Raw genomic sequence first — 100,195 nt, 5'->3', positions numbered from 1 at the left:
GGAATCAATAAAGTTGTAATAAATAGAACGAATAGTTTATGCATACCTGTTATATTACAAGTTTAACGTTAATTTAAAGGAACAGTTCCGGCTCGCGGCGTGCACTGCATTTGGCGTGGAGCATGGCGGTATAGGGCGTGTCGAACGTCAGTGCTCCGGTGGGGCAGGATTTCACGCAGGCGCAACACTTGATGCAGGTCGACGGTTCGGTCAGCACTTCGCCATCGTCGGTCATGCGGATGGACATGGTGGGGCAGGAATTGATGCAGGTGCCGCAGCCGGTGCAGTCGTCCTCCTGCCAGACAGGTGCCTGGGGAGTGGGTGTGCCGACGGTGCGGTAGGGGACGTTGCCCTTGATAAAAAAAGGTGTCAGTGTTCCGACTGACTCACCTTTGCGTCGTGCCTCTCGTCCGAAAGCTTCCGCCTTTGCACAGTCTTCCGCGTCGGGACGTCCCTCGGCGATGGGCATGCCGGGACGACTGTAGGAATGTTCGCCGATGAAGGCTCCTGCTGCCAGAGGGAGGAAGCCCTGTGCCGTGAGCACGTCCCGCAGTTCGACGAGGGCGTCCTCATAGTCGCGGTTGCCGTAGGTGGCAATCAGGATGGCAGGTGTGGCATCGCCCAGCACGTTTTTCAGGCGTGTCAGTGCCAGGGGTGCGACACGTCCGGCATAGACAGGCACGGACACGATGGCGAGGTAGTCGTTTGCCAGGCGGATGGGAGATTTCAGCTGACGACAGGTCAGGTCGAGTATGTCGTTCGGCAGGTCCTGCCAGGCACGTGCCACGGCAGTTGCCACCCGCAACGACGTATGGGTGGGGGAGAAGGTGATGACCCGGGTGTGTGTGATGTTCATAAATGGAAGATAAGTTCGTTGGTTAGTCGTTGCAAAGGTAAGAAATGCTTTTGAATTTCTACGACAAAGTCAGTCTCCGGATTGTGCTTCCGGCTGTCCCAGTATCCATTCGCGGAGGACCCGGGCATGGTTGCAGGTGGTGCTACGTGCGCCGTAGATGAGGCTGACGTTGCCTTGTTGCAGGAGTTCGTGGCAGTGGCGTGCGAAATCGGTGGCGACAGGATTCCCGTCCAGCTCTTCCCGGTAGCGGTGTGCGAACTCCTCAAAATTTTCTTCTTTGTGTCCGAACCATTGGCGCAGGGCGGTCGAGGGGGTTACCTCTTTAGCCCATTCGTCAATGGCTGCAGCCTCTTTGGACAGTCCGCGGGGCCAGAGACGGTCGATCAGGATGCGGTGTCCGTCGGCAGGTTCGGCAGGCAGATAAGCCCGCTTGATGCGTAATTCGTACATGGTGGTTATTCTCCTTTCTTTTCTGTTGACTTGAATGCAGCTTGCTCTGAAACAAAAACACTCCAACTGTCAACAGGGGTCGGCAGTTGGAGTGTGTATGTGCGGACGGGTTGTCCCGTCTTATCTCATTTCAAGATATTGAATCTTGTCCTGGTCTCCGTAGTCGAGGTTCTCTCCAGCCATACCCCAGATGAACATGTAGTTGCTCGTTCCGGCAGCGGCGTGGATGGACCATTCGGGCGACATGATAGCCTGCTCGTTGTGCAGCCATACGAGACGCTCCTCCTGCGGTTCGCCCATGAGGTGGCAGATGGCGTTGCCTTCCGGTACGTTGAAGTAGAAGTAGGCCTCAATGCGGCGGCTGTGTACGTGAGGCGGCATGGTGTTCCATACGCTGCCCGGCTTCAGTTCGGTCAGACCCATCTGGAGCTGGCAGGGACCTTCCTCGAGGACGTTGTTCACGATGAGCTGGTTGATGACACGGTCGTTGCTCTCCTCCAGCTTGCCGGCAGCCATGCTGTTTGCCTTGAGGGAGCCCTTGCGTCCGTCGATGGTAATCCACTGCGTCTTGTACTCCTTGTGTGCCGTGGCGGAGTTCAGGTAGAACTTGGCAGGATTGGCAGCATCCTTGCTCTTGAAGGTCACCTGCTTGTTGCCGCGGCCCACGTAGAGAGCCTCCTTGAATTTCAGTTCATATTCCTTCCCGTCAACCGTCACGATGCCGTCTCCACCGACGTTGATGACGCCCAGTTCACGGTTGTAGAGGAAGTAGGGAGCCTTCAGCGGGTCGATGGTGTCCAGTGAAAGTTCTTTGGTGGCAGGTACGGCACCGCCGAAGATGAAGCGGTCGTACATGGAGTAAGTCACGTTAATCTGGTCGGGGACCATAACTTTTTCCATCGTGAAGGCGCTGCGCAGACGTTGCGTGTCGTAGTTCTTCACGTCCTGCGGGTTGCAGGCAGTCTGGATGGTGTAGTTCACTTGGGCAGAGGCGCTCAGTGCAGCCACGCCCATCATGATGGCAAGTGTCAATCGTTTCATAGTCATATAATTATGTGTTTTTTTTTACTTGTTCTTGTTTCCGGATGCTTTGATGATACGTACGCGGTTGAGGTACATCATGCCCATGGTGAAGAGCACGAGTATGCCGGCACCGACGTACTTGAAGCTGTACGTCAGGTGGAAGATGACCCACGAGAAGATGCTCGAAGCGAAGTCGAGCGCACCGCCCTGGAAGCCTTCGGGGATGCGTACGGCGGCATCCTGGGTCTTCACATAGACGTCGGTGGCTGCCTCGGTGAAGAAGGGGGCCAGGTTGGTCACGAAGTAGAGTCCGACGATGAGTGCTATCAGTCCGACAATGAAGGTCTTCAGCACGTTACCCTTGGTGATGGGGAGCACGGCAGGGAAGAGGTAGAACATGCCGGCGAGTGAGGCCAGCGGAAGGAACTGGTTGCCCGGCAGGATGACCGAGAGGAACAGCACGACGGGGATGAGCAGCAGCGAAACGACCAGGGTCGTGGGATGACCGATGACCAATGCCGGGCTCATGCCGATGTTCAGACCGGCACTGTTCTTGAATTTGCGGGCGATGAGTTCGCGGGTGGCGTCGGAGATGGGTTTCAGTCCTTCGATGAAGAGGCTGGTGATGCGCGGAATCAGCTCCATGACGGCTCCCATCTTGATGCCCAGTCCGAGGATACCGGGGATGCCGGCAACGAGTTCCTGGCTGTCCTTGCAAGCAAGTGCGCCGATGGCACATCCCACGATGACGCCGAGGAAGAGCGGTTCGCCCATGATGCCGAATTTCTTCTTCATGCCTTCGGCGTCAATGTTGAGCTTGTCAAAGCCGGGAATCTTGTCGAGCACCTTGTTGATGACTACGGCAAACGGCACGAATCCTTGGCAGAACGGTTGCGGGATGGAGATGCCGTCCATGCCGTCGTAGTATTTCTGGAACTTGTCGGCGGTCAGGTCTGCCATGATGAGGGTGATGATGTAGCAGATGATGGCGGCGAAGAAGCCCCACCAGATGTTGCCGCAGGCAAAGTAGACCACTGCCCCGATGAAGGCGAAGTGCCAGTAGTTCCACAGGTCGATGTTGACTGTCTTGGTAGTCTTGGTGAGGAGCATCACGATGTTCACCGCCAGGCAGACGGGAATGATGAATGCACCCACCGAGGTGTTGTATGCCACGGAAGCCGCGGCGGGCCATCCCATGTCGAAGATGCCCAGGCTCAGGCCATAGATTTCAGTGACCTTCTTGAGCGGTTCGCCCAAGCTGTCGGTGAGCAGTCCCGTGATGACCGAGAGTCCCACAAAACCCACGCCGACGAGCAATCCGCTCTTGAGCGCTTTTCCGAATTTGATACCGATACACACGCCGAGTATCGTAAAGATGATAGGCATCATGACGGCTGCCCCCAGACCGATAATGTAGCTGAATACTGCTTCCATGCTTTTGTTAGTAATTTTAGGGTATTAGTTTTTCAAGTATTTCGTTTGGCGCAAAATTAGTGTTTTTTTGTTAGATACGGTCCCTCTATTGTGTAGATTATGTCGCACGGAGGTACCGGATTATATGTTTTTTTCTTAAACGGCTCCCTTTCCGGTGTGGCTCACTCCGTAGCCGAACAGGGCGAAGTCGCCCAGACAGGGGTCTCCGGGGAACACTTCCGCCAATGCCTCCGTGATGAAGCGGGCATTGCGCAGGGAGAAGGTGGGCTTCGGAATCAGACCCAGGTCGCAGGCGATGCGGCAGACATGGGTGTCGAGGGGGATGAGCAGTTCGGAGGGGGAGAAGGACTGCCAGATGCCGAAGTCGACAGGACCTTGCGGGCGGATCATCCAGCGCAGGAACATGTTGAGCTTCTTCTGCGGACTGGCGGACGACACGCCGAGGAAGGCGCAGAGACGTTCCATCGGTGTCCCCGGACAGGCGAGGAGGGCTTCCTCCAGACTGCTGTAGCGGGTATAGGCTGCATGCAGCCGTTCGAAATAAGTGCGGAAAGCGGCGTAGGACAGCATGCGGTAGAAGCTGTCGCGACGGGTCGACGGGAAGTCCGTGTCCCAACGTCGGGAGAGCACGTACTGCCACGGACTGCCGCCCATCAGACAGTCCAGCTCGTCCGCCTTCTTCAGAATCTGCGTCCGTGAGCCGAAGCTGAGGATGGCCGTGAGCAGTCCGCTCACCTCGATGTCCTGCTTGCGTCGGTAGCGGTGGGGGAACTGCACGGGGTCTCCCGTGATGAAGCGTTCGTTGTGGTATTCCTCCGCCCATTGGCGGAGTCGGTCCCGGGTCAGTGCGTCCATGACGTCAGCCGATGTTGCCTTGCAGGATGTTCGGCTCCACGGTGACGAGCACCTTGTCGATGCGGGCGCCGTCCATGTCGACAATCTCGAAGTGGAATCCCTTCCAGTCGACTTTCTCACCCGACTGCGGGATGTGCTCCAACAGTTCGAGGATGAGTCCGCCCACGGTGTTGTAGGTGCTGTTGCTCTCGTAGAGGTCTTCCTGGTCGAAGTAGGAGAGGAAGTTGTAGAAGGTGCACTGTCCGTCGACCAGCCAGCTGTCGGAGTCGCTGCGCTTGATGATTTCCGGTTCGTTGTTGCTGCCTTCGATGGTGCCCACCAGTCCGCCGAGGATGTCCTTCAGCGTGATGATGCCCTGGAAGCTTCCGAACTCGTCGCAGATGAAGGCCTGGCTCAACCGGTGTTCCTTCATCTGTTCCAGTGCCTTGTAGACACTCATGTTGTCGTGGAAATAGGTGGCGGGGCGCACGGCGTCGGCGAGGGTGAACTCATCCTGGTCGAAAAGGAAGATGAGGTCCTTCAGGCCGATGATGCCCAGCATGTTGTCAAACGTACGGTCGACCACCGGATAGGTCTCGAAGAGGTTCTTCTCGAGGATGGCCTTAATCTCGTCCTTCGTGTAGTGGATGTCGAGCGCCACCGTGTCGGTGCGGTGGGTCATGAGCGAGCTGACCTTGAGGTCGCCCAGGAGGAACACCCGCTCCACGATGTCCTGCTCCACCTCCTGCACTTCGCCGTCTTCCTTTCCTTCCTGCACAATCGACTTGATTTCCTCTTCCGTCACTTTGCTCTCGGCTTCCTTGATGCCGAGCAGGTTGAACATCACCTCGGTGCTCTTTGCCAGAATCCACACGAAGGGTGCGGCGATGAGGGAGAGGACATACATCGGACGTGCGACGGCCTTCGAGGCTTTCTCCGCGAGGCTCAGTCCGATGCGCTTCGGTACAAGTTCACCGAAGATGATGGTCAGGTAGGTCACGAGGATGATGATGATGGTTTGTGCCGTCAGTCGGGCATAGGCGGCAGGGAAGCCGGCATCCGTCAGCAACTCGGAGAAGTCGTCGGCAAGTGTGGCGCCGGAGTAGATACCGGTCAGGATGCCGATGAGGGTGATGCCGATTTGTACGGTGGAGAGGAAGCGGTCGGGGTCGTTGGCAAGTTTCAGCGCCATCTTGGCGGACTTGCTTCCCTTCTTGAGGTCGGTCGAGAGGCTCGACTTACGGGCGGAGATGACCGCTATTTCAGACATGGCAAAGACGCCGTTAAGGAGAATGAGTAGTATAATTATGACTATTTCGTCCATAAAGTTTGGGTATGTTGATAGATGTGGTTCTGCTGCTTGGCTCCCGCTGCGGGGAGACGTCGGTGGGGAGGGTAAGAAATATTTAGGCACGAAGCGGATAGACAATCACGGCTGCGGCGGTCCGCGTGCCATGAAGAGCTATGCACTTCGTGCCTAAAAGAAGATATGCGAGTGTGTTTCGTTTCATGTCGCGCAAATATAGAAAGGAAACCTATACTTCCGTAGGCGGAACGAAAAACTTTTATATATTTTAAGTAAAATCATGTCGGACGGCGGCTTACCAGAACTTGTTGTGCTCGGCACTGTACTCAAATCCTGCCTGTGCAAGTGTGCGGATGAGGGCCTGCTTGTCAAGGTGAAGGTCGTCACACAAGGCGTCAAGCGACGGGTAGCTGTCGCGCAGCTTCATATTGATGAGGCTGTAGAGCATCATCGGGTCTTTGGGAAGTTCCATGTTGTCAGTGATGTTTAGTCGTATACCGTTTTCTTTTCCGGGCGCAAAGTTACGGCTTTCTTCCGCAGGTTGTATCTTCGGCGGGCAGGTTTATTGCACATCCACCGGCACGATGGGCTGTTCCCTCACTTCGTCGAGCGGTACGGCACGGTAGGCTGTGCGGCTGAAGTCTATCCGGGTGAGGTCGATGCTGCGGATGGTGCTGTTGCGCATCGTGCGGTAGTAGATGACGCGGTGGGTCGGGTCAGTGGCAGAGGTCCATTGGGTGGCGCTGGGCAGGTCGGGCGCCTGTTCGCCTCGTGACACTTCGATGCCGATGGGGATGTCGAAGTTGTTCAGTATCTGGAAGCACTGACGGACGGCGCCTTCGGCTGACTTGGCACGGGGCGCAGTCGCCTGGTAGAAAGCGGCACGGACGAAGCGGGAAGGAGGGGTGACGTCACCGGGGATACCCAGGAAGCCGCTGCCGGCACCGAATTGTGACAGACGGATGCCGCCGAGCTGCTGTGCCGGGGCACTGCCGGGGAAGAGGTTGACATAGTTGTTCAGGTTGGTCAGCTGCCACTCGAAGCCGGGGGAGTTGGTGAGCACGCCCAGGGGATTCTCGTAGAAGTGCAGCTTGCCGCCGATGATTTCGAGCACGACCTGCCGTCCCGTGGGGTCGGCAAACCGCCAGTGGACGGTCGAGGCACGCGGGTCGATGGCGACGACATGTACCCCTTCGAGGGCAGTCTTCACCTCATCGACCGTGGCGCAGCTGCCCAGAATCCAGCTCACCAGTTGCAGGTCGGCGATGCTCGTCTGCCGATGGCGGGCATCATACGTCTCATAAACTCCGTAGCTCGGGAAGTAGAACAGCCCGGCAGAGAGTCCCTTCTCGTTCAGCCCTTCGGCAACGAACTCCTTTTGCTCCACGGCAAGCCCCACGTAACCGTAACGGGCACGGAAGGGCATCCCGTCGGTCGTGCCGCTGGGGACGTAAGACTGCTGTGCATAGCCTCGTGGGACAATGACATACTGGCTGTTCAGGTCGCTTCCGCCCCATTCGATGGTGCGTGCCAGGATAGGCAGGCTGTCGGCGGTGTGCAGTGTGATTCCGGTACAGGCGTGTGCCGGACGAGGCAGGAATGCTCCGCACAGGAGTCCTGCCAACAAGAGATGGATGAGTCGCTTCATAGACAGAGTTTTCGCAATACTAGCCAACTTCCGTCGAACAAGCAACTTTCCGGCAGAGAATTACGCTATAATCACCTTTGTTAAGTTTAAATGTTGACAAACCCGCGTCCCGTTGCCCCTTGCCGTCGGTCAACGCCCGGGTTATTCCGGTTGCACGTCGTTGGGCGAGGGCAGTTCCTTCCAGCCGGCACCGAACGTGTCGTAGGCATCGGTCACGACCACGAAGGCGTCGGGGTCGACCTCCTTGATCTTCAGTTTGATGCCCGTGACCTCCTTGTAGCTCACCACGAGGAAGAGCATTTCCTTGTCCTCCTGTGTGTAGAGTCCGCTGCTCTTGATGTAGGTAGCCGTGCGGTCGAGGTCCTTGAGGATGTACTGTCGCAAGGCTTCCTGGTGCTTCTGGCTGATGACGAAGATGAGCTTGTCGTTCTTGGCGCCATTAATCATGTAGGCTATGACGCGTGAGATGATGAAGATGGAGATGAGCGAGTAGAGCGAGAGGTGCCATGAGGGCTGGCTGACATCGTCCGCGCTGCCGATGCCGAAGCCGATGACCACCAGTCCGAAGCAGACCACTGTCCCGTCGACGAGCAGGATGGCATTGGAGAAGCGGATGTGGGCGTATTTCTGCAGGAGCATCCCGACGATGTCACTTCCGCCTGTCGTCGCCTGGTTGCGCACGACGATGCCCGTCCCGATACCGATGACGGCAGCGCCGATGACGGCGGTGAGCATCAGATGGTCGCTCATGTTGAGGCTGCCTCCCAGCAGCTGTGCCGGGTCAAGCTGTTCCAGTGCCTCCTGTGTGGGATAGACGAGGCGCGACATGATGTTCATGAGGAGCGGGGTGATGAGGGCGGCGGCGATGGTACGCGTGCCCAGCTTGGCACCCAGCAGGAGCACCGAGAGGATGAGCAGCGGAATGTCGAACATATAGCCGAAGGTACCCACCTGGATGGAGGGGAATAGGTTGTGGAGCACGATGCTGGCTCCATAGACACCGCCGGGGACGATGTTGTAGGGATTGATAAAGAAGACGAACCCGGCAGCGAGAATGGTACATCCCAACAGGATGTTGACCCATGCGCGAACTGTTTTCTTCATATTGCTTATATTTATGCAGCAAATATACGAAAGATTCTTATCCGCGGATGGATTTGACAGGAATTTATTGCCGATGGAGGGGATTCTTTCAGTCCGGGTTTTCCGTCGTGGCGTACGGATGGGTCGCCACGCTCGTACGGACGCGTCGGTACGACGGTGCGGACACGTCCGCACGACGCTACGGACAGGCTCGTACGAGGGTGCTCAAAAAGAGGCGATTACAAAAGCTTTTTCCGGAAGCCGGGTTTTCTGCTATCGGCTTACTGTGCCTTCACGGGGGTCAGTCCCATCTTGGCGGCTTTCTCCAGCATGTAGGCATAGGCGGCATCGTGCTCGTTGGGGATGATGCCGTCGAGGATGGCGTCCTTGATGGAGCTTTTCAGCGAGCCGATTTCCCGGCAGGGCTGGAGGTTGAACACCTCCATGATTTCTTCGCCCGTCACGGGGGGCTGGAAGTTGCGGATGCGGTCGCGCTCCTCCAGGTCCTTCAGCTTTTGGCGGACGAGCTTGAAGTTGTCGAGGAAACGTTGCTTGCGTGTCTGGTTCTTCGAGGTGATGTCCGCCTCGCAGAGGGTCATCAGGTCGTCGATGTCGTCGCCCGCTTCGAACAGCAGACGGCGCACGGCAGAGTCGGTCACCTCGTCGTCCGCAATGACGATGGGGCGCATGTGGAGGCTCACGAGCTTTTGGACGTACTTCATCTTCTCGTTCATGGGGAGCTTCATGCGGCGGAAGAGGTCGGGAATCATCCGTTCGCCGATATAATTATGGTTATGGAACGTCCAGCCGATGCGGGGTTCCCAGCGTTTGGTGCGTGGCTTGGCGATGTCGTGGAGCAGTGCCGCCCAGCGCAGCCACAGGTTGTCCGTGACGCGGGAGATGTTGTCGAGCACCTCCAGCGTGTGGTAGAAGTTGTCCTTATGGGCGCGTCCGTTGACCGTCTCCACTCCCTGCAGGGCGACGAACTCGGGGAAGATGAGTTCCAGCAGTCCGCAGCGGTCCAGGTCGACGAAGCCTTTCGACGGGACGGGAGAGAGGATGATTTTGTTCAGCTCGTCGGCGATGCGTTCCCGGGAGATGATGTTGATGCGTTCGCGGTTGCGCGACAACGCCTCGAAGGTCTCGTCGTCGATGTGGAAGTTCAGCTGGGTGGCAAAGCGGACGCAGCGCATCATCCGCAGCGGGTCATCGCTGAAGGTGATGTCGGGGTCGAGCGGCGTCCGGATGAGCTTGTCGCGCAGGTCCTCCAGTCCGCCGAAGGGGTCCACCAGTTCGCCGTACCGCTGCCTGTTGAGACAGACTGCCAGGGCGTTGATGGTGAAGTCGCGGCGGTTCTGGTCGTCCTCCAGCGTCCCGTCCTCGACGACGGGTTTGCGGGAATCATGGGTGTAGGATTCGCGGCGTGCACCGACGAACTCCACTTCCGTACCGTGGTATTTCACCTGTGCCGTGCCGAAGTTGCGGAACACGGACACGTGTGCCCCCTTGCCCAATTTCCGTCCCAGCGCTTCCGCCATGGCAATGCCGCTGCCCACGACCACCACGTCGATGTCCTTGGATGGACGCTCCAGAAAGAGGTCGCGCACGTAGCCGCCCACGGCATAACATTCTAGTCCCAGTTCGTCGGCTGTCTCTGATATTGTATGGAAGATAGGGGCCTTGAAGCGGTCTTTCAGGTCCTCTTGTGTCAGTTCAATCATCGTCTTTGCTTCTAGTGGTTTGGGTTTGGTGGCGCAAAAATACATCTTTTTGCCTGTATCGTAGGTAAGTGCTCTGAAGATTTTCTATTTTTGCCGCCGGAACCAATCAATCACAGCAGATGAAACATACCTTATTAATAAGCTGCATCGCCGTCCTCCTGATGGCATGCGGCAGCGACGACAAGAAGGCGCAGGTGTACCTGGAGCGCGCCGGGCAACTGTTCTCCCAGGGGGCATACAGCGAGGCGAAGTCACAAATCGACAGCATCCGCACGCTCTATCCCAAGGCGTTCGACACGCGCAAGGAGGCCATCAAGCTCATGCGTCAGATTGAGCTGGAGGAGCAGGGGCGGACACTTGCCTACCTGGACAGTGCCTACCGTGCCAAGCAGGCGGAGCTGGACTCCATCAAGGGTGCTTATGTGCTGGAAAAGGACACCGCCTATCAGGAAGTGGGCAACTACTTCAGCCCTTCCCAGACGGTGGAGCGGAACCTCAACCGCACCTTCCTCCGTGCACAGGTGAGCGAGCAGGGAGTCATGAGCCTGACGTCCATCTATTGCGGCAGGACGAACATCCATCACACCGCCATCAAGGTCAGTGCCGGCGACACCTTTGCACAGACTCCCCCGTCGAAGGACATCTATGAGACGACCGACCTGGGTTGGAAGATTGAGAAGGCGGACTACGTGCTGGGACAGGACAGCAGCGTGATAGACTTCATCGTGATGCACGCCGACGCTCCCGTCCGTGTGGAGTTCCTCGGCGACCGCAACTACAAGATGGCGCTTCCCGCCTCCGACCGCAAGGCCATAGCCGACGTCTACCGGCTGGCACAGGTGCTCTCCGCCATGGAAGAAATACGGAAGGAGCAGAAGGAAGCCAACCTGAAGAAAGAGTTCATCCGTCGGAAGATGGAAGAGGACGCGGCTGAATAGTCCGTCCCTCTAGCGCCTTCCGTCCTTGGGTATCCAGCTGTCGACCAGCTCCCGGTGGGTTTTCATCCATTCACGGACGGCGTCTTTCTCCGTCCGTTTCGTGTAGTTGATGGCACGCATCAGGGAGCTGATGTCCTTGTCCTCCAAGTGGATGTTGCGGATGATGGCTGCGGCGTAGGGATGGTCGTGGCTGAAGCCCCGCCGCGCTATGCTGTGTATCTGTTCCGCTTCGCCATAGACGTTCTTGGGGTCCTTGAGGAACTTCAGGTCAAAGCGGTCGAACTTCCAGTGCGGTGTCCAGCCCGTCACGACAATCCACTTCCGCTGGTCTATGGCCTTCTTCAGCAGGGCAGTCATGGCTGGTCCGCTGGAGTAGAGCAGCTTGTAGTCCAGTCCGTAGTCGGTGAGTGCCGTCTCGCTGCAGCGCATCAGTCCCGTCCCGGCATCAATGCCGACGATTTCCCCTCCGAAGCGTTCCTTGTGTGCATTCAGCTCTTCCAGGGAGTTGATGGTGACGTACGTCGGTACGACCAGCCCGATGCGTGCACTGTCGTACACCTGTCCGAGCATCTCCAGCCGGTCGCCGTATTTCTCGAAGTAGTCGGCATGCGTGACGGGAAGCCAGCTGTCCATGAACACGTCCGCCTTCCCCCTTGCCAGTGCGGTGAAGACGGGTGCGATGTCGGCGTTGAGTATTTCCACCTGGAATCCCTGTTCCGTGAGTATTTCCTTGGTCAGATGGGTGATGGCGATGCCTTCCGCCCAGTTGCCGTAAGCGATGCGTATCTTGTTTTGGGTCAGTCTGCCGCAGGCTGCCAGCAACAGGCAGGCGCACAGCACGACAGTCCCGATGAGTCGTTTTTCCATAATAGCTTTTGTCTTTTAGAAGTTTTGCAAGTACTCGCCTTGCCGTTTGACAAGGCGTCGGTAAAGAAGCCGACAGGGAGAAAGCCCTCCCGGTCGGGACCCTTGTCAACGGTTCCGCCCGATGCCCTGCGTGATGCGGTCGAGCACGATGGCAAGGATGACGACGGCAATGCCGCCCTCAAAGCCTAGTCCGATTTTCATCTGCGTGATTCCCTTCAGCACGATTTCGCCCAGTCCGCCTGCAGAAATCATGGCGGAGATGACGACCATCTACAGGGACATCATGATGGTCTGGTTCACCCCCGTGAGAATGGTCGGGAGTGCCAGCGGTAACTGTACCTTGAAGAGCATCTGCGTCCGTGTCGCCCCGAACGACCGGGCAGCCTCCATCACGTTCTTGGGAACCTGACGGATGCCCAGCCCCGTCAGCCGTGCCACGGGAGGCATGGCGAAGATGATGGTCGCGAAGGCTCCCGGTACCGTTCCCAGTCCGAAGAAAAGGACGGCAGGGATGAGGTAGACGAAGGCGGGCATGGTCTGCATGCAGTCGAGCAGCGGCTGCACGAGTCGGTTGAGCCGGTTGCTGTTGCCGATGCAGATGCCCAGGGGGATGCCGAAGAGCAGGGCGAGGCAGGTAGCGGAGAGCACTAGTGCCAGCGTCTGCATGGTCTCTTCCCAGAAGCCCATGTAGCAGATGAGCCCGAGTCCGAGCAAGGTGAACAGTCCCGTCCCCTTGCCTGCCTTACGCCATGCCAGCGCACCCAGCAGGGGGATGGACACGTAGAAGGGAATCCATGTGAGGATGTATTGAAAGCCGCCGATGAAGCCCTCGACGGCGTGGCTCAGTGTGTCGAAGAACACGGTCCCGTGTTCGGTCAGCCAGTTGACGGCTGTTTCCATATAGTCTCCTATTCTTATCATAAGTCTATTGCGTTTTGGATGATTTCATTGATTTCTTTCTTGTCCTTGCCCGTTACCTCGACGATGAGCGATGCCAGGGGAACGACGCCTTCAAACTCACGGCGCTCGTTGACCACCCAGATGGGCGAGTTGGTCTTCGTCATCAGCGGAAGGATGTCGTCGACCACGGTGTCGCCCAACACCGAATGCACCTGTTCCCGGACTGCCGGGGTGATGTCCTTCACCTGCTTCTGACGCAGCTCCACGAGGTCGCCCAAACGGACTTCGCCCACGAGGATGCCGTCGGCATTGACCACGGGCAGGACCGTCAGCTTACGCTCCTTCATCTTCCGTATCAGTGCTTCGGGCCCCTCTTTGCCCAGTCGTGCCACGACCGGCTTGTCGACCATGATGGAGGCGGCGGTGATGACGCGCCGGCGTTCCACCTTCTCCACAAAGTTGCGGATGTAGGCGTTGGCAGGTTCGGTGAGGATTTCCTCCGACGTGCCCACCTGCTCCACGTTGCCGTCGCGCATGATGGCGATGCGGTCGCCCAGCTTGATGGCTTCCTCGAGGTCGTGGGTAATGAAGACGATGGTCTTCTTCATCTTCGATTGCAGGGCAAGCAGCTCGTCCTGCATCTCGATGCGGATGAGCGGGTCGAGTGCCGAGAAGGCTTCGTCCATGAGCAGCACCTCGGGGTCGTTTGCCAATGCCCGGGCGAGTCCCACCCGTTGCTGCATGCCGCCTGACAGTTCGCTGATGAGCATGTCGGCGTATCCGTCGAGCTTCACGAGGCTCATGCACTCCCGTGCTTTCTGTTCGCGTTCGGTTTTGTCCACTCCTTGCAGCTCCAGTCCGAAGGCGATGTTCTCCAGGACCGTCCGGTGAGGCAGCAGTCCGAAGTGCTGGAACACCATGGCAAGTTCGCGTCGGCGTACGTGCCGCAGCTCCTCCTTGCCCATGTGTGCGATGTCCTTCCCGTTGACGATGACTTTGCCGGAAGTGGGGCGGTTGAGCAGGTTGAGGCAGCGCAACAGGCTGGACTTGCCGCTGCCCGACAGTCCCATGATGACGAATATCTCACCTTGGCGGATGGTGAAGTTGGCGTTGTTGACCGCGATGGTGCATCCGGTCTCTTTCAGTATTTCCTGTTTGGTCTTTCCCTTGCGGAGCATCTTCAGGGCCTTCTGTTTGTCGTGCCCGAAGACGAGGTACAGGTCTTTGATTTCAATCTTGTCTGTGTTCATAGGTTCTCATGTTTTTGGTAGGGTTGAAGGATGTTTTTGTTGTGCCGGTGCCGGTGCCGTCGTCGGTCGTCAGAAGTAGTAGCCGACGTTGATGTTGAAGCGTGCGTGCCATCCGTTGTCGGGACCGGCAGCAAAGGCATTGTCCCACTCCGGTCCCAGCCAGGCGTGGTTCTTGCCGACGGCATAGTCGATGTATGCCAGGATGGGACCTGCCGAGAGCGAGCATCCCGTCACATTCTGGTAGCTGTCACGGAAGCCTTTCGTGCGCTTGTGCAGCAGGCTGAAGTCGTTGTAGAAGCTGATGCGGTCGAGGAACGCTTTCCCGACAGGCAGGGTGTAGGAGAGTGCCGCCGTGTAGATGTCCGCCCGGGAGGCCACGCGGTAGGGAGCACCGAAGGCTGCCATTTCCACGCTGGCGGGCGATGTGGTCTCCGGTTCCTTGGCGCGGATGTCGTACGTGGTGTATTGTGCCTTCAGGTTCCATGCCCGGTAATCGGCGACGTAGTGCAGGGCAAAAGCCGTGCGGAGTCCGGTGTGCCGGGTGTCGAGGTTGTAGACTCCCCCGGCGAGTGCCGAGACTCCCACCTCCTGACGGACGCTGTTGCCGAAACGGTAGATTGCCTGGAGGTTGCCCTGGTGGGTCTCCTTGTTGCGCCCTCCCAGGTCGTAGGCATAGCGGTCGGGCGAAGTCGGACGGTTGCTGCCGAAGTCGGTGATGTCGGCATTCTTGAAGTAGGCAAGCGTCGCTTCCCACCGTCCGTGCCGGTAGCGGTACTTGATGCCCATGTCCGCGTCGTCCTCCAGTCCCACGTAGTAGTTGAGGTTGAAGAAGTAGTTGTTGGCGGTGTAGGGCTGAATGCCGAAGGGCACCTGTGTGAGTCCCACCTCGACCGCCTGCCGGTCGCCGAACGTGTAGCCTATCCAGCCGTGCTTCAGCATGCCGCCACCCGAAGCTGACGGATAGAAGCGGTATTCCGCGTCGAGTGTGAAGCGCCGGAAGGCGGACGAGACGTTCAGCCGGAACACGTCGAAGCCGAAGTCTCCTCCGCGCTTGCGGTTGTCGGGCTTCCAGTCCGAAAAGTTATAATTGAAACGTACGGCACCGCCCAGCCTGAGCGAGCTTTTCTCTTGGGCAATGACAGGCGTGGCAATGCTCGTTGCCAACCACAACAAGGGGAATAAAAATCTTTCTTTATGTCTCATAAAGCGTCAATTCTTACAACGAAACCTTCCGTCCGGTCAGGGGCGGTGGTTCGCGGGTTCATAAAACTGATTATTTCGGCAGGACGGGTGCTCCCTCGTGGAGCGAATGACAGACTGCGCGTGTGGCGGAACTGTGGATGAGGTGTCAGAATGTAAGCATAAAATGATTCTTTCTAACCTGCCGTCTGATGCAAAGATAAGAAAAACAGCCTTGTGTTCCAAACTCTGTCGGACCGGAAACTCCTTGTCCGACAGGTCATACGTAGTATGGTTTGTGCTTCCGTCGGTCAAAAAAAGGGGAACGGCACAGCTCCCGCCGGTGAAAAACTGCTCCCGATGGAGAGGGAAGCGGTGGAAAAAGGGACTGCCTCATTCAGTACTTTTTACCATGTCGTCGTTACCTTTCGCAGACCGTGCCCGTGTCTGTCGGTCCGTAACCGGAGACCTGCTTTCGCTGACCCTTGTCCTGCCTGTCGGCAGAGGGCGTGAGTCGGTCTGTCTCTCCGGACGGAACGGGACCGGCACGAAGTAATAAATGTTTAACTAAAAGAAGAAACTATGACATCCGTAAAAGTGAAATTCAGGCCATCCACGGTAGACGGGAAGGAAGGCCGCCTGTACTATCAGATTATCCACAACAGCACCGTCCGGTTCATCAATACCCCTTGCAAGGTGTTCCCCTCCGAGTGGGACGGCAAGCGTGAGGCGGTCATCCGTCCGTCAGACTCTGCCGACGACCGGCGCGGTGCGGTGCTGCAACGCGTGCAGGAGCAACTGACGCTGGGACGCATGCGCCTCCGTAAGATTATCATGTCGCTGGATGATTCGGGGCTGGACTATACGGTGGACGATGTGGCTGTCCACTTCCGCGAGTGGGCGCAACAGCCTACCTTCTTTACCTTCATGCGCGGCGAGATTTCCCGACTGCACACGTTGGGCAGGGTGCGTACCGCGGAGACCTATCTCTCGGCGTTGCACAGCTTCGCCACCTTCCGACGCGGACTGGACGTGGCGCTCGACGAGTGGAATGCCGACCTTGCCGTCTCCTATGAAGCCTGCCTGAAGGCCGAGGGCATCGCCCTCAACACCATCTCGTTCTACATGCGTATCCTCCGTGCCGTCTACAACCGTGCGGTGGACTGCGGGCTGACGGAGCAGCGGTATCCCTTCCGTCGTGTCTATACGGGGATTGAGAAGACCCGCAAGCGCGCTGTCCCTCTGACGGTCATCCGGCACCTGAAGCAGCTGGACCTGTCAGCCGACGCCTCGCTCGACTTTACGCGCGACATGTTCCTCTTCAGTTTCTACACCCGTGGCATGTCGTTCGTCGACATGGCCTACCTGCGCCGCAACGACCTGAAGGGCGGTTTTCTCACCTACCGCCGCCGGAAGACGGGGCAACGCCTCTGCATCCGCTGGGAGGGTTGCATGCAGGCACTGCTGGACAAATATCCAGTGAACGAGTCGCCCTACCTGCTGCCCATCATCCGTCGGAGCGACGATGAGCGCCGTCAGTACCTGAACGCCATCCACCTGGTGAACCGTCAGCTGAAGACCTTGTCCCGGAAGCTCGGCCTGTCCTCCCCACTGACGATGTATGTGGCACGCCACAGCTGGGCGAGCATAGCCCGCAGCAAGCACATCCCGCTGTCGGTCATCAGCGAGGGCATGGGCCATCACTCCGAGCGCACGACACAAATCTACCTGGCTTCCTTGGGTAACGTGGTGATCGACCGTGCCAATTCGCGCATCCTGAAAGAGCTGTAGTGGGGCGAAGGAGGGAGCACAGCTGTCCACAGGCAGACCTGGCGATGCAGATGGTGCGCTTGTGGATGGCTGTATGATGACTTCCTAAATTGTCCAATATAAACATGAGTGTTGACAAGGTGCTTGATTCGCGTAAACCATTGTGAAAATACAGATAACCTTCCCTCAAAACAAGCAGACTATCAATCGGATAATGCTTATAAAACGGCATCAACGTATCGCACCATTGTTCTCTGATGATTTTTGGGCGACACGTTGACGAAGTCAGGTCAAAAAAAGAGAGTGTGTCGTAATGAGCGATGCACCTCCTTTTTTTCGTCAATTACAAAAGAAAAGTTCGATATCTTCAAGCAGCGATATTTTGAAGATTTCTTTGATTTATGTGTTCCCTGCATCTGAAGAAAGCGGCTGTGAGCTCACAAAACAGTTTAATCAGCCAGTCTATGCCTTCTTTTCTCATCTTTGCACATAACTTTTTTATATTGAAGGCAATGGCAAGGAAGGAGAAGTCCATAAAGACCTTATCCTTTCCAAAATGACGGAAACGTTTGTAGTTCATGTTATATTTTATCTGCCCGAACACGGTTTCCGGTTCTATGCATCTTCGTCCCCTGTGTTTCAGCCCTTCCTCGGAGCAGAGCAACTCTTTGGCTTTTTGCTTGTATTTCCTGAGCCTGTGGTTCAGTTCTATCGTCCTGTCCCCTTTTGCTTTAAAACATAGACACCTTAGCGGGCAGCCTTCGCACCTGATGGCCCTGTATCTGGCACTTTCGCTCACATATCCGGATGCGGTTTTCACATGCCTGTTTCCTATCCTCCGCATCTTTTGTCCCATGGGGCATATGCAATAGTCATGTTCTTCATTATAATAGAAGTTTTCAGCCTTGAACGGGTTGGGTATGAATCTCGGACGCTGCTCCATGTGGAAGTAATTGTATTTGACGTAAGCTTCCATACCGTTTTCTGCCATGAAGCGGTAATTTTCCTCGGAGCCGTAGCCCGAATCAGCCACTACTGTATGGGCCAGCCTGTCGTATCTGCTTGAGAAGGATTGCAGGAAAGGTATCATAGTCAGCGTGTCCGTAGGGTTGGGGAAAAGTGCAAAATCGGTAATGAACTGGTTCTCGGTGGCAATCTGAAGGTTGTAACCGGGTTTGGTCTGTCCGTTACGCATGGCATCCTCCTTCATCCTCATGAAAGTAGCATCCTTGTCCGTCTTGGAATAGGAGTTGCGCTCTTGCAGCGTGTCCAGATGATTGTCGTATTCCTGCAGCTTGTCCCTGTGCGCTTCCAGTTCTTTCAGCTGCCTGCGTTTCTTTCTTTGTGCGGCCTTATCCTCTTTTGTGGAAGGCTCGGGAACCTGTTCAAGCGCATTGCGCAGTTCGCCCGCCATTTCAGTCAGCATGGCCGGGGTAAACTCAACTTCCTCATTGTTTTCCGATGATTTCTCCTGGGCGATGGCATCGTCTATCTGGCCCAACAGGACATGGATTTTCTTCATCAGGCGCTCACGGTTCCGCTCGACGGTCTTTTTCCACACGAAAGTATACTTGTTGGCCTTGGATTCAATCTTCGTTCCGTCAACATATTCCACGTTCAGGCTGATGAACCCTTTGGCGGAAAGCAGAAGGACGATTTGGGTGAACACTTCGTTGATTTCCTTCTTCACACGGTTGCGGAAGCGGTTGATGGTAATGAAGTCCGGTTTCTCGTGCCCGGCCAGCCATATATAATGGATGTCGCGGTGGAGGAGTTTTTCTATCTTGCGGCAGGAGTAGATGTTGTTCATATAGGCGTACAGGATAACCTTGAGCATCATTCGGGGATGGTAAGGGCTACGGCCGCATTCCTTATATAACTTCCTGAAACCTTCCAGATTCAGGCTCTCAACAAGAGCGTCAACCATGCGTACCGGATCGTTCTTCGCAATATCCTCATCGATTCTTTGAGGAAACAGCACTGTTTGGTTGGGAATGTAAGGACGAAAATGTATCTTTGTCATAAGATTATTATTGTTATAATGCTTAAAGATACAAAATCTTTAGGTAATAGCAAAGCCTCGGCTTGTGAAAGTCGGGGCTTTGTGCATAAAACAAAAGAAGGTGCGCTTTTTGACATACCTTCAAGCTCTAATGATTGTTTGGGGTTTAAGAAGAGGTGTGCCCGGACGGGAAAAGTCTGTCGGCACACCTTTGTCCAACTAATTCCTGTCATTTTGCAACCCCATCCCTTCACATCCCTATACAAAATCACCCAAAAGCTCCTTTTCAGCTAACGCGACTTTTTGAAAAAATGCCCAAAGTAGGTTTCTTTAGGAATATTCATGCGGATGAGCGTGCATACTTATTCCAAAACAGGGGCGAATGTGAATAATTATACCGCGAAACAATATTGTTTCACTCGTCAAACAATATTGTTTCACGTGCCAAACACAAGTGTTTGACGACTCAAACAATATTGTTTCGTCTTCCGAAGTCAAAAGTTCGGACGGCGAAATGCTTGTTTTATGAAAAGGATACATTATTTCACGGACGTTTACCCCTAGAATGTTCCAACGGATGATGATTTGGAACGTGTTATTTTGAGGGGTGAATTGTCGTTTGTGAAATCAGTTAGCTCCTGCTATGTGGCTGCTCTGTTTCTTTCTTCTGTGACATGTGTATTTATTCCGCCAAAGTGTATTTTGCGAAACGCCCGAGAAGGCCTGTTTTATGCACGAACTCCTCCTTCGGGGCGAACGAGAGCATTCTGGAGGCCCTTCGTTTGACGTTTTGACAGATTGACAAATTGGGGGAGGAGGGGCCATTCCATCATTTTACTTCAAATTCCGTATCCATGTAGATTTCCAATTGCAGACCTATTTTATATTTTCCGGGCAACAATTTTCCTGTCATGAACTGCTTTCTATAGTTCTTGCCTGTTATTCGGTTGACATCCCACGAGACCGGAATGGTAAACAACAGCACATCTCCACCTTTCAGACGGGCGTGGCTTCGCATATAATCAGCCTCACCACTCCACCCGGAACGGGCAAACGGATGTGCCATGTACAATTCGTCCGTACCTACGCTTGGAAAGAAAATGGGTTGGACATCCAGATTCGTATGATTCTCAAACAGAATGCGGATGGAGTCATTGGCTGATGGCAGTACCTTGAAGACAAAAGCCCCATCCATTTCAGTTTCCCTTACGGGTGTAATGCCGTCGGTTGTCAGATTGCAATAAGTATAGATGTTGGCAAACACATAGAAATTCACTTGATACTTATTCGGTTTTAGTGGATATTTGAATTCAGACATGTGGATCTGTTCGGGCAACGTGTCTCCCTTGGATAAATCCCTGCCTACACCTGAAAAAACGAGATTGTCGATAAAAGGAAATTTGACCCATTTCCCGTTTTCCCATTGTTTCAGATGATGGCATTCCGGTTCTGCCGTCGGTCCATCCACATTGATGACATCAAGCACAATCTGCTTTGTCTGCGGTGAATAAACGGGTTGCTGCGTTTCGATTCGATAAGCATCAGCATGGGTGATGTTGACATCGGGAAGTCGTTGCATATGGACGCGACTTTCATACTTCTCTATTTCCGATTGCGAGGAAGGGAAATCAATATCCCCGGCCTGTAATGATAATATGGTATCATTCTCTGCCGTTGAGACTTGGATGTCTGTAACCGTATCGTTTCCGCCGATTATGACTGATTCTTTATCCGGCGTTGCTTCCGGTTGGGATTGTTGCCGTTTGTTGGTACAGCTCAGGCAAACGACACCTGACAGGATTGCGAATAAGATGATTGTTTTCATGGTAGAAGTTTTCCTTTCTTGTTTATATATTGCCATTTTATTACTTGCCTATTCTCATAACCCATCCTCTTAATGACATCCAAAGATAGCGAAAAGGAATAACTCAATCAATTATCTGACAAATTCTTTCCCGTCGGGTTTAATTCCCAATTCTATTGTCGTAATCAGTCGAAAACTGATGGTTGTTTCCACAGATTTTCCCTACCTTTGTCCTTGGTACTCCCAAGCATCCCGTCCGTCGTTTGATTGATTCTTAACCATGAATGGGCGAAAGGTCCTTGTGATTGCCGTCTCTTTTTGGGGAACGTTCTTAGCCTGAACGCACTTAACATATGAATGATGATGAAGAGAATTAGAAATCTGATACCTGTAACCCTGTGGCTGACAGTCCTGTTGGCTGCTGTCAGTTGTGGACGGCAGGGTGCCGTCAGTGAAAAACTGGATGTGGCAGAGAGCCTGATGAATGCCAGGCCGGACTCAGCCCTTGCCGTCCTGCAAGGCATACCTGCGTCAGCAGTCAAAGGGAAAAAAGCGTCTGCCAGATATGCACTGCTCAGCTCCATGGCGTTGGACAAGAACTGCATCGACACGACCTCTTTTGACATCCTCCAGCCGGCTATTGACTATTATACTCGGAACGGTACCCCCCGATGAGCAACTCCGGACCTACTATTATCAAGGCAGGATTTATCAGAATCAGGGCGATGACGCCGCCGCCATGCGCTCATTCATGAAGGGGCGTGATTTGGGAAAACGGGTGACGGACTCTCTGCTGTTGGCCCATACCCTGGTGGCACAAGGCACGTTGTATCTCAAGCAGTACAAGACAGACAATCAAAGGACGGAAAGAGCACATCATTGTCGATACGCTTGGCCTTCCGTTAGCCGTCGCAATCCATGAGGCCAACCTGCATGACAGCAAGGGCGCTCCACAAGCCATAGAGAAACTCGCTTATAAATTTCCGCGTTTGGTGAAAATCCTGGCGGACGGAGGATATAGGGGAGATTTGGCTGATTGGGTCAAGAAGAAATTCGGATGGATATTGGAGGTCGTACTCAGACCGGACGAATGTCCGTCCAAATTTCAGGTACTGCCCAAACGCTGGATTGTGGAACGCTCTTTCTCATGGCTGGAAAACTTCAGAAGGCTGACCATCGATTATGAATTCCTTGCTGAAACCGCAGAAGCTATGGTACAGATTGCATTCATCCAAATCATGCTTAACAAATTTATCGAATGAAATCAAAACAGCTTCTGAATATTGTTTCTCCAAGATAGCTCAGGCATTCCATCCCAGCTAAAAGAAAAAGGTCTCCAACTGTTTCAGCTGAAGACCTTTCTTCTGGTGATCCGCCTGGGGCTCGAACCCAGGACCCCAACATTAAAAGTGTTGTGCTCTACCTGCTGAGCTAGCGAATCAAACCTTCTTTTGCACTCATTTCTGAATTGCGGTGCAAAGGTACGTACTTTTTTGAATGTGACAAGTGTTTGAGATGATTTTTTGTCCGGCAATTGTATTTTATACGAAAAGGAGCGTCCGGTGATACCAGAATGTAGGAAAAACAACGGGGAAAAGTACATAAAATAAGCTGAAATGCTAAAATATAACGAATTTTAATTCCGAGTAAAGCACGAATGTACTACTTTTGCTTCTTTAAGAATGCAAACAAAAATGGGAAAACTCTATGTTGTACCTACTCCCGTGGGAAACTTGGAAGACATGACATTCCGGGCGATACGGATACTGAAAGAGGTGGACTTGATTCTGGCGGAAGACACGCGGACGTCAGGAGTGTTGCTGAAGCATTTTGACATAAAGAATGCCATGCTCTCGCATCACAAGTTCAATGAACACCAGACGGTGGAACGTATCGTGGAGCGAATCAAGGGGGGCGAACAGGTGGCACTGATTTCTGATGCCGGCACACCGGGAATCTCCGACCCCGGATTCCTGATTGTGCGCGAATGCGTCCGTAACGGAATTGAGGTCCAGTGCCTGCCGGGAGCTACCGCTTTTGTCCCGGCACTTGTTGCTTCAGGATTGCCCGACGAACGTTTCTGCTTCGAAGGCTTCCTTCCGCAGAAAAAGGGACGTGCCACACGCCTGGCGCAATTGCAGGACGAGGTGCGGACGATGGTGTTCTATGAGTCACCCTACCGGCTGGTGAAGACCCTGACGCAGTTTGCCGAGGTGTTCGGTGCCGAACGCAAGGTCGCGGTCTGCCGTGAAATCTCGAAGGTGCACGAAGAAAGTGTCAGGGGAACCTTGGCGGAAGTCATTGCCCATTTCCAGCAGAGTGAACCGAAAGGGGAAATCGTCATCGTGCTCGCCGGAAAGGACAAGGAGGAAAAGGAAAAATAAACACGTTACACTATAAAACAACAAAATTATGAAAAAGTTACTTTGGCTGTCATTCTGTGCAGTTGCACTGATGACTTCTTGTGAACAAATGGGAGGCGGAAGCAAAGCCTTGCAAGCAGAGAACGATTCGTTGAAGGTGGCGCTTTCAGACAGAGAGAACGAGCTCGACCAGATAATGGGTACGTTTAACGAAATCCAGGAAGGATTCCGGCAAATCAATGAGGCTGAGGGCCGTGTGGATTTGCAACGCGACCAGAACGGAGAGAACCTGTCGGCTTCGCAGAAAGTGAAAGATGACTTGAAGCTGATCACCCAGACCATGGCGGACAACCGCGAAAAGCTGGCGAAACTGCAACAACAGTTGAAGAACAGCCGCTACCAGTCGACCGAGCTGAAGAAGGCCATCGCCTCACTGGAAAGAGACCTGGCTGAGAAAGCCGAGCAAATCAAGGCGCTCCAGGCTGAACTGGCTGCCAAGGATATCCGCATCGCCGAACTGGATGATGCCGTTGCCGGACTGACGACCGATGTGGAAAACCTGTCGGCTGAAAACGAAATCAAGACCAAGACCGTCGAAGCACAGGACAAGGCCCTGAACACCGCTTGGTTCGTGTTCGGTACAAAATCGGAACTTAAAGAACAGAAAATTTTGCAAAAAGGAGATGTTTTGCAAAGCGATGACTTCAACAAAGATTACTTTACCCAAATCGACATCCGCACCGACAAGGAAATCAAGCTATACTCTAAGAGTGCTAAGCTGTTGACCAACCATCCGGAAGGCTCCTACTCATTGGTGAAAGATGCAAAAGGACAATATATTTTGAAAATCACCAATCCGAACAAGTTCTGGAGCGTGTCGCGCTATTTGGTAATTCAAGTAAGATAATCTATCTTTGCACCAGTCGTTTCTGCGCAAAGGAAGCGACTGCGTGCATTTATGACAGCAAAGTACAGGAACCTGTTTATCGATTTGGACGATACACTGTGGGCGTTCTCCGAGAATGCCCGGGATTCATTTGCTGAAGTGTATGTGGAGCTTGACTTCGGGCGCTATTTCGATTCGTTCGAACAGTTTTATTCCATTTATACCGAGAGGAACAATGCGCTGTGGGTCGATTATGACCACGGACGCATCACCAAGGAAGAGTTGAACCGCGAACGTTTCAGCTATCCCTTGCTCAAGGTGGGAGTCGATGACCCGGAGTTGGTCCACGCATACATGAAGGCTTTCTTTCGTATCATTCCAACTAAACAGAAACTGATGCCGCATGCCCGGGATGTGCTGGAATACCTGAATGGGAAGTACCGCCTTTACATCCTGTCAAACGGTTTCCGGGAATTGCAGTCGCGGAAGCTGGCTTCAGCAGGCATTGAAGGCTATTTCCGTAAAGTCATCCTTTCGGAAGACTTGAAGGTGAACAAGCCGCGTGCCGAGATTTTCTACTTTGCCTTGTCGGCTACCCAGTCGGAACTCAGGGAGTCGCTGATGATTGGCGACAGCTTTGATACCGACATCGCCGGTGCCCGGGGAGTGGGGATGGACCAGGTGTTCTACAACCACCGCCACCGTACGGAGCTCCCCTTCCGTCCGACGTACGAGGTAGCATCCTTGACGGAATTATTCGACCTGTTGTGAAACAGGGGATAACTAAATAACAATAAGATACTCTTTAATGACTTCTATGAGGACGTTGTGAAACGTGGATGAATAGAAAATTATCTCTAAAATGTGAATGGACAGCCTCCTTCGGGAGGCTGTTTCCGTTTCCGGACATCTCCGGCGTGTGTAAAAACCGGGAAGGAATATCCTTAAATAGAAACGAATCCATTATCTTTGTGAACTTCAATCCCGCTAAGGTTCAGGCAGGGTTGAGGCTAGAATCAAGACACAGTAAATTAGCTGATACAGAATGAAAGAATTTGTTATCTCTCAAGCTCAGACCGAAAAAGCCGTACTGGTCGGTCTGGTCACCCGATTGCAAGACGAACGTAAGACCAACGAATACCTTGACGAACTGGAGTTCCTGGCGGACACAGCCGGGGCGGAGGTGGTCAAACGTTTTACTCAAAAACTCGATATGCCCAACTCGGTGACTTACATAGGGAAAGGTAAGCTGGAGGAGATTCGTGCCTACCTGGAATCCTGCGAGGAAGACCCCGAGACGGAAATCGGTATGGTGATATTCGACGACGAATTGTCGGCAAAGCAAATCCGAAACATAGAGAAGGAACTGAAGGTGAAGATTCTCGACCGCACTTCACTCATTCTGGACATCTTCGCGATGCGTGCCCAGACGGCGAGTGCCAAGACGCAGGTGGAGCTGGCGCAATATAAATACATGCTCCCCCGCCTGCAACGTCTGTGGACTCACTTGGAACGTCAGGGAGGTGGCTCGGGCAGTGGCAAGGGCGGTTCGGTGGGACTGCGTGGTCCGGGTGAGACCCAGCTCGAAATGGACCGCCGTATCATCCTCAACCGCATGTCGCTCCTGAAGCAGCAGCTGGCGGAGATTGACCGGCAGAAGTCCACCCAGCGCAAGAATCGCGGACGACTCATCCGTGTGGCTCTCGTGGGCTACACCAATGTAGGTAAGTCGACCCTGATGAACCTGCTGGCAAAGAGCGAGGTGTTCGCTGAAAACAAGCTGTTCGCCACGCTCGACACCACGGTGCGCAAGGTCATCATCGACAATCTCCCCTTCCTCCTGTCCGACACGGTCGGGTTCATCCGCAAGTTGCCTACTGACCTGGTCGATTCGTTCAAGTCGACGCTCGACGAGGTGCGCGAGGCAGACCTGCTCATCCACGTGGTCGACATCTCCCATCCCGACTTTGAGGAACAGATTACGGTGGTTGACAAGACACTTGCCGACCTGGGTTGTGCCGACAAGCCGACCATCCTGGTGTTCAACAAGATTGACGCATATACCTATGTGGAGAAGGATGCCGACGACCTGACGCCGCGCACCAAGGAGAACATTACGCTGGAAGAGCTCATGCAGACGTGGATGGCAAAGATGCACGACAACTGCATCTTCATCTCCGCCCGTCAGAAGACCAACATCGACGAGCTGAAGGCGATGTTCTACAAGAAGGTCAAGGAGCTGCACGTACAGAAGTATCCCTACAACGACTTCCTCTACCAGACGTACGAGGAAGACGGGAACCCCGAATAATCCCCCGGCTATGATGATGAATGCTTACCGTCCGTTGTCGGTCCGCGAGATTGCGGTCTTGCAGCAGCAAGGTTGCCGGGCAGACGACTGGAGTCACATACAGGTGAAGGACGGCTTCACTCCCGAAGCCGTCGAGCAGGTACGTTTCTACGGTCCGGTTCGTCTGGGTGTCTTTCACCGGACGTTGGAGCCGGAGCCGGGCATACACCGTCCGTCGGGTATCCGTCAGGCAGAGCTGCATGATGTCACGGTGGGCGATGACTGCCTCATCGAGCAGGTGGGCTGCCTGTCCCGTTACGACATTGCGCCGGGTGCATACATCTCCCGAGTGGGGACGATGAGCATGGAGCCTTCCGCCACGTGCGGCCTGGGCACACCGGTCAACGTGTTGAGCGAGGCGGACGCCGCCTTCCGTGTGTGGCTTCACCGACGGCTGGGTGCGCAGGAGTTTTACCTCCGTTCGCGGTTGTCTTCGTCGGGGTGTCGTGCCCTCGATGCCTGGGTGAAGGCGGAAGTGGAGGCATCCATCCCGTCGCGGGGCGTTGTGGGGGCGGATGCCTGCATCGTCGGCGTCTCCAGGCTCCGGAATGTCTATGTCGGCGCTTCAGCCGTCATCGACGGAGCATCGTGCGTGGAGGACTGCTACCTGGACAGTTGCCGCGAAGCCCCCGTCCGTCTGGGGACCGACGTCATCTGCCGGCGTACGGTGCTGCAAGGCGGTGCGGAAGTGCTGGACGGTGCGAAGGTGAGCGAGTGCCTCGTCGGGCAGGCTGTCCATGTCGGCAAGGGATTCTCGGCGGAAGCCTCCCTCTTCTTTGCCAACTCCTACCTGGACAACGGGGAGGCGTGTGCCGTCTGTGCCGGACCGTTCACGGTGAGCCATCACAAGTCGACCTTGCTGATAGGCAGCATGAGCTCGTTCTTCAACGCCGGCTCGGGTACGAACATGAGCAACCACATGTACAAGCTCGGTCCGCTGCATCACGGGGAGCTGGAGCGTGGGTGCAAGACGGCGTCGGGAGCCCACCTCGTGTGGGGCGGACGCGTCGGGGCTTTCTCCATGGTCATGGGCAAGTTCGACTGTCACGCCGACCTGTCTGCCTTCCCTTTCTCTTACCTCTTTCACACCGACGGACGTACCGTGCTCGTCCCTGCCATCAACTTCTTCACGGTCGGCACCTATCGCGACGTGCACAAATGGCCCGTCCGTGACAAACGTCCGGAGGGTGTCCCTCCCTGTGACTTCATTTCCACCTGCGAGGCGCTGACCCCCTATACGGTCTCCCGCATCCGGGAAGGACGGATGAGGCTGGAGCAACTCTTGAACGAACAGGAAGGCAACGCCCCGGAGTGGTACGAGCCGGTACGCGGAGTGTTCGTGAAGGCAGGGGCACTGGAGCGCGGCATCGGTCTCTACCGGCTGATGGAGCAGCTCTACATCGCCCGCCACCTTCCCGAGGAAACGTCCGCAGAGCTGTGCATCCCCCTGCGCCCCGATGAGGAGTGGCACGACATGCTGGGACTGGTGGTACCCGGAAGCGCCTTCCGTGCCTTGTGCGACGAGGTGTCAGACGGACGCGGGGCATCCCTGCAGGAGTTCCTGGACAAACTCGGATGCCTGTGTCTCGCCTATCCCGTCTGGGTACAGGCACACATCCGTGCCCTTTATTCTGCGGAAGAGAGGGAGGAAGCACGCGTCCGCCGGGCAGCCAACGAAGAACGCTTTTATGCCCTGCTGGAAGCTGACGTCAGCAAGGAGGAACGCCTGGGCGGAGCTACGTTTGCCCCTCTTGCAGCCGCATTCAGGGAACAGCTGCACCGCGAAAAGGAAGAACAACTAAAGAAAGCTAAAGAACGGGCATCTTCCCCGAAGCCCGGGCACGACTAACTGAAGATATTCGTACATTTGCATACGTACTAATCTAATTATAAAACGTAATACTTTATATTATGGCAACACCTCCGTTTAAGTATGAAGCTCCTTTCCAGCTCGGAGAGGATACGACTGAGTATTATCTGTTGACAAAAGACTATGTGTCGGTGAGCGAGTTTGAAGGCAAGCCGATTCTGAAAATCGAGAAAGAAGGTCTGACCGCCATGGCGAACGCCGCCTTCCGCGATGTCTCGTTCATGCTGCGCCGCTCACACAACGAGCAGGTCGCCAAGATCCTGAGTGACCCTGAAGCCAGTGAAAACGACAAATATGTGGCACTGACCTTCCTGCGCAATGCCGAGGTAGCCAGCAAAGGGGTGCTCCCGTTCTGCCAGGATACCGGTACTGCCATCATCCACGGCGAGAAAGGACAGCAGGTGTGGACAGGCTACTGCGACGAGGAAGCACTGTCCCACGGTGTCTATAAGACTTACACGGAAGAGAACCTCCGCTACTCACAGAACGCTCCGTTGAGCATGTACGAGGAGGTGAACACCAAGTGCAATCTCCCTGCACAAATCGATATCGAGGCCACCGAAGGCATGGAGTACAAGTTCCTTTGTGTGACCAAGGGAGGTGGCTCTGCCAACAAGACCTACCTGTACCAGGAGACGAAGGCCATCCTGAATCCCGGCACGCTCGTTCCCTTCCTGGTGGAGAAGATGAAGACGTTGGGTACGGCTGCTTGCCCGCCCTACCACATCGCGTTCGTCATCGGAGGAACGTCGGCTGAGAAGAACCTCCTCACGGTGAAGCTGGCTTCGACCCACTACTATGACAACCTGCCGACGACCGGTAGCGAAGGCGGACGTGCCTTCCGTGACATCGAACTGGAGAAGCAGGTGCTCGAGGAGGCTCACCGCATCGGGCTGGGTGCCCAGTTCGGCGGCAAATACTATGCACACGATGTCCGCATCATCCGTCTGCCGCGCCACGGTGCTTCCTGCCCCGTCGGTCTGGGCGTTTCCTGCTCTGCCGACCGCAACATCAAGTGCAAAATCAACAAGGACGGTATCTGGATTGAGAAGCTCGACAGCAATCCGGGCGAACTGATTCCGGCAGAACTCCGTCAGGCTGGCGAAGGCGATGCCGTGAAGATTGACCTGAACCGTCCGATGGCAGAGATTCTCAAGGAGCTGACGAAGTATCCGGTTGCCACCCGCCTTTCGCTCAACGGAACCATCATCGTGGGCCGTGACATCGCCCATGCCAAGCTGAAAGAGCGTCTCGACCGTGGCGAAGACCTGCCGCAATACATCAAGGACCATCCCATCTACTACGCCGGTCCGGCAAAGACTCCGAAAGGCATGGCGTGCGGTTCCATGGGACCGACGACAGCCGGACGTATGGACCCCTACGTGGACCTCTTCCAGAGCCACGGCGGCAGCATGATCATGCTCGCCAAGGGTAACCGCAGCCAGGCTGTGACGGATGCCTGCAAGAAGCATGGCGGCTTCTACCTCGGCTCCATCGGTGGTCCGGCAGCCATCCTCGCACAGAACAACATCAAGAGCATCGAGTGTGTGGAATATCCCGAACTCGGCATGGAAGCCATCTGGAAGATTGAAGTGGAGAACTTCCCGGCCTTCATCCTCGTGGATGACAAGGGCAATGATTTCTTCAAGCAAATCAAGCCCCAGCCGCTCTGCTCGGTGAAGAAGTAATCAGCTGACACGCCTATAAACTGTAAACGGCACAAGCCATCCCGTCGCATGACGGAGGCTTGTGCCGTTTATTGTTAGGGACAGACCGGTTCAAATGCCGGGAAGAGCGCGATGAGAGTACGCCTTATACGGACCTAAGTATTATACTTTGGCAGCCTAAGTATTATACTTAGGGGGTCTAAGTATGATACTTTGCTTCATTAAGGTGGCGTTCGTACTGTGTCAATGCCCTGCCTTCCGTTGACTGATGACGGACTGTGACCGGGAAGGGCACAGGTGTGTGTGCGGCGACGACCTTGTCAGGATGCCGACGCCTGTTCCGTCTGAAAAAAGAAGAACACCGCCATGACCATCAGCACGACGCCCAGCACGCCGTAGAACCAGCGGGCACGGCGACGCCCCAGACTGCGCACGATGAACTGTGTGTTTTGGGCAGTGAAGAACCAGTCCCAGTCGAGTACGGCAGCCAGTAGCGACAGGATGCCGGCGAGAGCGAACAGGGACTGGACGAAGTATTGCGGTCCCATGTGGATGGCAGATTATGCGTCGAAGCGTACCACACGGCAGCCCTGTTCGTCTTCTTCTATCGTCACCTTGACGGCATCGGACGGTAACAGCTCTTCCACCAGCTCCGGCCATTCGATGAAGCACAGGGCGCCGCTGTAGAAGTAGTCCTCATACCCCATGTCATACACCTCCTCGAGCTTCTTGATGCGGTAGAAGTCGAAGTGGTAAATCAGCTCTTCGGTGGCTGAGCGGTACTCGTTGACGATGGCGAAGGTGGGCGAGTTGATGACGTCGGTCACTCCCAGGCATTCGCAGATGGCCTTGATGAAGGTGGTCTTGCCGGCACCCATTTTGCCGTAGAAGGCAAAGACCGTGTTGTCGCCCATGGCAGCGATGAACTCGCGGGCGGCATCGTGGATGTTTTCCAGTGAAGTAATCTTGATTTCCATATGGTTGTTCGTTTGTTTAGTTCCGGTTCCGTAGAAGAAGCTTCCCCGCCTTGCATCCGGCATAGATGAGGATGGAGAAGAAGATGATGGACGCTCCCGAAGGCACGTTGTAGCGGTAGGACAGCAGCAGTCCGCCCAGGCAGCTGAGGCAGGCGATGAGGATGGACAGCCCGATGATGCGGCGGAAGCTGTTGGTGAAGAGGTTGGCAGTCATCTGCGGGATGGTGAGGAGCGAGATGGCAAGCACGATGCCCACCATGCGCAGACAGGCAACGATGGTGAGGGCGATGAACATCATCAGTCCGTATTCAATGACCGTGACGGGGAGTCCTTGCGAACGGGCAAACTCACGGTCGAACGCCGTATAGACAATCGGGCGTAGGAAGAGGGTGAAGAGGAGTCCCAGCAATGCCGACAGAACGGCAAGCACCCAGATGTCCGAACGGGTGATGGTGAGGATGTTCCCGAAGAGATAGGACGAGAGGTCGGGGGCAAAGCCCGGGGCGAGGAAGCTGAAGATGATGCCGATGGCCATGCCGAATGTCCAGAACACGGCAATAGCGGAATCCTCGCGCATGTCGCGCCGCTTGCTCAGCCACTCCACGCCGAATGCCGAGAGAACGGAGAAGACGGCTGCCGAGAGGATGGGGGAGATGCCCAGGTAGACTCCCAGCCCGATGCCTCCGAACGAGGCGTGCGTGATGCCTCCGCTGATGAACACCAGTCGCCGCGTGACGATGTACGTGCCGATGATGCCGCAGGCGATACTGGCAAAGAGACTGCCCAGCAACGCATGCTGGAAGAACGTGTATTGCAGGATGTCGAGAAGTTCCATAGTGTGGGGTAATCAGGATTTGGGGACGGGATGTGCGCGCAGGTCGTCCACGATGAGGATGATTTCATCTTTCACGCCGTCGGGCAAGGAGACTCCTCGCAGTTGCAGGCTGCGCACCCAGCCGGGCACGTCGTCCGGCCGCATCGTGTAGAGCACCTCGCGGAAGGCGTCGGCATCCTCGTCGTTGTAGCCGTCGGAGGGAGTACCGCGGAAGCGGTCCAACTCTTCGTCGTCGTAGTATTCAATCTTCCGGCTGACTCCTGCCAGCAGGCTGTCGCGTTCACAGACGGCATGCTGGCCGCAGCATTCCATGTCCGTGCGTGGGGCGGGCGCGTCTTCTTCCGTCGGTGTGTCGCCCTGTTTCTTCCGGTTCAGGTTTCCCAAAGCATAGGCTGCGATGCCGAGCACCAGCAGCGCTCCGATAAAAATAGCTATCAGTGTCATAGTTCCTCCAGATGAAATCCCGCACGGCGCAGGTCGTCCCAGTAATGAGGGTACGACTTCGACACCACTTGCGGGTGGTTGATGCGAATCTCCGGCAGGCAGAGGGCTGCCGGTGCGAAAGCCATCGCCATGCGGTGGTCTTCATACGTGTCGATGACGGGGCAGGGGTCAGCCTGCACCCGTTCTCCGTCCCAGGCGAGGACGGAGCCTTCTTCCTCCCGGACGGCATAGCCCAACTTACGCAGCTCGATGCGCAGGGCCTCCATGCGGTCGGTCTCCTTGATTTTCAGGCTTTGCAGTCCGCTGAAGCGGAAGGGCAGCCCGAGCAGGGCACAAGTCACGACGAATGTCTGCGCCAGGTCGGGTTGGTTGGTGAAGTCATAGTCCATCCTTTCCAGCGCGCGGGGCATGCGACCGAGCACGGCACCTGCTCCGTTGAAGTCCGTCTTCACGCCCAAGGCTCCGAAGAGCTGCGCCACGGCACTGTCTCCCTGCGGACTGTCGGGCAGCAGTCCCGGCAGTTCCACTTGTGCCTCCCGGCTCAATGCCGCCATTTCGTACCAGTAGGAAGCTGCGCTCCAGTCGCTCTCCACGGTGTAGGGGCGTGTGCTGTAGGCATGTGCTTCCACACGGACGCTGCGTCCGTCGGGCATCCATCGCACCTGTCCGCCGAAGTCGGTCATCAGACGGAGTGTCAGGTCGATGTAGGGACGCGAGATGATGTCGCCCGTCAGGTGGAGCGTCAGTCCTTCCGGAAGCGTGGCGCCAATCATCAGAAGGGCGGAGATGTATTGTGAGCTGACGTCTCCCGGCAGTGAGACCTCCGATGCCGTGAGCCTTCTTCCGTGTATCAATAAAGGTGGAAATCCTTCCGTCTGCGTATATTCAATGTCTGCCCCCAGGCTGCGCAAGGCATCAACCAGGATGCGGATGGGGCGTTGCTGCATGCGGGCAGTTCCCGTCAGGAGGTGCTGTTCGTCCGGTTGTACTGCAAAGAAAGCCGTAAGGAAGCGCATGGCTGTCCCCGCTGCCCCGATGTCGACCACATCTCCGCGTGAACGCAGTCCGTCGACCATCACCCGTGTATCATCGCAGTCGGATAGATTGCCGATGTCCGCCTTTCCGCCAGCCAAAGCATCGAGGACAAGTGCCCGGTTGCAGATACTTTTCGAGGCAGGCAGGCTGATGCGGCAATCGATTTGTGAAGGAGCTGTAATTCTTAGTTGCATTTTAAATGAGTGGTTTACTAACTACATCTTTGCAAAAGTACGCATAAAAACCTTAGTTGCGTCAGCTTTCGGCGAAAAACCTCATTCTGTCATCGGAATCGCCCTTTCCGGTGACACTTGTACTTGCTTCCATTGCCTTTCCGACCGTCTTCCTCTGTTGCCGTGTCAGAAAAAATGCCCTTCCCGATAAAAAAAAGTCATGGAAAAGTTTGCATAACCAAAAAGAAGGCGTACCTTTGCATCCGCAATTCGGGGTGTAGCTCAGCCCGGTTAGAGTACGCGTCTGGGGGGCGTGTGGTCGCTGGTTCGAATCCAGTCACCCCGACTGGTAAAATGAAGGAGTTAAGTCGCTGACTTAGCTCCTTTTTTTATGCGATGCACTGGGGAGGTTGTGGAGGAGGTCCGTCAATTCGTTTTATTATTTTCCGGTAAATAATTTGTATAGTTGTATATTGTTTTTAATACCTGTTTTATTAGCTTTGCAACGATAAAGTAGATTGTATCATAGATATACAGTCCTTTTGTTGCAACAGGTTTAAAAATCAAGACGGATAAATAATCGAGCATGAGTATATGGAATGTTTTACGGCGGATGATTACAGGCGGAAAGAGAAACTCTACCGCCAGGGAGGAGGTGCCGGAACATATACCACAGGAATACAAGGAGGTCTTGGCTTTCAATCGGACTTTTGATGCATTGATGACGGAAGAGCGTTTTATAGCTCGGAGCGATTATAAGGAGTTGGTTGAAGGGGCAGCCCACTTGTATCAGTTCTATGAGACATTGTCGTCTTCCAATGTACTGGATGATTTTATTCGTAAAAGTAAACTTGATTCATCGCAAATAGACCGTTTTCGTGAGACATATGCCGGGCTATATGATTTGACTAAGGAATCTCCTTTTGTGCAACAACACAATGAAGAATATGTCAAACGTCACCTGGTATTGGAGAAAGACTATCTGGATACTATCCTGAAGGAATGCGATCCTGCAATTTTGCTGGATGAGGAACAGCGCAGGGTGCTTCTTTCTGAGGAAGATCACACGTTGGTGATTGCAGGAGCCGGGGCGGGCAAGACAACCACTGTAGCTGCCAAGGTAAAATATCTGGTAGACAAACGTGGAATAGAACCTTCCAAAATCCTGGTGATTTCATTCACCAATAAAGCTGTTGGAGAACTGCGTGAACGGATTAACGGCTGTTTGCACATCAATTGCCCCATTACTACATTCCATTCGGCTGGGTATGCCATTTTGCGGAAGGGGGATTCTGAAGGCAAGCGTATTGTCGATGGAGGCTACATGTATGCTGTTATAAACAAGTATCTGAAGTCTGCCGTGATGAGTCGGGAAGATCTGGTGAAAAAACTGATTCTTTTTTTCGGGTCTTATTTTACTGCACCTTATGAGGGAGATGATTTGAACCGTTTTTTCCGCTTTGTTTCCAAGGCCGATTTTTCGACGTTGAAAAGTAACTTGCATGAGTATGTGAGACAGATTGTGGACCGTAAGACTGAAAAAGTACAGACTCTTAACAATGAAATACTCCGTTCCATTGAAGAGGTTCGTATCGCTAACTGGCTCTATCTTCATCAGATTGACTATGAGTATGAACCGGTCTATCGCTATCGTGTCTTGGATGCCAGCAAGCCTTATACGCCGGATTTTCGGATAAAACAGGGTGACAAAGAATCTTATATTGAGCACTTTGGAATTACGGAGGATGGACGGAACAGCCGTTATACACCGGCGGAACTGGAGCGTTATAAAGCCCGGGTGAATGACAAAATCCGTTTGCACCGGAAACATAAGACCGATTTGATCTATACATTTTCTGCTTATCGGGATGGACGTTCTTTTCTGGAACACCTGGAGGAGCAATTGTTGGAACGGGGGTATGTCATAAATGAACGTCCGTTGAATGAGGTCTATAAGAAAATGGTAGACGCGGAAGAAAATAAGTATATTACCAAGTTTACTCTTTTGATTTGCCATTTTATCAGTAATTTCAAGACGCAAGGTTACAAGGCTGAGAAATTCGAAGCGTTCAAATCTTCCGTGAAGAATGTGCGTACAAGGCTGTTCCTGGATATTTGTAGCGTTTGTTTCCTGGAATATCAGAAGGCATTGAAAGAAAGCTGTAGTATTGATTTTGAAGATATGATCAATGAGTCGGCTGAACTGATTCGTAAGAAACAGGTGAATCAGGAACATTTGGACTTCAAATATATCATCGTTGATGAGTATCAGGATATCTCCAGACAACGTTACAACCTGATACGTGAGCTGTCAGCTTTGTGTAGTGCCAAGATTGTGGCAGTGGGAGATGACTGGCAGTCTATCTATGCCTTTAGCGGTTCTATTTTGCCGTTATTTACTCGGTTCTGCCAGGAAGTGGGTTATGGACAGGAATTGAAGATTACACGCACGTATCGAAATGCGCAAGAAGTGATAGACATTGCAGGTGCCTTTATCCAGCGGAATGAGAATCAGATAAAGAAAGCATTGATTTCTCCGAAACGTATTACGAATCCGGTAGTCATCCGTACATACAGTGAGAAATACTCCAGGCAGCAGGACGGAGGACGTTATTACAATCTGGGAATAGCCGTGAATGAGGCTATCAGTGATGTGATTGAGTATAATAAGGTTGAGGGAAAGTCACGTGTTGTTTCTATTCTGTTGATCGGACGTTATGGCTTTGATGCCGTTCATCTTTGTCGTTCAAAAGAGTTTAACTATGATGAGAAGTCCGGACGTGTGTATTCCTCACGTTATGGTTCACAGGTAAAGCTGCAATTCCTGACTGCGCATAGCTCTAAAGGATTGAGCGCGGACAATGTTATTATAATCAATGCAAAAGATGATGTTTACGGATTCCCCTCTAAGGTGGATGATGATCCGGTATTGAGCCTGGTAGTCGTCAATGACAATTCGTACACTTATGCGGAAGAGCGTCGCCTGTTCTATGTGGCACTGACCCGTACAAAAAATCGTGTCTTTATTGTGACACCTTCACAGCGTCCCTCGGAATTCATCAAAGAGCTGTTGAGCGATACGGCGCGTTATCCGAATGTCACCTTGAAAGGTGAATTGGCGTCTGCGGTGAATGACCTGTTGCCTGTAGGAAACCGTTGCCCGATTTGTGGATATCCGATGCAGCTGCGTTGGAACAAGAACTATGGATTGAAGCTGTGGATTTGTACCAACGAACAGGAACTGTGTGGCTTTATGACGAATGACATGAGAGGGGGAGAACTGGGCATTCAGAAATGTGATTGGTGTGAAGATGGGTATTTGGTTGTGAAACCAGCCAAACAGCATTTTATTCTGGGCTGTACGAACTATAAGGATGATAAGTCCGGATGCGGCCGGATGTTGGGATTGTCGCATTACAGGGCTTGGCTGCGGCATGATTTCGGCACTGAAGACCGTTCTGTCAATTGTCCTTCTTATTTCAAAAAGAAGCCCGTGGAGGATATGGACGAGGTGATTCCTCCGGAGATGATTCCGGTTAAGGCAAAGAAGACTGTTTCTTCCGGTTCTTTTGCCGGAGTGAATATGGTGGAATATACGCCAGGCAAGATCGATACTGTTGAATTCCGGGTCTTAACCAATGCGGAAGGTCAAATCATCACAGACATGGAACTCCTTAGACTTCTGTATGAGCTACGTATGCAGCTTGCACAAAAAGAAGAGATTGCAGCATCGAAGATTTTGCAGGATGCTGTGCTTGTACGTCTGGCGACGGACAAGCCGACTGACAGAGAGGAGTTCCTTCGCATTTATGGCATAGGTGATCGGAAGTATGAAGCGTACGGCGATGCTTTTTTAAGTGAAATCAAGTCCTATGTACATTAGTGCTTTCTATTCCTTTTTGACTTGGTGTCGTGGTATATCTTCTGTAAGTTCAAACTCTTTAGGCCCAAGATAGGTAATTCCCTGAATATTTCCTGTCTCGAACCAAGCTCTTTGTTTCATTTCATTTTTTTATAGATACTGCTCCACTCCCTGTGCACAGCGTATCGCATGCCGGGCGTTCAGCTCTTCCATGTGGCGGAAATTCTTCTCCCGGTTATACATGTACTTGTCCTCGTGCCAGAGGTGGTAGACTATGCCCGAGAACTTGAGGTACCGTTTCTGGCATCCGCTGTTCTGAAGACGGTTGCCCAAGTCAATATCCTCTCCGCCCCAGCCCTCGTAGAACTCGTCGTAGCCGTTGATGCGGATGAAATCTTCGCGGAAGAACGACATGTTGCAGCCCAGTGCTGCCGACCTGTTCCTGCGGTATCGCGGAGCCAGGAAATGAGCCAGGAGAGGGCAGTGGATGGCATTTTCGGCCTTGCTCTCGATGCCGCGCGTCCAATAGTGGATGGACGGTACTACCCCGGAACGGCAGATGCGTTCCGTCAGCTCCTTGCCCAGGTTCACCCTTCCGCCTTTCACGTAGACCCCGTGAGCCGCTTCGCGGAGGTGGTCGGCGATAAACTCCGGATGCAGGAAAACATCCCCGTCCAGTTCGATGATGTAGTTGCCCGTGCTGCGTGCCACACACTTGTTGCGCATCATCGCCAGCCGGAAGCCCTTGTCTTCATGCCAGACATGAATCAGCGGGAAGGGAGCTTTCTGTTGCAGTGCCTGAATCAGCTGTGCGGTCTCCTCCGTCGAGCCGTCATCGCCCACGAGGACCTCGTCGGGTAATACGGTTTGGCGGAACAGGCTCTGCAGGCATACTAGCAGCGCATCACAGCGATTGTAGGTGGAAACGATGACGGAAATTCTTCCCAAGTCTTTTTTCTCCATTGTCAGTTAAGGTTCGGTTATTAAATCGGTTCAAGTGTATGAAGTCGGCAGGCGCGGGACGGATACGGGTCTCCTTCATCTTTCCATGATTCTTGACAAACTGAAGCTCTGAAAGTGGAATGTCCGAGCTATCCGGGCGATATACAGGACTAAATAACAAATTTTATCGGGCATATACAAGTGTGAAAACAAAAATATCTCCTGTCGGGTGCGCTTTTCTCTGACATCCCCTCAAGCGGGCGTTTCTGCATCCGGTGGAGAAGCCTGACGGAAAACTCCGGTGCGAACATCCGGTTTCTCTACTGTTGTTCTGAAAGTGACAAAATGTCAAACGAAGCCCTCTATACGGCTCTTCCTTGCATCCAAATACGGTTTTGATGGATTTCCTGGCATTCTCAGACGATTCGCAAAATGCAACTTGTCGCCGGATGGCTTGTCTTTATTCCGTTGTGTCAGATAAAATCTCCGCATTGTATCCTTTGTCTGTTCATAACCGGATTTGATTACTCCTTTTATTACCTTCCGATTTGTTGACGCTGCTCACCTTCTGGAGAGCGAAACTCCAAAGTTTTGACTTCCATTTTCCAAAGATTTGACTTCCGGGCACGAAACAATTGTGTTTGGGAGGTGAAACTATATTGTTTGAGGCGTCAAACTATATTGTTTGGCTCGCGAAACAATATTGTTCCGGGCACGTTTTGTCTGTTTTTCGGAAATGAAATGTATAGTTTTCCAAAATGAAGGGCTGTTTAGGACTGTTTTGTTAGCGTTTGTTTGCACTCGCTCGCTAGATTATGCGGAAATTCAAAAGTATTCGTTAGCTGGAAGGAGTGTTTTTGCTGAATTTGTCAAGTGAAAAGGGTATAAGTGCTGTCTTTTTGATAAAGGTAGTACGTGCGGGAGCAGGTTTCCCCGGGTGGTCTTCCGGTGTCTGCCTGGCGTCCGTTAGAAATCCATGAAAGAAAAAACAGGTCCGCATTGAAAAATTTATAACTTTGTGGGACCATAGAGAGCTGAATCAACCAAGAATCAAACCAACGAAATGTGCGTATGAAAAGAAACATTCGACGGATGTGGGTGGCTGTGTTGGCACTGTTGTGCTGCACCGCGTATGCCCAACAAGAGGTAGAGGTGACTGGAGCGGATGGCGCTGCGGTCAGGACCGAGGGAAAGACCATCAAGAGGAAAGTGGCCATCGGGCGTTTTTCCAATGAGACGCAGTACGGGAAAGGCATCTTCTATGACAAGGAGAACGACCCCATGGGCAAGCAGGCACTCGACATCCTGTCTGCCAAGCTTGCCGCGTCAGGTAAGTTCATCCTGCTGGAACGCAACGACCTCGATGTCCTGATGGCGGAGGCGGAAAAGGGAGGTGCCGAGCTGTCGACCATCGGGGCGGATTACCTCATCATCGGTTCCATCACGGAGTTCGGACGGAAGAACGTCGGCAAGGCAGGCGTCTTCACGCGCAGCAAGACACAGCGGGTGGAGGCAGCCGTCGCCATCCGTCTGGTGGAAGTGTCGACGGGACTGATTGTCTACTCCGACGAGGCAAAGGGGGAGGCGGAACTGACTACCAAGACGACCCTCGGTGTGGGCGGACGGGCAGACTATGACGCCACGTTGAGCGACAAGGCCATCTCCGAAGCCATCGGTCAGCTGGTGGAGAACATCATCAACAAGTGTACCGACAAGCCGTGGCGCACGTACTTCCTAAGCTATGACACGGACGCTGTCCTCATTGGTGGAGGGGCGAGCCAGGGCATCGCTGTCGGCGACACCTTTGCCGTCAAGCTGAAGGGCAAGCAGGTGAAGAACCCGCAGACGGGTATGCTCATCGAACTGCCCGGCAAGCAGGTGGGCACTGTGACGGTCACTGCTACGGCTGGCGACACGCCCGAGACGGAATATTCGTCCGTAGAAGTCCATGCCGGGACGCCCATTGACCCGGCGCATCTGTCGGACTATTACATCGAGGAAGTGCAGCCATGAGAACGTTGCTCGCTCTTGTGTCGGGCATCATCCTGCTGTGCGGATGCTCCACCACGGAGACCTCGCTCTACTCGTGGTATGACTACGAGGGGGTGACCTACCGTTACAGCAAGAAGGCAACGCCCGAACTCCGCGACAAGCTGTTGCAGGAGTACCGTCGCATCATCGACCGTCAGCACGGTGTCCGTCGGACGGTGCCTCCCGGCATGTATGCCGAGTATGGGTTCCTGCTTTACCGGATGGGCTATCCCGAGGAGGGCATCCCCTACCTGAAAGAAGAAATCCGTCTTTATCCCGAGTCGGAGACTTACCTGTCACGTATCATCAAACAGTTGGAGAAGAAATGAGACTACATCTGTCCATCCTGCTGAGTGCAGGATTCGTCCTGGCGGCGGTCACCTCCTGCGGTACCGTAGCGGAGACGGTCGTCACCCGCGGACAGCAATACCCGAAGCTGTACGCGGAGGCACCCGGTTCCATCGTCATCATGCCGCCCGTCAACCGGACGAATGCCGTGGAGGCGAAGGAGTATTTTTACACCACGCTCTACCGTCCGTTGTGCGAGAAGGGGTACTACGTCTTTTCCCCTTACCTGACGATGGAGCTGTTCCGTTCTGAGAGCGCCTATGACAGCGAGCTGTTCCTGGAGGGCAGCCTGAAGCGCTTCCGCGAAATCATCGGGGCGGACGCAGCGATGTTCACCGTCATCAAGGCGTGGGAGCGCGACAACCTGGGTGGCAAGCTGACGGCACGTGTAGAGTTCATCCTGCGTTCCACCACGAGCGGCGAGGTGCTCTACCGACGGGAAGGCAACCTGACGGTTGACACGGAACTGTCAGCCGATGAGGACGACAGTCCGCTCGAAGTCCTGTTGGGCATGGCGGCAACGATGCTCACCACGTCGCTGACCGACCAGGTCGTGGCAGGCAGACGTTGCACGGACGCCGTCCTGAGCGACATGCCGCTGGGCAAGTATTCCCCGGCATACGGCACCGACCGCGAGGTGAAGGCGGGAAAAAGCTATTTTGAGGCGACGGTGAAGTAGTGTCCGTCGACAGAAAGACTGACGCGGGTAACACAGCCTTCGGTGGAGGGCCGTGTTACCCGCGTCTGTTCACAGAGGCAGGAAGCTGTCGTGCGTCGGTGTCTTATTGCAGCTCCAGTGTCACGATGCTCTTGGCAGGCATGGTAAGCGTCAGGACACCCTTGCGGAGCCGGGCATCCTTGAAGGGCCGGGGAACGACCGTTTCGGGCTTGTCGAACGAGTTGTAGTCGTTGATGTGTGCAGCGGTGAGTATTTCGCCGGTCACACCTTTCGCCTGTGCACCGTTGAGGCGGATGGTCAGTTCGCGGGCATTCTCGGTGTCGATGTTGGAGATGGAGAGATGGATTTTCCCGTTCTTGTCTTTCGAGGCGGTGGCACTGACGAGCGGCAGCGTGCGGTTGTCGCGCACCTGCATGGTGTCGCACTGGATGTCAACGGGGAGGTAGGTGGCGTCCTGGTGTACCTTGTACATCCGGAAGACATGGTAGGTCGGGGTGAGCACCATGCGCGGTCCGTCGGTGAGAATCATCGACTGGAGGACGTTGACCACCTGGGCGATGTTGCACATCTTCAGTCGTCGGGTATATTTGTGGAAGATGTCCAGCGAGAGCGAAGCCACGAAGGCGTCGCGCAGGGTGTTCTGCTGGAACAGGTGTCCCGGGATGGTGTTTGGCTCCACGTCCCACCAGGTGCCCCACTCGTCGAGCAGGAGGGCGACGTTGTTCTTCGGGTCCAGCTCGTCCATGATGGCGATGTGCTTCTTCAGCACGTCCTCAATCTCGCGGCATTTGCCCATCGTCCAGTAGTAGTCGTCGGGGGTGAACTGTGTGGCAGAGCCTTTGCTGCCCACCCATCCGGTGACGGTGTAGTAGTGCAGGGAGATGCCGTTCATCATCGAGCCGGCACGCTCCATGAGGACACGCGTCCACTTGTAGTCATAGTCACTGGCTCCGCTGGCGACCTTGAAGAGCTGGTTCCCGTCGTAGTTGCGGCAGTACGTCGCATAGCGGCGGTAGAGGTCGGAGTAGTATTCGGGATACATCGAGCCGCCGCATCCCCAGCTTTCGTTTCCCACACCGAGGTACTTCACCTTCCACGCTTTGTCGCGTCCGTTCTTGCGGCGCAGGTTCGCCATCGGCGAGTCTCCTTCGCTGGTCATGTATTCCACCCATTTGGCAAGTTCCTCGACGGTTCCGCTGCCGACGTTTCCGCTGACGTAAGGCTCGCAGCCGAGCATCTCGCAGAGGTTGAGGAACTCATGCGTACCGAAGGAGTTGTCTTCCACGGTGCCACCCCAGTTGTTGTTCACCATCTTGGGGCGTTGGTCTTTGGGTCCGATGCCGTCCATCCAGTGATATTCGTCGGCGAAGCATCCTCCGGGCCAGCGCATGACGGGCACCTGCAACGCCTTCAGTGCATTGAACACGTCGGTGCGGTAGCCTTTGATGTTGGGGATGTCCGAGTTCTCGCCGACCCAGATACCTCCGTAGATGCAGCTGCCGAGATGTTCGGCGAACTGTCCGTAAATCTCTTTGGGGATGATGTCCGTGCCCTTGTCAGCCTGCACGGTGAGGGTCGCTTCCTTCTGTGCCGACAGCGACAGGGTGGCTCCCAGCATCAGTGTTCCAAGTAGTAGTCTTTTCATAGGTAGTGTGGTTTATTGTAACATACAGCTACAAATGTACGCCAAAAAAGGCTAAACGGCGTACATCTGCCGGCTGTATGTGGATGTTTACTTGCTTTTCTTGCCCCAGTAGGTCTTGCCGGTGTTGGAGTAGGCTGCGTAGATCAGGGTGTGTGTACGCGGCTTTGCCTCCCAGTCGGTCTCCCGGCAGAGGTAGAGGTCGGTGCCGTTGTCCACCTGGATGACCTGTCGGGAGGCATCGAAGCTCCATTTTGCCCCCTGCCACGGACCTGAGCCGATGGTATGGTCGGCTCTGAACTCCATGAGCTGTGACTCCTTCTGTACGCCGTACTTGTAAGAGAGGTCAATGTGTTCCCACGTTCCGGCAATCTCTGCCTCCGTAATGGGAGCTTGCGGCACGGCACCGTAGCGTTCAGGCATGACGAGAGGCCAGCTGTCGGCCGTCCAGCGGATGCTGCGTATGTGTCCCAGCATGTTGGCGTTGTTTACCTCCTTCGGCAGTCTGCCTTGCGAGGCATAGAACCAGTGGTCGTCGCCGTCGGTGAAGATGGCACAGTGGGAGATGCCCACCCAGCCGTCGCTGAGCACACTGTGGTAATAATGCACGTTCCAGAAGGAAAGCGCATTGTCGGTCATGCAGTCGCGCGAGGCAGCGAGGAACTGCCCGTTGGTGTAGCCCTGGAAGGCGTCAGGAAGCTCCTGACTTCGTCACTCAAAAAAGCCTAATTTCGCAAAGCGTTGATAAATAGAATTTTGTAATTTCGTGTCACCTATTTTAGGGTGACACGGTTCAAAAATATGTTTATACGAAGAAAAAAATATCCCTCAGGCAATGTTGGCATAATTGTCACAGAGAAGATTAATGGCAAAATGAATGAACTTGCCACAATCGGCATAGCCAAGGAACCCGAAGATCTTGACTCACTCATATCTAAAGCCCGTGAGTGGATTGAGAGGGAGCAAGAACGTCGGCATCCCCGTCTAGATCTTTTCGGCGAGGAGCGTAAGGGGTGTGAAGCGGAACTTCTGAATGCCGAGCAAATGCTTTCATGTATTACCAACATCTCGATTAACGGAGCAGACCTGATACTTAACCGTGTGTTTGACAGTGTGGGCTTCAACCGGATTGAGGATCCGGTATTCCGACAGCTGGTAAAGGCGCGGTTGGCCTATCCGGCAAGCAAGGCGGCTACTGCCGAGTACCTGAAAAAACATTTCGATGAGGATGTCAGCCTGTCGAAGATATACCGTTATCTGGACAAGCTCAGCGACAGTCAGCATGAGACCGTTCAGGACATAAGCGTACTGCATACAAGACAGGTGTTGAACGGCCGCATCGGCGCTTTGTTCTATAATGTGACCACCCTTTATTTTGAGGCGGATTATGAGGATGAACTGCGAAAGACAGGATTTTCCAAAGAAGGACGACACAGGGATCCACAGATCATCCTCGGACTGCTTGTCAGCATCGGAGGCTATCCGCTGGCCTATTGCATACATGAGGGGAACAAGTATGAAGGTCACACGATGCTGCCGGTGGTAACGGAATTTGTACGGAAATATAAATTGGAGGACTTTATTGTCGTGGCCGACTCAGGACTGATGAACAGCGACAATATAGCAGACTTGGAAGCAAATGGTTACAAATATATTATCGGTGCGAAAATCAAGAACGAAAGCAAAAGGATACAGGAATGGATACTCAGTCAGCCCAAAGTTGACAAGCAGATGGTGGAATACGACAAGGGAGGCAGCAGACGTCTGCTTGTGGGATATACAGACGACCGTGCCCGCAAGGATGCCCACAACAGGGAAAAGGGGATACAACGTCTGGAAAAGGCATACCAACGTGGCACCCTGACGAAAGACAACATAAACAAGCGAGGTTATAACAAGTTCCTGAAGATGGAGGGCGACATTAAGGTGACCATCAATTATGACAAACTTGAGGCTGACGCGAAATGGGACGGGCTGAAAGGATATCTTACCAATACAAATATCCCGACCGGTGAAGTATATGCCGCATATCATAACCTATGGCATGTCGAAAGGGCTTTCCGCATCTCAAAATCGAAGATAGAGATATGACCTATGTTCCACTTCACCCACCGCAGGATAAAGGCACACGTATGCATCTGTTTTGTGGCGTTGAAAGTTTATAAGGAACTAGAGCGGCTGCTGAAACTATCCAATGTCAATATGAGTGTCGACAAGGTTTTAGCACTTGCACAGACGATTGTAACAATACAGCTGACACTGCCCAAGAACAAACAGGTTATCAATCGAACTATGCTGATGAAACGCCATCAACCTATCGCGCAATTATTCTCTGATGAGTTTTGGGTGACACGTTGACGAAGTCAGGAGATAATCTGATTAAGCTCTCTTATGCAGGGGATGTGGCACCGTGTTCGGGTTCTGCATCCCCTGTTTTTCTTTTGTTGTCCGGACTTTCTCCCGGCAAACACTGTTGCCCCACGGATGGAACACGTGAGTTTGACTCACACAACACAAGAGTTTGACCTGACAAACTAATTAGTTTGACATACCTAAGTATTATACTTAGACCACCAAAGTATCATACTTAGGCTGCCTAAGTATAATACTTTGGTCCATCAAACTACTATGTTTGTCAGGTCAGACTCTTGTGTTTGTCCGGTCGAAGACTTGTGTTTGACCGAACAAACACAAATGATACGACAGGCTCTTCTCTTTTTTTTCACTTCTTCTTCATAAACTCACTCGGACTCATGCCATACTTCTCCTTGAACCGTTGGCGGAAGTAGGGGACACTGCTGAAGCCTGTCATGTCGGACACCTCGGTCACGGTGTATTCCCCGGACTCCAGGAGGGTAGCGGCATGCCTCATCTTGGCATCGCGCACCAGCTCGTTGACGGAGATGTTCATCAGCGCCTTCACCTTGCGGTAGAGGGTGGAGTGGCTCATGCACATCTTGTCGGCAATAAACGCGATGTCCATGCGTTCCAGGCTCATGTTCTCCTCGATGACCCGGTTCACCTTTTCCAGGAAGTTGCGGTCGAGCTTGCTGAGTTTCCGTAGGGCATCCGTCTCTTCCTGTCCGGGTTCTTCCGTTTGTTGGCTGCCGATGAGGCGTGCCAGTCGGCGTCGGTTGTCGAGCAGGTTGTCGATGCGGCTGATGAGCAGTCCGGCGCTGAACGGCTTGCTCAGGTACGAGTCTGCACCGGCGGCATAGCCTTCCTCCTTGTCACGGGTACTGTCCTTTGCCGTGAGCAGGATGACGGGGATGTGGCTCGTCTGTACGTCCTCCTTCACGAGCCGGCAGAGTGTCACGCCATCCATGACCGGCATCATGATGTCGCTCACGATGAGGTCGGGGATTTGCTGTTGCGCCGCGTTGAGTCCCTCTTGTCCGTCGGCTGCCGTCACGACGTTGTAGCGGTCGGCGAGGGAGCTGCGGATGTATTCACAGATGTCCGCGTTGTCTTCCACCACGAGCACGATGGGGCGGTTGTCGTCCGTCGTTTCCGGCTGTTCATCGGAAGCAGCTTCCGGGGGTACGGCGTCCGTCCGTGACTCCTTGTGCAGAGCGTCAGGATAGAAGTTGTCGGTGAGCAGGCTGACGGTGAAGGTGCTTCCTTCTCCCGGTGTGCTCTTCGCGTCGATGGTGCCCTGATGGAGGCTGACGAGCGACTTCACCAGCGCCAGTCCGATGCCCGTCCCCGAGGCGCGGTGGGGACTGTCCTCCTGGTAGTAGCGTTCGAAGATGTGCGGCAGTGCTTCCGCGCTGATGCCGTGTCCCGTGTCGCTGATGCGGATGACGGTGTGGCGTGTGCCGTCCGTCGTCTCAGTGGCGATGCTCAGGCTGATGCTCCCCTGCGGTGTGTACTTGATGGCATTGGAGAGGAGGTTGTCGAGGATGATGGTCATCACGTCGGGGTCAAAATAGAGAGTGGTGTCCGTCGGAGCGATGGAGAGGCGGAAGTCCACCCGGGCGTTGGAGTTCAGTTCCTTGTAGCGCAGCCCGATTTCCTGTACCAGCTTGCCCAGGTCGGCACGCTCCACGCAGAGGCGGCGGTTCTCCGTCTCGGTCTTGCGGAACTCCAGCAGCTGGTTGATGAGGTTGAGCAGGCGGACGGAACTGTCGCGTATGGCGCTGAGCTTGTTCGCATGACCGGGCGAGAGCGTCTTGTCCTGGAGCAGGTCCTCCAGCGGACCGAGGATGAGTGTCAGCGGCGTACGCAGCTCGTGGGTCATGTTGGTGTAGAAGCGGAGGCGCTCATCGTTGAGCTTCCGGTCGTTCTCGTGCTGGTGACGTTCCAGCTTCAGCCGGTTCTCCAGTTCCAGCCGGTGCTTGTAGAAGCGCAGTGCCAGGTAGAGCAGCAGGCATCCCACTGCCAGATAGAACAGCTTCGCATATCCTGTGAGCCACAGCGGGGGCAGGATGCGGATGGACACCGATGTCTCGTCGGTGCTCCACGGCTGGTTGCGCAGCCGTGCCTTGACACGGAAGGTATAGGTCCCCGGAGGCAGGTTGCGGAACATGACGCGGTGGTCGTTCCCGTTCTCGAACCAGGCGGTGTGCAGTCCTTCCATGAGGTAGGCATACTCCACCTGCCGGCTGCGAGTGTAGTCCATCACGTTGAAGGCGATGTGGAACGTGTTCTCGTCGTGGGCGAGGCGGATGGTCTGTCCGTCGGCAAGCGGCAGGATGCGCTCCAGGTTCTTCATGTCGCCGGTACTGCTGAAGCTCCTGACTTCCGTGATGACCACGGGGCTGAGCCGACGTGGACGGTCTATGTCTGTGGGGGAGAAGCTGCACACACCCCGTTGCGAGCCGAAGCAGAGTTGTCCGTTGCGGTCGGTGCAGACGGCACCGTCCATGAAGTCACCCTTGGGCACACCTTCATCGGACGTGTAGTTCTCGAACTGTTGTTCCTTCCGGTTCCAACGGGAGATGCCCCCATTGGTGCTGAGCCAGATTTCCCCGTCACGGTCTTCGGCGAGGGCACGCACATGCACGTTCACCAGTCCCTGCTTGCCGCTGTACAGCCGGCAGTCTTTCGGACGGGAAGGGTCGGGCAGGCAGGAGATGCCGTTGCGTGTGGCTATCCAGATACCTCCCTGCCGGTCGACGAGACAGTCGTTGACGGCGTTTGAGCCCAGTCCGTTTGTTTCATCGAGGGCACAGATGAGCTTGTATGCCGGGTTGAAGGCGACGATGCCCTTGCCGAAGGTGCCGACCCAGAGGTTGCCTTTGCGGTCGCGCAGGATGCGGTTGACCATGCGGTCGGGCAGCTGGCGGGTGATGTCGTCGCGTCTTTCCAGCCTGCCGTTCCGGCAGATGTAGAGTCCGTTGAGGGTGGCGACCCAGATGGTCCCGTCAGCGTCCTCGTGGAAATCGCGTACGTCGAGTGCCGGATTGGGAGACGCGATGCGGGTGAGGCGTCGGGTCGCCGGGTCACAGGTGAGCACGCCGTCGTTGTAGAGTCCCAGCCAGAGCAGTCCCTTACGGTCCTTGTAGAGTGCGTTGACGTGGGTGTTGGGGCTGGCAAGTCCCGTCAGTTCCAGGGTGAAGGCTTCCCGTTCGCCGTCGAAGGCGACGAGCCGGTTCTCACAGCCTGCCCACAGCAGCGAGCGGTTGTCGACGGCGAGGCTCCACACTTGGTTGGCGCCGGATGCGTCGGTGGAGGAGCCCGTGGGGAGGAGGGTCCGAAAGATGGGACGTTCGTAGCTCAGGAAGTCGATGCCCTGACGGTAGTTGCCAATCCAGATGTTGCCGAACGAATCCTGGAAGAAGCAGCGCGCGTTGGCGGAGGAGATGCCGTCCCGTTGTCCTGCTCCGATGTTGTCGAAGCGGACGTCTCCGGACGACAGGGCCTGTGGGTCGAGGATGCTGACGCCGCCCATCTGTGTACAGACCCACAGACGTCCGTCGTCGGCCTGTCCGATGTCGTAGACATAGTTGGAAAGGAGGGAGTGGGGGTTGCCTTCCTCGTGTCGGAAGGTGGTGAAGGTGCCCTGCTCCGGGTGGAAGAGGGCGAGTCCGTTGTTGGTGCCGACCCATACCCGGTGATCCCTGTCGATGAAGATGCAGTGGACGATGTTGCCCGGCAGGCTGTGCGGGTCGTCCTGGTGGGTGAAGCTCCGGCAGGTGCGTTGCTTCAGGTCGATGAGGCTCATGCCCTGTCCGTCGTGCCCCACATAGAGGTGTCCGTTGCCGTCATCCCGGCTGCACCAGGAGGTCCCTTCGAAGTGTGCGATGTCGCTCATCCGCCAGGGAGTAAACGTGTGGCTTTTCGGGTCGAAGTGTTCCACCCCGAGGTGGTAGTGGGTGACCCAGATGCCCCCGTCGGCAGCCCGTGAGAGGTCGGTCACGTCGCTCGACAGGAGTCCGTTCTGCGAGTTGTAACGGGCGGTGAACTGTTGGCTGACACAGTCGTAGACACAGAGGCCGTGGCGCTGGGTACCGATATATACAGTACGCGTGGAGGGGTCGCAGTATACGGTGTTGAGCTCGTTGCTGCTCAGGGCGGAGTTCTGTGTGTTGTAGACCGTCACCTCCGTCCCGTCGAACTTGTTCAGTCCTGACTCGGTGGCTATCCAGATGAAACCCTGGTAGTCCTGGGCGATGTCTACCACATAGTTGCTCGACAAGCCATTGTCCACGTTGAGATGCCTGAACGGATGGGAACCTTGTCCCCGGAGGGGGCCCGTCAGGAAGGAGAGACACAGTGCGATAAAAGTGACAGTGAAGTGAGAGATTCGCATAGCGTTCCAGTTAGGTTACAAAAGATTGACTGTGCGCAAAGGTAGTCCAAAATCTTAAATTGCTCGCACGTAAGCACTGCAATTCTTGCACCGTGGGCACATTTGACCGATAACTGACACCTTTTTGCCGAAATAGTTGCGCCGTGCTTTGTCGGCTCCTTCCTAGTTTTGCATCCGGAAAACCCATCACTGGACCGAACATGAAACACTTCTTCTTCTACTACCTGTGTCTGGCATTCCTCCTGCAAGCCTGTGGCGTGCGGGGCGGGAACCACGAACCGATACGTCCCGGACAGCTGTGGCTGGACGACCGGGGAGTACACATCAATGCACATGGCGGAGGGGTCCTCTACCATAAGGGGACTTATTACTGGTACGGAGAGTATAAGTCCGACTCGACGAGCAAGGCGCTGGTGGGCATCACCTGCTACTCCTCGTCGAACCTCACCGACTGGAAGAACGAAGGGATCGCCCTGTCTGTGGCAGACCATGACACGACAAGCGACATTGCCAAGGGGTGCATCATGGAACGCCCGAAGGTAATCTACAACGAGCGGACCGGGAAGTTTGTCATGTGGTTCCACCTGGAGCTGCGTGGACAGGGCTATGCGGCTGCACGTTCAGCGGTAGCCGTCAGTGATTCCCCAACAGGCCCCTTCCGCTACCTGCGCTCGATGCGTCCCGATGCCGGGCAGCTGCCTTTTGACATGACGGCGGAAGAACATGCCGTGCTCGACACGCTCGATGCCGCCAAGTATGCCCGATGGTGGACGCCCGAGTGGCGCGAAGCCATCCGCAAGGGACTCTTCGTGAAGCGCGACCTGGAAGGCGGACAGATGGCACGGGACATGCAGCTCTTTGTCGATGACGACGGCAAGGCCTATCACATCTTCTCGTCGGAAGACAACCTGACGCTCCACATTGCCGAACTGAGCGACGACTACCTGAGTCATACCGGAAAATACGTCCGGGTAGCTCCTGGCGGGCACAACGAGGCGCCGGCACTGTTCAAGAAGGACGGTGTGTACTGGATGATCACGTCCGGCTGTACGGGGTGGGACCCCAACGAGGCGCGTCTGTTCTCCGCTCCCTCCATCTGGGGACCGTGGACGCAGCTGCCCAATCCCTGTGTCGGTCCGAAGTCCGAAATCACCTTTGGCGGACAGAGTACCTTTGTCCTCCGGTTACCCGGAGCGGATGACCGCTTCATCTTCATGGCGGACATCTGGCGCCCGAAGCATCCGAGCGATGCCCGTTACATCTGGTTGCCCGTCCGTTTCAAGGAAGGAGTACCTTATGTGGAGTGGATGGACCAGTGGAACCTGGGCTTTTTCGACCGTCCGATTGTCGAACAGGAATAACGGATGCTCCCTGCGGGCAGACATGTGGGGAGCCCTCATATAATAATAGGTGAACGTTCGCCGCTTCCGTCGCCGTTGCCCGTGAACCGGTGAACCGACGACGGGTCCACTGACAAGTGGAGTGCAGGCGACACGAGTAATAGGTAAAAGGAAATGATTGTTTAAAGGAGGTCAATGTACCGAGATGACTTTCTTGTTGAGAGAAGCTTCGCCGTGATGGCGAGGCTTTCCTTTTATCCATACGGCGGCAGGGGGACGTTGAAAAGGGTCGTTTTGCCTGAATACCGTGGGACATTTGCCCGAATACCGTCGGTGTTATTCGCTGCGGATGCTGTATATTTGCACAAATCATCACTTATAAACGCAGTATAGAACGAATCGCTATGAAAAAAACACTTCTGACTGCCCTGCTGCTCGCCTGGCTGGTGCCGGGCATGATACGGGGCGGAAACAACCTCCAGGAGAAAGACTACGTCGCTTACCTGTTCACCTACTTCACGGGCAACCGCATGGCAGAAGAGTCCATCCACTTTGCCGTCAGCCTCGACGGCTACACCTACCGTGCGCTCAACGGCAACAAGCCTGTGCTTGACTCCCGCCTCATCAGTTCTACCGGCGGTGTGCGTGACCCGCACATCCTGCGTGCTGAAGACGGACGGACGTTCTACATGGTCGTCACCGACATGGTGTCGGGCAACGGCTGGTCGTCCAACCGCGCCATGGTCCTGCTGAAGTCCACTGACCTGGTGAATTGGACACACTCCGTCATCAACATCCAGAAGCGCTACAAGGGACAGGGCAACCTGCGCCGTGTGTGGGCGCCACAGACCATCTTCGACCGCGAAGCCGGCAAGTACATGGTCTACTGGTCCATGCTCCATGAAGGTGGACCGGACATCATCTACTATGCTTACGCCAACGACGACTTTACCGACCTTGTGGGCGAACCCAAGCCTCTCTTCCTCCCGAAGGACAAGAAACCGTGTATCGACGGTGACATCGTGTTTAAGGACGGAGTCTACCACCTGTTCTACAAGACCGAAGGACACGGCGACGGCATCAAGGTGGCGACGACCCGCTCGCTCACTTCAGGGCAGTGGACGGAATCGCCCGACTACAAGCAGCAGACGCCTGAGGCAGTCGAGGGCGCCGGCACGTTCAAGCTCATCGGTCAGGACAAGTATATCCTGATGTACGACGTCTACAAGAAGGGGGCGTACCAGTTCACCGAAACCACGGACCTGCAACACTTCAAGGTCGTCGACCATTCCGTGGACATGGACTTCCATCCACGTCACGGCACGGTGATTCCCATCACACGCGATGAGCTGATTCGTCTGACCGACAAGTGGGGCAAGCCGGAGGGGCTGGGTGAGATTCCCAACAACCCCGTACTCCCCGGTTTCCATGCCGACCCGGAAGTGCTCTATTCCCGCCAGACAGGCAAGTACTATATCTACTCCACGAGCGACGGCTATGCCGGATGGGGCGGCTGGTATTTTACCGCCTACTCGTCCGATGACCTCCGGACCTGGCAGCCCGAAGGAACGGTGCTCGACCTGCGCTCGCCGCAAGTGTCGTGGGCTAACGGCAACGCTTGGGCTCCCGCCATGGAGGAGAAGCTCATTGACGGCAAATACAAATACTTCTTCTATTACAGCGGCAACCCGACCGACAACTCAGGCAAGCAGATTGGTGTGGCTGTCGGCGACTCGCCCGTCGGTCTGTTCAAGGACCTGGGACACCCCATCGTCACGGAGTCACCTGCCGGACACGGGCAGCAGATTGACGTCGATGTCTTCACCGACCCGGCGTCGGGCAAGAGCTACCTGTACTGGGGCAACGGCTACATGGCAGGTGCCGAGCTGAACGACGACATGGTGTCTGTCAAGGCGGAGACCATCACCGAGCTGACCCCTCGAGGAGGCACGCTGAAGACCTACGCCTACCGTGAAGCCCCTTACGTGTTCTTCTACCGCGTACGCTACTACTTCATGTGGTCGGTCGATGACACCGGTTCGCCCAACTACCACGTCGTCTACGGCACGTCGGACTCGCCCCTCGGTCCCATCCAGGTCGCCAAGGACCCCATCGTGACCATTCAGGACCCGGCACAGGAGATTTACGGTCCGGCTCACAATTCGGTAGTCCGCAACCCGCAGACCGGTGAGTGGTTCATCGTCTACCACCGCATCAATAAGGATTACCTTCCGAAGGAGAAGGGGCCGGGTTTCCACCGCGAAGTCTGCATCGACCGGCTGGAGTTCAACGACGACGGTACCATCCGGCGTGTGAAACTGACGAAGTAGGAGAATTGTCAACTTGTCCCCTTGTTAACTCATAAACCACTCATCCATGAAAAAGCTAAAATGTGCGGCTGCCCTGGCAGCTTGCTGGTGTCTGTCTCCGCTGCAGGCACATGTCACGGAGACGACGAACGTCCCCGACTCGGTATCTTTGTTTTCCTATGCGACTCCCGGTGATGAAGGGCGTAGCGGACTGAAGTTCGCCTGGAGTCCCGACGGCAACCGCTGGTTCACGGTGGGCGACGGCTATGCCTTTGTCCGTAGCGACTACGGTGCCTGGGGTGCGGAGAAGCGGATGGTCCGCCCGCAGCTCTATCAGGAGCCTGGAGGCGGTGCATGGCACTGCGTGTGGCAGCTTAACGGGAGCGGCAAGGAGCTTGCCCATGCGGCTTCTCCCGACCTGCTGAGCTGGAAACGTCAGACTTACTTTACGCCCCAACAACGCAAGGACCTCCCTGCCGTCAGCTGGAGAAGCGGACGACCGGAGCGTGTCACCCTCGACGGGGTGCAGCTGGAGGGTAGCGTGATGCGGGTAGCTTGGGCGGACGTGGAACGCCTGAACCGCCATGCCGCCTACCGTGCGTACATCGGACAACTGCACGATGAGCGTACCGAGCAGGACCCGCAACGCTTTGCCGGACTGAAGCCCGTCCATGTGAACCTGACGGTGGACGGCGGCAAGGCAAAGCCCATCAGCGACAAGCTCATCGGGGTCTTCTTTGAGGACATCAACTACGGAGCCGACGGAGGACTCTATGCCGAACTGATTCAGAACCGCGACTTCGAGTACAGCGCGGCAGACCGCGGCGAGTGGAACGCCACCACCGCATGGAGCCTCGAAGGCAAGGGCACGGAATTGCGGATAGCTACCGATTCGCCCATCCATCCCAACAATCCTCACTACGCCGTGCTCGACGTGAAGCAGCCGGGTGCCTCGCTGTCAAACGGAGGATACGACGGCATCGTGCTGCGCAAGGGAGAGAAGTACGACTTCTCGTGGAGGACGCGCATGCTCGGCGGACGTCCGGGCAAAGTGAACGTCAGCCTGTGCACACCCGACGGACAGGTGCTGGCTGCCAAGTCCTTCCGCCTGAACGGCAAGGACTGGAAGAAGCTGGATGCCGTGTTCACACCGACAGCGGATGCCGATGCCGCCCGGCTGGTCATCATGCCCGCCGAAGCCGGTACCTACGCCTTCGACATGGTGTCGCTCTTCCCGCGCAACACCTTCCGCGGACATAAGAACGGGTTGCGTGCCGACCTGGCACAGGCGATAGCCGACCTTCATCCGCGCTTCGTCCGCTTCCCCGGCGGATGCGTCGCACACGGCAACGGCATCGACAACATCTACCGCTGGAAGAACACCATCGGTCCGCTTGAAGCCCGCAAGCCCATGCGCAACCTCTGGGGCTACCACCAGACGATGGGACTGGGATACTACGAATACTTCCGCTTCTGCGAAGACATGGGAGCAGAGCCTTTGCCGGTGCTTGCTGCCGGAGTTCCCTGTCAGAACTCGGCGTGTCCGGAAGGGCATCTCCTGGGCGGCGGACAGCAGGGAGGCATCCCGATGGAAGAGATGGACGCATACGTGCAGGACATCCTGGACCTCATCGACTACGCCAATGCGGACCCGAAACAGAACAAGTGGGCGAAGATGCGTGCCGAGGCCGGTCACCCTGCGCCCTTCAACCTGAAGTACATCGGTATTGGCAACGAAGACCTCATCACCGACGTGTTCGAGGAGCGTTTCACGATGATTTACGAAGCCATCCGGAAGCATCATCCTGAAATTACTGTCGTCGGGACCGTCGGGCCTTTCTGGGAAGGGACGGACTATGAGGAGGGCTGGGACCTTGCCACCCGCCTGCAAGTCCCCGTTGTTGACGAGCACTACTACAACACCCCGGGCTGGTTCATCAACAACCAGGACTTCTATGACCGTTACGACCGTTCGAAGCCGAAGGTATACTTGGGCGAATATGCCGCCCACCTGCCGGGACGTCCCAACAACATCGAGACCGCCCTGGCGGAGGCTCTCTACCTCACGTCGGTGGAACGCAACGGCGACGTGGTGACCATGACGTCCTATGCCCCTCTGCTGGCAAAGGAAGGACACACCCAGTGGAATCCCGACCTGATTTACTTCAACAACCGCGAGGTACACCTCACCGTGGGCTACTACGTGCAGCAGCTCTACGGACAGAACGCCGGAGATGCCTACCTGCCCGTCAGTGTCCGGACCGACAGTCGGCGCAGCGATGTGAACAGACGCATTGCCGTCTCCGTGGTGAAGGACAGCCGCAGCGGTGACCTCATCGTGAAGCTGGTGAACCTCCTGCCCGTGGAAGTGCGGACGGACGTGAACCTCCAGGGAATTGAACAGGTGAAGCCGACTGCCACCAAGACCGTACTCACCGGTACGCCGACAGACCGGAAGGCACGTCCCGTGACCACTACGTTCGAGCCGGGCGGTACGTCGTTCCCCTGCACGCTTCCCGCCTATTCCTTCACGGTCATCAGGCTGTGACATCCCGGTCCCGACCCCTATTGATAACCCTAAAAAGAATATCCAAATCCAATGAAAAGACTGTTAGCTTTCGGACTTTCGCTCCTCCTCGCTTTCGGTGCTGCCAACGGCATCTTGGCGCAGGAACACGACAAGTTTGAAGTGGGGCAGGGCACCTTCCTGCTGAACGGCAAGCCGTTTGTAATCAAGGCGGCCGAGGTGCACTATCCCCGCATTCCTGAACCTTACTGGGAACACCGTATCGAGATGTGCAAGGCGTTGGGCATGAACACGCTCTGCCTCTATGTATTCTGGAACCTGCACGAGCCCAGTCCCGGGCAGTTCGACTTCTCGGGGAACAACGACATCGCCCGGTTCTGCCGGCTGGCGCAGAAGCACGGGATGTACGTCATCGTGCGTCCGGGACCCTACGTCTGTGCCGAATGGGAAATGGGCGGACTGCCCTGGTGGCTGCTGAAGAAGGACGACGTACGCCTCCGCACCCTCGACCCCTACTACATGGAACGTGTGGGCATCTTCATGAAGGAGGTGGGCAGGCAGCTCGCCGACTTGCAGGTGAGCCGCGGTGGAAACATCATCATGGTGCAGGTGGAGAACGAGTACGGGTCCTACGGGACGGACAAGCCCTATGTGTCCGCCATCCGTGACCTGGTGCGTGCCTCCGGATTCACCGACGTCCCCCTCTTCCAGTGCGACTGGAGTTCCAACTTCACCAACAATGCGCTCGACGACCTGCTCTGGACCGTGAACTTCGGTACGGGTGCGAACATCGATGAACAGTTCCGTAAGCTGAAGTCGCTTCGTCCCGACACACCGCTCATGTGCAGCGAGTTCTGGAGCGGATGGTTCGACCACTGGGGACGCAAGCACGAGACGCGCGATGCTGCCACCATGGTCAGCGGCATCAAGGACATGCTCGACCGCGGCATCTCCTTCAGCCTCTACATGACACACGGAGGAACGACCTTCGGCTGGTGGGGTGGCGCAAACAACCCCGCCTATTCGGCGATGTGCAGCTCGTATGACTACGACGCGCCCATCAGCGAAGCCGGATGGACTACACGCAAGTATTTCAAACTCCGTGACCTCTTGCAGTCCTACCTGTCTGCCGGTGAGACACTGCCCGAGCCTCCTGCACCCATCCCCGTCATAGAGGTGCCCGCCATCACCCGTTGGCAGGTCGCACCCCTCTTTGACAACCTGCCCGCTCCCAAGCAGACAGAGGACATCCGTCCGATGGAGCAGTTCGACCAGGGATGGGGCACCATCCTCTACCGCACGACGCTGAAGGACGACATCTCCGGTACGCTTCACATCGACGAGGTGCATGACTGGGCACAAGTCTTTGCCGACGGACGTCTGCTGGGACGGCTCGACCGTCGGCAGGGAGAGTTCACCCTTCCGCTGAAAGGTACCTTGAAGAAGGGCACCCGGCTGGACATCCTCGTCGAAGCGATGGGGCGTGTCAACTTCGACAAGTCCATCCATGACCGCAAGGGCATCACCCGGCGGGTGGAGGTGCTCAGCGGAGACACTGCCCGCGAGCTGAAGGGGTGGACCGTCTACAACCTGCCACCCTTCCATGACTTCGTCAGCCACAGGAACTACCGCCCCGGCAAGGCGGACGGGATGCCTGCCTACTACCGCGCCACGTTCAAGCTCGACCGTCCGGGAGATACCTTCCTCGACATGCGTACGTGGGGCAAGGGCATGGTCTGGGTCAACGGACACGCCTTGGGACGTTTCTGGGAAATCGGTCCGCAGCAGACGCTCTACATGCCCGGCTGCTGGCTGAAGAAGGGAGAGAATGAAATCATTGTCCTCGACCTCAAGGGACCTGCCGAGACCTGCGTTGCCGGACTGGCTACCCCCATCCTCGACCAGCTCCGTGTGAAGGCGCCCGAGACACACCGCAAGGACGGGCAGAACCTGAAGCTCGACGGCGAGACACCGGTACACACCGGGACGTTCGCTTCGGGCAACGGCTGGCAGGAGGTGAAGTTCGACCACCCCGTGGAGGGACGCTTCTTCTGCCTCGACGCCACGAGCAATTACGACGGAAGCAACATAGCCGCCATTGCCGAGCTGGATGTGCTGGGAGCTGACGGCAAGCCGCTCTCGCGCGAACACTGGACGGTGGTCTATGCCGACAGTGAAGAGACGCGCAGTGGCAACCGTACGGCTGACAAGGTGTACGACTTGCAGGAGAGTACCTTCTGGCAGACGGTGGACAACACCGCCTATCCTCATCAGCTGGTGATTGACCTGGGGCGCAACTGTCGGGTGACGGGCTTCCGCATGTTGCCCCGTGCCGAGGCAGGTGCTCCGGGACAAGTGAAGGACTACAGGATTTACGTGAAGGCAAAGGACTTCGCGTATTGAATTGACCATTAAATTACAGAGCCACGGAGGCGCAGAGGAATCAGCCGGATGCTGTTCCTTCTCTGCGACCTCCGTGGCTCTGTTGTTGTCTGTATCAGGTTGTCGACGGATGCCGTTGTCCTTATTCACCCGTCAGCACCATGCCGCCGTTGGGCTGGAGCGTGACACGGACGGCTTCGGGGTTCTTCACCGTCAGCTGTCCTTCCTCCAGGGCGAGAGACTTCCGGTTGTCGGTGTAGCTGTGCAGCTTCGTCCCCTTGTCGAACATCGGCAGACGGAGTTTCAGTTCGAGCGGTTTCTTTCCGGCATTGACGCCGGCGATGTACCAGCGGTCGCCGTGGCGGCGTGCCAGCACACAGTAGCGTCCCGGATAGCCGTCGATGAAGCGTGTCTCGTCCCACGTCGTGGGTACCTCCTTCATATACTCGATGGCGGCAGCCGGTGCATCCGTCAGGTTGTTGGGTGCCAGGGCAAAGTTCTGGATGGGGTTCTGGAAGAGGACCGACGTGGCTAGCTGGAAGGCATCCGTGGTACGGCGTGTGCAGCCTCCGTCGTTCGTGCGGTTCAGTCGTCGGTTGAGCACCACACCGCCGAACTCCATGCAGCCCACGGTGTTGCGGATGAACGGGTGCAGGCAGGCGTTGAACGCCTCGTTGTCGTCGGAGCTTTGGTTGAAGACGAGGTTCTCCGAGGCAAGGACGGCTTCGCTGCCCACGTAGTTGGGGTACATCCGTTCCCAGCCGCGCGGCAGGGTACAACCGTGGAAGATGACCATCAGTCCGTAGTCGTCGGCATCGCTGAGGATGTCCTCATAGAGCCGCATGGTCTCCTGCTTGTCGCCGCCGAAGAAGTCCACCTTGATGCCCTTCACACCCAGTGAGGCGAGCCACTTCATCTCCCGTTTGCGGACGATGGGGTCGTCCATGCAGTTCACCGGTCCCTGTTCGATGTCGTTCCAGTAGCCGCTGGAGCTGTACCACAGGAAGAGGCTGACCCCCTTGGTGCGTGCATAGGCTGCCAGGTCGGCGATGCGCTCGCGTCCGATGCGTGTGTCCCACCAGTTGTCCACCAGTGTGTACTCATAGCCCATGGCGGCGGCAAGGTCGATGTAGCGCACCTGGTCGTCATAGTTGATGCTGCCGTCCTGCCACAGTATCCAGCTCCACGTGCCGCGTCCGTAGCGGTAGGTATGTTCCGACGCATAGCGGGGTTCCACCACGTCCCAGGGGACAGTCGTCTCGACGATGGGTGTCAGGTTGTCGCCGACGGTCAGCGTCCGCCACGGTGTGTGTCCGGGGAGTGCCATGCCGGCAGTGGCAGTACCGTTGCCATTGTTCTCCTCGGGCATGGGGAACACCACGGTGTAGAGTCCGTCGGGCGTGGCGTCGCTCAGGTGCGAGGCACAGTAGCGACGGTCCACACCGGTCTCGCTGACGAGTGCCCAGTGACTTCCGCTGACGTGGAAGAGCCCGGGGAAGGTGTAGCCGTGTCCGTATTGCGAGCGTTCGCTCATCGGGGCATCCGGCTTGTAGACCTCTTCGTAGCTGGGCTTCGTACGTTTCCAGCCTATCATGGCGTCACTCTGCGGAGTCAGGAAGGTCGTGGTGCCCTCGGGAAAGTCAAAGCCGGTGGCTTCCCGTTCGATGACGATGCTTCCCGTCTCGCCGAAGCGCGGCAGTTCGTAGCGGAATGCCACGTCGTTGTTGCTCACGCGGAAGACCACGTCGAACGTACGTCCCGCTGCATCCTTCAGGCTGACGGTTAGTTCGTTTGCCCGATAGTGCACCTCGGACTGCTTGATGCGGTCCAGCCGGTAGGTCTCGTCGAGCGTCTTCCGTTCAGCTCCGGCAAAGGTCAGTCCCCGGGTAAAGTCGCCCACGTTGGCTACGAAGCCCAGTGGGGAGTCTTCCAGGATGGTTGCCGACTGATAGGTCACGCCGTATACCGGCTTTCCTTCTTTCACTGTCACATCGACGCGCAGCCTGTTGTCGGGGCTGATCACGGTAGCATCCTGTGCCCATGCTGCCAGTGGCAGGCACAGACCGATGAGGATAGATAGTGTTCTGTTCATGTATAAGGTTTTTAGTTTAGGTTGCCCGAAGGTACGCACTTCCGTTGGAACGTCCAACCTGCCGTCTGATAATTTGTGGATAAAAGAGGAGGGTATACATTCCTCTTCGGGAACAAACAACTTTCAAAACCCTGTTGTAAAACATACTAATCAAAGTGCATAAAACACCGAAACGGAGACATTGAGCCTGTGTGTCCTGCAAGAGCGGGATGCAGACTCGGTGTCTCCGTCTCAGTGCATGTATGTCAGGGCTGAAAGAGCCGGACGTCAGAACAAGTCCGACGTGCGGATGTCATCGTGCCAGACGTGGTCTTTCGGGAAAGGCTTTCCACCCCAGGCACGGCGGGAAGTCCATTCCTGCGGAGCGTCCGTCCAGAACGGATGGGCGGCGGGAAGTCCCAGGGGGAGGAACGACAGCGAGGTCATGTAGAGGCTGCCGTTGTTCGTGTACCAGTCGGCAACGCCCGGCTGACGTCCGTTGAAACCGATGGTGAGGAAGCCTCCCTCGTTGAAGTTCTGTTTGCCGTCGAACATGCGGTGCATCACGGCGGTGAGCGCACAACGCACCTGCGACGGAGTCACCCCGGCAGGCAGTTTGTCATACCATGCCATGAGTGCCAGGGGCTGCATGGCTGCCATGCGGTAGGGGATGGAACGTCCGAAGACGGGGAAGGTCCCTTCCGGAGAGATGAAACGTTCGAGGATGAGGCTGTACTTCTGTGCCCGCTTCAGGGCGCGGTTGTAGTACTTGTCATAGGCGATGCGTGTGCGGCTGCGGGCATCCTTCATTGCCTGGAGCGTTTCAAGGTACATGGGGTGGAACACGTAGCTGCTGTAATAGTCGAACACGAACGAGGGACCGTCGGAGTACCAGCCGTCGCCGGTGTACCACTCCTCCACCTTGCGGATGGCGGAGTTGACGCGGTAGGCATCATAGGGGGCGCCTGCCTTGGCTAGGAAGCTCTCGATGGTCGAGGAGAAGAGCAGCCAGTTGGTGTACGGCGGGTCGATGCGGCGCATCTGGGTGAACTCCGTGATGTAGCGCTGTTTGGTCGTCTCGTCGAGCGGCATCCACAAGGCGTCGTAGGCACGCAGAAAGCTCTCGGCAACGTAGGCGGCATCCACCAGCGGCTGGCCTTCGTTGCGCCACAGGAGGTAGTCGGGGCTGTCGGGGTCCACGGCTTGGGCATAGCTCTTCAGGGCAAGCTCGCGCAGCTCACGGCGCATCTTCCCCTCGTCGGTGTTGTCGTCGGGGAGGGAGAGCCAGGGAGCAATGCCTGCCATGAGCCGTCCGAAGCACTCCATGTAGGTGACGCGCTTGTCCCGTCCGTCCCATGTGGGGCTGACTTCCACCAGCATGTTCTTTTGCAGTTCACCTTTTGCCAGGTTGCTCAGCACGGGATACGCCATGTCGTAGGCGAGCTTGCACCAGTAGGCACGGTCAGTCTGACGCGGTGCCTCGAGGTAGCGTACATATTCGCAGGCTGCCAGGAGGAAGGCACCTGTGCCGAAGTTTGCCGTCGAGTGGGCGTCGACCACCTGTCCCGGGATTGCCTTCTCGCCGATGGGTTGTACGTAACCCACCGAACCGTCCTTCTGAAGGGCTGTCTCAGAGAGGTACTTCCATGCCTTCTCGATGACGGGGCGGAAGGTCGCTTCGTCGAGGTAACCGTTGTTGACGCCCCAGAGCATGCCGTAGGTGAAGAATGCCGTTCCGCTGGTCTCCGGTCCGGGGGCATGTGCGGGGTCCATCATGCTGCGTGTCCAGTAGCCTTCCGGTTGCTGGAGACGGGCGACGGCGGCAGCCATGTCACGGAACTTCTGCACGAAGAAGTCGCGGTGGCGGTAGTCCGTGGGGAGGTCCTGCAGCACCTTGGCAAGTCCGGCGAGCACCCATCCGTCGCCACGTGCCCAGAAGTCCTTCTTGCCGTTCGTGCTCTTGTGACGGGGGTAGACATACTTCGCGTCGCGGTAGTACAGGTGCTCGTCCGCATCGAACATGATGCTGTCGGAGCAGGTCAGGTACTCATGGAGCTTGTCGAGGTAGCGCCTGTTGTGCGTCACCTTGTAGAGCTTCGTCATGACGGGCATCACCATGTAGAGTCCGTCGCACCACCACCAGTAGTCGCGGCGCGGCGTGCTCATCTCATACTCCATCACTTCGCGTGCCCGGCGTATCTTGCGGTCGTCGGGGGCGAGGTTGTAGAGGTCAACGTACGTTTGGAAGCACACCTGCCAGTCGCCGAAGAGCACATGGTCGTCGGTCTCCCCGTAGGTGAGCTTCCACCGGGAGCGGTCGTTGCTGCGTGCCCCCATCCAGCGATTGTGGGCTGCCCAGGCTTCGGAGTACACACGGAAGTCCTCGTTGCCGGTCAGGAAGTAGGCTTCCATGTTGCCGGTGTGGTAGGCGGCGTTGTCCCAGAAGGCGTTTGTCTCGGGCTTGTGTTCCGCCTGCCAGTGCCGGTTGACCCGGTCGATGAGCTGCCGCACCTTGGCAGCTTCATCGGGTTTGGCGGAAAGGGTGGCAGCCGGAAGCAGGAACAGCAGGCAGGCTGCAAGGGTCTTGAAAAGGGTCTTGTTCATATCAATGGTTCAGTTGGCGTTTCCGTGGACGGACAGACAGGTCCTCCTCTCCGGTCTGCGGAAGGCTCAGTTTACTTTCACTATCAGCGGACTGCGCAGGCGTTGTGCGAAGCTCTTCAGGTAAGCTTCCCACGTCGGCATGTCAGGCATGTCAGCCTTGCTCCATCCGCTGCCCCAATAATAAAGGTAAGGCGTACCCGGATGGTAGGTACTGATGCCCAGGACATGTCCCAGCGCACCGGAGTGCTCCTGCCGTTCGTCGGCGTTGAAGAGCCGTACGTCTGCATCGTTCATGGGTTGCGGAGTGACGGCGCCGATGAAGAGGATGCCGTTGTCGCCCGCAGCATTGTCCGTGAAGTCGGCATAGGCGATGTAGCCCTGTTCCGCATCGGCGGAATAGCCCTCGGGGTTCTCGGCATGGAGCACGATGCCGGCAGCCACAGGCGTGTCAGCGGAAAGGTTCTCGTAGGTCACCTCCGTGCGGTTGAGGTAGGATCCTGCATCGAGCGAGATGAGGCGCGTCTCGACCACATTGCCGTCCGTGTTGACCGTCAGCGGATGGAAGACGAGGCGGGCGGTGAAGCGCAACGGACCGTTGTCGAGCACCTCACACTCCTTGTAGCAGGAGGGGTAGACAATCCCCGAGTCTGTCAGCAGGGCTGCCGTTCCACCACCGAGGGTGGCACCGACGCCGTAGCAGTCCATGCCGTTGCCGTGGTCCACATGGTAGGAGATGGAGTCGCGCAGGCGGTCTGCCTTCGCCTTCTGTCCAGCCTTGTCGAGCGCATGGACCTCGTCCCATGCAGCTTGGTCTGTCTCCAGGGCATAGCGTTGTTCCAGCACCGGTGTGGCAACCGACTTGGTGAAGATGTCGTAGCCGAAAGCCTTCTCGCCCCGGGCTTGCAGGGCAGGACCGTAGGCACGGTAACCCGCCTTGTCGTTTTCCCAGGCGAGGTCGTCGAGGCGTTCGGGATATTTCCTGCCGACGCTTGTGGCGGGCACACTGTCGGCGATGCCCGTGCGGATGATGTAGACTTTTGATGACTTGCCGTCGACGCTTGCAGGGAAGATGAGCTTCCCGTCGTAGGTCACTTGCGAGGGAACCGGTTCTCCGGTGCCTTCGCTGACGAGGTAGCTCTCACCGTCTGCCGGATGGAGCTTGTGGAGTTCCTCCAGAGGTATCTCGACCATTTCGCCCTGCCGTCCGTCAGACAGGGTGTTGGTGATGGTTACAAACGAACGGGGCGTGATGGAACAGCCCGACAGGCATGCAGCGGCGATGAGAGCCGTCAGTGTGTGAGTAAAAGGTTTGGTCATGGTTATGTTTGTTTATAAGTGGACGGATGGACCGCACGGACGGGTGGACAAGGGCCGCCTGCTTGCCGGGAAGATCCGGCTCACAAGGGGAGGCTCGTCGGCAACCCATACGGGAGCAAACCCATCAACACAGCGACAAGCTGGCGGGCGGCAAGCGTGCAGGTATTAACCCCAATGAATTTCTTTCCATAGTCTGCTGGCTTGTCGGCTCGTCAACCTGTCGGCTGAGTGTTGATGCATATCATTTGCTGGTGAGGCAAATTTAGGCTAAATATCGGATTTTCGGGCATTGTAAATCGTGCAAAAGGGGTTGCTATCTCTTCATTTTCGCTTTCCGGGGCTGAAAAAGGCAGTGCGGGGCTGTAGGCTCTGCCGAAGCGATGGGGTGCGGACGTCCGGTGCTTCCGGTTCCGGGTGTCGCCCTTCCCTGTTTCCTGTGGCGGAAGTCAAAAAGATGCCGTTCGGACCCGTTTGCTTGACAGATTTGCGTCAAATGCCCTTTCCGGCTAACTCGTATTTTGCGCATTTCCGTCAAACCAGGAAGCAAATGTGAAGACGTGTGAATGAAAACGCCCGAAAAAGCCTCTGAATTTAGAAAACTATACGTTTTATTTTCGAAATCCTTACATTCTAACGCCCAAACAATGTTGTTTCACGCATCAAACACTTGTGTTTGGCAAGTCAAACAATATTGTTTCACCTCCCAAACAATATTGTTTCATCCGCGGAAGTCAAATCTTTGGAGAGTGAAAGGCTAAAATCTGAAGTTTCGCTCTCTGGAAGGAAGGCGACGTCAACAAATCAGAAGGTAATAAATGGAAGGCTAAAACAGAGTCATGAACAGAAGAAGGATGCAATCGGACGGCTTTCATCCGTCACGGCGAGATGAAAATCTCCTGTCAGGCAACAATGTGTATTTTCCGAATCGCCCGAGAAGGGCCTCGGAATCCATGAAACTGTATTTTGGTGCGAGGAAGGGGCGTGTGGAGAGCTTCGTTTGACATTTTGTCAATCGGCAGTCACAGAATGCTGGATGCGGAACCGTTCGTTCCGGGAATTATAAGAAAAAAGATTACTTATGCAGGATGCGTTGAGAGCCTCCTGTTACAGCTGGTCGCACGTATAGATTGTTTAGATATTTATAATGTATATATATTGTCATAGCTACCCCTATGAAATTCCAATAGTTTAAAAATATGATGATTAATGGTTTTGTTTTTTGAAAAAAGTGTTGCTTGGTGTGAAGCGGTTGTTTACTTTTGCCTCGTAAATCACATTTGCGATAAAAGAGTGTAATATGGATGCTATAGTACAAGGTAGAGAAGGAAAAAGTTTTCCTTTTACTCCTACCAAGCTGTCAGGAAACCCACGGACGGAGCTTTATCAGAAGGTCCTTAAGTATCTGGATGTCCACAAGGTATATCTGGATCGCGAACTTTCGTTGTCGAAGTTCAGTTCAATAGTGGGCACGTCTATGAACCTTGTTTAGTCACCTGTTTCCGCACATTTGAATAGAATTTACATACGTCAATGGCTGCACTGCTGATATTTAGCGTGCAGCCATTGACATATAAGGCGTTTACCTCCGTCGCCTCGTCTCATTTCCCCGGTCCGGATTTTTGCGCAATTTTATGTTTTAGGACAGCTATTCCGTCGTAAAAGCAGTTCATTCTTCTTCAAAGTTGGTCACCGGCTGGTCACCGGGTTTGTGGCTGGAGGACAAGAAGTATAAAAAGAAGGGCACATTCTCGTTTGTGAGATGTGCCCTCCAACAGATTGCCTAATTACTTAGAATTTAAAGTGAATTAGTTTGCTTGAGTTCTACCTACTGTACCGTTTACCCAAACAACAAACTCTTCTTGGCTCCATTTGTGTTTGATCTTTACCGGTATCTTGATATCGAAGTTCACCACAGTTGCAGTGTTGTTGGTGTAAGTCAACTTGTCGAAGTGTTTCTCAGCAATATCTCTCATGGTAAAGCCTATAGCGGGAACACCAGCAGCAGTATTAACAACATAACCATCGTCTACTCGCTCATAGTCTCCAAGTGTATCATTCCAACGATAAACTTTGAATTCTACGTCGTTAGTAACTTCTTTCAAGGGTCTCCATTGACCATCGGCACTGTTCATATTAGTCAAGATCTCTTGCGGATCAACTGAAATGTCAGATACCTCATAGTAATGATAGTAATCCAAGTAGTCAGCGAAGTGACGGACTCTGAAATCATAGAAGTCAATCAGGTCAGCCAGGTATACCTCAGTCTCAGGTTCACCACCATCGTATGCATCTACGAAGTGAACTTCGTCTTTAGGTTGTGCATAAACAGGTTTCAAGAACTCTACATCAAATGTATTATCAGCGGTAGGTAAGAAGGCACCACACTCTCTGTTAAATGCAGCTACACCAATATTGACATCCAATGTATTCTTCAACAGAGTTTCAGCTTTGCTAAGATCGCCATCCCAAGATTCAGGAACGTTCAAGAGATCTTTGGCTACAGCGTTGTTCATCAGCTCCAACCATACACCGTGATCTCTTACATGAGAATTTTGAGGATTATAGTTCAGCTTAGCAATAGGAGTACCATTGGCAGTCAGAACTTGGTTCTTGAATTCGTAAGGTACTGCATCCGTAAACAACATTACATCGTTATTGGCAGTTGTGTTGGCAACGCCCAAAGTGTAAGATTTATTGCTTACGCCTTTGACTGTTCTGTTGTTGTTGGCAAGTGAGAAGTAGTAGTAATAAACCAGACTGTCATTCTGGAAAGAAGTAAAGTTGCTTTCCTTGTTCCAGTCGTAAACTACATTCCATGTATCTTCCGGTTGGATGACAAATTTCGGTGCATTTTCATTGACTGCAAAGCATACATCACCGGGACCGTCAGAGATATTCCAGCTACTGCCCATAGTACCGTTGTCAGAGTGTCCGATTGTGTTCTTTTCGAAACGGCTGTCCAAAGCTACATAGAAGTCACAGCTGGCTGCTTCAATGTCAGTGATTGTAGCAGGTACATCTACATTGGCGTGGATAGCACGCATGTTCTTATAGTCACCGGCAGAGGTTTCTGACATGCTATTGTCTGCATACCAGTAAGTTGAGAGCTTATTTCTCAAGACAGCCTTCGGATACTTCAATGTGATTTCGATCGGTAAATAGATAGGCTTCTTGGCCGTACCCGTGTTACCCAGACCCTTGTTAGGTTCATACTTCACATATCTTGTGATAGTAACAACAGGATAACCTTCATTTTTAGCCAATGCCACAAAGTCTGCACGGTCGATAGTCCATGAGAGAACATCAGTTGTTTCAGCACCGTAGTTGGCGATTTCGTGGATTGTACCAATAGCAGGAACTTGCGTATAGGTAGGATAGCCATACATATCTTCGCCGCCAGGAACAAATTGTGTTACTTCATGTTCTTTATTAGCAACGATGTGGTAGTTCGCATCAAAGGTCTCTTTTGAAGATTCAGCAGTAGCTTCCAGCAACTTGGTTTCGATAGCGTGCCATGTAATCTTCTTGGTTTGGTCTCCACAACGATAGAAGAAGTCGCCCAAGTTGAATTTCTCAGCAGCAACTGGTGTTTCAGGAGCGATAATTTTGAACTTGATAAAGCCGGCTTCTACAACCTCTCCATTTTCTGTATTCTTGATAGAAACACGAATCAACGGAGTACGTCCTACCGAAGCAATCGCTTTTCCAATCTTGGTAGAGTCAATCTTGCAGTCGAGCAGGTCAGTATCACTGTTACTATCTACACCGCATGCAGCGATAGATGTGTAAGCTTCACCGGCTTCATTGGTCTTTGTTACCAATACACAGTGGTTCTGTGATTGTTCGGTCGCGTTAGAACCAATAGTGAAAGGAACTTTTTCAAATGCAAATTCCATGCCATGAGCTTTCAGAGAATCTTCGTTCCAAGTATAGATGCTTTTTGCGGCATTCCATGAACGTTTTGAGTTTGCTGTTACGTGTATACGAACCAATTCATTCAAATTGATACCGTTGGCATCGCTGTAAGCTAATTCAACTGTTGCAGATTGTTCGGCTGCATCTTTAGCTTTATCATATAAGTGGGCGCCACCACCAATGGGATTGGAGTGGGTACTTTCCGAACCTACCGGATGATCAGTATCAAACTCCTTTTCTGTAATGATGTGATTGCTGGAAGTGTTGTAAGCCAAAGCTTCGATAGCAATCTGTGAAGCATATACAGAAGCATAAGTGGAGGTGATAACTTCAGTTCTTTGTTCGTCCAAAGGAACTTGGATGGCGAGGTCTGTAATCTTGGAGTCATCCTTCCGTGCAGGATAGAAATAGGATTCGGTAGTACGGTCTTCTTCTTGTGTCTTTACTAACTGACCTTCCATCTTGATGCCGACTTGCATCTTTCCGTCTCTTACATCTTTGAACCAAACAGCCATTGGATTGGATGCGGCAGCTCTGGTTTGGATAAAGTCACGGTCATCAGAAGTTACACCTAAGTTCTCCTGTGAAAATTCGCTGATGATAGCGGTAGTCGGGTTCATGTGATACTCCTTGCAGTAAGTCGGATTCACAAATCCCCAATTCTCGCTAACGACAGCTTCATCTTTAATGGTGTAAGGTTGAGCCAGTTCTGCATAGCCTTCACCGGTGACAACTTGATGTACAGTCATCATACCGGTCTTTTCAGAACCATCAAACGTTACAGGATGATAAGGAATATATGCATATTCCATTGCATTTTGTCCATCCAGAACCAATTCAGGCTGGAATACCAATGCTTTCAAATCACCTCTTAACGAGATAACCAAATCGCCTTCATAGCCTTCTACGTTACGCAATGTCAGGACATCGTTATCCCAAATAGCAATTACGCCTTCAGTCTTGATAGAGGCAGTCCATTGGATGTTGGTGTTTTCTTTTATTTCTGAACCGTCAGCTGCAACATTGACTTTGATCCAATATCCGTTTTCATCCCCTTCTGTTCCAGGATAGTAATAAACAGAAGAAGTTGATTGCCCAGGAGTACCGGGTTCTCCAGGTTCACCTTGTTCACCCTTTTCTCCGGGATCACCTTTATCTCCCTTTTCGCCGCGCGAAGGCTTTTGAGTGTCTACGCCATCAATAAACCAATTACCATTTGGTCCGATTTCAACGACGCTGCCGTCTTCGCCGTCAACGCCATTGGTCAGTTCAAAGGTATTGCCGTTGCTCAATGTGAGACGAACTCCATTGGAAGTGGCGGTCACATCGGTCAGGATGGCACCTTTTTGAATTTGTGACTGAAGTTCAGACGCGAGACTCTCAACGGCTTCGAGACCTGCACGAAGCTCGTCAATGTCGTCATCGTAGTCTTTACATGACGTCACCACTCCTGCTGAGAGCAAGGCTGCACTGAACAGGAGCGTACTCATTAACTTTTTGTTCATCATACTAAAACTTTAAATTTAAAGATTAATAATAACTTTAATTGTTTTATTCTCTTTTCTTTCTATTGTTCTTCACAACCCTTCCGACAGATGTTCATGAAGCGGTTGGGGGTGATGCCCTCACAGCGTTTAAAGGAAGCGTAGAAGGTGCTCTTGGAGGCGAACCCGCACACGAAGGGGATGTCTTTCAGCCGACAGATGCCGCGACGCAATACTTCTTTGGCGTATTGCACACGGTACCAGTTGATTAACGACTTCAAATTGCAGCCAAACATCTCGTTCACGGTGTTCGACAGGTAGGTAGTATTCGTGCCCACTATTGAACATGCCTGGATAAGCGGAAGTAAATCAGAAAATAAACGGAAGATGATGAAAAGGAGGTGACCGGACAGTGACGGCATCGGTTGAAAAAACAGGACGAGTGTCTGAAGGGGAAGGGTGAAGGGGAAAGGAACGAGGCAGGAAGGCGGAGGCAAACCGATAAAAAACTCCCCTCCGCAAAGTCTGTGTGCTTTGCGGAGGGGAGCGGTTGCCTCAGAGCGAGGGTGAGTTTTTTATTCTTTATCCAGGATGAGCTGCTCGTCGCCGATGCGGAGCGTCATGTAGGCATTGTTGATGGTGCCGCTCATCTCGAAGCTGCCCGACCAGGCACGGAAGGTACCGTCGGACTCGTTGTAGGTGTATTGCATCGTTTCGCGCGAGGACTCTTCGCCGTTCTCGGCACGGACAATGTAAGTCAGGTTGGTACGGCTGACGATGATGACCTGGTTGTACATGCTACCTGAGTCTTTTCCGGTCCAGGTGGTGTTTACCAGCGCGTCGGCTGTCGGGGTGGAATAATCCTCTTCGCCGCAGGAGGCGAGGTGCAGGCACACCAGCAGGGTGAGCAGGGTGCCGGCAATCAGTTTCCATGTTTTCATACGTGTTGTTGATTGGTCTATGATGGCGCAAAGGTAATGCTTTTGTGGAAATGCTGTCTTTCTGACGCGGAAATAGTCGGCGTGCCCGATTATTTATCTCTGGGAATATGGTTATATTTGTGGCAAATTGGTACGATGACAAACAGTACAGACCTATGAAGAAATTGATTGGCTTCCTCGTTGCTTTATTCTGCATGACCGCTGCCGCGGCACAGGAAGGAAACTGGCGCATCAGTGTCCTGGGCGGTTATGAGAATTTCCCCGGCAATCCCTATACCGAGAATGGTTACCGCCTGGGTGGGGAGGTGCGCTACTACCCCTCGAACCGGATTTATATCCTGGCGGATTTTCATGCAGGTTTTAACCAGGGGCATGGAATGGGGGCTTATCCTCCTTCGATGGAGAAACAGGGTGAGGGACGGCTCGATTGGAAAATACGGGAACTGAGCGGTGACTACGGCGTCGGATGGGAGTTCGTACAGACACGCCGTTCGGCACTGTTCCTGCAAGGGACGCTGGGCGTGAACGTACGCAAGACTTACCTGCCGCAGACCTATTGGGAGGAAGGCTATGTTCCCGGTACCCGTGAGAAGGACAGGACAGTCCGTACGGCACTGGGCTTTGCGTTGGGCTATGATTACCACCTGAGTCCGCACTGGGTGGTCGGTGTGGACTATAGCGGCTACTTCCACTGGAAAATACTGGACCGGCTTGCCAGCCTGTGGCTCATCTCCGAACCCTCGTGTCTTCAGCATTCGGTGAATGTTCGTCTCGGATGGGAGTTCTGAGCCCCCCTGATAACGACAGAGGCACAAAGACACAATCGGTATGAGGGGAAATCCCCCGCACGTTGTGTCTTTGTGCCTCTGTATCTCTGTGTGCGGCGTGCAGACGTCAGTTGTGTACCAGGGTGCCGATAGCCTCGCCGGCAATGACCTTCTTCAGGTTGCCCACGGTGTCCATGTCGAAGACGATGATGGGGAGGTTGTTCTCCTTGCACATGCAGGTGGCGGTGAGGTCCATCACGCGCAGGTTGCGCTTCAGCACTTCGTCATAGGTGATGTCGGCAAACTTCGTGGCTGTCGGGTCTTTCTCCGGGTCGGCGGTATAGATGCCGTCTACGCGTGTACCCTTGAGCATGACATCCGCTTCAATCTCGATGCCGCGCAATGACGAACCTGTGTCGGTGGTGAAGAAGGGGTTGCCCGTCCCGGCAGACATGATGACCACTTCGCCCTGTTCCATGCACTCGATGGCCTTCCACTTGCTGTAGAACTCGCCGATGGGTTCCATGCGGACGGCAGTCAGCACGCGTGCCTTGACGCCTACGGCTCCCAGTGCCGAGCTGAGTCCCAGACTGTTGATGACCGTGGCGAGCATGCCCATCTGGTCGCCCTTCACGCGGTCGAAGCCTTTCGAGGCGCCGCTCAGTCCGCGGAAGATGTTTCCGCCACCGATGACGATACCGATTTGTACGCCCATGTCGTGTATTTCCTTAATCTGTGCGGCATATTCGCCCAACCGTTTCTCGTCGATGCCGTATTGTTTTTCGCCCATGAGGCTTTCTCCGCTCAGCTTGAGCAGGATGCGTTTATATTCTGCCATATTCAAGTAAGGTGTTTATGATGTTTCCGGCAAAGGTAAAGATAATATGAGTATCCGCAAAGGTCCGTCCTTACATTCCTCCCCGTCAACCTGTTCCCCGTTCTCTTGTGCTTTTGACGGACGCTTATCCGCCTCGTCCGAACACCAGCTTCCGCCCCAGCCATGCCTGCATCACGCCGCGCATGCCCAGGTAGACCAGGAAGGCAAGCCACAGGGCGTGGTTGCCCCAGCGGTCGGCTCCGAGCCAGTAGATGAGAAAGAAACAGGCCGACGCCACGAAGATGGATTGCAGCATCCAGCGGGTCGAGGTGGTACCGATGAAGAGTCCGTCGAGCAGGAAGGCGGAGAAGCTGACGAAGGGGATGGCAAGCGTCCAATAGTGATAGTCCGCCGAGGCAGCGATGACTTCAGTCTCGTCGGTAAGCAGACCCAGGAACGACTGTCCACCTGCCACGTAGAGCAGGGTGAACAGGGCTGCCACGCCCGTACCCCAGGCAAACAGCCGACGCACCGTCTGCCGGAATGCCGGGTGGTTGCCTGCGCCGTAGTACCGTCCGCCCAACGCCTCGCCGGCATAGGCGAAACCGTCCATCACATAGGAGAAGAGGGTGAAGAGTTGCATCAGCAGGGTGTTGACGGCCAGGATGATGTCTCCCTGACGTGCCCCGGTGGAAGTGAAGAACACCGTGGTCGCCACGAGGCAGAGCGTACGCAGGAAGATGTCACGGTTCACACCGAAGAAGCGCATCATGGCACGTCGGTTGGCAAAGTCGCACCAGTGCCAGCGTCGGCGTAACGAGCCGTAGTAGCGCAGCCACAGCCACACAGCCATGCCGGTCCCGGCATACTGGGCGATGAGGGTTCCCAGTGCCACGCCGTCGACCTTCATGCCGAAGAGGAAGACGAAGCTCAGGCTGGCGGCAATGTTGACCAGGTTCTGTGTGATGGCGATGTACATGGGGAAGCGGGAGTTCTGCATCCCGATGAACCAGCCCGAGAAGCTGTAGAGTGCCAGGACGGCAGGTGCTCCCCAGATGCAGATGTTGAAGTAGAGGGTGGCGCTCTCCTGTACGGCAGGCGATGCGTCGATGAACTGGAATGCCATCCAGCGGAGAGGGGCTTGCAGCAGGAGCAGGGCAAGGGCAATGAGCAGTCCCACACCGGTGGAGCGAAGCAGGAGACGGGTCACCTCGTTGAGGTCGCGGCTGCCGAATGCCTGCGAAGTCATTCCGCTCGTCCCCATGCGCAGGAAGCCGAATATCCAGTAAATCATGTTGAACAGCATGCCTCCCACGGCAATGGCACCGATGTAGACCGGGGAGCCCAGGTGTCCGACGATGGTCACGTCGACCAGCCCGAGCAGCGGGACGGTGATGTTCGAGATGATGGAGGGGATGGCAATGTCGAGTATCTTCTTGTTCATAAGCAATGCGGTTGTCGGGGGAAGTCAGTCCGCTTCCCGTTCAGAATCGTTTCACATAGCGGTGGCAGTCCGGCAGTCCGCCGTTCTTCTCGAAATAGTCCTGGTGGTAGTCTTCCGCCGGCCAGAAGATGCTTGCGGGCGTCAGACGGGTGACGACGGGCAGTCCCTTGTCGCGCAGGCAGGCGATGAGGCGTTCGGCGATGGCTTTCTGACGTTCGTCGGCATAGAAGATTTCCGAGCGGTATTGCGGACCGATGTCATAGCCCTGTCCGTCCGTCTGGCACGGGTCGTGGATCTCGAAGAAGCGTTTGGCAAGCGTCTCATAGTCCACCTTCGACGGGTCGAAGACGATGCGCACCGCCTCGGCATGCCCCGTGGTGTGCGACTTCACTTCCCCGTAGGTGGGGAAATCCACATGTCCGCCCGTATAGCCGGACTCGATGGAAAGAATGCCGGGCAGCTGTTTCATATAGTATTCCACGCCCCAAAAACATCCGCCTGCGAAGATGGCGGTCTCGGTCATTGTTGTGTCTGGTTTCATAAGCTGTAGGTTTTAGTCGGATGATACACACAAAGATTCGTCAGGCAAAATTAGTGCTTTTATGCATGCCCCGGTGTCATTCTGTCCCTGAAAAGCGAGGCTGATTTGTCCTTTTGTCCGGAAATGTGTAATTTCGCGGGCTTAATCAAAACAAACCTGCCTAAACCCAGTCATGGTATTTAAGGAAAACAAACCCATATACAAGCAAATCGCCGACCGCATTTGCGATGAGATTCTCACGATGGAATATCGGGACGAGAGCCGTATTCCTTCCGTCCGCGAACATGCTGCCACGCTCGATGTCAATGTGAACACCATTGTGCGTGCCTACGACTATTTGCTGGAGCTGGATATCCTCTACACGCGTCCCGGACTCGGCTTTTTCGTCAAGCCGGGTGCCAAGCACAAGGTGCTTGCCTTGCGCAAGGCGCAGTTCCTGGGCGACGAGCTGCCCGAGTTCCTCGCCCGCCTCACCCAGCTGGACATCCCCATCGAAGAGATTGTGGAAATCTACCGGAGCATGAAATAGCCGAAGAATGCGGCGTGAAGGGTGACCACTTTCTCCATTTAATTCGTAAATTCGCGCAACGAATCAAGTTCACATGATAGACCAAGCAACCATAGACAGAATCATGGACGCCGCACAGATTGTCGACGTGGTGTCGGAATTTGTCACCCTGCGCAAGCGGGGCGTGAACTACGTCGGGCTGTGTCCGTTCCATAGCGAGAAGACACCTTCCTTCAGCGTGTCTCCCTCGAAAGGCGTGTGCAAGTGCTTCAGTTGCGGAAAGGGAGGCAACGTGGTGCACTTCATCATGGAGCACGAACAGCTCTCCTACTACGAAGCGCTGAAGTGGCTGGCACACAAGTACAACATCGAGGTGAAGGAGCGCGAGCTGACCGATGAGGAGAAACACGCGCAAAGCATCCGCGAGAGCATGTTCGTGGTCAACGAATATGCCCGCGACTATTTCCAGAACATCCTCCGCAGTCATGTGGAGGGACAGACGGTCGGAATGACCTATTTCCGCCAACGCGGCTTCCGCGACGACATCATCACCAAGTTCCAGCTGGGCTATTGCCTGAACCAGCACGATGCATTTGCCCGGGAAGCTACCCTGAAGGGTTACCGTCCGGAGTACCTCGTGAAGACGGGACTGTGCTATGCCCGCGACGACGGTTCCCTGCGCGACCGCTTCTGGGGACGGGTCATCTTCCCCGTCCATACCCTGTCGGGGAAGGTCGTGGCCTTCGGCGGACGTGTCCTCAAGACCGATGCCAAGACGGCGAAGTATGTCAATTCGCCCGAGTCGGAAATCTATCACAAGAGCAATGAGCTCTACGGCATCTACTTTGCCAAGCAGTCCATCGTCAAGCAGGACCGTTGCTTCCTGGTGGAGGGATACACCGACGTCATCTCGATGCACCAGTCGGGCATCGAGAATGTGGTCGCTTCCTCGGGTACGTCCCTCACTCCGGGACAGATACGCCTCATCCACCGCTTCACGAACAACATCACCGTGCTCTATGACGGCGACATGGCAGGCATCAAGGCTTCCTTGCGCGGCATCGACATGCTGCTGGAGGAGGGCATGAACATCAAGGTGGTGCTGTTGCCTGACGGGGACGACCCCGACAGCTTTGCCCGCAAGCACAATGCCACGGACTATCAGGCATACATCAATGCCCACGAGGTGGATTTCATCCGTTTCAAGACCAATCTGCTGCTCGACGATGCCGGCAATGACCCCATCAAGCGTGCCGGACTCATCACCGATATCGTACGCAGCATCTCGGTCATCCCCGATGCCATCGTGCGCTCCGTATATATCAAGGAGTGCAGCCAGCTGCTGCAGGTGGAGGAGAAGCTGCTCATTGCCGAAGTGGGCAAACTGAAGGAAGCGCAGCTGGAGAAGGAATACAAGGCACAACGCAACGCACAGATACAGGCACAACGTGCCGCCGGCGAACAGGGGGCGTCGCCTTCTGCTGAAGGAACTGCTGCCCCTGAAGGTGAACCGGGGGAAGCGGCTCCGGCAATCCCCGTACCGGGTGAACCCGTTGTCCCCTCTCCGGTGTCCGACACGTATGAATCTTACATCCCGCAGGACAACCCCGAAAGCCGGAAGTTCTATCCGTTGGAGAAACTCATCATGGAGCTGCTGGTGCGCTATGGAGAGCGGGTGATGTGTGTGACCACCGACGAGGAGGGGAACGAAGCTCCCTTGACGGTCACCGAGTTCATTGCCGGGAATCTGCAGATTGACGATTTGCAGTTCCATAATCCGTTGCACCGGCAGATGCTTGCCGAGGCTGTCAGTCATATCCATGACGAAGGCTTCCGTGCCGAACACTATTTCGGGACACATCCCAACCCCGACATCAGCCGCTATGCGGTGAACCTTGCCAATGAACGTTACACGCTGAGCAAGTATCATACGAAAAGCCAGAAAATCGTCACGGACGAGGAACGGCTTTACGAACTGGTTCCCCATGTGATGACCGACTTCAAGCATGCCATCGTGGAGGAGGAACTGAAGCATACCCAACAAGCTCTGCTCGACCCGGAGAACATGCACGACGAGAGCCGGTACCTGTCCATCATGAAGCACTACAAGGACCTGTCCGAGGTACAGCGTATCATGGCAAAGCGACTCGGTGACCGGGTGCTGAACGTCTGATTTGTACATCTGTCCGTGCAGGTCAGCCTGCTCAATTTCCGTGAGTTCAGCACGCTTTGTCAGCTAAATCCCTTGTGAACAGAGCCGTTGAACGGGCACGCCGTGAAAGTTAAGGGGTTATAAAGAATATCATAAGAACCAAATGTACATCGAAAAAGGACGGATTGTCTTCTTTTATTCCCTAGCTTTGCAATAGACAACAAACAGCGGTCTGTTAGACAACTGCTGTACAACCTGGGAAACATGACTCAACGCTTTCTGTACATCTCCTCAGAGCCTGCGGACCGTGGCATCGCCGTCGGTTTTACCCGTCAGATGCTCCTGAACATACGCAATGCGCTCTCGCCCAATGGCAGTAGCCCTTGCCGATGTGATGCCCGGAAGCGTATGGCGTGAAGCCAGGTCAGGATTCCCTGTTCCCCGACTGTCTTTCTATGACTTTCAAGTCTCACCATATAGCCAATGTTGCATTGGCCCCCTCCATCGTTCCCCGGACTGTGTCCGGCATCTGACTGTGAACCGTTCCTTTCAACAGAGGGAGCACTACACCCGCTTAACATTTTAACGAGAAGACATGAATTTGAAGAAACAATTCTTATTGATAAGTCTCATCCTGCTGACCTGGGCATGTGACTCAGGAAATTCCATACACTACCAACCCGCTTTGCTGCAACTGGAAGATTCGCTGGAGCAGACACCCCAGAAGACCCTGCATGCACTCTGGCTGATGGATACGACCGCCTTCCGTCCGGAAGACCGGCAGCTCTATCACTACATCGCTTACAAGGGCGCCATGCTTCTGCCCGATGAGAAGAACCCGAAGCCTGAGGAGCTGAAGGCGTCCATCGGCTATTTCAGGGAGAAGGGGGACTCTGCCCGGCTTTATCAACTCTACTACTACCTGGGACAGGTCTATACCGGGCGTTTTGCCTGGTTGCGTGCGAGCAACAGTTTTGCAGAAGCACGCAAGTATGCCGGACAGAATCCTCGTCGCGTGTTCCAGGCAAAGCTGGGAGAGGCTTACGTCTACCGCTTCAAGATGATGTATAAGGAAGAGGAAACCTGTCTGGAGCAGGCCCTGCAGATTGCCCGTTCCTTGTCAGACCGGAACCTGAAGGACCGTGCCCGATACGAACTGTCGGTTCTTTATCTGTATCAGAAGAGGTATGCAGATGCGAACCGTGTACTCTCGCAGGTGGTCAGCCGTCCGGAAGGGGAGCAGCCGGCGTTGTTCCGTGCCTCGTGCTTCCGCGAGTTGGGACGGAGTTTTCTCCGGATGGGGCAGCCCGATTCGGCGCTGGTCTGCCTGGGAGAAGCCCTGTGTCTGGACAACAGTCGGGGGCAACGTCAGGAGTGCAGCGTGCTTAGAGGCGAGTCGTTCCTCCGTCTGCATCGCTTCGACGAGGCGGAAGAGACCCTGATGGACAGCATCAATCTCCAGGACCATAGGCATAAGGCGGCCGTCTACCGTACCATGTCTCAGCTGATGCAGGAGAAGGGGGACTTCAAAAGCGCATCCTACTACCTGGAGCAGAGCCTCCTCTACCGTGATTCTCTCGACTATGACAACCACGAGGAGTATATGGGCAACCTGAATGCGTTCCAGGAGCACGACCGCCAACAGCGTGAGCTGGCACAGGCGGAGGAGGCATACACCCGGCGTACGTCTCGTTTTTATCAGGCCATCAATGTCTTTGGGCTGTTTGTTCTTGTGTCTTTGCTGCTGTTTATACGGACCTACCGGAAGAAAAAGAAGATTCAGGAACAGCTGTACGAGGAACATAACAGCCGTCTGGACCTCATGGCACGCCAGCAGGCTGCCGAGCTGAAGCTGTTGCAGGAAAAGAAGGAAAAGGAGGCGATGGAGATTGAGAAGCTGAACCAGAGCATCAATTTCTACAAGCGTCTGAACACGCTCACCATCCCGATTCTGATGAAGACGCAGAATGCCCAGGGTGCCATCCATCTGGAGGAAGAGGAGTGGGACATCATCGTGAAGAACACGGATGCCTGTTTCGATGGCTTTACCACACGGCTGAAGAAGCGCTTCCCGGACCTGACGCTTGACGAGATAAGGTTTGCCTGCCTGCTGAAGATGGAATTTTCCATTCACATGCTTTCCAATATCTACCACATTGCCAAGCCCAGTATCTCACGGAAAAAGATGCGCCTGAAGGAAAAGATGGGCATTGAGGATATGAATCTCGATGACTTTATCCAACAGTTCTGATGGACGAAAATCGGGGATTGAAACCTCTACAAAAGAGTAATCAGCCGTATTTGTACATCATGGTAATTTGATAAATACTTGTTAATTAATTGAATGATGTGTTTCACTTGTACATCATAAGTTTATCCGTCGCATGTATATTCCATGTATTTTTGCTGTCGAGAGAAAGGGAAGATGATTGCCTGGACACGAAACATCCGTACAATCTCCTTCCTGTGACATACTAGAGGAGAGAGAGGAGTTGGGCCGATATTGTTCCCCACAGATATCGGAAGGAGGAGAGCCGGGAAACTCTCCTCCATTACTCCTCTTTAAAATAAGAAGCCATCCGCGCTTTGCCGTTCCCTTTGCAAGGGCAGGACAAAGCCGGATGGCTTTTCGTTTTCAGGACTTCAGGTATTGGGATTCGTTCGGACCCTTATTCGCCTTTGAAGCGGCGTGCCTGTTCGTTGATGAAGTCGATGTCGTTGAAGTAGTCTATCTTCATGGCGCGACGTACCTCGCTCAATGTCTGTGCAGCCACTTCGCGTGCACGCAGGCTTCCTTCTTTCAGGATGCGGTAGACTTCGGGAATGTCCTGTTCAAATTCCTTGCGGCGGGCACAAATCGGATTCAGCAGTTCATCCAGGATGGCATTCAGGAATTTCTTGACCTTCACGTCGCCCAGTCCGCCACGCTGGTAGTGGGCTTTCAGTTCGTCGAGGTTGGGATATTCGGGCAGGTAACGCTCGAAATGTTCAGGACGGCAGAAGGCATCGAGGTAAGTGAACACGGTGTTTCCCTCCACCTTGCCCGGGTCACTCACCTTGAGGTGCGTGGGGTCCGTGTACATGCTGCGTACCTTTTCCTGGAGTACTTTCCCGGAGTCGGACAGATAGATGCAGTTGCCCAGGGATTTGCTCATTTTGGCTTTTCCATCCGTGCCCGGCAGGCGCATGCACACCTGATTCTCCGGCAGCAGAATCTGCGGTTCCACCAAAGTCTCACCATACACATAGTTGAAACGCTTTACAATCTCACGGGTCTGTTCCAACATCGGTTCCTGGTCTTCGCCAGCCGGTACGGTTGTAGCCTTGAAGGCGGCGATGTCGGCAGCCTGACTGATGGGATAGCAGAAGAAGCCTACCGGTATGCTGGTTTCAAAGTTGCGCATTTGTATCTCGGTCTTCACTGTCGGGTTACGTTGCAGGCGCGATACGGTAACCAGATTCATGAAGTAGGTGGTCAGTTCTGCCAGCTCGGGTATCTGCGACTGGATGAACAGAGTCACCTTGTTGGGGTCTAATCCGCAAGCCAGGTAGTCAAGAGCCACTTCAATGATGTTCTGACGTACCTTTTCAGGATTGTCTGCATTGTCGGTCAAAGCCTGTGCGTCGGCAATGAATACAAACATCTTCTCATAGTCGCCACATTCCTGCAATTCAACACGGCGTTTCAATGAGCCGACGTAGTGTCCCAAGTGCAGTCTTCCGGTCGGGCGGTCACCGGTCAGTATGATTTTTCCCATAATACTATAATGTGATTCAGTTGTATTAATTCAATGATGCTGTTTGCCACTGTGTACGTGGCGAGCAAAGATACAGAAAAAGCGGACATTATCCGCTCCCCCTTTCTCCTTTTCTTTATTCCTTGTCCGTGCCGTACGCGGCGTTCGGACAGGTGCAAAATAAAAAAGCCTCTCGCCCGAGAGCAAGAGGCTTTTATCAATTAGTAAGTCTTAATCTTCAGCGATTATTTCACAACGTCAACAATTACACGACGGTTGTAAGAGTTGGGTTTCAAGGTAGCTACACCACCCAAGCCTTCAACAACGAGGTTGTCGCGGCTTACGCCCAATTTAACCAACTCGTCAGCAACGCGGTTTGCACGCTTCTCACTCAACTTCTGGTTGAATGCGGCGCTACCTGTTGCGCTGTCGGCATAACCGGTAACTTTCAGCTTGATGTTGCTGTCAGCTTTCACTGCATCAGCCAATACCTGCAAGTTCACGATTTCTTTTCTGGAAGCGATCTGAGAAGAACCGATGTTGAAGAAGATAGAGCGCGGAGCACCTACGTATTCCTTACGATAGTCGGTCTTGATTACTTCCTTCGGCTTCTTGGCCAATTCTTCTTTCAGGCGAGCGTTTTCGTTCTGTTGAGCTGCCAATGCAGAGTTCAATGCATCGAGCTGGCTTGCGTTCAATGCCATCAAGGCATCTACGTCAACAGCCTTGCGGAAGCCTGTGGTCTTGCCCAGGTTCACGGTCAAACCAACCGAAGCGGTGAATACCTTGTCGGCACCTCTCCAGATCTTGTTGCCGCTGGCTTTGTAACCGATGCCGTCGAAGCTCTTCGGTGCTGCCAATGCAGAAAGTTCGAAGTTCACGCTGAGGCGCTTGTTCAAACGGAAGGTGTTCAGGATACCTACGTTGGCACCCATCATGTAGTTGTTCTGAGAGCAGTTACGGATTACTCCAGCACCCAGGTAGGGGATGAAGTTCCATACACGGTTCTCGTTGTAGCCGAAAATCATGTTGCTCAGGTTGAACAATACATCGCTGTGCAGGTTCCAATAGTCAAAGTCGATGTTGTCGGGTGACCATACACCACCGTTTACCTGGACACCTTTCACGCCGTCGAATTTGGCGCGGATACCCAAGCCCGGAGTAAACCACTTGCCAACAGCTACATTGAAACCAAACTTGCCACGATCATTGAAGGGATTCTTGGAGATACCTTCTTCCTGGCTTGAATAGAACGCATTGTAATTCACACCAGCGCTGATAAACCAGTTGCTCCAGAAGGAGTTGGTTTCTACGCTTTTCTCTTTCACAGGGACATCAGTCACTGTGTAAGTCTCCTGTGCTATCGCTGCAGAAGACAAACTGGCTACTGCCAGTGCAAGCATCAACTTTTTCATAATTATGTTATTTATGAATTACTATTATTTGTCTTAAATATTAAATTTCGTACCGTTCAAACTCTTCTATTAGAACTGGCTACTACATGCAAAGATACACAAATTATACTTAACATTAGTCTATGAAGGCAATTATTTTATGCCTCCGGTGGCAAGTTATTACTTAATAGGCTCATTTTCTAGCAATTTATAGGAAAGGCTTTTTTTGAGGAAGTGCCTTTTTGCTTAGGCTTCAACGGGTTGAAGATGTATATTGGTCAGGGCGTGCTTTCCTGTTGTTCGTTTTATCCTTTCCTGATGGGTTTGAAGTGTCAGTTTCTATGTTCAAATGCATGCGCTTAACTTGTAAAATATATTTTATGCATCTCATGCCTTCGTCCGGAGAGAGTCCGGTCTGTCTCAGAACAAGGCATCAATGTCATCGCCCGGAATGACGGACAGGATGGTTTTCCCGTCCGGAGTATAGTTGGGTGTCTGGCAGGAGAACAGGGCGTCTACCAGTCCGTCCATCTCCTCGTTGCTCAGCACTTGTCCCGGCACGATGGCGGCGGCTTTTGCCATGACGAGGGCGAGGGCATGATGGACTTCTTCCTTGACGCCACATCCTTTCTCCATGGCTGTATGGACCAGGTCGTGCAGGAGGGTTGCGGGGACGATGCCTTCAATGTCGGCAGGTACGCCGTTGATGGCATAGCTTCCTCCACCCAGGTTGGAAAGGTCAAAGCCGATGGCGGAGAGGTCATCGAGGATGCTTTCCAGGATGACTGCTTCGGACGCGGGGAATTGCACCACTTCCGGGAAAAGGACACCTTGTGAGGTCCCCTGATGTTTGACTATCTGGGCAAGGTAGCGGTCGTAGAGCACCCGGATGTGGGCACGGGTCTGCTCGATGAGCATCAGTCCGGATTTGACCGAGGTGAGGATGTAGCGTCCCTTGAACTGGTAGTGCTGGGCGGCACGTTCTGCACCGGCTCCGGCAGCGGAGGATTCTCCGGCTGTGGCGAGCAGATGGGTGGCAGGTTCCGTCGGTGTGGCTTCCGGAGTCTCGGAAGGTACCGATTCGGGGAGGTCGGGTTTCAGTGCTCCCTGGTAGAGACTTTCCCAATTGTCGGGCACGGACGGTTCGTCAAAGTTGGGTACATAGGTGGACGCCGACCTGCCGCCGGAGCTGCTGTTTCCTGTTCCCGGAACATACGAAGTTTCTTCGCTCGTTTCAAACGGGTTGTAGCTGGGGTTATAGGTCATGCGGGGTGCTTCGGCATAGCCGGACGTATCGAAGACCGGGATGTCCGGCATGTCTTCCGTGTCGAAGTCGATGGTCGGGATGGCATTGAACTTGCCCAATGACTCCTTGACGGCGGCAGCGAGTATCTGCCAGATGGCCTGCTCGTTCTCGAACTTGATTTCGGTCTTCGTCGGGTGGATGTTCACGTCGATGTTTGCCGGGTCAATCTCGAAGTAGATGAAGTAGGATATCTGTTCGCCGGCAGGGATGAGGTTCTCGTAGGCATCCATCACGGCTTTATGGAAGTAGGGATGGCGCATGTAGCGTCCGTTGACGAAGAAGTATTGGTGTGAGCCTTTCTTTCGCGAAGATTCCGGTTTGCCTACATAGCCGCTGATTTTGACCATGGATGTCTCGACGTCCAGGTTGAGCAACTGCTGGTTGAGCTTCTTCCCGAACACCTCGATCAGCCGTTGGCGGAGGGGGGAGACGGGCAGGTTGAACAGCTCGGACTCGTTGTGATGGAGGGTGAACGCCACGTCGGGATGTACCAGGACGATACGTTCGAACTCGTTCAGGATGTTGCTCAGCTCAGTCTGGTTGGACTTGAGAAACTTGCGGCGTGCCGGTACGTTGAAGAACAGGTTGTTCACCGTGAAGTTGCATCCCCGGGCACACGACACCGGTTCCTGGTTCTGAAGTTTCGAACCGGCAATAGCAATCAGCGTCCCCAGTTCGTCGGTTTCTCTGCGCGTTTTCAGTTCGACTTGCGCCACCGCAGCGATGGAGGCAAGCGCTTCTCCACGGAAGCCCATGGTGTGCAAGGCGAACAGGTCGGCTGCCTCGCGTATCTTGGAGGTGGCGTGGCGTTCAAAGGAGAGGCGGGCGTCCGTCTCTGACATGCCTTTCCCGTCGTCGATGACCTGGATGGCGGTTTTCCCGGCGTCGGTTATCAACACATGGATGTTCTTGGCTTCGGCATCGATGGCATTTTCCACGAGTTCCTTCACCACCGAAGCGGGGCGTTGGATTACTTCGCCGGCGGCTATCTGGTTGGCAACGGAATCGGGTAATACACGAATTATATCACTCATAGATGTAGCTTATAGAATAGTCTGACTTCCATTTAACAGGTAATAGAGCAGTCCTGCCAGCAATGCCAGCAGGACGAGTCGTACGAGCAGCGGGTTGCGGCGGGATGGGGTGCGCCGGTGCCAGCGTTCCCGGAACAGCCGTTCCTTGTCGCCTGCTTCCCTTCCCGGAGTTGCGCGGCGTGAGGAAGACCTACCATAATATATATAGGTATGGTGGAATCCCCGGGGGCGGCGTGTCTGAAAGAGTCCCATCGTGAACCGGCTATTTCTTCAGCAACCCTTTCAGCGTGGGCAGAGGCGGTTTGCGTTGGACGCTCTTCTTCAGCTCCTGTCCGGCTTTCTTGCCGCGCCAGCGGAACACATCGTCTTTGTTGAGCGGACGGATGTAGTCAAACCAGGCGAACGAGGGCAGGTAGAGCTTGTCTTCAGGAATCTGAAGCATCGGGTACATTACGCCGTCCGTCTGCGTGGTCATCTTGATTTTCTGCACCTTGCGTTGCAGCAGGTAGACATTCATCAGGCTGGATTCGGCAGTGATGTAGCCGATGAGCGTGCTGTCTTTCCCGTCGACAGGGAAGTAGCCTAGACGCACATTGCCGATGACATCGACCTGACGAAGGTCTCCGCCGGTAAAGTAGGCCTTGATTTCCTTTCCGCTCACCTGGTTGTAGTGTACCGAGTCCATCTGTTCGATGGACATGGCCTGATTGATGATGTGTGCCCAGTCGATGGTACTGTCGTTCATGTAGGCACGGATTTCCTCTCCGAAGAGTTGTTGTTTGCCGTTCCACACGATGGGGTCGTGGTACATCGTCATGCAGGAGTCCTGTGAGTTGAAGACCAGCGAGTCGCAGACGCCCTGGAGGTCGCTCTTGTAGATGCGCACCTTGTGGTAGACGAACGTCTTCCGGTAGACGGAGTCGGTGTTCATGTTGTAGGTGATGAGCCGCAGCGTGTCGCCGTGCATGTAGAGGCTGTCGTTGTTCTGCGAATAGTTGATGGCAAGTGCGCTGTCGGTCACCAGGGCATTCCCCTTCAGCTCGTCGTAGAAGCCGTATTCACCGGTCAGGAGGTTCTTGTTCTCGGTGTCGGTCATGACCACGTTGCGGAATGCCTCGCCATACCCCTTGTTCCGGTTGTAGAACAGGCTGTCGCCCACCAGCTGACGTTGCTGGTTGGTGAGCACCGACCGTTGCAGCAGGATGGCCTCACCGCTGGTGGTGTTGTAGAAGCCCAGCTCGGAATAGATGTGGTTTTGGTCACTCACGATGTCCGAGGGGCCTACGATGTTGGCTATCTTGGTCTGTGAGTTGTAGCGCAGGGTGTCCGAGGTGAGGGTGAACTTCGGGTTGACGAGCTTGACGTCGTAGTTGAACACGGCATTCTTCGTGGCGGGGCTGTACTCGCCCCAGTCGGAAGTCAGGATGTTCTCTTCGTCGGTGAGCGTGCCGCCGTCGAAGAAATAGCCCAGGTTGAACACCCGGTCGTAGTTCAGGCTGTCGGTTGTCAGGATGGTGTTCCGGTTCTGCATCTTCACGTTCTCACGGAGCATGGCTATCTGCGAATTGCCGTCATAGTAGAGCCAGTCACCATAGATGAACAGCGTGTCGCCCTGCTGCATCTTGATGTTCCCGAACGCTTCAAAGGAGTTGCGGGCTTCATAGAAGTAGGCCGAGTCGCAGTCCATGTAGGCACTGTCGTGGCGGAAACGTACGTTGCCGACCAGGATTTGTGCGTCGGGATTCTGCTCCTTGTTGAACCGGAGGATGTCGGAGTGCAGCAGGTAGACCTTGGTCTTCTGTGGCTCCTTTTTCTGCTTGCCGTTCGTCGGGCGCACCTGCGCCGCACAAATGCCAAACAGGCACAGAATACCAAACAGTAATATTCTGTGCCCGCCTAGAATGTTTCTACGCTTTTCAGTATCAAACATATAATGTCAGTTCCTTTTCATGTTGTTTTAGTGAATCCATCCGGGGTACTGGAAGTCGCAGTTCTTCCACCGGTCGTTGATGCGGACGTACGTGGTCCGTTGTTTCTCGGCAATCCACTTCTGGAGCTTCTCGTTCTGGAGCTTTTCCAGTACGACGGACTTGAGTCGCTGGTAGTCCTCGGTGATGGTCGCCTTGTGCCCGGGGATGCGTGTCTTCAGCTTGACGATGGCACACTTCTCCTTGCCGTTCTTGGCGTCAATCATGGTGAAGGCGTTCGAGATTTCGCCGATGTTCATCTTGTCCACCACGACGGCAATCTCCTGCGGGAGCTGTCCCATCTCAAACCGGGAAGTACCCAGCTGTGAGTTCGGCATCAGACCGTTGTTGTTCTTCGAGTCCTTGTCGTCCGAGAGATAGAGGGCGGCACTCTCGAAGGTGAACTTCTCGCTGCGGATGTCGTTGGCGATGGAGTCGAGGTGGGCGAGCGAGGCGTTGAGGTCCTGTTCCGACACCTGCGGCTTGAGCAGGATGTGGCGCACCTTGATGCGGTCGCCGCGCTTCTCGACAAGCTGGATGATGTGGAAGCCGTATTCCGTCTCCACGACCTTCGACACCTTCTTGGGGTCGGTCAGGTTGAAGGCGACGGCTGCAAACTCCGGCACGAGCTGTCCGCGTCCCATGAAGTCCATCTCTCCTCCCTGACGGGCCGAGCCCGGGTCTTCGGAGTACAGACGGGCCAAGGTGGAGAACTGTGTCTCGCCGGAGTTTACCCGTTCGGTGAAGTCACGCAGACGGGCTTTCACACGGTCAATCTCTTCTTGGGGAATCTTCGGCTGCTGGGTGATGATCTGCACCTCTACCTGAGTCGGGATATAGGGGATGCTGTCTTGCGGAAGCTGGCTGAAGTAGCGGCGTACCTGTGCGGGAGTCACCTTGATGTCGCCCACGATCTGGCGTTTCATCTTGTCGGCAATCATCTCGTTGCGCACGTCCTCGCGCCATTTTTCACGGATTTGGGTGGAGGTCATGTTCATGTACTCCTCGAACTTCTCCTTCGAGCCCACTTGCTGGATGTAGTAGTTCATGCGTTGGTCGACCATGGACAACACTTCGGTGTCGGACACTTCCACACTGTCGAGGACCGCCTGGTGGAGGAACAGCTTCTGCACCGCCATCTGTTCGGGGATGACACAGTAGGGGTCCTTGTCAAACTTGATGCCTTGGTATTGTGCTTGCAGGCGGGCTTGCTCGACGTCGGACTTCAGGATGGCCTCATCGCCGACAACCCACACCACTTCGTCAATGATATTGTCCTGTGCATAGGTGGCGGTGCCCAGCGTCCAGGCACACAAGAGCAACAGGAGCTTGCTAGTAAACAGTCTTCTCATTGGTCTTTGTTATAATAATACTTAATTTCATCGTTATCAACAGCCCGTTGGTAGAGGTCGGTCCTTACCTTGCGCATGAAGTCGGCTTGCCGGAGGGTGCCCAGGGCGCTTTTCACCTCGTCGCGTGCAGCTTCGAAGGGTTTCACTTCTCCCCGTTGCAGCAGCTCGTCCACATGCAGGAAGTAGTAGTATGCCGTGTCCTTCAGCTCCACGTCGCGGTTGCGCCGCAAGTAGCTCTCGGCATCCTTGAACTTCTGCGGAAGCTTGCCGAGTATGGCGGATGCCGGCATCCAGCGGTCGTAGAAGTACTGATAGTCGGCGGCATGTCCCAGGCTGTATTTCTCCAGGTGGTCGATGGACTTTTCGTCCTTCTGCCGGTACCAGCGGCGGATGCGGCTGAGGTCCTTTGCCGTCAGGGGAACCTTGATGAAAAGCCCCTTCAGCAGGGTTTCGTCCGTCTTGAACAGCGTCCGGTTCTTCTCGTAGAAGTCGCGCAGGTCTACTTCCGACAGTTCGTCCGTCAGTTCCTGTGCCACCAGGTTCTGCTGGTAGCTGTGCATGATGAGTGAACGGCGGTAGCTCTGCACCAGTTCCTCGATGCGCTCCATGTCGGGGACGTTGCTTTCAGCCTTTTCATAGAGCAGCCGGTCTTCCACCCAGTTGCGCAAGTAGTTGTCCATGAACGTGGTGCTGTCCTTTTTCGACAGTCCTACGGGCATGAGCGGCTTCACATCCTCGGCGTACAGGAAGTTTCCGTCGACTTCCACCAGCGGTGTCTTGCCGCGGTGGTCGGTCGGACTGCCACAGGCTGCCAACACAACCGCCAGGCCGAGAAGCGGGTATCCTCTTTTTTTCATACTGCCACGAAGATGCAAAAACAATGAACGAAGATACAGCTTTAATCTATATAGCATCGTGACTCTTAACTGTTTTTAAAACCTCTTGGTTTATTTCAACCTTAAACTTCTTTGCCCACTTTTCTTCTTCTTTGGCGAGCATGCCCGCCTTGTAGTCACGTTCCAGGAGTGCGTAGACGTCCTTGTAGGATTCCGGCTTCCGCTTGAGCACCTTGCCCAGTACCTGTACGTAGGGATAGTCGGGCGAAGGGGTGAACTCCCCCTGTCCGAAGAAGAGCTTGTCGACCGATGCGTTGGTCCCGATCTGGAAGAGTCCTTCTTCCACCTTCAGCCATTGCGAGCCGCCCACCTCGTCGAACCGACGGATGGCGTCGGTCCACTCCTCTTCGGGAAAGCCGTCGAGGTAGGTCAGGAGTCGTTCCAGACGTTCCTTGTCATTGGCTTGCAGGATGATGCCCTTGAAGTGGGGCAACTTCCAGCGGTAGTGTTTCTTGTGTTTCTTGTAGTAGTGCTTCAGCCGCTCGTCGTCGGTTTGTAGCAGTTCGTCTTCCACCATGCCGGCAAGCAGTCCGTCGTGGTATTCGCGGAGGAGGTATTGCTTGTCGGTCTCCCGGACCCTCGGCGCAGCCTCTTCTTCCGGAATCTCTTCTTCCGTCAGTCGTCCGATGAGATGCACGCCGGCAGCCGAGAGGAAGGGGCGGGAAGTCTCGTCGGGCTTCAGCAGACGCAGCCGTGTCAGCAGCTCGTTGGGCAGCTGGTAAGGCTTGACGCAGACGATTTCCGCCTGCCATCCGGCGGGGAGATGTCCGGCGTTCTGTTCAATCCAGCTTGCCAGTTCCCCTGCCGACGGCATGGCAGCCGACACCGAGTCGAGCTTTGCCACCCATGCTTTGGTGCCACTGTAGGAGACCGACTGGGGGATGCGCAGGCAGACGTGTGCAATCCATCGTCTGTCCGTGTCCGGTGCTTCGGGAGAGACGGAAGCCTGTTGCTGACGGTTGAGTTTCTGCAACCGCAGCTTGCAGTTCTCGAACTGCTGACGGAAGAGTCGTGTCGTGTCCAGTCCTTCCGTCTGTGCATGGCAGACTCTCCACTTCAGGCGGACGAAGCGTCGCAGGAAATCTGACGGAGGCAGGGCGCCGGCATTCTTGCGGTAAGCATAAAGGAACTCGCCCCGCGACACCGGCAGGTGTCCCACTCGCATCAGCAGTGTGTCGCTCTGTGCCGATGCGCAGAGGCTTGCCAGCATCAGCCCTCCCCAAAGGAATATTTGTTTTATCATGTCGTTCCGGAATATCTGGTTTGTTCATGACGGGGCCGTCGAAACACGACTTGCGCATGCCTTTCAGGCGCCCATGCACATTTGTGCGCTGCAAAGTTAGTATTTTTCAAGCCAATCATGCACTTTCGTGCAAGCTATCCAAATCACAAAGCCAAGACATCACCGTTTTTTTGCGAAACTCCGTCCACATGAATGGATGTTTCCTGCAAATGTAGTACCTTTACCGCCGACGCACGAAAAGGCGATTCAACCCTTCAAAACATCTTCGGAGAACTACATTCATGAACCTGTCCGGAAACCATGCAGACATTGACAAGGAAGTCGACCTGACCGACATCCGTATCTTCAAGCAGCAGTATGAAGCGAACTTCCGCCGCTTGAAGTATTTCGGCATGCAATACATTCCGGACGAGGAGGTCGTGGCGGACCTCATCCAGGATGTATGGCTTCGCATCTGGGAACGTCAGGAGGTCTTTCCCAACCTCGTCGCTTTCCGTGCCTACTTGTCCCAGTCGCTCTATCATGCCATCTTGAACCACCTGAAGCATGCCCGTGTCGAGACCGAATATGCAGGACAAGCCGTTTCCCGGGAGCCGCAGGAAGAGGAGGTCACCATCCGGATGATTAAGGCGGAAGTCTATCAGATGGTCAATGCCGCCTTCGATGACCTGCCGACGGCTTGCCGCCAGGTCTATGCCGCCAGCCTGTCCGGCAAGACGCAGCGGGAGATTGCCGAAGAGTTTCACATCACCATCAACACCGTAAAGAAGCACATCAACAATGCCAACCACCAGTTGCGACGCAGGCTCAAGGATGCCTTGCTGGCGGTCTGCCACCTGCTGGCGCGTCCGGCATGACGGATGCCTTTGGAAATGTCCCGCCTGATGCTTATTTTGCATCCCAAAAAAGAACTTATGATTCGCCGTATTGAGCCTGCAGACTATCCCCGCTTGCTGGAAATATGGGAGAGCGCGGTGCGCTCCACGCACGATTTCCTTCGCGAAGAGGACTTCCGCTACTACAAGGAGCAGGTCCCTGCCTACTTCCCACAGGTCACGCTGGTCGGCTTCGAACAGGACGCCCGACTGACGGGGTTTATCGGCACAGCCGACGGGAATATCGAGATGCTGTTTGTCGAGAACGCTTCCCGTGGACAGGGAATCGGCCGTCAGCTGGTACGTCACGCCATCGAGGTGTTGCAGGCGACCCGTGTCGACGTGAACGAAGCCAACACCGCCGCCCTCGGATTCTATGAGCGCATGGGATTCCGCGTCGTGTCCCGTTCTGAACGGGACGGGGAGGGGAAACCCTATCCGCTCCTGCACATGCAGTTGGGCTAGGAAGTCCCGGACTTTCCCCCGTAGTCTGTTTGTTCCCCCAGCTCCTTTTTCTCCCTTTTCGGGCTGTCAAGGTCTGCTTTTCCGCCCTCTCATTCCGCCCTCATGCGCAAGACGGCATGGCCCTCTTGCTCATTTCCTTTGTGCCTTTTCCCGTAACTGGTTGCCACATCGTGCGTAGCTCCTCTTTTTCTCTTGCTCATCTCCCTCCTTTCCCTTTGAGCTTGACGTCACCAGTGAGATGAGCATCTCGGCAAAACGAGAAGCGCATCTCACGACGGCGGGATGCGCAAGCCGTCGGTGCTGTCTTGCGGAAGCCTCTCCGGGGGGATGGGCAAGCTGGTGTGTAGGGCTTGCGGAAGGAGTGCCAGCCCTTCGCTTCATCCGGACTTGCAAAAAAAAAAATCACATCAGGTATTACACCAAGCAGGGGGTTGGTTGTTTCTTAGGGTATAAATTCAAAGATTCTGGTTAAACAAAAGCATACCCTATGGACACAAACAAACTCGAACGGGTGAAACAGCTCGTCATGAAACAGCTGACGGGGACCCTCACCGGACCGGAACAGGAGGAGTTGAGGAGACTGATGGACAGTGATGCGGACTGTCGACGGTTGGCGGACGAATTGCTCGCGTCCGACTTCCTGACCGCAGCGGTGCTCGACGAGAACACGGCGTGGCAGGAACGGACGTGGCAGGGACTCTATCGCCGTATGGGAGTCCGAGGCGGTGTGTTGTCCCGCCTCTACCGGCGCAGATACCGGCTGGCAGCGGCTGCCGCCATCCTGATATTGGTCTTCGGTGCGTGGGCAGGCTGGTATCTCCGGACGGGCGAGGAGAGTCCCATCGGTCCGGGCACAACGCTGGCTGAAATCTCCTGGCCCGACGGACAGAAGTCTGTCCGTACCGACGACTTGCTGAGCGGGACGTTCGCTTCCGCCGACCTCACCGGAGCTCCGTCAGGAGACAAAGAGCTGTCGCCCGACCTCTATACGCGTGTCGTCGTTCCACAAGGCAGTGAGTACAAGGTGCGCCTGGACGACGGGACGGACATTCATCTCGATGCCGAATCCTCCCTGGCCGTGCCGACCGGTTTCTCGGCACACAACCGTCACATCAACCTTTCGGGCGAAGCCTATCTGGAGGTCAGTAAGGATTCGCTCCACCCCTTCACTATCCATACGGAAAAGGCGGACCTCCTGGTACGGGGAACGAAACTGAACATCCGTTGCCGGGAGGATGAGCCTTGTCTGGAGGTTGTCCTGGAAAGCGGACGGCTGGATGTACGTTCCCCGCGGGAGGAGGTGTCACTGCCCGTCGGGCACAAGGCGGTTGTCGATGCGGCGGGAGGCATCCGCATCCTGCCCGCGGATGTCTATGCGGCTACGGCATGGCATCACGGACGCTTCGTGTTCGACAACCGTCCGCTGGACTACATCATGAGAGAGATGGAGCGCTGGTATGACGTGCATGCCTCGTTCAGCAGCGACAAGGTCAGACAGATGCGCTTTACGCTGGACCTTGACCGTTACGACACGTTCAACCGCTTTGTCGAGGTGGTCAGCCTGATTGGGGAGGCAGACATCACGCTGAAGAAGAATCAGGTACTCATTTCTGAAAAAAGACATACATTGAAACACTAACCACAATACATTATGAGAGAAAAACGCAAACTAGCACGGTTGCTGTTTGCCTCCATCCTGCTGTCGGGTTCGTCGGTGGTGATGGCACAGACAGACAAACCGGTGACCGTCCGGCTGAAACAGGCTTCCATCCGGGAACTGTTCGTGGAAATCAAGAAGCAGGTGCAGGTGAACTTCATGTACAGCAACAATGCCGTGGAAGGACTGCAGAAGAAGGACTACAACTTTACCGATGCTTCGCTGGACAAGATTCTCAGCCATTGCCTTGCGGGGAGCGGACTGACTTACGAGATTGCCGATGACAACCGTACGGTGGTCATCCGGCGCAAGCAGGATGAGGGAAAGACGGCTACCGGAAAGGTGGTCGACCGTGAAGGCGAGCCGCTGGCAGGTGTCTCTGTCAAGCAGGAAGGGGCTGACCAGGCAACCGTCACGGGCATTGACGGTTCGTTCAGACTTCCGCTGGCCGAGACCCGGGACGGGAAGCAGCCCCGGCTCACCGTGTCATTCATCGGCATGAAGACACAGCATCTCACCTGGAAGGGACGTCCGCTGAACATCTACCTGGAGGATGACTCGCAGAACCTCGACGAGGTGGTCGTGACCGGCTACCAGGTCATCAACAAGCGGGCATTGACGAGTGCCGTGACCACGGTCAAGGCGGAAGACATCATCCGTCCCGACTACACCTCCATCGACCAGATGCTCGAAGGGCAGGTCACTGACCTGATGTTCATGAGCAATTCCGGCGAGGCAGGGGTGGCGCCGAAGATACGTATCCGCGGAACCTCGTCCATCATCGGTAACCGTGAACCGCTGTGGGTGGTCGATGGCATCGTGGTGCAGGATGCCGTGCAGATAGCCCCTGAAGAGCTCAATGACCCCGACTTTGTCAACCGCATCGGTAATGCCATTGCCGGACTGAACCCGCAGGACATCGAACGGCTGGACGTGCTGAAGGACGCTTCCGCTACCGCCCTGTATGGCTCGAAGGCTGCCAATGGTGTCATCGTCATCACCACCAAGCACGAGTACCCTGCCGCAGGGAGGCGAGCTGAACACTCAGAACTCCCGCCAGAAAAGCTGGACCGTGCGTCTGCAGCTGGACTGGAACAAGTACTTCGGTGACGGGGAGAAGCATAACTTCAACGGAGTGGTGGGCTACGAAGCCAGTTCCACACGTTATAAGATGAACGATTATACGGCGAGGGGCTACTATCCGGACCGCGGGCTGTCGTTCGTCAACAACATCAACCTGAGCGAGTATCCGTCCTATGGCAGCTGGTTGGCGTCGAACGTTCCTCACCTGACGGATAACCTGAACAACATCATCTCGGCCTATGCCTCCTTCACCTACAGCTGGAATCAGATGGTCTATCTGAACCTCAACGGACGCATCGACGGCTCGAACCAGTTCGGTGACCAGAGCAACGACAAGCTTCTGCCCATCTGGTCGGTGTCCGCCTCCTTCAACTTCGGACAGCTGGACTTCATGCGCGACCTCGACTGGATAGACTACCTCACGGTGAAGAGTTCCTACGGTTTCCAGGGAAACATGCTCACCTCCGAGTCGCCCGTGCTGACCATCACGAAGAATCCGCTTCATCCTTACTACAATGAGTTCACGGCGTCGGCAAACGGGAATCCCAATCCGAACCTGAAGTGGGAGAAGACCAACTCCTACAACATCGGTCTGGAGGCTTCCTTCTTCGACAGCCGGCTGCAGATGGAGGCGTCGGTCTATTTCAAGCGGACCAAGGATGCCTTCATGAGCAAGACAATCTCTACGGTCAACGGCTACGGCTCGTATACGGTAAACCGGGGCAACATCTCCAATGACGGATACAGTGTCGACCTCACCGTCAGCCCCATCATGAACCGGGACTGGCGATGGTCGGTGACGACCTCGTTTTCGCGTACGTTCAATGAGATCACCTCTTCACCCGATGGCGAATCTTATGAGCTGAGCGACTTCCTGAACGGTACGGCAGTGGTCAAGGGGGAGTCCATCGGGACATTCTACTCGTACCGTTACCTCGGACTGAGTCCGGTCGACGGCGGTCCGATGTTCGATGATTGGGAAGACCACTATGAGGACCTCATCGGCTTGAGCAAGTATGACACCTATACCCGTGTACTCAAGGCGACCGGTTCACGCGAGCCGACCATGCAGGGCGGACTGAGCACGACCCTGCGCTGGAAGAACCTGCGGTTCTCGGCCATGTTCTCCTACAGCCTGGGTGCCAGTACCCGTCTGTTCGGGATGTACGGTTCGGCATCGGGCAATGCATACGATGCCGCTGAAATCCGTCCGGAGAACAACATGAGCCGCGATTATCTCGACCGCTGGCAGCATCCCGGCGACGAACGGCGTACGGACATCCCCGCCATCATCGGGGAGGCCGACGGCAACTATTTCAAGTACAGCGGGCACTGGTCGGGACGGTTGGAATATGATGGTCAGGCGGTGCAGCCCATAGCCGACAGCTACTGGGACATGTATGACTACAGCGACCTGCGTGTGGTGAGCGCCAACTACCTGAAGTGTGGCAACATCAGCCTTTCCTATGTCTTCCCGGACGAGTGGATGCAGCCTTACGGCATCAGCCGTCTGGAGCTGACGGCCTCGGGCAGCAATCTCTTTACCATTGCCGACAAGGACCTGAAGGGGCAGACCCCGACGCAAGGTGGCTTCACGACCATCCAACTTTCAGACCGTCCGAGCTTCTCGCTCGGTTTAAGTGTAACCTTCTAAAATGACCGATGTATGAAAACAATGATAAGAACCTCGCTCCTTCTGCTGGCAGGCATGTTCGCCGGCTCGTCCTGCTCGGATTTTCTGGAGGAGTATTCACAAGACAAGGCACAAGTGGAGACCTGGGAGGACCTCAACGAACTTCTTCTGGGGGACGGTTACCTGCAACCCTGCCGCTTCGTGTCGGGTGACAACAGCGGCTCTACTGCCAGCGAGATACACAGTAATCTTGACATCCTGCACTTCATGAGCGATGAACTGAAGGAGAATCCTGACAACGAAAACGACCTTTTGAGTTACCGCTCCGACAAGTTTGCCTTCTACACCTGGCAGCAGGATACGGGCGTAGACCAGGACCTGCGCTATGTGGGCGGTGACGAAGCCTACTGGAACATGCTCTATGAGAAAATCAACACGTGCAACATGGTGTTGGCGCTCATCGACGAGCAGCCGGCTTCCCGGGAAGAGGATGTTGCAGGCAGGGAACGGGTAAAGGGAGAGGCGCACTTCCTGCGTGCTGCCTACTACTTCCTGCTTGCCAACCTGTATGCACAGCCCTACCTTCCGCAGACGGCTGCCTCCACGCCGGGAGTGCCCATCAAACTTTCTGAATACGTGGAGGACCGCGAGTTCACACGCGAACCGCTGGCAACTGTGTACGCACAGGTGTTGGCAGACCTCGAACAGGCGGAAGCCTGCCTGCAGGGCAAAGAGCGTGTGTCGGTCTATCATGCCGACCTGACCGCCACCCTCCTGTTGCGCAGCCGTGTGTACCTGTACATGCAGGACTGGGAAGCCGCAGCCCGCGAGGCACGGCGGGTGCTCGAACTGCAGGACGGCCTGCTCGACCTCCACTCCCTGTCTCCGGGTGCGGATGTGGTCTATCGCGATTCGCCCGAGACCATCTTCTCCATGGGTGGTTACATGATTTCCGTCGCCTTTGCCGACTGGCGCGGGATGTTCGACAACTACATGCCTGCCTACTTCATTTCCGATGAGATGATGGAGCTGTTCCAGAGGGGGGACCTGCGTACCAACCTCTTCATTGGTGCCAGCGAGAACTTCCGTCAGTCTCCCGTCTTCCTGAAGGTCAATGGACAGCAACGTGCGTGGGGCAATTACAGCGAGGTGTCCGACTGCTTCCTGCTGCGTACCCCCGAGGCCTACCTGACATTGGCGGAGGCTTCGGCCTGTGCCGGCGATGAGGCTGAGGCACGGCGCGTCCTGGAGACTTTCCTTGAAACCCGTATGGAGACTGCTCCAAGCATCACCCAGACCGGAAGCGAACTGGTCGGACTCATCCGCGACGAGCGTGCCCGTGAGTTCCTGCTGGAGGGCCATCGCTGGTTTGACTTGCGGCGTTACACCGTGTGCCAACCCTACCCGTGGAGCAAGACCATCGAGCACGGGCATGTGTATTATGACTCTTACGACCCGTTGCGCTGCGACTACTACCGGCTTGAAACCAATGACCCTGCCTATACGTTGCCCATCCCGCGGAAGGTGCTGGAGTTCCAGGTGTCGCTGGGAGACAACGAGCGTCCGGCACGCAAGCCTGCACGCAGCGAGAATTATTAAGTCCAAGTTATTCATTCATCTGTAGACTATGAAACATTTGACACATTATTATATAGGTATGTTGCTTGCCGGAACGCTCGGGTTCCTGGCTGCCTGCTCTTCCGACGAGGAGCTGCTGACGCCCAGCGGCGAGGACACCAACTTCTTCCTTCCGAAGGAGGATGACCACAGTACCGAGGCGGAATTGCGCCGTGACTTCTTTGACGAGACCGGGGTCTATCTCTTCTTCAACGACACGCTTCGCCATGACCTCAATGGTACGGATGTCAACGGGGCCCCTGTCTATGCCACCGAAGTGCTGAACTTCCGTTACAGCCTGACGGGTTACAACAACGCAGCCTATGCCTTCGGCTATTATCAGACGCAGGAGGAAAAGGCGGCAGCTGCTGAGATGATTAAAGCCGACTTCCTCCCTCACCTCTCGCAGAACCTGCTGCCTTACTCAATCCTGCTGGTTAATGGCATCCGGGAGAACTCTTACGGCTCTACGTGGGAGGACCTGAGTTACAAATCGAACATCTATTGCATGGCTATCGACACAAAGGACGTGCTGCACCTGGATGAGGAGGAACGCCGGGAGATGGCTCTGGCGGTGCTGACCAATCTGGTTGATGATGGCATCAGTGACTTGAACTGGGATGACTATCAGGGCCCCTTCTACGACCTGATTCCGGCGGAGGTCTCCGACAGTTATCTGGGCGACCTCATTCCCGGATGGGACCGTACGCAGATGGAAGCCCTCTACGAGCTGGGATTCATCAGTTATTCGGAAGACTGGTATGACGAGTTCTACTATGATACTCCTCCGTTTTCTGATTGGGATGACTTCTTTGAACTGGTGATGAACACTCCTTGGGAAGAGATTGAAGCGCAGTATGGAGCCTACAGTCTCCTCATGCAGCGGATGGAGTTGGTCAGACAGGCGATTCTGGCTACGGGATATAAGTTCTAACTTTTACAATTCACGAGTACACTATGAAACAATGGCTGATAAGTCTGCTTGCCGCACTGGTCCTGGTGGCTTGCAGCGATGATGACAACGGACTGGCGGTTGAGCCGACAGCACATGGGACTGTGACCGACAACCAAGGGAATACCTATGGATGGGTACGTATCGGAGACCAGGAATGGACGACGGAAAATGCCCGGAATGGTTCCCGGGTGTGGAACGTGGAATACTATGTGCCTGACTACGGCTGGTATGAAACCATTTCCTTCGATGCTGACACCACTGACTATTTCAATGAGTACGGCAACCTCCTGAGCTATGAGGAGGCACTGGCGTCCGCTCCCGAGGGCTGGCGTCTGCCTACCGATGACGACTGGAAGAAGCTGGAACGTGCGATGGGCATGGGAGGAGAGGTCGACCGGACGGGATGGCGGGGGAGCATCGCCTCCCTGCTGACGCGCTCCGACCAGGGCGCAGAACTGGGACTGAAACTCGGAGGCTCGGTGCTCTACAGCAGCGAGACATACGGAGTGGGATGCCTGTTGAAGTACGATGGGGAGGCAGGATACTACTGGACCTCTACCGTGGATGAGAGCAAGCCGGGAGGCGACGGCTACCGGATGGTGTTCTTCCGCAAACTGGTCAGCGGACAGGAGGGAGTGGAACGTCAGAGTGGCAACAACTCCAACAAGTACATGTCCGTCCGCTGGGTACGTGATGTTCGATAAACATTGAATTAGGAACGGTTTTAACTATCAGAACTCCATGAAACAACTTATTCTGTCTTTTCTGGCTGCCCTGTGTGCGCTGCCGGCTTCGGCACAGTTCACGCTGAGCGGACGCATCGAGGGCATGCCGGACAGCCTGCAAGTGGCTGTAGTCAATGTCGAGTCGCGGGAACAGTTGCCCCTTTGTCAGGCATCTCCCGCGGACGGAACTTTCTGTCTGACCTGCGACAGTGTGATACGTCCGTTGCTCTGCGAGTTGCGCATATTGCAACGAAGTCCGAAGAACGGACGTCTCTACACCCGACATGCTGTCCGTTTTATGGCTTCTCCGGAGGCGATGCAGGTAGCAGACGTTACCTGGAGCGCTCTTCAGGAAGCTTCCGAAGATTACCGGACCGAGCAGCTCCTGCGCGTCAGCGGTGGACGGGCACAAGCTGACTGGCAAGAGTATCTTGATGCCGTGTACGACCTGGAACGGGAGGCTCGGCTGGCGGGTTACAAGGAGGCGGAAGTCTACTTTGCAACCAATGACAATCCTGACTCCGTACGGAAGTACCGGACACTGGTGCAGGTGGCGCAGCGGAAGCTTCATGAGGCGCGGGTCAGCTTTGCACGTCGGCATCCGTCTTCCTTTGCTGCCAATTACTGGATGTATCAGGAGCTTCGCACCGACTTTGTCTATACGGCAGACGAACTGGAAGAGATGGCTTCGCTCGTGCAGACCTGTCCCGACACGGTGCGGGTGAATGCCCTCAACCGTAACCTGGAAGTGGCCTTGCGCTATGCGCTGGGACAACGTTACCCGGATTTTGACCTGATACGGACGGATGGGACGTCTGCACGGCTCTCGGCGCTCATCCCTGCGGAAGCGCAATTCACGCTGCTCGACTTCTGGGCTTCCTGGTGCGGTCCCTGCCGTGCGGCAATCCCCCGTGTAAAGGAGCTGGCAGTGCAGTACGGTTCACGGCTGGGACTCGTCAGTGTCTCGGTCGACGAGAAAGAAACAGCCTGGCGTAAGGCTATGGAAGAGGAGCAGATGACGTGGGCTCAGGCATGGCTCAACAAGGTGCAAGTGCCTGCCGCCGCTGACGGCTACATGCTGACGACGATTCCACGTCTCGTCCTGATTGACGGGGAAGGACGCATCGTCTGTTCGACCAATTTGCCCGATGTCATTGTTGAATACCTGCAAAACCACATGAAGCCATGAACAGAAATAGATTTGTGTCTGTCCT

The 100,195-nt window shown here is 55.0% G+C and carries 73 protein-coding genes, 2 tRNA genes and 3 pseudogenes (1 of these 78 running past the window's edge); 35 read left to right on the top strand and 43 right to left on the bottom strand.

Annotation, left to right across the window (positions count from 1 at the left end; translation table 11 throughout):
* Positions 1–73: 73 nt before the first annotated feature.
* The 10 genes from M3087_RS05720 to M3087_RS05675 all read right to left on the bottom strand — a co-directional run bounded on the left by M3087_RS05720 (position 74) and on the right by M3087_RS05675 (position 10,355).
* Positions 74–856: a 4Fe-4S binding protein gene (locus tag M3087_RS05720; protein ID WP_249094306.1), complete on the bottom strand. Its 783-nt coding sequence runs from the start codon at positions 854–856 to the stop codon at positions 74–76.
* A 69-nt stretch (positions 857–925) separates the two neighbouring features.
* Complete coding sequence (locus tag M3087_RS05715; protein ID WP_249094303.1) at positions 926–1,306, bottom strand: DUF488 domain-containing protein; 381 nt, start codon at positions 1,304–1,306, stop codon at positions 926–928.
* Between the two features lie 120 nt (positions 1,307–1,426).
* Positions 1,427–2,347, bottom strand: coding sequence for a 5-dehydro-4-deoxy-D-glucuronate isomerase (gene kduI / locus M3087_RS05710; RefSeq protein ID WP_106484177.1), 921 nt, complete (start codon positions 2,345–2,347; stop codon positions 1,427–1,429).
* Between the two features lie 24 nt (positions 2,348–2,371).
* On the bottom strand, positions 2,372–3,763 hold the full coding sequence (locus M3087_RS05705; RefSeq protein ID WP_249094300.1) for a PTS galactitol transporter subunit IIC: 1,392 nt from the start codon (positions 3,761–3,763) through the stop codon (positions 2,372–2,374).
* 135 nt (positions 3,764–3,898) lie between these two features.
* Positions 3,899–4,618, bottom strand: coding sequence for a TIGR02757 family protein (locus tag M3087_RS05700; RefSeq protein ID WP_249094297.1), 720 nt, complete (start codon positions 4,616–4,618; stop codon positions 3,899–3,901).
* 4 nt (positions 4,619–4,622) lie between these two features.
* Positions 4,623–5,921 carry a hemolysin family protein gene (locus M3087_RS05695; RefSeq protein WP_249094295.1) on the bottom strand — a complete coding sequence of 433 codons (1,299 nt, stop codon included), beginning with the start codon at positions 5,919–5,921 and terminating at the stop codon, positions 4,623–4,625.
* Positions 5,922–6,198: 277 nt separating this feature from the next.
* Complete coding sequence (locus tag M3087_RS05690; RefSeq protein WP_022383876.1) at positions 6,199–6,375, bottom strand: DUF4250 domain-containing protein; 177 nt, start codon at positions 6,373–6,375, stop codon at positions 6,199–6,201.
* A gap of 90 nt (positions 6,376–6,465) precedes the next feature.
* A complete protein-coding gene (locus M3087_RS05685; RefSeq protein ID WP_249094294.1) occupies positions 6,466–7,551 on the bottom strand; it encodes a linear amide C-N hydrolase in 1,086 nt (361 codons plus the stop codon).
* A gap of 141 nt (positions 7,552–7,692) precedes the next feature.
* Complete coding sequence (locus M3087_RS05680) at positions 7,693–8,655, bottom strand: YitT family protein (protein WP_022383874.1); 963 nt, start codon at positions 8,653–8,655, stop codon at positions 7,693–7,695.
* A gap of 260 nt (positions 8,656–8,915) precedes the next feature.
* Positions 8,916–10,355, bottom strand: a complete 1,440-nt coding sequence (locus M3087_RS05675; RefSeq protein ID WP_022383873.1) for a CCA tRNA nucleotidyltransferase — start codon at positions 10,353–10,355, stop codon at positions 8,916–8,918.
* A 119-nt stretch (positions 10,356–10,474) separates the two neighbouring features.
* Here M3087_RS05675 and M3087_RS05670 point away from each other — a divergent pair, with 119 nt between their 5' ends.
* Positions 10,475–11,293, top strand: a complete 819-nt coding sequence (locus M3087_RS05670; RefSeq protein ID WP_022383872.1) for a hypothetical protein — start codon at positions 10,475–10,477, stop codon at positions 11,291–11,293.
* A gap of 9 nt (positions 11,294–11,302) precedes the next feature.
* Here M3087_RS05670 and M3087_RS05665 read toward each other — a convergent pair whose 3' ends face one another.
* From M3087_RS05665 to M3087_RS05650, 4 genes and pseudogenes are all read right to left on the bottom strand, one after another.
* Positions 11,303–12,160, bottom strand: a complete 858-nt coding sequence (locus M3087_RS05665; RefSeq protein WP_249094292.1) for a glycine betaine ABC transporter substrate-binding protein — start codon at positions 12,158–12,160, stop codon at positions 11,303–11,305.
* Positions 12,161–12,265: 105 nt separating this feature from the next.
* Positions 12,266–13,081 (bottom strand): annotated as a pseudogene (locus M3087_RS05660) (ABC transporter permease).
* Positions 13,078–14,310, bottom strand: a complete 1,233-nt coding sequence (locus M3087_RS05655; protein ID WP_249094291.1) for a glycine betaine/L-proline ABC transporter ATP-binding protein — start codon at positions 14,308–14,310, stop codon at positions 13,078–13,080. Before M3087_RS05655 ends, M3087_RS05660 begins: the two are co-directional and overlap by 4 nt.
* 69 nt (positions 14,311–14,379) lie before the next feature.
* On the bottom strand, positions 14,380–15,513 hold the full coding sequence (locus M3087_RS05650; protein ID WP_249094289.1) for an OprO/OprP family phosphate-selective porin: 1,134 nt from the start codon (positions 15,511–15,513) through the stop codon (positions 14,380–14,382).
* Positions 15,514–16,071: 558 nt separating this feature from the next.
* On the opposite strand from M3087_RS05650, the gene M3087_RS05645 reads away from it, so the two are divergent.
* The gene (locus tag M3087_RS05645; RefSeq protein WP_249094287.1) at positions 16,072–17,280 is read left to right on the top strand and encodes a tyrosine-type recombinase/integrase; all 1,209 of its coding nucleotides are present in this window, start codon (positions 16,072–16,074) and stop codon (positions 17,278–17,280) included.
* Between the two features lie 346 nt (positions 17,281–17,626).
* On the opposite strand, the gene M3087_RS05640 is transcribed toward M3087_RS05645, so the two are convergent.
* Both M3087_RS05640 and M3087_RS05635 read right to left on the bottom strand, forming a co-directional pair.
* Complete coding sequence (locus tag M3087_RS05640; RefSeq protein WP_249094285.1) at positions 17,627–19,282, bottom strand: IS1182 family transposase; 1,656 nt, start codon at positions 19,280–19,282, stop codon at positions 17,627–17,629.
* Positions 19,283–20,090: 808 nt separating this feature from the next.
* The gene (locus tag M3087_RS05635; RefSeq protein ID WP_249094283.1) at positions 20,091–21,086 is read right to left on the bottom strand and encodes a hypothetical protein; all 996 of its coding nucleotides are present in this window, start codon (positions 21,084–21,086) and stop codon (positions 20,091–20,093) included.
* A 342-nt stretch (positions 21,087–21,428) separates the two neighbouring features.
* On the opposite strand from M3087_RS05635, the gene M3087_RS05630 reads away from it, so the two are divergent.
* Together M3087_RS05630 and M3087_RS05625 are read left to right on the top strand one after the other, a co-directional pair.
* On the top strand, positions 21,429–21,740 hold the full coding sequence (locus M3087_RS05630; RefSeq protein ID WP_249094281.1) for a hypothetical protein: 312 nt from the start codon (positions 21,429–21,431) through the stop codon (positions 21,738–21,740).
* A gap of 128 nt (positions 21,741–21,868) precedes the next feature.
* Positions 21,869–22,327: an IS5 family transposase gene (locus M3087_RS05625; RefSeq protein ID WP_317236691.1), complete on the top strand. Its 459-nt coding sequence runs from the start codon at positions 21,869–21,871 to the stop codon at positions 22,325–22,327.
* Positions 22,328–22,430: 103 nt separating this feature from the next.
* On the opposite strand, the gene M3087_RS05620 is transcribed toward M3087_RS05625, so the two are convergent.
* Positions 22,431–22,506 (bottom strand) — tRNA-Lys (locus M3087_RS05620).
* 253 nt (positions 22,507–22,759) lie between these two features.
* Between M3087_RS05620 and rsmI the strand changes: the two genes are divergently transcribed.
* The 6 genes from rsmI to M3087_RS05590 all read left to right on the top strand — a co-directional run bounded on the left by rsmI (position 22,760) and on the right by M3087_RS05590 (position 30,222).
* The gene (gene rsmI / locus M3087_RS05615; protein WP_249094279.1) at positions 22,760–23,449 is read left to right on the top strand and encodes a 16S rRNA (cytidine(1402)-2'-O)-methyltransferase; all 690 of its coding nucleotides are present in this window, start codon (positions 22,760–22,762) and stop codon (positions 23,447–23,449) included.
* 28 nt (positions 23,450–23,477) lie between these two features.
* Positions 23,478–24,335: a hypothetical protein gene (locus M3087_RS05610; RefSeq protein WP_022385615.1), complete on the top strand. Its 858-nt coding sequence runs from the start codon at positions 23,478–23,480 to the stop codon at positions 24,333–24,335.
* Positions 24,336–24,386: 51 nt separating this feature from the next.
* Positions 24,387–25,085 (top strand): YjjG family noncanonical pyrimidine nucleotidase, encoded by a 699-nt coding sequence (locus tag M3087_RS05605; RefSeq protein ID WP_022385614.1) that lies wholly within the window; start codon positions 24,387–24,389, stop codon positions 25,083–25,085.
* Positions 25,086–25,359: 274 nt separating this feature from the next.
* Positions 25,360–26,625: a GTPase HflX gene (hflX, locus tag M3087_RS05600; protein ID WP_022385613.1), complete on the top strand. Its 1,266-nt coding sequence runs from the start codon at positions 25,360–25,362 to the stop codon at positions 26,623–26,625.
* Positions 26,626–26,635: 10 nt separating this feature from the next.
* A complete protein-coding gene (locus M3087_RS05595; RefSeq protein WP_249094277.1) occupies positions 26,636–28,513 on the top strand; it encodes a DUF4954 family protein in 1,878 nt (625 codons plus the stop codon).
* Between the two features lie 62 nt (positions 28,514–28,575).
* Complete coding sequence (locus M3087_RS05590; protein ID WP_022385611.1) at positions 28,576–30,222, top strand: fumarate hydratase; 1,647 nt, start codon at positions 28,576–28,578, stop codon at positions 30,220–30,222.
* A 299-nt stretch (positions 30,223–30,521) separates the two neighbouring features.
* On the opposite strand, the gene M3087_RS05585 is transcribed toward M3087_RS05590, so the two are convergent.
* Genes M3087_RS05585 through M3087_RS05565 form a run of 5 tightly spaced genes read right to left on the bottom strand, consistent with a single transcriptional unit; the run spans position 30,522 to position 33,686 of the window.
* On the bottom strand, positions 30,522–30,749 hold the full coding sequence (locus M3087_RS05585; protein WP_249094275.1) for an immunity 17 family protein: 228 nt from the start codon (positions 30,747–30,749) through the stop codon (positions 30,522–30,524).
* Positions 30,750–30,761: 12 nt separating this feature from the next.
* Positions 30,762–31,178 (bottom strand): tRNA (adenosine(37)-N6)-threonylcarbamoyltransferase complex ATPase subunit type 1 TsaE, encoded by a 417-nt coding sequence (tsaE, locus tag M3087_RS05580; RefSeq protein ID WP_022385610.1) that lies wholly within the window; start codon positions 31,176–31,178, stop codon positions 30,762–30,764.
* A gap of 16 nt (positions 31,179–31,194) precedes the next feature.
* Positions 31,195–32,013 (bottom strand): metal ABC transporter permease, encoded by an 819-nt coding sequence (locus M3087_RS05575; protein ID WP_022385609.1) that lies wholly within the window; start codon positions 32,011–32,013, stop codon positions 31,195–31,197.
* A 12-nt stretch (positions 32,014–32,025) separates the two neighbouring features.
* Positions 32,026–32,457 (bottom strand): hypothetical protein, encoded by a 432-nt coding sequence (locus M3087_RS05570; protein WP_022385608.1) that lies wholly within the window; start codon positions 32,455–32,457, stop codon positions 32,026–32,028.
* Complete coding sequence (locus M3087_RS05565; protein ID WP_022385607.1) at positions 32,454–33,686, bottom strand: 3-phosphoshikimate 1-carboxyvinyltransferase; 1,233 nt, start codon at positions 33,684–33,686, stop codon at positions 32,454–32,456. The genes M3087_RS05570 and M3087_RS05565 overlap by 4 nt, the downstream gene beginning before the upstream one ends.
* Before the next feature lie 250 nt (positions 33,687–33,936).
* Here M3087_RS05565 and M3087_RS05560 point away from each other — a divergent pair.
* Positions 33,937–34,011: transfer RNA gene (locus M3087_RS05560), tRNA-Pro, on the top strand.
* 240 nt (positions 34,012–34,251) lie between these two features.
* Positions 34,252–37,548 carry a UvrD-helicase domain-containing protein gene (locus M3087_RS05555; RefSeq protein ID WP_249094272.1) on the top strand — a complete coding sequence of 1,099 codons (3,297 nt, stop codon included), beginning with the start codon at positions 34,252–34,254 and terminating at the stop codon, positions 37,546–37,548.
* A gap of 129 nt (positions 37,549–37,677) precedes the next feature.
* On the opposite strand, the gene M3087_RS05550 is transcribed toward M3087_RS05555, so the two are convergent.
* Complete coding sequence (locus M3087_RS05550) at positions 37,678–38,490, bottom strand: glycosyltransferase family 2 protein (protein WP_249094271.1); 813 nt, start codon at positions 38,488–38,490, stop codon at positions 37,678–37,680.
* A 1,050-nt stretch (positions 38,491–39,540) separates the two neighbouring features.
* On the opposite strand from M3087_RS05550, the gene M3087_RS05545 reads away from it, so the two are divergent.
* From M3087_RS05545 to M3087_RS05535, 3 genes are read left to right on the top strand one after another with little or no spacing between them, the layout of a single operon-like run.
* Positions 39,541–40,482, top strand: coding sequence for a CsgG/HfaB family protein (locus M3087_RS05545; protein WP_249094268.1), 942 nt, complete (start codon positions 39,541–39,543; stop codon positions 40,480–40,482).
* Positions 40,479–40,829 (top strand): DUF4810 domain-containing protein, encoded by a 351-nt coding sequence (locus M3087_RS05540; RefSeq protein ID WP_249094267.1) that lies wholly within the window; start codon positions 40,479–40,481, stop codon positions 40,827–40,829. Before M3087_RS05545 ends, M3087_RS05540 begins: the two co-directional genes overlap by 4 nt.
* Positions 40,826–41,527, top strand: a complete 702-nt coding sequence (locus M3087_RS05535; RefSeq protein ID WP_249094265.1) for a GNA1162 family protein — start codon at positions 40,826–40,828, stop codon at positions 41,525–41,527. Before M3087_RS05540 ends, M3087_RS05535 begins: the two co-directional genes overlap by 4 nt.
* Positions 41,528–41,630: 103 nt before the next feature.
* On the opposite strand, the gene M3087_RS05530 is transcribed toward M3087_RS05535, so the two are convergent.
* Both M3087_RS05530 and M3087_RS05525 read right to left on the bottom strand, forming a co-directional pair.
* Positions 41,631–43,172, bottom strand: a complete 1,542-nt coding sequence (locus M3087_RS05530; RefSeq protein WP_249094263.1) for an alpha-N-arabinofuranosidase — start codon at positions 43,170–43,172, stop codon at positions 41,631–41,633.
* An 87-nt stretch (positions 43,173–43,259) separates the two neighbouring features.
* A pseudogene (locus M3087_RS05525) lies at positions 43,260–43,775 on the bottom strand (glycoside hydrolase family 43 protein); the annotation flags it as partial.
* Positions 43,776–44,042: 267 nt separating this feature from the next.
* Here M3087_RS05525 and M3087_RS05520 point away from each other — a divergent pair.
* A complete protein-coding gene (locus M3087_RS05520; RefSeq protein ID WP_249094261.1) occupies positions 44,043–45,260 on the top strand; it encodes an IS1634 family transposase in 1,218 nt (405 codons plus the stop codon).
* 631 nt (positions 45,261–45,891) lie between these two features.
* On the opposite strand, the gene M3087_RS05515 is transcribed toward M3087_RS05520, so the two are convergent.
* Positions 45,892–49,923, bottom strand: coding sequence for a two-component regulator propeller domain-containing protein (locus M3087_RS05515; RefSeq protein WP_249094260.1), 4,032 nt, complete (start codon positions 49,921–49,923; stop codon positions 45,892–45,894).
* Positions 49,924–50,123: 200 nt separating this feature from the next.
* Here M3087_RS05515 and M3087_RS05510 point away from each other — a divergent pair, with 200 nt between their 5' ends.
* The 4 genes from M3087_RS05510 to M3087_RS05495 all read left to right on the top strand — a co-directional run bounded on the left by M3087_RS05510 (position 50,124) and on the right by M3087_RS05495 (position 58,502).
* Positions 50,124–51,284 (top strand): glycoside hydrolase family 43 protein, encoded by a 1,161-nt coding sequence (locus M3087_RS05510; protein ID WP_249094258.1) that lies wholly within the window; start codon positions 50,124–50,126, stop codon positions 51,282–51,284.
* Between the two features lie 383 nt (positions 51,285–51,667).
* Positions 51,668–53,593, top strand: coding sequence for a family 43 glycosylhydrolase (locus M3087_RS05505; RefSeq protein ID WP_249094256.1), 1,926 nt, complete (start codon positions 51,668–51,670; stop codon positions 53,591–53,593).
* Between the two features lie 46 nt (positions 53,594–53,639).
* Positions 53,640–56,120: an alpha-L-arabinofuranosidase C-terminal domain-containing protein gene (locus M3087_RS05500; protein ID WP_249094254.1), complete on the top strand. Its 2,481-nt coding sequence runs from the start codon at positions 53,640–53,642 to the stop codon at positions 56,118–56,120.
* 51 nt (positions 56,121–56,171) lie between these two features.
* The gene (locus tag M3087_RS05495; protein WP_249094252.1) at positions 56,172–58,502 is read left to right on the top strand and encodes a beta-galactosidase; all 2,331 of its coding nucleotides are present in this window, start codon (positions 56,172–56,174) and stop codon (positions 58,500–58,502) included.
* A gap of 121 nt (positions 58,503–58,623) precedes the next feature.
* Here M3087_RS05495 and M3087_RS05490 read toward each other — a convergent pair whose 3' ends face one another.
* The 6 genes from M3087_RS05490 to M3087_RS05465 form a co-directional block, all read right to left on the bottom strand.
* The gene (locus M3087_RS05490) at positions 58,624–60,573 is read right to left on the bottom strand and encodes a glycoside hydrolase family 97 protein (RefSeq protein ID WP_249094250.1); all 1,950 of its coding nucleotides are present in this window, start codon (positions 60,571–60,573) and stop codon (positions 58,624–58,626) included.
* Between the two features lie 267 nt (positions 60,574–60,840).
* The gene (locus M3087_RS05485; RefSeq protein ID WP_249094248.1) at positions 60,841–63,156 is read right to left on the bottom strand and encodes a DUF2264 domain-containing protein; all 2,316 of its coding nucleotides are present in this window, start codon (positions 63,154–63,156) and stop codon (positions 60,841–60,843) included.
* Positions 63,157–63,222: 66 nt separating this feature from the next.
* On the bottom strand, positions 63,223–64,473 hold the full coding sequence (locus tag M3087_RS05480) for a DUF4861 domain-containing protein (RefSeq protein WP_249094246.1): 1,251 nt from the start codon (positions 64,471–64,473) through the stop codon (positions 63,223–63,225).
* A 1,805-nt stretch (positions 64,474–66,278) separates the two neighbouring features.
* A complete protein-coding gene (locus M3087_RS05475) occupies positions 66,279–69,896 on the bottom strand; it encodes a collagen-like protein (RefSeq protein WP_249094245.1) in 3,618 nt (1,205 codons plus the stop codon).
* 59 nt (positions 69,897–69,955) lie between these two features.
* Positions 69,956–70,210: a helix-turn-helix domain-containing protein gene (locus tag M3087_RS05470; RefSeq protein WP_234395704.1), complete on the bottom strand. Its 255-nt coding sequence runs from the start codon at positions 70,208–70,210 to the stop codon at positions 69,956–69,958.
* A gap of 237 nt (positions 70,211–70,447) precedes the next feature.
* Entirely contained in the window at positions 70,448–70,813 is a 366-nt protein-coding gene (locus tag M3087_RS05465) for a hypothetical protein (RefSeq protein WP_022385535.1), read from the bottom strand.
* 155 nt (positions 70,814–70,968) lie between these two features.
* Here M3087_RS05465 and M3087_RS05460 point away from each other — a divergent pair, with 155 nt between their 5' ends.
* Positions 70,969–71,601: an outer membrane beta-barrel protein gene (locus M3087_RS05460; protein WP_249094243.1), complete on the top strand. Its 633-nt coding sequence runs from the start codon at positions 70,969–70,971 to the stop codon at positions 71,599–71,601.
* Between the two features lie 106 nt (positions 71,602–71,707).
* On the opposite strand, the gene pyrH is transcribed toward M3087_RS05460, so the two are convergent.
* From pyrH to msrA, 3 genes and pseudogenes are all read right to left on the bottom strand, one after another.
* On the bottom strand, positions 71,708–72,418 hold the full coding sequence (pyrH, locus tag M3087_RS05455) for a UMP kinase (RefSeq protein ID WP_249094241.1): 711 nt from the start codon (positions 72,416–72,418) through the stop codon (positions 71,708–71,710).
* 124 nt (positions 72,419–72,542) lie between these two features.
* A complete protein-coding gene (locus tag M3087_RS05450; protein WP_022385532.1) occupies positions 72,543–73,841 on the bottom strand; it encodes an MATE family efflux transporter in 1,299 nt (432 codons plus the stop codon).
* Between the two features lie 40 nt (positions 73,842–73,881).
* Positions 73,882–74,358, bottom strand: a pseudogene (gene msrA / locus M3087_RS05445) (peptide-methionine (S)-S-oxide reductase MsrA); the annotation flags it as partial.
* A gap of 196 nt (positions 74,359–74,554) precedes the next feature.
* On the opposite strand from msrA, the gene M3087_RS05440 reads away from it, so the two are divergent.
* From M3087_RS05440 to M3087_RS05425, 4 genes are all read left to right on the top strand, one after another.
* Entirely contained in the window at positions 74,555–74,911 is a 357-nt protein-coding gene (locus M3087_RS05440) for a GntR family transcriptional regulator (RefSeq protein WP_022385530.1), read from the top strand.
* Positions 74,912–74,984: 73 nt separating this feature from the next.
* Positions 74,985–77,063, top strand: coding sequence for a DNA primase (gene dnaG / locus M3087_RS05435; protein WP_022385529.1), 2,079 nt, complete (start codon positions 74,985–74,987; stop codon positions 77,061–77,063).
* Positions 77,064–77,306: 243 nt separating this feature from the next.
* The gene (locus tag M3087_RS05430) at positions 77,307–77,459 is read left to right on the top strand and encodes a hypothetical protein (protein WP_249094240.1); all 153 of its coding nucleotides are present in this window, start codon (positions 77,307–77,309) and stop codon (positions 77,457–77,459) included.
* A gap of 178 nt (positions 77,460–77,637) precedes the next feature.
* The gene (locus M3087_RS05425; RefSeq protein WP_249094238.1) at positions 77,638–79,293 is read left to right on the top strand and encodes a tetratricopeptide repeat protein; all 1,656 of its coding nucleotides are present in this window, start codon (positions 77,638–77,640) and stop codon (positions 79,291–79,293) included.
* 418 nt (positions 79,294–79,711) lie between these two features.
* On the opposite strand, the gene trpS is transcribed toward M3087_RS05425, so the two are convergent.
* From trpS to M3087_RS05385, 8 genes are all read right to left on the bottom strand, one after another.
* Positions 79,712–80,800 (bottom strand): tryptophan--tRNA ligase, encoded by a 1,089-nt coding sequence (gene trpS, locus M3087_RS05420; protein WP_022385527.1) that lies wholly within the window; start codon positions 80,798–80,800, stop codon positions 79,712–79,714.
* Between the two features lie 224 nt (positions 80,801–81,024).
* Positions 81,025–82,194, bottom strand: a complete 1,170-nt coding sequence (locus M3087_RS05415; RefSeq protein ID WP_022385526.1) for an OmpA family protein — start codon at positions 82,192–82,194, stop codon at positions 81,025–81,027.
* A 399-nt stretch (positions 82,195–82,593) separates the two neighbouring features.
* Complete coding sequence (mutL, locus tag M3087_RS05410) at positions 82,594–84,513, bottom strand: DNA mismatch repair endonuclease MutL (protein WP_022385525.1); 1,920 nt, start codon at positions 84,511–84,513, stop codon at positions 82,594–82,596.
* A gap of 9 nt (positions 84,514–84,522) precedes the next feature.
* Positions 84,523–84,765: a hypothetical protein gene (locus M3087_RS05405; protein WP_249094237.1), complete on the bottom strand. Its 243-nt coding sequence runs from the start codon at positions 84,763–84,765 to the stop codon at positions 84,523–84,525.
* Positions 84,766–84,775: 10 nt separating this feature from the next.
* Entirely contained in the window at positions 84,776–86,443 is a 1,668-nt protein-coding gene (locus M3087_RS05400; protein ID WP_249094235.1) for an OstA-like protein, read from the bottom strand.
* Between the two features lie 27 nt (positions 86,444–86,470).
* A complete protein-coding gene (locus tag M3087_RS05395; RefSeq protein ID WP_022385522.1) occupies positions 86,471–87,832 on the bottom strand; it encodes a peptidylprolyl isomerase in 1,362 nt (453 codons plus the stop codon).
* Positions 87,829–88,689, bottom strand: a complete 861-nt coding sequence (locus M3087_RS05390) for a peptidyl-prolyl cis-trans isomerase (RefSeq protein WP_249094233.1) — start codon at positions 88,687–88,689, stop codon at positions 87,829–87,831. Before M3087_RS05390 ends, M3087_RS05395 begins: the two co-directional genes overlap by 4 nt.
* A gap of 46 nt (positions 88,690–88,735) precedes the next feature.
* Positions 88,736–89,971 (bottom strand): hypothetical protein, encoded by a 1,236-nt coding sequence (locus M3087_RS05385; RefSeq protein WP_249094231.1) that lies wholly within the window; start codon positions 89,969–89,971, stop codon positions 88,736–88,738.
* A 281-nt stretch (positions 89,972–90,252) separates the two neighbouring features.
* Here M3087_RS05385 and M3087_RS05380 point away from each other — a divergent pair, with 281 nt between their 5' ends.
* From M3087_RS05380 to M3087_RS05335, 10 genes are all read left to right on the top strand, one after another.
* Entirely contained in the window at positions 90,253–90,828 is a 576-nt protein-coding gene (locus tag M3087_RS05380) for a sigma-70 family RNA polymerase sigma factor (RefSeq protein ID WP_249094229.1), read from the top strand.
* 57 nt (positions 90,829–90,885) lie between these two features.
* Positions 90,886–91,311: an acetyltransferase gene (locus M3087_RS05375; protein ID WP_249094228.1), complete on the top strand. Its 426-nt coding sequence runs from the start codon at positions 90,886–90,888 to the stop codon at positions 91,309–91,311.
* Between the two features lie 487 nt (positions 91,312–91,798).
* Positions 91,799–92,950, top strand: coding sequence for a FecR family protein (locus M3087_RS05370; protein ID WP_249094226.1), 1,152 nt, complete (start codon positions 91,799–91,801; stop codon positions 92,948–92,950).
* Between the two features lie 12 nt (positions 92,951–92,962).
* Positions 92,963–94,078, top strand: coding sequence for a SusC/RagA family TonB-linked outer membrane protein (locus M3087_RS05365; protein ID WP_249094224.1), 1,116 nt, complete (start codon positions 92,963–92,965; stop codon positions 94,076–94,078).
* The gene (locus tag M3087_RS05360; RefSeq protein WP_249094316.1) at positions 94,041–95,705 is read left to right on the top strand and encodes a TonB-dependent receptor domain-containing protein; all 1,665 of its coding nucleotides are present in this window, start codon (positions 94,041–94,043) and stop codon (positions 95,703–95,705) included. The genes M3087_RS05365 and M3087_RS05360 overlap by 38 nt, the downstream gene beginning before the upstream one ends.
* A 12-nt stretch (positions 95,706–95,717) precedes the next feature.
* On the top strand, positions 95,718–97,283 hold the full coding sequence (locus M3087_RS05355; protein ID WP_249094223.1) for a RagB/SusD family nutrient uptake outer membrane protein: 1,566 nt from the start codon (positions 95,718–95,720) through the stop codon (positions 97,281–97,283).
* 28 nt (positions 97,284–97,311) lie between these two features.
* Positions 97,312–98,235, top strand: a complete 924-nt coding sequence (locus M3087_RS05350; RefSeq protein ID WP_249094220.1) for a hypothetical protein — start codon at positions 97,312–97,314, stop codon at positions 98,233–98,235.
* A gap of 23 nt (positions 98,236–98,258) precedes the next feature.
* On the top strand, positions 98,259–98,960 hold the full coding sequence (locus M3087_RS05345; RefSeq protein ID WP_249094218.1) for a fibrobacter succinogenes major paralogous domain-containing protein: 702 nt from the start codon (positions 98,259–98,261) through the stop codon (positions 98,958–98,960).
* A 37-nt stretch (positions 98,961–98,997) separates the two neighbouring features.
* A complete protein-coding gene (locus M3087_RS05340) occupies positions 98,998–100,170 on the top strand; it encodes a TlpA family protein disulfide reductase (RefSeq protein WP_249094217.1) in 1,173 nt (390 codons plus the stop codon).
* Positions 100,167–100,195, top strand: partial view of a TlpA disulfide reductase family protein gene (locus M3087_RS05335; protein WP_249094215.1) — the start only. 1,201 nt of this gene lie beyond the right edge of the window; only the first 29 of its 1,230 coding nucleotides appear in the window; its start codon is at positions 100,167–100,169; the stop codon falls past the right edge of the window. Before M3087_RS05340 ends, M3087_RS05335 begins: the two co-directional genes overlap by 4 nt.

The organism is Mediterranea sp. ET5, assembly GCF_023337025.1.
Taxonomy (GTDB): domain Bacteria; phylum Bacteroidota; class Bacteroidia; order Bacteroidales; family Bacteroidaceae; genus Phocaeicola_A.
This window is presented reverse-complemented; position numbering and strand designations above follow the sequence as displayed.

Coding starts and splice junctions, on each gene's coding strand:
- M3087_RS05675 (WP_022383873.1), bottom strand. CDS start 10,355: ATGATTGAACTGACACAAGAGGACCTGAAAGACCGCTTCAAGGCCCCT.
- M3087_RS05720 (WP_249094306.1), bottom strand. CDS start 856: ATGAACATCACACACACCCGGGTCATCACCTTCTCCCCCACCCATACG.
- M3087_RS05505 (WP_249094256.1), top strand. CDS start 51,668: ATGAAAAAAACACTTCTGACTGCCCTGCTGCTCGCCTGGCTGGTGCCG.
- M3087_RS05515 (WP_249094260.1), bottom strand. CDS start 49,923: ATGCGAATCTCTCACTTCACTGTCACTTTTATCGCACTGTGTCTCTCC.
- M3087_RS05635 (WP_249094283.1), bottom strand. CDS start 21,086: ATGAAAACAATCATCTTATTCGCAATCCTGTCAGGTGTCGTTTGCCTG.
- trpS (WP_022385527.1), bottom strand. CDS start 80,800: ATGGGAAAAATCATACTGACCGGTGACCGCCCGACCGGAAGACTGCAC.
- M3087_RS05485 (WP_249094248.1), bottom strand. CDS start 63,156: ATGAACAAGACCCTTTTCAAGACCCTTGCAGCCTGCCTGCTGTTCCTG.
- M3087_RS05690 (WP_022383876.1), bottom strand. CDS start 6,375: ATGGAACTTCCCAAAGACCCGATGATGCTCTACAGCCTCATCAATATG.
- M3087_RS05460 (WP_249094243.1), top strand. CDS start 70,969: ATGAAGAAATTGATTGGCTTCCTCGTTGCTTTATTCTGCATGACCGCT.
- M3087_RS05380 (WP_249094229.1), top strand. CDS start 90,253: ATGAACCTGTCCGGAAACCATGCAGACATTGACAAGGAAGTCGACCTG.
- M3087_RS05440 (WP_022385530.1), top strand. CDS start 74,555: ATGGTATTTAAGGAAAACAAACCCATATACAAGCAAATCGCCGACCGC.
- M3087_RS05685 (WP_249094294.1), bottom strand. CDS start 7,551: ATGAAGCGACTCATCCATCTCTTGTTGGCAGGACTCCTGTGCGGAGCA.
- M3087_RS05585 (WP_249094275.1), bottom strand. CDS start 30,749: ATGGGACCGCAATACTTCGTCCAGTCCCTGTTCGCTCTCGCCGGCATC.
- M3087_RS05415 (WP_022385526.1), bottom strand. CDS start 82,194: ATGAAAAAGTTGATGCTTGCACTGGCAGTAGCCAGTTTGTCTTCTGCA.
- M3087_RS05650 (WP_249094289.1), bottom strand. CDS start 15,513: ATGAGACATAAAGAAAGATTTTTATTCCCCTTGTTGTGGTTGGCAACG.
- M3087_RS05705 (WP_249094300.1), bottom strand. CDS start 3,763: ATGGAAGCAGTATTCAGCTACATTATCGGTCTGGGGGCAGCCGTCATG.
- M3087_RS05695 (WP_249094295.1), bottom strand. CDS start 5,921: ATGGACGAAATAGTCATAATTATACTACTCATTCTCCTTAACGGCGTC.
- M3087_RS05370 (WP_249094226.1), top strand. CDS start 91,799: ATGGACACAAACAAACTCGAACGGGTGAAACAGCTCGTCATGAAACAG.
- M3087_RS05610 (WP_022385615.1), top strand. CDS start 23,478: ATGAAAAAGTTACTTTGGCTGTCATTCTGTGCAGTTGCACTGATGACT.
- M3087_RS05680 (WP_022383874.1), bottom strand. CDS start 8,655: ATGAAGAAAACAGTTCGCGCATGGGTCAACATCCTGTTGGGATGTACC.
- hflX (WP_022385613.1), top strand. CDS start 25,360: ATGAAAGAATTTGTTATCTCTCAAGCTCAGACCGAAAAAGCCGTACTG.
- M3087_RS05355 (WP_249094223.1), top strand. CDS start 95,718: ATGAAAACAATGATAAGAACCTCGCTCCTTCTGCTGGCAGGCATGTTC.
- M3087_RS05510 (WP_249094258.1), top strand. CDS start 50,124: ATGAAACACTTCTTCTTCTACTACCTGTGTCTGGCATTCCTCCTGCAA.
- M3087_RS05520 (WP_249094261.1), top strand. CDS start 44,043: ATGAATGAACTTGCCACAATCGGCATAGCCAAGGAACCCGAAGATCTT.
- M3087_RS05700 (WP_249094297.1), bottom strand. CDS start 4,618: ATGGACGCACTGACCCGGGACCGACTCCGCCAATGGGCGGAGGAATAC.
- pyrH (WP_249094241.1), bottom strand. CDS start 72,418: ATGGCAGAATATAAACGCATCCTGCTCAAGCTGAGCGGAGAAAGCCTC.
- M3087_RS05715 (WP_249094303.1), bottom strand. CDS start 1,306: ATGTACGAATTACGCATCAAGCGGGCTTATCTGCCTGCCGAACCTGCC.
- M3087_RS05475 (WP_249094245.1), bottom strand. CDS start 69,896: ATGATGAACAAAAAGTTAATGAGTACGCTCCTGTTCAGTGCAGCCTTG.
- M3087_RS05640 (WP_249094285.1), bottom strand. CDS start 19,282: ATGACAAAGATACATTTTCGTCCTTACATTCCCAACCAAACAGTGCTG.
- M3087_RS05630 (WP_249094281.1), top strand. CDS start 21,429: ATGAAGAGAATTAGAAATCTGATACCTGTAACCCTGTGGCTGACAGTC.
- M3087_RS05430 (WP_249094240.1), top strand. CDS start 77,307: ATGACTCAACGCTTTCTGTACATCTCCTCAGAGCCTGCGGACCGTGGC.
- M3087_RS05530 (WP_249094263.1), bottom strand. CDS start 43,172: ATGAAAAGACTACTACTTGGAACACTGATGCTGGGAGCCACCCTGTCG.
- M3087_RS05495 (WP_249094252.1), top strand. CDS start 56,172: ATGAAAAGACTGTTAGCTTTCGGACTTTCGCTCCTCCTCGCTTTCGGT.
- M3087_RS05570 (WP_022385608.1), bottom strand. CDS start 32,457: ATGACACTGATAGCTATTTTTATCGGAGCGCTGCTGGTGCTCGGCATC.
- M3087_RS05350 (WP_249094220.1), top strand. CDS start 97,312: ATGAAACATTTGACACATTATTATATAGGTATGTTGCTTGCCGGAACG.
- M3087_RS05395 (WP_022385522.1), bottom strand. CDS start 87,832: ATGAGAAGACTGTTTACTAGCAAGCTCCTGTTGCTCTTGTGTGCCTGG.
- M3087_RS05425 (WP_249094238.1), top strand. CDS start 77,638: ATGAATTTGAAGAAACAATTCTTATTGATAAGTCTCATCCTGCTGACC.
- M3087_RS05670 (WP_022383872.1), top strand. CDS start 10,475: ATGAAACATACCTTATTAATAAGCTGCATCGCCGTCCTCCTGATGGCA.
- M3087_RS05385 (WP_249094231.1), bottom strand. CDS start 89,971: ATGATAAAACAAATATTCCTTTGGGGAGGGCTGATGCTGGCAAGCCTC.
- M3087_RS05500 (WP_249094254.1), top strand. CDS start 53,640: ATGAAAAAGCTAAAATGTGCGGCTGCCCTGGCAGCTTGCTGGTGTCTG.
- M3087_RS05665 (WP_249094292.1), bottom strand. CDS start 12,160: ATGGAAAAACGACTCATCGGGACTGTCGTGCTGTGCGCCTGCCTGTTG.
- M3087_RS05400 (WP_249094235.1), bottom strand. CDS start 86,443: ATGTTTGATACTGAAAAGCGTAGAAACATTCTAGGCGGGCACAGAATA.
- M3087_RS05340 (WP_249094217.1), top strand. CDS start 98,998: ATGAAACAACTTATTCTGTCTTTTCTGGCTGCCCTGTGTGCGCTGCCG.
- M3087_RS05535 (WP_249094265.1), top strand. CDS start 40,826: ATGAGACTACATCTGTCCATCCTGCTGAGTGCAGGATTCGTCCTGGCG.
- M3087_RS05365 (WP_249094224.1), top strand. CDS start 92,963: ATGAGAGAAAAACGCAAACTAGCACGGTTGCTGTTTGCCTCCATCCTG.
- M3087_RS05375 (WP_249094228.1), top strand. CDS start 90,886: ATGATTCGCCGTATTGAGCCTGCAGACTATCCCCGCTTGCTGGAAATA.
- M3087_RS05595 (WP_249094277.1), top strand. CDS start 26,636: ATGATGATGAATGCTTACCGTCCGTTGTCGGTCCGCGAGATTGCGGTC.
- M3087_RS05545 (WP_249094268.1), top strand. CDS start 39,541: ATGAAAAGAAACATTCGACGGATGTGGGTGGCTGTGTTGGCACTGTTG.
- M3087_RS05345 (WP_249094218.1), top strand. CDS start 98,259: ATGAAACAATGGCTGATAAGTCTGCTTGCCGCACTGGTCCTGGTGGCT.
- mutL (WP_022385525.1), bottom strand. CDS start 84,513: ATGAGTGATATAATTCGTGTATTACCCGATTCCGTTGCCAACCAGATA.
- M3087_RS05605 (WP_022385614.1), top strand. CDS start 24,387: ATGACAGCAAAGTACAGGAACCTGTTTATCGATTTGGACGATACACTG.
- rsmI (WP_249094279.1), top strand. CDS start 22,760: ATGGGAAAACTCTATGTTGTACCTACTCCCGTGGGAAACTTGGAAGAC.
- M3087_RS05480 (WP_249094246.1), bottom strand. CDS start 64,473: ATGACCAAACCTTTTACTCACACACTGACGGCTCTCATCGCCGCTGCA.
- M3087_RS05490 (WP_249094250.1), bottom strand. CDS start 60,573: ATGAACAGAACACTATCTATCCTCATCGGTCTGTGCCTGCCACTGGCA.
- kduI (WP_106484177.1), bottom strand. CDS start 2,347: ATGAAACGATTGACACTTGCCATCATGATGGGCGTGGCTGCACTGAGC.
- M3087_RS05590 (WP_022385611.1), top strand. CDS start 28,576: ATGGCAACACCTCCGTTTAAGTATGAAGCTCCTTTCCAGCTCGGAGAG.
- M3087_RS05645 (WP_249094287.1), top strand. CDS start 16,072: ATGACATCCGTAAAAGTGAAATTCAGGCCATCCACGGTAGACGGGAAG.
- M3087_RS05540 (WP_249094267.1), top strand. CDS start 40,479: ATGAGAACGTTGCTCGCTCTTGTGTCGGGCATCATCCTGCTGTGCGGA.
- M3087_RS05390 (WP_249094233.1), bottom strand. CDS start 88,689: ATGAAAAAAAGAGGATACCCGCTTCTCGGCCTGGCGGTTGTGTTGGCA.
- M3087_RS05465 (WP_022385535.1), bottom strand. CDS start 70,813: ATGAAAACATGGAAACTGATTGCCGGCACCCTGCTCACCCTGCTGGTG.
- M3087_RS05450 (WP_022385532.1), bottom strand. CDS start 73,841: ATGAACAAGAAGATACTCGACATTGCCATCCCCTCCATCATCTCGAAC.
- M3087_RS05655 (WP_249094291.1), bottom strand. CDS start 14,310: ATGAACACAGACAAGATTGAAATCAAAGACCTGTACCTCGTCTTCGGG.
- M3087_RS05565 (WP_022385607.1), bottom strand. CDS start 33,686: ATGCAACTAAGAATTACAGCTCCTTCACAAATCGATTGCCGCATCAGC.
- M3087_RS05550 (WP_249094271.1), bottom strand. CDS start 38,490: ATGGAGAAAAAAGACTTGGGAAGAATTTCCGTCATCGTTTCCACCTAC.
- M3087_RS05555 (WP_249094272.1), top strand. CDS start 34,252: ATGAGTATATGGAATGTTTTACGGCGGATGATTACAGGCGGAAAGAGA.
- dnaG (WP_022385529.1), top strand. CDS start 74,985: ATGATAGACCAAGCAACCATAGACAGAATCATGGACGCCGCACAGATT.
- tsaE (WP_022385610.1), bottom strand. CDS start 31,178: ATGGAAATCAAGATTACTTCACTGGAAAACATCCACGATGCCGCCCGC.
- M3087_RS05405 (WP_249094237.1), bottom strand. CDS start 84,765: ATGGGACTCTTTCAGACACGCCGCCCCCGGGGATTCCACCATACCTAT.
- M3087_RS05575 (WP_022385609.1), bottom strand. CDS start 32,013: ATGGAACTTCTCGACATCCTGCAATACACGTTCTTCCAGCATGCGTTG.